The sequence below is a fragment of the Burkholderia guangdongensis genome (genome assembly GCF_013403875.1).
In the GTDB taxonomy this organism is placed as follows: domain Bacteria; phylum Pseudomonadota; class Gammaproteobacteria; order Burkholderiales; family Burkholderiaceae; genus Burkholderia; species Burkholderia guangdongensis.
Genome location: NZ_JACBNX010000020.1, coordinates 57,420 through 150,146, shown reverse-complemented (window position 1 = coordinate 150,146; position 92,727 = coordinate 57,420). Strand labels below are relative to the sequence as shown.

At 65.7% G+C, this 92,727-nt stretch carries 93 protein-coding genes, 1 tRNA gene and 1 pseudogene (1 of these 95 cut by a window edge); 53 read left to right on the top strand and 42 right to left on the bottom strand.

Translation table 11 applies throughout. From position 1 onward, the window contains the following. Nucleotides 1-1,356: outer membrane protein assembly factor BamA (gene bamA / locus HZI36_RS20065; protein WP_179404406.1), on the top strand; the 1,356-nt coding region annotated here is incomplete at its 5' end. A gap of 77 nt (nucleotides 1,357-1,433) precedes the next feature. Here the strand turns inward: bamA and HZI36_RS20060 are convergent. The 10 genes from HZI36_RS20060 to HZI36_RS20015 all read right to left on the bottom strand — a co-directional run bounded on the left by HZI36_RS20060 (nucleotide 1,434) and on the right by HZI36_RS20015 (nucleotide 12,731). After that, nucleotides 1,434-1,985, bottom strand: a complete 552-nt coding sequence (locus HZI36_RS20060; protein WP_179404405.1) for a hypothetical protein — start codon at nucleotides 1,983-1,985, stop codon at nucleotides 1,434-1,436. An 83-nt stretch (nucleotides 1,986-2,068) separates the two neighbouring features. Continuing rightward, nucleotides 2,069-2,920 carry an SPFH domain-containing protein gene (locus HZI36_RS20055; protein WP_179404404.1) on the bottom strand — a complete coding sequence of 284 codons (852 nt, stop codon included), beginning with the start codon at nucleotides 2,918-2,920 and terminating at the stop codon, nucleotides 2,069-2,071. A gap of 253 nt (nucleotides 2,921-3,173) precedes the next feature. Further along, complete coding sequence (locus tag HZI36_RS20050) at nucleotides 3,174-4,340, bottom strand: GGDEF domain-containing protein (RefSeq protein ID WP_179404403.1); 1,167 nt, start codon at nucleotides 4,338-4,340, stop codon at nucleotides 3,174-3,176. Nucleotides 4,341-4,686: 346 nt separating this feature from the next. Further along, the gene (locus HZI36_RS20045; protein ID WP_179404402.1) at nucleotides 4,687-4,824 is read right to left on the bottom strand and encodes an HHHH-motif protein; all 138 of its coding nucleotides are present in this window, start codon (nucleotides 4,822-4,824) and stop codon (nucleotides 4,687-4,689) included. Between the two features lie 45 nt (nucleotides 4,825-4,869). Next, nucleotides 4,870-5,094, bottom strand: a complete 225-nt coding sequence (locus tag HZI36_RS20040) for a hypothetical protein (protein ID WP_179404401.1) — start codon at nucleotides 5,092-5,094, stop codon at nucleotides 4,870-4,872. Between the two features lie 237 nt (nucleotides 5,095-5,331). Next, a complete protein-coding gene (locus tag HZI36_RS20035) occupies nucleotides 5,332-6,654 on the bottom strand; it encodes a DUF1254 domain-containing protein (protein WP_179404400.1) in 1,323 nt (440 codons plus the stop codon). A gap of 21 nt (nucleotides 6,655-6,675) precedes the next feature. Continuing rightward, nucleotides 6,676-8,022, bottom strand: a complete 1,347-nt coding sequence (locus HZI36_RS20030) for a DUF1254 domain-containing protein (protein ID WP_246327143.1) — start codon at nucleotides 8,020-8,022, stop codon at nucleotides 6,676-6,678. Between the two features lies 1 nt (nucleotide 8,023). Continuing rightward, on the bottom strand, nucleotides 8,024-10,159 hold the full coding sequence (locus HZI36_RS20025) for an acetate--CoA ligase family protein (RefSeq protein ID WP_343050317.1): 2,136 nt from the start codon (nucleotides 10,157-10,159) through the stop codon (nucleotides 8,024-8,026). Between the two features lie 83 nt (nucleotides 10,160-10,242). Next, on the bottom strand, nucleotides 10,243-11,604 hold the full coding sequence (locus tag HZI36_RS20020) for an MFS transporter (protein ID WP_179404399.1): 1,362 nt from the start codon (nucleotides 11,602-11,604) through the stop codon (nucleotides 10,243-10,245). A gap of 209 nt (nucleotides 11,605-11,813) precedes the next feature. Beyond that, a complete protein-coding gene (locus HZI36_RS20015; protein WP_179404398.1) occupies nucleotides 11,814-12,731 on the bottom strand; it encodes a LysR family transcriptional regulator in 918 nt (305 codons plus the stop codon). 300 nt (nucleotides 12,732-13,031) lie between these two features. Between HZI36_RS20015 and HZI36_RS20010 the strand changes: the two genes are divergently transcribed. From HZI36_RS20010 to HZI36_RS19990, 5 genes are all read left to right on the top strand, one after another. Continuing rightward, entirely contained in the window at nucleotides 13,032-13,538 is a 507-nt protein-coding gene (locus tag HZI36_RS20010; protein WP_179404397.1) for a DUF1993 domain-containing protein, read from the top strand. 97 nt (nucleotides 13,539-13,635) lie between these two features. Then, nucleotides 13,636-14,772 carry a bifunctional 3,4-dihydroxy-2-butanone-4-phosphate synthase/GTP cyclohydrolase II gene (ribBA, locus tag HZI36_RS20005; protein WP_179404396.1) on the top strand — a complete coding sequence of 379 codons (1,137 nt, stop codon included), beginning with the start codon at nucleotides 13,636-13,638 and terminating at the stop codon, nucleotides 14,770-14,772. A 64-nt stretch (nucleotides 14,773-14,836) separates the two neighbouring features. Then, nucleotides 14,837-15,352: a 6,7-dimethyl-8-ribityllumazine synthase gene (gene ribH, locus HZI36_RS20000; protein WP_179404395.1), complete on the top strand. Its 516-nt coding sequence runs from the start codon at nucleotides 14,837-14,839 to the stop codon at nucleotides 15,350-15,352. Beyond that, nucleotides 15,349-15,786 (top strand): transcription antitermination factor NusB, encoded by a 438-nt coding sequence (nusB, locus tag HZI36_RS19995; RefSeq protein ID WP_179404394.1) that lies wholly within the window; start codon nucleotides 15,349-15,351, stop codon nucleotides 15,784-15,786. Before ribH ends, nusB begins: the two co-directional genes overlap by 4 nt. Before the next feature lie 94 nt (nucleotides 15,787-15,880). After that, the gene (locus tag HZI36_RS19990) at nucleotides 15,881-17,077 is read left to right on the top strand and encodes a pyridoxal phosphate-dependent aminotransferase (RefSeq protein ID WP_179404393.1); all 1,197 of its coding nucleotides are present in this window, start codon (nucleotides 15,881-15,883) and stop codon (nucleotides 17,075-17,077) included. Nucleotides 17,078-17,156: 79 nt separating this feature from the next. On the opposite strand, the gene HZI36_RS19985 is transcribed toward HZI36_RS19990, so the two are convergent. Continuing rightward, complete coding sequence (locus tag HZI36_RS19985) at nucleotides 17,157-18,278, bottom strand: lytic transglycosylase domain-containing protein (protein WP_179404392.1); 1,122 nt, start codon at nucleotides 18,276-18,278, stop codon at nucleotides 17,157-17,159. A 588-nt stretch (nucleotides 18,279-18,866) separates the two neighbouring features. Between HZI36_RS19985 and HZI36_RS19980 the strand changes: the two genes are divergently transcribed. Both HZI36_RS19980 and HZI36_RS19975 read left to right on the top strand, forming a co-directional pair. After that, nucleotides 18,867-20,423, top strand: coding sequence for a UbiD family decarboxylase (locus HZI36_RS19980; protein ID WP_179404391.1), 1,557 nt, complete (start codon nucleotides 18,867-18,869; stop codon nucleotides 20,421-20,423). 22 nt (nucleotides 20,424-20,445) lie between these two features. Continuing rightward, on the top strand, nucleotides 20,446-21,123 hold the full coding sequence (locus HZI36_RS19975; RefSeq protein WP_179404390.1) for a LysE family translocator: 678 nt from the start codon (nucleotides 20,446-20,448) through the stop codon (nucleotides 21,121-21,123). 99 nt (nucleotides 21,124-21,222) lie between these two features. On the opposite strand, the gene HZI36_RS19970 is transcribed toward HZI36_RS19975, so the two are convergent. Beyond that, entirely contained in the window at nucleotides 21,223-22,191 is a 969-nt protein-coding gene (locus tag HZI36_RS19970; protein WP_179404389.1) for a threo-3-hydroxy-L-aspartate ammonia-lyase, read from the bottom strand. A gap of 160 nt (nucleotides 22,192-22,351) precedes the next feature. After that, entirely contained in the window at nucleotides 22,352-22,636 is a 285-nt protein-coding gene (locus tag HZI36_RS19965; RefSeq protein ID WP_179404388.1) for a hypothetical protein, read from the bottom strand. A gap of 470 nt (nucleotides 22,637-23,106) precedes the next feature. Here HZI36_RS19965 and HZI36_RS19960 point away from each other — a divergent pair, with 470 nt between their 5' ends. Together HZI36_RS19960 and HZI36_RS19955 are read left to right on the top strand one after the other, a co-directional pair. Next, nucleotides 23,107-24,036 carry a Rossmann-like and DUF2520 domain-containing protein gene (locus tag HZI36_RS19960; protein ID WP_179404387.1) on the top strand — a complete coding sequence of 310 codons (930 nt, stop codon included), beginning with the start codon at nucleotides 23,107-23,109 and terminating at the stop codon, nucleotides 24,034-24,036. Nucleotides 24,037-24,114: 78 nt separating this feature from the next. Beyond that, nucleotides 24,115-24,678 carry a YggT family protein gene (locus HZI36_RS19955; protein WP_179404386.1) on the top strand — a complete coding sequence of 188 codons (564 nt, stop codon included), beginning with the start codon at nucleotides 24,115-24,117 and terminating at the stop codon, nucleotides 24,676-24,678. A gap of 36 nt (nucleotides 24,679-24,714) precedes the next feature. On the opposite strand, the gene HZI36_RS19950 is transcribed toward HZI36_RS19955, so the two are convergent. Further along, nucleotides 24,715-25,053 carry a DUF190 domain-containing protein gene (locus tag HZI36_RS19950; protein ID WP_179404385.1) on the bottom strand — a complete coding sequence of 113 codons (339 nt, stop codon included), beginning with the start codon at nucleotides 25,051-25,053 and terminating at the stop codon, nucleotides 24,715-24,717. Nucleotides 25,054-25,090: 37 nt separating this feature from the next. Further along, the gene (crcB, locus tag HZI36_RS19945; protein ID WP_179404384.1) at nucleotides 25,091-25,474 is read right to left on the bottom strand and encodes a fluoride efflux transporter CrcB; all 384 of its coding nucleotides are present in this window, start codon (nucleotides 25,472-25,474) and stop codon (nucleotides 25,091-25,093) included. 378 nt (nucleotides 25,475-25,852) lie between these two features. Here crcB and HZI36_RS19940 point away from each other — a divergent pair, with 378 nt between their 5' ends. Together HZI36_RS19940 and HZI36_RS19935 are read left to right on the top strand one after the other, a co-directional pair. Then, nucleotides 25,853-27,073: a S53 family peptidase gene (locus HZI36_RS19940; protein ID WP_179404383.1), complete on the top strand. Its 1,221-nt coding sequence runs from the start codon at nucleotides 25,853-25,855 to the stop codon at nucleotides 27,071-27,073. A 312-nt stretch (nucleotides 27,074-27,385) separates the two neighbouring features. Then, nucleotides 27,386-28,600, top strand: a complete 1,215-nt coding sequence (locus HZI36_RS19935) for a S53 family peptidase (protein WP_179404382.1) — start codon at nucleotides 27,386-27,388, stop codon at nucleotides 28,598-28,600. A gap of 38 nt (nucleotides 28,601-28,638) precedes the next feature. On the opposite strand, the gene HZI36_RS19930 is transcribed toward HZI36_RS19935, so the two are convergent. After that, the gene (locus HZI36_RS19930) at nucleotides 28,639-29,262 is read right to left on the bottom strand and encodes a glutathione S-transferase family protein (protein ID WP_179404381.1); all 624 of its coding nucleotides are present in this window, start codon (nucleotides 29,260-29,262) and stop codon (nucleotides 28,639-28,641) included. Nucleotides 29,263-29,544: 282 nt separating this feature from the next. On the opposite strand from HZI36_RS19930, the gene HZI36_RS19925 reads away from it, so the two are divergent. The 11 genes from HZI36_RS19925 (at nucleotide 29,545) to HZI36_RS19875 (ending at nucleotide 37,874) form a co-directional block, all read left to right on the top strand. After that, nucleotides 29,545-30,708, top strand: coding sequence for a helix-turn-helix transcriptional regulator (locus tag HZI36_RS19925; RefSeq protein WP_179404380.1), 1,164 nt, complete (start codon nucleotides 29,545-29,547; stop codon nucleotides 30,706-30,708). 230 nt (nucleotides 30,709-30,938) lie between these two features. Beyond that, nucleotides 30,939-31,286, top strand: coding sequence for a hypothetical protein (locus tag HZI36_RS19920; RefSeq protein ID WP_179404379.1), 348 nt, complete (start codon nucleotides 30,939-30,941; stop codon nucleotides 31,284-31,286). Nucleotides 31,287-31,562: 276 nt separating this feature from the next. After that, entirely contained in the window at nucleotides 31,563-31,766 is a 204-nt protein-coding gene (locus HZI36_RS19915) for a cold-shock protein (protein WP_085038287.1), read from the top strand. 352 nt (nucleotides 31,767-32,118) lie between these two features. Then, nucleotides 32,119-32,385: a translation initiation factor IF-1 gene (gene infA, locus HZI36_RS19910; RefSeq protein ID WP_179404378.1), complete on the top strand. Its 267-nt coding sequence runs from the start codon at nucleotides 32,119-32,121 to the stop codon at nucleotides 32,383-32,385. A gap of 348 nt (nucleotides 32,386-32,733) precedes the next feature. Beyond that, nucleotides 32,734-33,018, top strand: a complete 285-nt coding sequence (locus tag HZI36_RS19905) for a hypothetical protein (RefSeq protein ID WP_179404377.1) — start codon at nucleotides 32,734-32,736, stop codon at nucleotides 33,016-33,018. Between the two features lie 47 nt (nucleotides 33,019-33,065). Beyond that, a complete protein-coding gene (locus HZI36_RS19900) occupies nucleotides 33,066-33,275 on the top strand; it encodes a hypothetical protein (RefSeq protein WP_179404376.1) in 210 nt (69 codons plus the stop codon). Nucleotides 33,276-33,309: 34 nt separating this feature from the next. Beyond that, nucleotides 33,310-33,522, top strand: a complete 213-nt coding sequence (gene rpsU, locus HZI36_RS19895; protein ID WP_179404375.1) for a 30S ribosomal protein S21 — start codon at nucleotides 33,310-33,312, stop codon at nucleotides 33,520-33,522. An 18-nt stretch (nucleotides 33,523-33,540) separates the two neighbouring features. Beyond that, nucleotides 33,541-33,738, top strand: a complete 198-nt coding sequence (locus tag HZI36_RS19890; protein ID WP_218884106.1) for a hypothetical protein — start codon at nucleotides 33,541-33,543, stop codon at nucleotides 33,736-33,738. 921 nt (nucleotides 33,739-34,659) lie between these two features. Continuing rightward, the gene (locus tag HZI36_RS19885) at nucleotides 34,660-36,309 is read left to right on the top strand and encodes a S8 family peptidase (protein ID WP_179404373.1); all 1,650 of its coding nucleotides are present in this window, start codon (nucleotides 34,660-34,662) and stop codon (nucleotides 36,307-36,309) included. Between the two features lie 187 nt (nucleotides 36,310-36,496). Further along, nucleotides 36,497-37,174, top strand: a complete 678-nt coding sequence (locus HZI36_RS19880) for a DUF4336 domain-containing protein (protein WP_179404372.1) — start codon at nucleotides 36,497-36,499, stop codon at nucleotides 37,172-37,174. 46 nt (nucleotides 37,175-37,220) lie between these two features. Next, nucleotides 37,221-37,874 carry a GDSL-type esterase/lipase family protein gene (locus tag HZI36_RS19875; RefSeq protein ID WP_179404371.1) on the top strand — a complete coding sequence of 218 codons (654 nt, stop codon included), beginning with the start codon at nucleotides 37,221-37,223 and terminating at the stop codon, nucleotides 37,872-37,874. Nucleotides 37,875-38,100: 226 nt separating this feature from the next. Here HZI36_RS19875 and HZI36_RS19870 read toward each other — a convergent pair whose 3' ends face one another. After that, nucleotides 38,101-38,445 carry a cupin domain-containing protein gene (locus HZI36_RS19870; protein ID WP_179404370.1) on the bottom strand — a complete coding sequence of 115 codons (345 nt, stop codon included), beginning with the start codon at nucleotides 38,443-38,445 and terminating at the stop codon, nucleotides 38,101-38,103. 167 nt (nucleotides 38,446-38,612) lie between these two features. On the opposite strand from HZI36_RS19870, the gene HZI36_RS19865 reads away from it, so the two are divergent. Next, nucleotides 38,613-38,687 (top strand) — tRNA-Gly (locus HZI36_RS19865). 161 nt (nucleotides 38,688-38,848) lie between these two features. Beyond that, entirely contained in the window at nucleotides 38,849-39,607 is a 759-nt protein-coding gene (gene trmB / locus HZI36_RS19860; RefSeq protein ID WP_179404369.1) for a tRNA (guanosine(46)-N7)-methyltransferase TrmB, read from the top strand. Nucleotides 39,608-39,727: 120 nt separating this feature from the next. Here the strand turns inward: trmB and HZI36_RS19855 are convergent, their stop codons facing one another. After that, nucleotides 39,728-40,309, bottom strand: a complete 582-nt coding sequence (locus tag HZI36_RS19855) for a DUF1439 domain-containing protein (RefSeq protein ID WP_179404368.1) — start codon at nucleotides 40,307-40,309, stop codon at nucleotides 39,728-39,730. A 92-nt stretch (nucleotides 40,310-40,401) separates the two neighbouring features. Beyond that, the gene (locus HZI36_RS19850) at nucleotides 40,402-40,722 is read right to left on the bottom strand and encodes a YkgJ family cysteine cluster protein (RefSeq protein WP_179404367.1); all 321 of its coding nucleotides are present in this window, start codon (nucleotides 40,720-40,722) and stop codon (nucleotides 40,402-40,404) included. A gap of 173 nt (nucleotides 40,723-40,895) precedes the next feature. Between HZI36_RS19850 and hemN the strand changes: the two genes are divergently transcribed. The 4 genes from hemN to HZI36_RS19830 all read left to right on the top strand — a co-directional run bounded on the left by hemN (nucleotide 40,896) and on the right by HZI36_RS19830 (nucleotide 43,739). Beyond that, on the top strand, nucleotides 40,896-42,293 hold the full coding sequence (hemN, locus tag HZI36_RS19845) for an oxygen-independent coproporphyrinogen III oxidase (RefSeq protein ID WP_179404366.1): 1,398 nt from the start codon (nucleotides 40,896-40,898) through the stop codon (nucleotides 42,291-42,293). Nucleotides 42,294-42,364: 71 nt separating this feature from the next. Beyond that, nucleotides 42,365-42,622 carry a hypothetical protein gene (locus tag HZI36_RS19840; protein WP_179404365.1) on the top strand — a complete coding sequence of 86 codons (258 nt, stop codon included), beginning with the start codon at nucleotides 42,365-42,367 and terminating at the stop codon, nucleotides 42,620-42,622. Nucleotides 42,623-42,753: 131 nt separating this feature from the next. Further along, a complete protein-coding gene (locus HZI36_RS19835; RefSeq protein WP_179404364.1) occupies nucleotides 42,754-43,407 on the top strand; it encodes a protein-L-isoaspartate O-methyltransferase family protein in 654 nt (217 codons plus the stop codon). An 8-nt stretch (nucleotides 43,408-43,415) separates the two neighbouring features. Then, nucleotides 43,416-43,739 carry a rhodanese-like domain-containing protein gene (locus tag HZI36_RS19830; protein WP_179404363.1) on the top strand — a complete coding sequence of 108 codons (324 nt, stop codon included), beginning with the start codon at nucleotides 43,416-43,418 and terminating at the stop codon, nucleotides 43,737-43,739. Nucleotides 43,740-43,845: 106 nt separating this feature from the next. On the opposite strand, the pseudogene HZI36_RS19825 reads toward HZI36_RS19830, so the two are convergent. Beyond that, nucleotides 43,846-43,975: pseudogene (locus HZI36_RS19825) on the bottom strand (aminotransferase class III-fold pyridoxal phosphate-dependent enzyme); the annotation flags it as partial. Between the two features lie 312 nt (nucleotides 43,976-44,287). On the opposite strand from HZI36_RS19825, the gene urtA reads away from it, so the two are divergent. From urtA to urtE, 5 genes are all read left to right on the top strand, one after another. Then, a complete protein-coding gene (gene urtA, locus HZI36_RS19820; protein ID WP_179404362.1) occupies nucleotides 44,288-45,595 on the top strand; it encodes an urea ABC transporter substrate-binding protein in 1,308 nt (435 codons plus the stop codon). A 95-nt stretch (nucleotides 45,596-45,690) separates the two neighbouring features. Further along, nucleotides 45,691-47,310: an urea ABC transporter permease subunit UrtB gene (gene urtB, locus HZI36_RS19815; RefSeq protein ID WP_179404361.1), complete on the top strand. Its 1,620-nt coding sequence runs from the start codon at nucleotides 45,691-45,693 to the stop codon at nucleotides 47,308-47,310. Between the two features lies 1 nt (nucleotide 47,311). Continuing rightward, complete coding sequence (urtC, locus tag HZI36_RS19810) at nucleotides 47,312-48,535, top strand: urea ABC transporter permease subunit UrtC (RefSeq protein WP_179404360.1); 1,224 nt, start codon at nucleotides 47,312-47,314, stop codon at nucleotides 48,533-48,535. Further along, the gene (gene urtD / locus HZI36_RS19805; RefSeq protein WP_179404359.1) at nucleotides 48,532-49,392 is read left to right on the top strand and encodes an urea ABC transporter ATP-binding protein UrtD; all 861 of its coding nucleotides are present in this window, start codon (nucleotides 48,532-48,534) and stop codon (nucleotides 49,390-49,392) included. The genes urtC and urtD overlap by 4 nt, the downstream gene beginning before the upstream one ends. 4 nt (nucleotides 49,393-49,396) lie before the next feature. Continuing rightward, a complete protein-coding gene (gene urtE / locus HZI36_RS19800; RefSeq protein ID WP_179404358.1) occupies nucleotides 49,397-50,089 on the top strand; it encodes an urea ABC transporter ATP-binding subunit UrtE in 693 nt (230 codons plus the stop codon). 39 nt (nucleotides 50,090-50,128) lie between these two features. On the opposite strand, the gene HZI36_RS19795 is transcribed toward urtE, so the two are convergent. The 3 genes from HZI36_RS19795 to HZI36_RS19785 all read right to left on the bottom strand — a co-directional run bounded on the left by HZI36_RS19795 (nucleotide 50,129) and on the right by HZI36_RS19785 (nucleotide 52,317). Continuing rightward, nucleotides 50,129-51,010 (bottom strand): alpha/beta hydrolase, encoded by an 882-nt coding sequence (locus HZI36_RS19795; RefSeq protein ID WP_246327142.1) that lies wholly within the window; start codon nucleotides 51,008-51,010, stop codon nucleotides 50,129-50,131. Nucleotides 51,011-51,152: 142 nt separating this feature from the next. Next, nucleotides 51,153-51,569, bottom strand: a complete 417-nt coding sequence (locus HZI36_RS19790) for a DoxX family protein (protein ID WP_179404356.1) — start codon at nucleotides 51,567-51,569, stop codon at nucleotides 51,153-51,155. A gap of 49 nt (nucleotides 51,570-51,618) precedes the next feature. Beyond that, nucleotides 51,619-52,317 (bottom strand): pirin family protein, encoded by a 699-nt coding sequence (locus tag HZI36_RS19785; protein WP_179404355.1) that lies wholly within the window; start codon nucleotides 52,315-52,317, stop codon nucleotides 51,619-51,621. 272 nt (nucleotides 52,318-52,589) lie between these two features. Between HZI36_RS19785 and HZI36_RS19780 the strand changes: the two genes are divergently transcribed. The 9 genes from HZI36_RS19780 to HZI36_RS19740 all read left to right on the top strand — a co-directional run bounded on the left by HZI36_RS19780 (nucleotide 52,590) and on the right by HZI36_RS19740 (nucleotide 59,710). After that, a complete protein-coding gene (locus HZI36_RS19780; protein WP_179404354.1) occupies nucleotides 52,590-53,465 on the top strand; it encodes an urease accessory protein UreD in 876 nt (291 codons plus the stop codon). Between the two features lie 262 nt (nucleotides 53,466-53,727). Then, nucleotides 53,728-54,030, top strand: a complete 303-nt coding sequence (gene ureA / locus HZI36_RS19775) for an urease subunit gamma (protein ID WP_179404353.1) — start codon at nucleotides 53,728-53,730, stop codon at nucleotides 54,028-54,030. A gap of 9 nt (nucleotides 54,031-54,039) precedes the next feature. Further along, nucleotides 54,040-54,345, top strand: coding sequence for an urease subunit beta (locus tag HZI36_RS19770; RefSeq protein ID WP_179404352.1), 306 nt, complete (start codon nucleotides 54,040-54,042; stop codon nucleotides 54,343-54,345). 34 nt (nucleotides 54,346-54,379) lie between these two features. After that, nucleotides 54,380-56,086, top strand: a complete 1,707-nt coding sequence (gene ureC / locus HZI36_RS19765; RefSeq protein WP_179404351.1) for an urease subunit alpha — start codon at nucleotides 54,380-54,382, stop codon at nucleotides 56,084-56,086. An 11-nt stretch (nucleotides 56,087-56,097) separates the two neighbouring features. Beyond that, nucleotides 56,098-56,649 carry an urease accessory protein UreE gene (ureE, locus tag HZI36_RS19760; RefSeq protein ID WP_179404350.1) on the top strand — a complete coding sequence of 184 codons (552 nt, stop codon included), beginning with the start codon at nucleotides 56,098-56,100 and terminating at the stop codon, nucleotides 56,647-56,649. Continuing rightward, nucleotides 56,636-57,316 (top strand): urease accessory protein UreF, encoded by a 681-nt coding sequence (locus HZI36_RS19755; protein ID WP_179404349.1) that lies wholly within the window; start codon nucleotides 56,636-56,638, stop codon nucleotides 57,314-57,316. Before ureE ends, HZI36_RS19755 begins: the two co-directional genes overlap by 14 nt. A gap of 17 nt (nucleotides 57,317-57,333) precedes the next feature. After that, entirely contained in the window at nucleotides 57,334-57,981 is a 648-nt protein-coding gene (ureG, locus tag HZI36_RS19750) for an urease accessory protein UreG (RefSeq protein ID WP_179404348.1), read from the top strand. A 244-nt stretch (nucleotides 57,982-58,225) separates the two neighbouring features. Next, the gene (locus HZI36_RS19745; protein WP_179404347.1) at nucleotides 58,226-58,495 is read left to right on the top strand and encodes a hypothetical protein; all 270 of its coding nucleotides are present in this window, start codon (nucleotides 58,226-58,228) and stop codon (nucleotides 58,493-58,495) included. 18 nt (nucleotides 58,496-58,513) lie between these two features. Then, nucleotides 58,514-59,710: an MFS transporter gene (locus HZI36_RS19740; RefSeq protein ID WP_179404346.1), complete on the top strand. Its 1,197-nt coding sequence runs from the start codon at nucleotides 58,514-58,516 to the stop codon at nucleotides 59,708-59,710. Nucleotides 59,711-59,741: 31 nt separating this feature from the next. Here HZI36_RS19740 and waaA read toward each other — a convergent pair whose 3' ends face one another. From waaA to HZI36_RS19720, 4 genes are all read right to left on the bottom strand, one after another. After that, nucleotides 59,742-61,097: a lipid IV(A) 3-deoxy-D-manno-octulosonic acid transferase gene (waaA, locus tag HZI36_RS19735; protein ID WP_179404345.1), complete on the bottom strand. Its 1,356-nt coding sequence runs from the start codon at nucleotides 61,095-61,097 to the stop codon at nucleotides 59,742-59,744. Nucleotides 61,098-61,128: 31 nt separating this feature from the next. Next, nucleotides 61,129-62,013 (bottom strand): Kdo hydroxylase KdoO, encoded by an 885-nt coding sequence (gene kdoO, locus HZI36_RS19730; protein ID WP_179404344.1) that lies wholly within the window; start codon nucleotides 62,011-62,013, stop codon nucleotides 61,129-61,131. An 11-nt stretch (nucleotides 62,014-62,024) separates the two neighbouring features. After that, nucleotides 62,025-63,020, bottom strand: coding sequence for a lipopolysaccharide heptosyltransferase I (waaC, locus tag HZI36_RS19725; RefSeq protein WP_179404343.1), 996 nt, complete (start codon nucleotides 63,018-63,020; stop codon nucleotides 62,025-62,027). A 153-nt stretch (nucleotides 63,021-63,173) separates the two neighbouring features. Continuing rightward, entirely contained in the window at nucleotides 63,174-64,568 is a 1,395-nt protein-coding gene (locus HZI36_RS19720; protein ID WP_179404342.1) for a phosphomannomutase/phosphoglucomutase, read from the bottom strand. A gap of 191 nt (nucleotides 64,569-64,759) precedes the next feature. On the opposite strand from HZI36_RS19720, the gene HZI36_RS19715 reads away from it, so the two are divergent. The 6 genes from HZI36_RS19715 (at nucleotide 64,760) to galE (ending at nucleotide 70,042) form a co-directional block, all read left to right on the top strand. Continuing rightward, the gene (locus tag HZI36_RS19715) at nucleotides 64,760-66,016 is read left to right on the top strand and encodes an oligosaccharide flippase family protein (RefSeq protein WP_179404341.1); all 1,257 of its coding nucleotides are present in this window, start codon (nucleotides 64,760-64,762) and stop codon (nucleotides 66,014-66,016) included. After that, the gene (locus tag HZI36_RS19710; RefSeq protein ID WP_179404340.1) at nucleotides 66,013-66,840 is read left to right on the top strand and encodes a glycosyltransferase; all 828 of its coding nucleotides are present in this window, start codon (nucleotides 66,013-66,015) and stop codon (nucleotides 66,838-66,840) included. The genes HZI36_RS19715 and HZI36_RS19710 overlap by 4 nt, the downstream gene beginning before the upstream one ends. A gap of 88 nt (nucleotides 66,841-66,928) precedes the next feature. Then, on the top strand, nucleotides 66,929-67,174 hold the full coding sequence (locus HZI36_RS19705; RefSeq protein ID WP_179404339.1) for a hypothetical protein: 246 nt from the start codon (nucleotides 66,929-66,931) through the stop codon (nucleotides 67,172-67,174). Then, nucleotides 67,171-67,731, top strand: a complete 561-nt coding sequence (locus tag HZI36_RS19700; protein WP_179404338.1) for an ATPase — start codon at nucleotides 67,171-67,173, stop codon at nucleotides 67,729-67,731. The genes HZI36_RS19705 and HZI36_RS19700 overlap by 4 nt, the downstream gene beginning before the upstream one ends. 140 nt (nucleotides 67,732-67,871) lie before the next feature. Further along, nucleotides 67,872-69,005: a glycosyltransferase family 4 protein gene (locus HZI36_RS19695; RefSeq protein WP_179404337.1), complete on the top strand. Its 1,134-nt coding sequence runs from the start codon at nucleotides 67,872-67,874 to the stop codon at nucleotides 69,003-69,005. 14 nt (nucleotides 69,006-69,019) lie between these two features. Continuing rightward, nucleotides 69,020-70,042, top strand: a complete 1,023-nt coding sequence (gene galE, locus HZI36_RS19690) for a UDP-glucose 4-epimerase GalE (RefSeq protein WP_179404336.1) — start codon at nucleotides 69,020-69,022, stop codon at nucleotides 70,040-70,042. 41 nt (nucleotides 70,043-70,083) lie between these two features. Here the strand turns inward: galE and HZI36_RS19685 are convergent, their stop codons facing one another. After that, nucleotides 70,084-71,577: an MFS transporter gene (locus HZI36_RS19685; protein WP_179404335.1), complete on the bottom strand. Its 1,494-nt coding sequence runs from the start codon at nucleotides 71,575-71,577 to the stop codon at nucleotides 70,084-70,086. An 86-nt stretch (nucleotides 71,578-71,663) separates the two neighbouring features. Then, complete coding sequence (locus HZI36_RS19680; RefSeq protein ID WP_179404334.1) at nucleotides 71,664-72,551, bottom strand: 3-hydroxyacyl-CoA dehydrogenase family protein; 888 nt, start codon at nucleotides 72,549-72,551, stop codon at nucleotides 71,664-71,666. 105 nt (nucleotides 72,552-72,656) lie between these two features. On the opposite strand from HZI36_RS19680, the gene HZI36_RS19675 reads away from it, so the two are divergent. Beyond that, entirely contained in the window at nucleotides 72,657-73,565 is a 909-nt protein-coding gene (locus HZI36_RS19675) for a LysR family transcriptional regulator (protein WP_179404333.1), read from the top strand. A gap of 83 nt (nucleotides 73,566-73,648) precedes the next feature. Further along, the gene (locus HZI36_RS19670) at nucleotides 73,649-74,755 is read left to right on the top strand and encodes an MraY family glycosyltransferase (RefSeq protein WP_179404332.1); all 1,107 of its coding nucleotides are present in this window, start codon (nucleotides 73,649-73,651) and stop codon (nucleotides 74,753-74,755) included. A gap of 12 nt (nucleotides 74,756-74,767) precedes the next feature. On the opposite strand, the gene HZI36_RS19665 is transcribed toward HZI36_RS19670, so the two are convergent. From HZI36_RS19665 to HZI36_RS19640, 6 genes are all read right to left on the bottom strand, one after another. After that, nucleotides 74,768-75,133, bottom strand: a complete 366-nt coding sequence (locus HZI36_RS19665) for a type II toxin-antitoxin system VapC family toxin (protein ID WP_179404331.1) — start codon at nucleotides 75,131-75,133, stop codon at nucleotides 74,768-74,770. Next, the gene (locus HZI36_RS19660) at nucleotides 75,127-75,345 is read right to left on the bottom strand and encodes a ribbon-helix-helix protein, CopG family (protein WP_179404330.1); all 219 of its coding nucleotides are present in this window, start codon (nucleotides 75,343-75,345) and stop codon (nucleotides 75,127-75,129) included. Before HZI36_RS19660 ends, HZI36_RS19665 begins: the two co-directional genes overlap by 7 nt. Nucleotides 75,346-75,435: 90 nt before the next feature. Continuing rightward, a complete protein-coding gene (locus HZI36_RS19655; RefSeq protein WP_179404329.1) occupies nucleotides 75,436-77,316 on the bottom strand; it encodes a polysaccharide biosynthesis protein in 1,881 nt (626 codons plus the stop codon). A gap of 13 nt (nucleotides 77,317-77,329) precedes the next feature. Then, complete coding sequence (locus HZI36_RS19650) at nucleotides 77,330-78,346, bottom strand: MraY family glycosyltransferase (RefSeq protein ID WP_179404410.1); 1,017 nt, start codon at nucleotides 78,344-78,346, stop codon at nucleotides 77,330-77,332. A 5-nt stretch (nucleotides 78,347-78,351) separates the two neighbouring features. Further along, the gene (locus HZI36_RS19645; protein WP_179404328.1) at nucleotides 78,352-79,323 is read right to left on the bottom strand and encodes an NAD-dependent epimerase/dehydratase family protein; all 972 of its coding nucleotides are present in this window, start codon (nucleotides 79,321-79,323) and stop codon (nucleotides 78,352-78,354) included. Beyond that, nucleotides 79,320-80,162: a glycosyltransferase family 2 protein gene (locus HZI36_RS19640; RefSeq protein ID WP_179404327.1), complete on the bottom strand. Its 843-nt coding sequence runs from the start codon at nucleotides 80,160-80,162 to the stop codon at nucleotides 79,320-79,322. Before HZI36_RS19640 ends, HZI36_RS19645 begins: the two co-directional genes overlap by 4 nt. A 292-nt stretch (nucleotides 80,163-80,454) precedes the next feature. On the opposite strand from HZI36_RS19640, the gene HZI36_RS19635 reads away from it, so the two are divergent. Next, nucleotides 80,455-81,531 carry a sulfotransferase domain-containing protein gene (locus tag HZI36_RS19635; protein WP_179404326.1) on the top strand — a complete coding sequence of 359 codons (1,077 nt, stop codon included), beginning with the start codon at nucleotides 80,455-80,457 and terminating at the stop codon, nucleotides 81,529-81,531. Between the two features lie 241 nt (nucleotides 81,532-81,772). Here the strand turns inward: HZI36_RS19635 and HZI36_RS19630 are convergent, their stop codons facing one another. Then, nucleotides 81,773-83,989, bottom strand: a complete 2,217-nt coding sequence (locus tag HZI36_RS19630; RefSeq protein WP_179404325.1) for a hypothetical protein — start codon at nucleotides 83,987-83,989, stop codon at nucleotides 81,773-81,775. Nucleotides 83,990-84,691: 702 nt separating this feature from the next. On the opposite strand from HZI36_RS19630, the gene HZI36_RS19625 reads away from it, so the two are divergent. Next, entirely contained in the window at nucleotides 84,692-86,116 is a 1,425-nt protein-coding gene (locus HZI36_RS19625) for a UbiA family prenyltransferase (protein WP_179404324.1), read from the top strand. A gap of 107 nt (nucleotides 86,117-86,223) precedes the next feature. Here the strand turns inward: HZI36_RS19625 and HZI36_RS19620 are convergent, their stop codons facing one another. The 6 genes from HZI36_RS19620 to glf form a co-directional block, all read right to left on the bottom strand. Beyond that, nucleotides 86,224-87,132, bottom strand: coding sequence for an NAD-dependent epimerase/dehydratase family protein (locus tag HZI36_RS19620; RefSeq protein WP_179404323.1), 909 nt, complete (start codon nucleotides 87,130-87,132; stop codon nucleotides 86,224-86,226). 14 nt (nucleotides 87,133-87,146) lie between these two features. After that, on the bottom strand, nucleotides 87,147-87,518 hold the full coding sequence (locus tag HZI36_RS19615) for an SMR family transporter (protein WP_179404322.1): 372 nt from the start codon (nucleotides 87,516-87,518) through the stop codon (nucleotides 87,147-87,149). Between the two features lie 45 nt (nucleotides 87,519-87,563). Continuing rightward, nucleotides 87,564-89,366 (bottom strand): glycosyltransferase family 2 protein, encoded by a 1,803-nt coding sequence (locus HZI36_RS19610; protein ID WP_179404321.1) that lies wholly within the window; start codon nucleotides 89,364-89,366, stop codon nucleotides 87,564-87,566. 130 nt (nucleotides 89,367-89,496) lie between these two features. Then, nucleotides 89,497-91,263 carry a glycosyltransferase gene (locus tag HZI36_RS19605; protein WP_179404320.1) on the bottom strand — a complete coding sequence of 589 codons (1,767 nt, stop codon included), beginning with the start codon at nucleotides 91,261-91,263 and terminating at the stop codon, nucleotides 89,497-89,499. Between the two features lie 119 nt (nucleotides 91,264-91,382). Further along, a complete protein-coding gene (locus tag HZI36_RS19600) occupies nucleotides 91,383-92,237 on the bottom strand; it encodes a glycosyltransferase (protein ID WP_179404319.1) in 855 nt (284 codons plus the stop codon). Further along, nucleotides 92,234-92,727: the end of a UDP-galactopyranose mutase gene (gene glf / locus HZI36_RS19595; protein ID WP_179404318.1), read on the bottom strand. The gene runs 658 nt beyond the window's last position; only the last 494 of its 1,152 coding nucleotides appear in the window; the start codon falls outside the window, past its right edge; the stop codon is at nucleotides 92,234-92,236. The genes HZI36_RS19600 and glf overlap by 4 nt, the downstream gene beginning before the upstream one ends.

The window sequence follows — 92,727 nt, the reverse complement described above, 5'->3', positions numbered from 1 at the left end:
TACGGCTACGCGTTCGCGACGGTCAATGCGCAGCCGGAGATCGATCAGCAGCATCACACGGTCGCGCTGACGCTGGTCGTCGATCCGAGCCGCCGCGTGTACGTGCGCCACGTGAACATCGTCGGCAACACGCGCACGCGCGACGAAGTCGTGCGCCGCGAGATGCGTCAGCTCGAAGGCGCGTGGTTCGATTCGGGCCGCCTCGCGCTGTCGAAGGATCGCGTGAACCGTCTCGGCTACTTCACGAACGTCGACGTGACGACGGTGCCCGTCGAGGGCACGACCGATCAGGTCGACGTGAACGTGAAGGTCGAGGAGAAACCGACCGGCTCGATCACGCTCGGCCTCGGCTACGGATCCGGCGAAGGGCCGATCATCTCGGCGGGCGTGTCGCAGGACAACGTGTTCGGCTCCGGCACGAGCCTCGCGCTGAACGTGAACACCGCGAGCACGTTCCGCACGCTGTCCGTCACACAGACCGATCCGTACTTCACGATCGACGGCATCAAGCGGATCACCGACGCGTACTACCGCACGTCGCTGCCGCTCTATTACTCGAGCACGTCGGACACGAGCTTTCGCGTGATCACGTACGGCGCCGACACGAAGTTCGGCATTCCGTTCTCCGAAGCGGACACCGTCTATTTCGGCGCCGGCATCGAGCAGAACCGACTCGACATCGACTCGTCGACGCCGCAGTCGTACAAGGACTACGTCGCGCAGTTCGGCCACGTATCGAACGACATCCCGCTGACGGTCGGCTGGTCGCGCGACGCACGCGACAGCGCGCTGATTCCGAGCAAGGGCTACTTCACGCAGGCGAACGCCGAATACGGCGTGCCGCTCACGCGCTCGCGCTACGTGAAGACCGACGTGCAAATGCAGTACTACTACTCGTTCGCGCGCGGCTTCATCCTCGGCCTGAACTTCCAGGGCGGCTACGGGCTCGGCCTCGACGGGCAGCCGTATCCGATCTTCAAGAACTACTACGCGGGCGGCATCGGCTCGGTGCGCGGCTACGAATCGAGCTCACTTGGGCCCCGCGACACGTCGACCGGCGATCCGATCGGCGGCTCGAAGCTGCTCGTCGGCAACATCGAGATGACGTTCCCGCTGCCCGGCACCGGCTACGACCGCACGCTGCGCGTGTTCACGTTCGTCGACGGCGGCAACGTGTGGGGCAGCACGTCCGGCAGCACCAGCACCGGCGCGAACGGGCTGCGCTACAGCTATGGCGTCGGTCTCGAATGGATCTCGCCGATCGGCCCGCTGAAGCTCGACATCGGCCTGCCGATCGTCCGGCACGCGGGCGACCAGTACCAGAAATTCCAGTTTCAGATCGGCACGTCGTTCTAGGCACGTCGTTTCAATCGCGACGGCCCGCCCCGCCGCCGCCTCGCGGCTCAGCTCAGCTCAGCTCAGTTCAGCTCAGCTCAGCTTCCGGACAGCGACAGCAGGCGCTTGCGCGCGTCGATCGCGTCGCGCAGCGCGGCCAGCGCGCCCGACACCGCGGACGGCTCCGGGTTCGAGCGCGCATCCTCGCGCACCTGCAGCGCGAGGCCGGCCATCGCCTCGTCGGCATCGGCAAGGCGCGGCAGGAACTCGCGCTCGCTGCGGTGACGGCGCCACGTCGCGTCGTTCTCCGGCACCGGCAGATGCCGGATCAGCGCTTCGACCGCCTCGATGTCGCGGCCGAGCGCGTCGAGCACGGCGATCCGCGCGCGCTCGTCCGCGCCGGGGAACGGATTCTCGCGGCTCGGCGTCGGGATCGCGCGCCGGATGCCCGCCACGTGCGCGGTGAGCTGCGCGCGCGCTTCGCCGAGCAGCGCGCACACGCCGTTGCGGATGATCTGGTCGTCGGCGCGGTCCTTGTTCTCCTGCCGGTATGCGTTGTAGCCCCAGCCGGTATACAGATTCACGAGCAGCGCCTTCAGCGCGCCCGCGTCGTCGATCGGATTCGGATTCGGATTCAGATTCGTGCCCATGGATGTCTCCGCTCGCGCAGGCGGCACGCCGTCCGCCGGCGCGCCGCGTGGGTCGACATGACGACGTTACGACGCTACCCGCGTCACTTCGGCAGCCCCGTGATCGCGCCGGCGTCGAACGTGCCGAGCGTCTGGCCGCCGATCGTGAACGGCATGCCGGCCGCCGCATTCGGCGCGGAGATCAGCCCCTTGTCGGCCATTCTCAGCGCGAGATACATCCGCGCGGCCTCGATCTCGCTCATCCCGAACGCGCGCAGCGAGATCAGCTCGCGCATGCGCGCGTCCTGCGGCATGATCAGCACCTTCACGTCGTTCAGATGCACGCCGTAGATGTCGAGGAACTCGCTCAGGTGCCCCTTCGCGAGCTCGATGATGTCGTGGATCCGCTCGTTGACCTGCTCCATCGGCGTGACCTGCACGATCTGGTTGATCGCCTGCTCGATCACCGGCCCCGCGTACGCGGTCAGCTCGCCGATCGGAATCCGCTCGCCGGCGAACGGCATGTGCGTGATCAGCTTCACCGCGTCGTCCTTCGTGTCGACGTGCACGTAGTAGTCGACCGTGTACTCCATCACGGCCATTTCCTTCGACGTCGCGATCCCCTTGTTCTGCGCGAGCAGCTTGCTGCGCTGCACGTAGATCGCCTCGTACTGCCACGGCGAGTTGCCGCCGAAGAAGCCCTGCACGATGTTGCCGAGGATCGGCTTGTCCGGCGTGATGATCTGGTGCTGGCCGGTTTCGTATACGTCGAGCAGCGCGCCGCGGCTCTTCAGCACGCAGAAATGGTTCGACTCCACCGTCAGCAGCGAGCCGGAGACGATGCTGTTGTCCGGATACTTCCACGCGAGCGTGTCGAGGCCCATCACGTCGCGGCCCTGGTTGTCCAGCGTGCTGATGACCTGCCGCTGCAGGCCGCTGCCTTGTCCGAAAGCCATGGTTGTTCCTTTTCGATCTGAGCGCCCGCACTTGGGCCCGCAGGCGTGGCCGGGTCTTGCATCGTCTCTGATATCGCGCGGCGCCGATCGGTTCAATCGCCACGGCGCCGGATCCTTTCAGTTCGCCTCCAGATGACGCACCGCCGCGCGGCGCATGCGCGTTCGGCGATTTCCGCAGAGTATCGATCCGCGCGCGCGAATCGTCGAGCCGGATCACGCAATCGAGGGTTTATCAGCAGGCGCCGCGCCGGCGCTACGCGGCGAGGTCCGCCCGCTCGACCGACGGCGCGACGACGACGCGGTCGCGGCCGCCCGCCTTCGCCGCGTACAGCGCGGCATCGGCGCGCGCCATCAGGCTCGACAGCGGCTCGTCCGCCCCGCGCTCGGCCACGCCCGCGCTGAACGTGAACGCGACGGCGCCGGCCCGCGCGGCCGCTCCCACGCCGTCCGCGAGCGACGCGCGCAGCCGGTCGATCGCGTGCCGCGCGTCTTCGGCGGACGCGGCCGGGCACAGCACCGCGAACTCCTCGCCGCCGAGCCGGCCGAACAGATCGCCCGCGCGGATGCCGTCCGACATCACCGCCGCGAAGCGGACGAGCGCCTGGTCGCCGCACGCATGGCCGTGGCGGTCGTTGATCGACTTGAAGTGATCGAGATCGACGATGACGAGCGACAGCGGCACGTGCGCCACGCGCCGGCAATGCCGCTGCGCGCGCTCGAGGAACGCGCTGCGCATCAGCGCGCCGGTCAGTCCATCGATGGTCGCGAGCCGCTCGAGCCGTTCGGCGACGCGCTCGTGCGCCTGCATCACGACGCCCATCGACAGGCCGAGCAGCGACAGCGTGCCGACCGCGAGGAACAGCTCGTTCGCCGGCGTCGCGTTCATGAAGCCGCTGTCCGCCATCGCGCCGCGCACGAACGCGACGCCACGCACGAAATGGGCGATCGCGCCCCCGAGCGCGACCGTGCACACGAACGCGCACGCATACGCGGGACGGTTCCTGGGCCGCCGCCGGAACGCGAGCCACGCGATCGACACACGCACATACACCGCCAGCACTGACACGAGCACGGCGCGCAGGTTCGGATCGGGCCTGAACCACGTGCAACGGACGAGCGCGACGATCAGCAGCACGGCGGCCACCTGCTCCGCGCGATGCGCGATCCGCACGTCGAAGAACTGCCGGAAGCCCTGCAGGATCATGCACGTCGCGAACACGTAGGCCACGGTGTCGAGCGTGATCGTCGCGGGCGAGCGCGCGCCGGCCAGCGTGGCGCCGACCGACACCGCGAGCAGCGCCTGCGCGGCGATCCAGCGATGCAGCCCGGGCACGCCGGTGCGCAGCAGCGACGAGAGCGCCGCCGACGTGAGCAGGCAGTTGACCAGCAGGACGAGCAGAAGAACGGCGGGAGTCGACATGTCCGAAGGCGCCCAATCGAGATCGCAACACGCCGACGAAGCCGGACCCTGGCCGCTTGCCCGACGATACGCGGTGGCCTTCGCGCCGCCCGGACGGATCCGGCGGAAAGCGACGGCGGCGGCGGTCGGGCCGACCTCGTGACTGGCCATTGCGCGGACGTCGCACGTCACGTCCGGCGTGTTGTTTTGTCCGCCAACAAAGCGCGGGCGAATGGGGCGCATTCTACCCGGTCCGGGCGACCGGATAGCCGAATATTGCCGTCACATTACCGCGCGTTACACGGAACGCGCGGACGAAAAAAAAGCGCCGGTCGCCCGGCGCTTCGTGACGGTGCGTGGCGCTACGTTAGCGCACCCAGCGGCAGACGCGGTGATGATGGTGGTCGAAGTGGCACACGCGATGCATGTGCGCTTCGGCCAGCGTCGGCGCGAGCACCGCGAGTGCGACGGCGGCCACGGAGATCGTTTTCAGCAAGGTTTTCATGTTGACGTCCTCTTGTTCAAATCAATGTTGTGTTGGGCAAAGCGATTACCACTGCGGATGCTGATCGTCGCGATGACCATCTTCCCGATGCTCGGGATGCTGGGCCTCCCAGTCGCGGCGCTCCCAGTAGCGATGACCATCCCAATACCGGTCGCCATGCCAGCCGATCGTCACCTGCGCAACCGGGACCGGCCCATACGCGACACATCCTGTCAGCATCGTAGCCGACAACATGCCGGCCATCAGTGCGGTTAACATTATTTTATTCATCTCGACTCCTTGTGTGCCGAAGCGAGTCGATCATACGAACGCGCAATATTTCACGTGTAATAACTTGCTACGGTTGATGACACGCATGCGCGTCGCTGTCATACGCACGTAAGAACGTTAACGAACAACGCACGCGGCTTGCGTGCGTTGCGTGCGTTGCGTGCGTTGCGTGCGTTGCGTGCGTTGCGTGCGTTGCGTGCGCGTCATCATTGCGTCACCCGTCATCCGCGTCGCGAGTTACGTGCACTGACGCTCGATCGGCGGATACGCGAAGCGCCGCTCGATGTGCGCGTCGCCCGGCACGTAGAGCCGCAGCGCGAGATAGAAGCGCCCCGGCGGCGCCGGCAGCCAGTTGCGCCGCAGCACCGGATCGGCCGGCTCCCGCGCGGACATCGCGATTCGCAGCCCGCCATCCGCGTCGTGCTGCAGTCCGGGCGTGCGATCGCCGAGCGAATAGCGGCCGATCGCGTTGTCGGCCAGCATGCAGGACTCGCGCTCATACGCGGTCAGCGACCAGAACGCGTCGGTTCGCGGCGCGCCGCCGGGCGGGAAATGCAGCACGTACGACGCATGGCCGTCGAGCAGTGCGCCGTCCGCGTCGCGGTCCGCCATCAGGTACATCGCCTCGCGAATCCCGAGTGCGCCGATATAGCTGAGCGCGGTGCGGGCACGTTGCCGGTAGTCGGTGCCGAACGATTCGAGCAGATCGACGGGCAGCGCCCAACCACCGCCGAGCGTCGACGGCGACGCTTCCGACAGCGTCCGGATCGCGTCGCGGATCGCGCGCGCGAGCGCATCGCGCTGCGCGTCGGTCGGCGGCACGCCGTCGAGCGCCGCGCCGATCCCGCACGCGGCGAAGCGCGCGACCAGGCTCGCCTCGTCGGCCGGCGGCGGATTCCCGGCGAGCGCGCGGTTGACGACGCGCGCGAACACCTCCGGATCGCCGAGCCGCTCGTTCGGCTGCATCCCGGTATCGATACGGCACGGCACCTGCGCATCGCTGCCCGGCGCCGGCTCGATCGTGAGCTGGTCCTGCAGCGCAACGGCCGCCGCGAGATCGGTGTCGTCATCGACGAGCATCCGGCCGATCATCCAGACCGCGTCGGTCGGGCACGCGAGCGCGCGCATCCCGTCGGGCACGTCACCGCGCCAGCCGGGGCCGTGCACGAGGAACGCGCCCGCGTCGCGGCCGGTCGTGCGCGTGCCGACGTAGCCGAACGGATTCGTGTACATGTCCAGCAGCCCGAGCACGTAGTAGCGCTCGCCCATCGCCGGCACGCGCAGCACCAGCGGGCCGCGGCTCAGGTCGAGCCACGCGCTCGAATAGAGCGTGTCGTTGTTCGGCGTAACGACCTTGCGGTCCTGCGGGCCGAGCAGCCGGCGCGTGTGGCTCCACAGATTCGCCCAGCGCAGCGTCGACTCGGGCGAGTCGCCGGCGAACCGGCCCGCGTGATCGGCACGCGGTGCCGTCGCCGAGCGCATGCGCGACATTTCATAAAGCGGCAGCGCGAACTGCACCGCGTCGGCCGCCGCTGCATCGAGCGTGTCGAGAATGGACATGGATCGCATCGCTCCGTTCGGTCACGCGTCGCCGCGCACGACGCGCACCGGCGGAATCGCGTAGCGCCCTTCGAGGAACGACGCCTGCGGGTGATAGAAGCGCATGATCAGATAGAAGCCGCCGCTGGCCGGCGCGGGCAGCCAGTTCGACGCCGCGTCGGGCACGTCGGGCACGTCGGGGGCGTCGTGGCTGATCCGGATCCGCAGCCCGCCGTCCGCGTCGTATTGCAGGCCCGGCGTGCGGTCGCCGAGCGCGTAGCGGCGGATCGGGTTGTCGATGAAGTAGCGGTCCGCGCCGTACAGCGACACCGACCACATCGCGTCGACCGGCGGCAACTGGCCCGGCGGGAAATGGATCTCATAGTGCTTGCGGCCGTCCAGATGCTCGCCCATATCGTCGAAGTCGGCGGCCGCGTACACCGCTTCCTCGGCCGCGAGCGCGCCGAGCCCCTTCATCGCGGTGCACGCGCGCTGCAGATACGCATGGCCGTAACGGCCGAGCGCGAGGCTGTAGCTCCACGCGCGCCGCGCGCGGCTCTCGGTGAATGCGGTGATCAGGCGCTGCGCGTGCGCGTAGCCGAGCCGCAGCCCCTGCCGGACCGCCTCCGGCAGCGCGGCGACGTCGACCTCGCCGCGCCACTTCACGCCCGCGCGCTGCAACATCTCGAGCAACGGCGCCTCGTCGTCGCCGGGCGGGAAATCGGCGAGCGTGTTGAACACGTTCTGGAAGAAGTCGAGCGCGTGATCGCCGGTGTCGTGCCAGCGGCGCACGCTCGACGGCCCCGCGCACCGCTCGCCACTCAGGCGGAACGCGCCCGCGACGCTGCGCGCGGCATCGAGATCGTCGTCGCCGCGCACCAGCACGCGCCCGAGGAACCACACGAGATGCGTCGGGCACTCGACCGGCACGCCCGCCTCCGCCGGCACCGTCTGGCCCGGCGAATGCAGCACGAAGCGCCCGCCTTTCACGCCGATCGTGCGCGCGCTCAGGTTCACGAAGTTGTTCGTGAACGCGTCGAGCAGCTCGATCACGAAGTAGCGGTCGTCGCCGATCGCCGGGATGTCGAGCAGCACCGGCCCGTTCGACAGATCGATCCAGCCGTTCAGATACAGAAAGTCGTTCGCCGGCGTGACGACGTCGCGATCCTCGTGCGTCCACGGGCGCGCGCTCGCGTGGAACTGGTTGAACGCGATGCGCAGCGGGCTCGTCGAGTGCGGCAGCGTGTGCAGCGCGCACGTGCGCACGACCTCGATCACCGGGTAGCGGGCCAGCGCCAGCATCCCGGCCGCCATCTCGACCAGCAGCACGCGCGGATCGTCGTTCGTTTCGGGCAGCGTCTCGAGTACGCTCATCGCTTGGGTGTACATATCAAATCGTCCTGAAGGAGAAAGTGGCCGTGATCACCGCGTCGGCTGCGACGAGGCCGTCGGCCGTGACGATGAACGGATTGATCTCGAGCGTGTCGAGCGCGTCGCCGATCGCCACGCCGAGCCGCGACACCGCGACGAGCGTGTCGGCCGCCGCGTCGAGCGACAGCACCGGTTTGCCGCGATGGCCGTTCAGGAGCCCCGCCGCGCCGCTCGTCTCGAGCATCGTGCGCGCACGTTCGCGCGACAGCGGCGCGAGGCCGAACGCCATCTTCCGGCCGAGCTCGACGCCGGTGCCGCCGAGGCCTGTCATCACGACCGGCCCGAACACCGGATCGCGCCGGCAGCCGACGATGATCTCGCCCCAGCCGTCGAGCATCCGCGCGACGACGACGCCTTCGAAACCGTCCGGCAATTCGGCGCGCGCGGCGGCGGCCTCGATCGCGGCGAACGCGTCGCGCACCGCGTGCGCGTCGTGCAGATTCAGCCGCACGCCGCCGATGTCGCTCTTGTGCAGCACGTGGCGCGAGCGCAGCTTCAGCGCGACCGGGTAGCCGAGCCGCTCGGCGGCCGCGGCCGCGTCGGCGGCGGTCTTCGCCACCGCGTGCGCGGGCACCGCGACGCCGGCGTCGGCAAGCATCGCCAGCGCCTCGGCCTCGTCGAGCGACGTGGCGCCGGCCGGCACGCTCGCCGTGCATGCAGCCAACACCGCCGGCGGCACCGAAGTCTCGTCGTCCGGCGCCGCGCCGCGTGTCGCGTTCTCGTTCGCGCGCAACAGCGCATCGACCGACTCCATCGCATGCACCGGCTCGCGGAACACGAGCACGCCGCGCGCTTCGAGCCACTTGCGTCTCGCGTCGTCGACGAGCCCGGACAGCACGAGCGGCACGTCGGCGCCGGACGCCGTGATCCGCTCGATCGCGGTCTCGATCGCGGCCCACGCGGCGGGCACGTTGCCGCCGCCGGCGATGAACGCGACGACGCTGCCGTACGCGCCGCATTCGACCGCGCCGACGAGCGTGTCGGTCAGCACCTTCGGCTGCGCGACGACCTGCCCGGTCACGTCGATCGGATTCGCGGTCGACGCGAACGCGATCTGCGCGCGGATTCCGTCGCCGTACGCGTCGGGCAGCGGCGGCAGCGTCAGCGACAGCGCCTCCGCGCGGTCGGCCATCATGATCCCGACGCCGCCCGACACGGTGACGATCGCGGTCGAGCGCGACGTCGGCCGCCGGCCCTTCGACAGCACGTAGCCGAGCCGGAAGAATTCCTCGAGCGTCTGCGCGCGATGCACGCCGTACTCGTCGAACACCGCCTGATAGACCGCGTCCTCACCGGCGAGGCTCGCGGTGTGCGACTGCGCGGCGCGCGCGCCGGTCGCGGTCGTGCCGACCTTCGTGACGACGACCGGCTTACCCGCCGCGCGCGCGGCCGCGAGCGCGCCGCGCATGTTCGCGCCGTCCGTGCAGCCTTCCAGATACGCGAGGATCACCGACGTCTGCGGATCGTCGGCGAGCCAGCGAATCGCGTCGGCCACCTGCACGCCCGCCTCGTTGCCGGTCGTGATCCAGTGGCTGACGCCGAGGCCCGATTCGCGCGCGAGCGCGAACGCATACGCGCCGAACGCGCCGCTCTGGCTCACGAGCGCGACGTTGCCGACGGGCGGCACGCCCGCGAGCGCGACCGGCGAGAACGTCGCGTACACGTTGTCGCGCAGGTTCATCAGCCCGAGGCAGTTCGGGCCGAGCAGCGTGATGCCGGCCTCTTCCACGCGGCGCGCGACGTCGCGCTGCAGCACGCGGCCCGCGTCGCCGGTCTCCGCGAAGCCGGCGGTGAACAGCACCGCCGCGCGCGTGCGGTTGCGAGCGAGCTGCGTGATCACATCGGGCGTCGCGTGCGCGGGCACCGCGACGATCGCGAGATCGACGGGCTCCGCCACCGCGTCGAGCGACGGCACCGCCCGCAGCCCCTGCACGTCGTTCGCCCGCGCGTTGATCGCGTGCACGCGCCCCGCGTAGCCGCGCTCGCGCAGCAGGCGCAGCGGCATCCCGCCGACCTTCGCGGGATCGGCGGACGCGCCGATCACCGCGATCGACGCAGGCCGCAGCAGCGGCGCCAGATCGATTCTCCTCGTCACCCTTCGTACTCCTTCGTGCTTTGAGAAATACCTGTGTCACACCGCGCACGACGTGCAAGCCGTGCACGCCGCGCGGGACGCACTCATTGCTCGCCGGCCGCGAGCGGTGCGGTGACACGGCCCTGCCCGCGCGCGGCCGCATACGCGATGAAGCGGCGCCGGTCGGCGACCGGCTCGACGAGCAGCGCGCCGACGATGCCCGCGACGATCGCGAACCCGCCCGCGAGCATCATCCCGAACTGGTAGCCGGCGATCGGCGTCGCCGCGTGGTCGATGATGTGGCCCATCACGGCCGGCGTGATGAAGCCGGCGAGCGTCGCAATGCAGACGTTGATGCCCAGCACGCCGCCGCGCTGCGCGGGCGGCACGACCTCGCCGGCGAGCAGCACGCCGGTTGCGAACGTGAACGACGCGATCGAGAACGCGATCGTCACGGCCGCGACCAGCGCGGGGCCGGCCGGCAGCGTCGGCATCAGCGCGAGCGCGGCGCCCGACACCGCGACGACCGCCGCGCCGAGCGTGCCGCGCGCATGGCGGCTCGACACGCCGCGCGCCATCAGCCGCTGCGACCACCAGCCGAGCAACGGCGACGCGACCATCAGCCCGAACGCGGGCAGCACCGCGATCCAGCCGACCTGCATCAGCGAATAGCCGGCGACGCGCACCAGATAGCTCGGCAGCCAGATCGTCTGCATCGTCAGCAGCGCATACGCGGCGAACCCGCTCAGGTTGCCGGCGATGCACGTGCGCGACAGCAGCAGCATCGCGAGCGGCAGCTTCTCGGGCAGCGCATCCGCGTGGCCGGACTGCGCGGCGCCACCGTGCGCACCGTGCGTGCCGTGTGCTCCGTGCGTGCCGTGCGTGCCGAGCGGGCCCTCCTTGCCGATCCGCAGCCAGACCGCGCTCCACACGAGCCCGACGATCGCGAGCACCAGGAATGCGGCATGCCAGCCGAACGCGACGATGATCGCGGTGATCGCCGGCGCGACGAAGCCCGCGCCGAACGCGGAGCCGACGGTCAGCACCGCCGACGGCACCGCGCGCTCGTGATCGGGAAACCATTTGTACAGCGCGTGCACGGCGACCGGATACGCGGGCCCCTCGCTCGCGCCGAGCAGCATCCGCGATGCGACGAGCGTCGCGGGCGCCGCGAACAGCAGCAGCGGCACCTGCGCGACCGACCAGATCACGGCCATCGCGAGCAGCAGCCAGCGGGTCTGGATGCGATCGGCGAGCAACCCGACGAGCACCGACGACAGCGAGAAGAACGTGAAGAAGCTGGCCGCGATGCGGCCGAATTCGGTGTGCGTGAGATGGAGTTCGCGCATGATCGGCTCGGCGGCGAGGCCGATCAGCGCCTTGTCGGCGAAGTTGATCGCCAGAAAGAAAAACAGGCCGGCGGCGATCAGCCACCGGCGACCGGTACCGCGTGTCGCAAGCGTCATTGTGTCTCCTGTCCCATGCAGCGCTATCGCGGCTATGCGTGGTCGCCAGGGGCCTACTGGTCGCCTGGAGGGGCCGCGTCAGGACATTGAATGACGCTGTAATAAATAACGCAATTGCATTATTTGCAATAATTCAATGCATCAAGATCATGAATCGATCGACACGCGGCGCGACGGATCGGGACGCGAGCGCCCGCCGCCACGTGTCGCTACTGCTCACTCGCCGGCGACACCGCCGCCGCGCGCTGCACCGCGCGGATCGCGTGCTCGGCGGCCGGCGACAGCGTGCGGCCCGCCAGATACACGATGCTGAGCTGCAGCCACAGCGGCGAGCGCATCGGCAGCGACAGCGGCACGAGCCCCGCCATGCTCGCCGGATTCCACAGCGCGTGAGTCGTCAGCAGCAGCAGCGCGTCGGTCTTGCGCGTGTACTCCTGCAGCACGTTCACGTCGTTGCAGACGACGTGGAAATCCATCTCGTGATTCGGCGGAAAACGCAGCCATTTGCGCAGCGCCTCGCGCATCGCATCCGGCATCGGCGCGGACACGATCGGATAGTCGTGCAGATCGGTCGCGTCGAGCTCGACCATCCGCGCGAGCGGATGCCCTTCGCGGACGTACCATGCGGCATGGTGCCGCGGCAGCGCGATCACGTTGATCTCGCTCGTCGGCTGAATCCCGCGGATGTCGACGACGAGAAAATCGAGCGTCTCGCGATGCAGCTCCTCGAGCATGCTGGGCCAGCCGACGACGTCCGCGCGAACCCGCATCTTCGGCGCGCTGCGCGCGAGCTCGTCGAGGATCGCGGGCAGCAGCATCGCGGCCGGGTACGGCCCCGCGCCGAAGCTGACCGAGCCGAGATCGTGATGCTTCATCAGGTCGACGTCGCGCACGAGGCAGCGCGCCTCGAACAGCATCTTCTTCGCGCGGCGCACGACCATCTCGCCGGCGGACGTGATCTGCACGTCCCGCGTCGTGCGGTCGAACAGCGCGATGCCGAGCTCGTCCTCGATCGTCTGGATGCTGCGGCTCAGCGCGGGCTGGCTCAGGTGGACGCGCTGCGCGGCGCGCGCGAAACTGCCCTCTTCCGCGAGAGCGATCACGTGTTCGAGTTGGCGTAGGTTCATGTCGGCCTCCGCCGGGCCGCCCCAAGGCGGCTGACCGCCCCCTCGGGGGGCAGCGAACAAAGTGAGCGTGGGGGTCGTTTCATGTCAGTCTCTACCGGGCCGCCCGGCGATCACGCGATGATGCCACGGCGGGCGCCGCGCGCGACGCGCCGGCAAGCGGGACCAAGCGGGACCGAGCGGGGCCCAAGCGAGCTCAAGCGGGCATCACGCGAGCCGCGTATGATGCCGACGAAGCGGCCGCTCTCGCCGCGCCCCCCCGCGCGCCCGACGGCGCGCCCACGACCGAAGAAGGAATCGCCCATGTCCATTTCGATGTACCAGGCCTCCGTGCCCGTGCTGATCCGCGGCCTGACGAACCTGCAGCACATTCTCGGCAAGGCGCAGGCGCACGCGGCCGAAAAGCAGATCGATCCGTCGGTGTTCATCGGCGCGCGCCTCTACCCGGACATGCTGCCGCTCGCGCGCCAGGTCTTCATCGCGACCGACACCGCGAAGGGCTGCGCCGCGCGGCTCGCGGGCGTCGAGGCGCCGAGCTATCCGGACGTCGAGAACACGTTCGACGAACTGCACGCGCGGATCCAGAAGACGATCGACTACCTGAACGGCTTCACCGCCGAGCAGATCGACGGCACCGAATCGCGCCAGATCGTGCTGAAGATGCGCGTCGGCCCGCTCGAATTCACCGGGCTCACGTACCTGCTCGGCTTCGTGCTGCCGAACTTCTTCTTCCACGTGACGACCGCGTACGACATCCTGCGCCACCACGGCGTCGAGCTCGGCAAGCTCGACTATCTGGGCGGGCGCTGACGCGCATCCGGCGGGCGCGGCGGCCTGCGTCGCCCCCGCCGGCCGAACCCGGCCCGGCTGGCGTAAAATACGCCTTTTCCTTTTTCTGGCTCCCCTTATGACGCTCGCCTCCACGCCCGACATCATCGCCGAGCTCAAAGCCGGCCGGATGGTCATCCTGGTCGACGAAGAAGACCGCGAAAACGAAGGCGATCTCGTGATCGCCGCAGAATTCATCACGCCGGAAGCGATCAACTTCATGGCCCGCTACGGCCGCGGCCTGATTTGTCTGACGTTGACGCAGGAACGCTGCAAGCAGCTCCATCTGCCGCTGATGACGTATCGCAACGGCACGCAGTACGGCACCGCGTTCACGGTCAGCATCGAGGCGGCCGAGGGCGTGACGACCGGCATCTCGGCGGCCGACCGCGCGCGCACGATCCAGACGGCGGTCGCGCACGACGTGCGCCCCGAGCACATCGTGCAGCCGGGCCACGTGTTCCCGATCATGGCGCAGCCGGGCGGCGTGCTCGTGCGCGCGGGCCACACCGAGGCCGGCTGCGACTTCACCGCGCTCGCGGGGCTCACGCCCGCCGCGGTGATCTGCGAAATCATCAAGGACGACGGGACGATGGCCCGCCTGCCCGACCTGATCGAATTCGCGAAGGAGCACAACCTGAAGGTCGGCACGATCGCCGACCTGATCCACTACCGCAGCCGCACCGAATCGATCATCGAGCGGGTGGCCGAGCGCACGATGCAGACCGCGCACGGCGCGTTCCGCGCGGTGCTGTACCGCGACCAGCCGACCGGCTCGCCGCACATCGCGCTCGTGCGCGGCAAACCGACGCCGGAGCGCGACGTGCCGGTGCGCGTGCACGAGCCGCTGTCGGTGCTCGACCTGCTCGAGACCGGCACGTCGACGCACTCGTGGACGCTCGACGCCGCGATGCGCGAGATCGCGCGGCGCGACGAAGGCGTGATCGTGCTGCTGAACTGCGGCGACACGAAGGAACATCTGGTCGACGTCTTCAAGGCGTTCGACGAGGAAGAGAAGGCCGCGGTGCTGAAGCGCCGGCCGGTCGATTTCAAGACGTTCGGCATCGGCGCGCAGATCCTGCGCGACGTCGGCGTCGGCAAGATTCAGGTGCTGTCGAACCCGCGCAAGCTGGGCAGCATGTCCGGCTACGGCCTCGAAGTCACGGGCTTCGTGCCGATGCCGGGCAGCGCGGTCGCGCACGGCGACGCGGCCTGACGGCGGCCCACACACCCGACGATCCAGCCACCCCACGCACATTCCACCACACGGACCCAAAATCATGGAAATCGGACAATACCAACCGAACCTCGAAGGTGACGGCCTGCGCATCGGCATCGTGCAGTCGCGCTTCAACGAACCGGTCAGCAACGGCCTCGCGGACGCCTGCGTCGAAGAGCTCGAACGCCTCGGCGTCGCGGGCGAAGACGTGCTGCTCGTGTCGGTGCCGGGCGCGCTCGAAATCCCGCTCGCGCTGCAGAAACTCGCGGAAAGCGGCCAGTTCGACGCGCTGATCGCGCTCGGCGCGGTGATCCGCGGCGAGACGTACCACTTCGAGCTCGTGTCGAACGAGAGCGGCGCGGGCATCACGCGCATCGGGCTCGACTTCAACCTGCCGATCGCGAACGCGGTGCTCACGACCGAGAACGACGAGCAGGCGGTCGCGCGGATGGCCGAGAAGGGTCGTGACGCGGCGCGCGTCGCGGTCGAGATGGCGAACCTGACGATGGCGCTCGACCAGCTCGCCGACGAGGAAGACGAGGACGAGGACGAAGACGACGAAGAGGAGCGCGCATGAAGAAGAGCGCCCGCCGACAATCGCGCGAGCTGGCGACGCAGGGCCTGTATCAGTGGCTGCTGTCGAACGCGGCGCCAGGCGAGATCGACGCGCAGCTGCGCGGCGCGCTCGGCTACGACAAGGCCGACAAGGCCCTGCTCGACGCGATCCTGCACGGCGTGATCCGCGATCACGCGGCGCTCGCCGAAGCGCTCGTGCCGTGCCTCGACCGTCCGATCGACCAGCTGTCGCCGGTCGAGCGCGCGGTGCTGCTGATCGCGACGTTCGAGCTCAGGCAGTACGTCGAGACGCCGTACCGCGTGATCATCAACGAAGCGGTCGAGCTGACGAAGACGTTCGGCGGCTCCGACGGCTACAAGTACGTGAACGGCGTGCTGGACAAGCTCGCCGCGCAGTTGCGCCCCGACGAAATCCACGCGCGCCGCAACGGCTGACTTTCCCCCGCGGGCGCGCAGGCGCCCTGCGGCATGCCCCCCCGCTTCACGTATCCCGCTTCACATACCCTGCCTCACCCGCCCCGACCGACCGATGAATGCCACCGCCGACTCTCTGCTGACGCTCGCCGCCCGCGTCGATTCCATCCAGCCGTTCTACGTGATGGAGCTGATGAAGGAGGCTCACGCGCTCGAGCAGGCGGGCCGCGACGTGATCCACATGAGCATCGGCGAGCCGGACTTCACCGCGCCGGAGCCGGTCGTCGAGGCCGCGGCGGCCGCGCTGCGCCGCGGCGTCACGCAGTACACCGGCGCGCTCGGCATCTCGCGGCTGCGCGAAGCGATCGCCGGCCACTACGCACGCGCGTACGGGCTCACGGTCAGCCCGGAGCGGATCGTCGTGACCGCGGGCGCGTCGGCGGCGCTGCTGCTCGCGTGTCTCGCGCTCGTCGGCCGTGACGACGAGGTGCTGATGCCCGATCCGTCGTACCCGTGCAATCGCCACTTCGTCGCGGCGGCCGAAGGCCGCGCGGTGCTCGTGCCGAGCGGCCCGGAAGCGCGCTTTCAGCTCACCGCCGACGACGTGCGCCGCCTGTGGGGCGACCGCACGCGCGGCGTGCTGCTCGCGTCGCCGTCGAATCCGACCGGCACGTCGCTCGAGCCCGCCGAGCTGAAGCGGATCGTCGAGGCCGTGCGCGAACGCGGCGGCTTCACGATCGTCGACGAGATCTATCAGGGGCTCAGCTACGACGCGCCGCCGGTGTCGGCGCTGTCGTTCGGCGACGACGTCGTCACCGTGAACAGCTTCTCGAAGTATTTCAACATGACCGGCTGGCGGCTCGGCTGGCTCGTCGTGCCGCCAGCGCTCGTCGGGATCTTGGAGAAGCTCGCGCAGAATCTGTTCATCTGCGCGTCCGCGCTCGCGCAGCACGCGGCGCTCGCCTGCTTCGAGCCGGGCACGCTCGCGATCTACGATGCGCGCCGGCTCGAGTTCAAGCGGCGCCGCGACTATCTGGTCCCGGCGCTCGAATCGCTCGGCTTCAGGGTGCCGGTGATGCCGGACGGCGCGTTCTACGTGTACGCGCACTGCGGCCACGTTGCGCACCCGGCGGCCGGCGACAGCGCGACGCTGACGAACGCGATGCTGCACGACGCCAGCGTCGTGATGGTGCCGGGGATGGATTTCGGCGTGCATGCGCCGCACGACTACATCCGCGTGTCGTACGCAACCGCGTATGCGCGGCTCGAGGAAGCGGTCGAGCGGCTCGGCCGGCTGTTCGGGCGCGGCTGAGCTCACAACAGCCGCGCACAGCAAAAAAAAAAGCACCCGTGGGTGCTTTTTTTTTTCGTCCGGCGACGGGCCGCGCGCGTTACGAGGCCAGTTCCGAATGATCGTCGTGCTGCGCCTTCACGGCATCGCCGGTGCTCGCGTCGTCCTGCTGCGGCGCCTTCGACGCGGCGGACGCCTTGGCCGAGATCGGCTGCGCGGCGGCGAGCGTCGCATGCACGCGCTTCGCGCTCGTCGATACGGCGACGACCGCGGGCTTGGCCGACTGCGGCGCATCGTTGAGCGGCACGCGACGGCCGCGCGCGACGTCGCGCAGGCGCTCGCGCACGGCGAGCACCTTCGAGCCGTAGCCGCCGTCGTCGGTCGTCGCGCCGTTGTAGTAGCGCAGGCCGCTCGCGAGCGAGCCGCCACGCGCGATGCAGTCCTTCAGCACGAGCGCGCCGACCTGGATGTTCACGAGCGGCTGCAGCGCGGTGTCGGTTCCGCCGAAATACTGGAACTTGTCGGAATGCACCTTCGACATCACCTGCATCAGGCCCTGCGCGCCGACGCCGCTTTCCGCGTACGGATTGAAGCCCGATTCGATCGCCATCACCGCGAGCAGCAGCAGCGGATCGAGATCGACGTCGTGGCCGGTCTGGAACGCGGCCCTCACGAGCTGGCCGACCGGCTCCTGCGCGACGCGGTAGCGGCGCGACAGATAGGTGGCGACGAGCGCCTGTTCGCGGGCCGACGTCAGCGAGCGGTCCTCGCGCGCATCGGCGGCGACGAGGTGCGTCGGAATCATCTTCGCGAGCGAAATCGGCGACGGACCATTGTGCGCGTCGGCGGTGTCGGACGACGAAGACGTCGCCGAATCGGCCGCAGCGGCATCCGACGCGGGCGTGTCGTACGCGACCGGCAGATCGGCGCTCTCGCCGTCGCCCTGCTGCGCGCCCGGCGCCGGCGGCGTGAGGGCCGGCAGCGGATGGCCGGTCAGCAGGCGGGCGGGGCCGGCCTGCACGGCGGCGGACACGATGGGCACCAGTCTGGCGGCGAGCGTGCCGCGCACGGTCGGCAGCAGCCAGAGGGCGAGCGCAACCGCGACAGCGATACAGCCTACTACGCTGAGCAAGTGGTGACTGACACGCGTCCCGCGACGCAGCATCGTGCGCAATCGCTGCGCATGCTGCTCGTTGGGACGCCACGACAACCAAGCGTTCATTCAGATCTCCCATGAACATGATTCGCGCGGCTCGCTCGGCTCGAAGGCGAGACTCTGAACGTTCCGCGCAGAATCACGACACCGCGCGTCCTGGTCGGGACGTGCAGGTATCGGAGAAACGGTATAAGTACCGTTCGGGGCCACGACGGGTAAAAATGGCCGGCGCCATTGCAGGCGGGCAGTACGCGGTGGCACCCACGCAAAAACCAGCGCCCGGTGGCACTGGCTGTGACTACGACTAAGACCGTCGGATAGGCCGTGCAGGTATCGGCGGACGGTGACGCGCTGCGTCAAAGGATCGGTGATTGGCGGCTCGAAGCCTTATACCCTGCAACCAATGTCGACGGATTTTAACAGGGTTTTATATTTCGTCAACACTATAACAATTCGAATCAATAACAAAAAGTAATAATGAAACCCTGTTTCGCCCGCGAGCCCCGTCTCGCCAAGGGTTCGCGGCGGGCCGACTTTTTGCTCGTCCGGGCATCCGCGCGGCCGCCCGGGTAAAATCGGCGCTCGATTCGCGGGTGCGGCCGGCCGCCGCCACCGCCCATCGCCGCCCGTGCGCGGGCGGCTCGGACCTTACCCATGAAATACAAAGACTTGCGAGATTTCATCCAGCGCCTCGAGGCGCTCGGCGAACTGCGGCGCGTCGCGCAACCGGTGTCGCCGGTGCTCGAAATGACCGAGCTGTGCGACCGCGTGCTGCGCGCCGGCGGCCCGGCGCTGCTGTTCGGCGCGCCGCCCGGCTACGCGTTCCCGGTGCTCGGCAACCTGTTCGGCACGCCGCGGCGCGTCGCGCTCGGGATGGGTGTCGACGCCGGCGACGACGCCGCGCTCGGTTCGCTGCGCGACCTCGGGCGCCTGCTGTCCGCGCTGAAGGAGCCCGATCCGCCGAAGAGCCTGAAGGACGCCGGCAAGCTGCTGTCGCTCGCGAAGGCCGTGTGGGACATGGCGCCGAAATCGGTGTCCGCGCCGCCATGCCAGGAGATCGTCTGGGAAGGCGACGACGTCGATCTGCACAAGCTGCCGATCCAGACCTGCTGGCCCGGCGACGCCGGCCCGCTCGTCACCTGGGGCCTGACCGTCACGCGCGGGCCGAACAAGCCGCGCCAGAATCTCGGCATCTACCGCCAGCAGCTGATCGGCCGCAACAAGCTGATCATGCGCTGGCTCGCGCATCGCGGCGGCGCGCTCGACTTCCGCGAGTTCGCGCTCGCGAATCCGGGCAAGCCGTATCCGGTCGCGGTCGTGCTCGGCGCCGATCCGGCGACGACGCTCGGCGCAGTCACGCCGGTGCCCGATTCGCTGTCCGAATATCAGTTCGCGGGCCTCTTGCGCGGCAGCCGCACCGAACTCGCGAAGTGCCTGACGCCGGGCGTCGACGGGCTGCAGGTGCCCGCGCGCGCGGAGATCGTGCTCGAAGGCTTCATCCACCCGCAGGAAGGCGCGCCGGCGCCCGCGCCCGCCGGCGCGCCGCCGCGCCCCGCGAACACCGCGGCCGCGAAGTACGAGCACGCGCTCGAAGGCCCGTACGGCGACCACACCGGCTACTACAACGAGCAGGAGTGGTTCCCGGTCTTCACGGTCGAGCGGATCACGATGCGCCGCGACGCGATCTATCACTCGACGTACACCGGCAAGCCGCCCGACGAGCCCGCGATTCTCGGCGTCGCGCTGAACGAGGTGTTCGTGCCGCTGCTGCAGAAGCAGTTCGCGGAGATCACCGACTTCTATCTGCCGCCCGAAGGCTGCAGCTACCGGATGGCGATCGTCCAGATGAAGAAGAGCTACGCGGGCCACGCGAAGCGCGTGATGTTCGGCGTGTGGAGCTTCCTGCGGCAGTTCATGTATACGAAGTTCATCGTCGTCGTCGACGAGGACGTGAACATCCGCGACTGGAAGGAAGTGATCTGGGCGATCACGACGCGTGTCGACCCGGTGCGCGACACCGTGCTGGTCGACAGCACGCCGATCGACTATCTCGATTTCGCGTCGCCGGTCGCGGGCCTCGGCTCGAAGATGGGACTCGACGCGACCAACAAGTGGCCCGGCGAGACCACGCGCGAATGGGGCCGGCCGATCGTGATGGATCAGGCGGTCAAGGCGCGCGTCGATCAGCTGTGGCGCGAGATCGGGCTGTAACCCCGCATCCATTCGAACAACGATGAGCTTTCCCCCTGCTTCGATGCTGTCCGACGGGTTCTTCCTGTCGCTTTCGCTGTGTCTCGACATCGGCCTCGTCAACATCGCGATGCTGTCGCTCACGCTGTCGCACGGCTTCCGGCCGGGCTTCTGGCTCGGCGTCGGCTCGTGCGTCGGCGATCTCGTCTACGCGGCGCTCGCGCTCGCCGGGATGGCCGTGCTGCTGCGGTTCGACGCGGTGCGCTGGGTCGTCTGGATCGGCGGCGGCGCGGTGCTCGTGTTCCTGACGTGGAAGATGGCGCGCGAGGCGCTCGCGCCCGCGTCCGCGCCGGCCGGCGGCGATGACGGCGACGGCGTCAACGCTGCGCCGCACGCGAGCGCGCCGCGCAGCTTCGTGCGCGGGATGCTGCTCGCGATGTCGTCGCCGAGCGCGATCCTGTGGTTCGCGGCGGTCGGCGGCGCGCTGATCGCGAAAGCCGGCGCGACGACGCCCGCGACCGCGTCGGTGTTCCTGTCCGGCTTCTTCCTCGGCGGGCTCGCGTGGACGCTGTTCCTCTGCACGCTCGCGAGCCACGGGCGCAAGCGCGCGGGCGCGGGGCTGATGCGCGCGTGCCACGTCGTATCCGCGCTGCTGTTCGCGTATTTCTCGTACGGCGTGATCGTCGGCGGGTATCGGGATCTGATCGCACACGCGGTGTGAGTGCGAAGGTCGCGAACGCCACGCGGGGGCTGGACGGGCCGGATGAGCTGGACGGGCCGCACGGGCCGCACGGGCCGCGCGCGTGCCGTCGCGGCGGCCTCAGCCGCGCAGAAACGCCGCGTAGCGCACGAGATCGACGTTACCGCCGCTGATGATCACGCCGACGCGCTTGCCCTCGACGGGCAACACGCGCTCGAGCACCGCGGCCGCCGCGAGACAGCCGGTCGGCTCGACGACCATCTTCATCCGCTCCGCGAAAAAGCGCATCGTGTCGACGAGCTGCGCGTCACTGACCGTGACGATCCGCTCGACGAGCGCCCGAATGATCGGGAAGTTGTATGCGCCGAGATGCGTCGACGCGGCGCCGTCGGCAATCGTGCGCGGCGCCGGGATGTGCACGACCTCGCCGCGCGCGAGCGACTGCTGGCCGTCGTTGCCGGCTTCCGGCTCGACGCCGACGATCCGGATGCCGGGCGCGAGCGCGGCGGCCGACAGCGCGCTGCCCGCGAGCAGCCCGCCGCCGCCGAGGCAGACAACGAGCACGTCGAGCGGCCCGACCTCGTCGATCAGCTCCTTGACGGCCGTCCCCTGCCCCGCGATCACGTGCGGATGGTCGTACGGCGGAATCAGCGTCATCCCGCGCTCCCGCGCGAGCCGCGCGCCGATCTCCTCGCGGTTCTCCGTATAACGGTCGTACGTGACGACCTCGCCGCCGTAACCCTCCGTCGCCGCGCGCTTCGCGGCGGGCGCGTCAAGCGGCATCACGATCGTCGCGCGGATGCCGGCGAGCTTCGCCGCGAGCGCGATCGCCTGCGCGTGATTGCCGGACGAATACGTGATCACGCCGGCGTTGCGCTGCTCGGCGTCGAAATGCGAGATTGCGTTGTACGCGCCGCGGAACTTGAACGCCCCCATCCGCTGGAAGTTCTCGCACTTGAAGAACAGCGTCGCGCCGGCGCGTGCGTCGGCGGTGCGGGACGTAAGGACGGGCGTGCGATGCGCGGCGCCGTCGAGGCGGGCGGCGGCGTCGAGCACGTCATCGAAGGTGGGCGCGGACAGGACGGACATCGTGCGGTCGGAAAGTGGTCGAGACAGCCCACCTTACACCATCCGGCACGCACCGTGCGCCGGCGCGCCGCCAAAGAAAAACGGCGCAGCTCCCGTCGGGGAATCTGCGCCGCGCATCGCGCGCGAATGCCGCGCGCTGAAAAAGGATCAGCGCCGGGGATCAGCGGCGGTAGTAGCCGCCGCGATGGCCCCAGTAGCCGTGGTGACGCCAGTACGGATGGCCCCAGTAGCCGCCGACCACGACGCCCGGCGCATAGTACGCGGGCGGCGGTGCGTAATAGACGGGCGGCGGCGGCGCGTAATAGACGGGCGGCGGTGCATAAACCGGATAGGCGGGCGCGACCGGAATCCCGATGCCGACCCCGATCGACACATGAGCCTGCGCGGCGCCCGCGGCCCCAAGGCCCAGCGCGGCGGCGGCAATCAACGGAATGAGCTTTTTCACTTCGATTCTCCTGCTGGAGCAATCCCCTTGACCGCTCCTGTCGGCAACGCGTCGATGCGCATCGCATGCAAGCAATGTAGCGAAAACCTGGAAATCGCGTCGCACCCATTTGTTGCAAATTGCAATCGCGCGGCCGCGCGGATAGCCCGCCGGACACCGATCGCGCGCATCGGACACCCGCGCGAAACGCATGACGCCGTCGGACCCGACCCGCAAGACCGGGCCAGTCGGTCAGCGTTACCGATTCGGCCACGCGGCGTACGGGCGAACCCGTAATTTAACATTACAAATTCGAGACAAACCGCCGGGGCCCGGCGGGCCGGCCGACGCGGATACGCGACACATCGCGCTCGGGGCCGGATCACCGGATCGCCGGCTGGCCGTTCGGCCAACGTCCGGCGCGGTCCGCGCGAGCGCGCCGGCATCCTGCGATACTGGCGGCTGTCCCGGTTTCACGCGTGCTTCCCGCCATGCCTCTTCCCGATACCCCTCGCCTCGGCTTCATCGGCGCCGGCCGCCTCGCGCGCTGCATCGCGCGGCGCTTCGCGCGCGCCGGCTTCCCGGTCGTCGCGATCGCGAGCCGCACGCCGTCCTCCGCGGACGCGCTCGCCGCGCAGCTCGACGGCTGCCGCGCGGTCGCGACGCCGCAGCAGGTCGTCGACGCGGCCGACCTGATCTTCCTGACCGTGCCCGACGACGATCTCGCGCCGGTCGCCGCCGCGCTGCGCTTCGACGCGTCGCGCGCCGGCACGCAGGCGCTCGTGCACTGCAGCGGCGCGTCGGGCGTCGACCTGCTCGATCCCGCGAAACGCCAGGGCGCGGCGACGGGCGGCTTCCATCCGCTGTACCTGTTCGGCGGCGACGACGCGGACCTCGCGCGCCTCGACGGATGCTCGGTGACGATCGAGGCGGAAGGCACGCTGCACGCGGCGCTCGCGCGCCTGGCCGGCGCGCTCGGCTGCCATCCGCTGTCGATTCCGGCCGGCGGCCGGATGCTCTACCACGCGGCCGCGCACTATGCGGCGAGCTTCGCGATCTGCGGGCTCGCGGAAGCGGTCGACCTGTGGCGCTCGCTCGGCTTCGACGAGGATGCCGCGCTGCGCGCGCTGCTGCCGATGCTCGCCGGCACGGTCGGCGCCGCGCGCGACAAGGGGCTCGCGAGCGCGCTGTCCGGCCCGGTGTCGCGCGGCGACGCGGGAATCGTCGCGCGGCAGCTCGCCCTGCTGGAATCGCGCGGCGGCGACCACGCGGCGCTTTATGCGCTGCTCACGCGCCGCGCGGTCGCGCTCGCGGGCCGGCGCGCGGCGCCGCCGGCCGCGCTCCCGGCGATCGCCGAGCTCGTCGAGACGGCGCTCGCGCATGCGGCGCTCGGCGCCGCCCCGCCGCGCGACGAGGCGTGATATGGTGTCGGCCGATGCGCGGCCGCCCGGCGAAGGCGACCGCATGCTGTTCGACTGAATAACAAGAGGATGCCAACGATGCTCGGCGAGATCGCCCATTTTCTGCTCAACACCGTCTTCACGCTGTTCGGCGCCGCGCTGATCCTGCGCGTCTGGATGCAGGCCGTGCGCGTGCCGCCGTACAACCCGGTCACGCAGGCCGTGCTGCAGGCGACCAACTGGCTCGTGCTGCCGCTGCGCCGCGTGATTCCGGGCGTGCGCGGCATCGACTGGGCGAGCGTCGTCGCGGCGCTCGTCACAGCGCTCGTCTACGTGGGGCTGGTGGTCGTGCTGATCGGCATCGACCCGGCCGCGTTCGCGCCGGCGATCGTCATCGCCGCGCTGCTGACCGTCGTGCAGTGGGCGCTGAATCTCGTTCTCTGGATGACGATCCTGATGGCGCTGCTGTCGTGGCTGAACCCGCGCTCGCCCGCGATGCCGATCCTCTATCAGCTCACCGCGCCGGTTCTGAACCCGCTGCGCCGCGTGATTCCGCACCTGGGCGGCATCGATCTGTCGCCGCTGCTGCTGTTCGTGATCGTGCAGGTGCTGCTGATGGTGGTCACGCGCGCCAAGTTCTTGCTGACGCACCTCGGAATCTGACGGCCTGGCGGCCGGCCGCTGCCCGCTGCCCGTCGTCTACCCCGTCGCCCGCACGCCGATCGTGTCGACCACGCCGAAGCGCGCCGGAATCATCGCGTAGCAGAGCCGCACCTTTTCCTCGCCGATGCGCGCGATCAGCCGCTCGGCCTCCTCCTCGGTGACGATGAACTCGACCTCGATCGTCGTCGATCCCTGCAGCTCGAAGAAGCGCTCCTCGTGCAGCACCCGGTGCTGGCCGAAGCCCGCCATCGCGCGAAACGCGGAGCCGCCCGCGACGCCCATCCGGTTCGCCTCCTCGAGCAGCCATTCCCACAGCGGCTTCCAGTGCAGGCGATGCTGCTCGTGCACGTAGAAGCGCAAGAAGATCCTGTCCATCGCAGGCCTCCCGTTCCAGGCAAGCCGCCGGCCGCGCTCAGGCGGCCAGCCACGCGCGGGCCGTCCACATGCCGAGCGCCGTCAGCGTGAACGATCCTATCAAGTGTAGGGCAGCCACCGCCAATGCCCAGCCGAGTTCTCCCTGCATCGCGTGCGAGATCACCTCCGCCGAATACGTCGAGAACGTCGTCAGCCCGCCGAGAAAGCCGGTGATCGCGAACAGCCGCCATTCGGGCGGCAGCCCCGCCTTCGCACCGAACGCCGCGACCGCGAACCCGATCAGGTAGCCGCCGATCAGGTTCGACGCGAGCGTGCCGAGCGGCACCTCGGGCAGGATCGCGTTGAGGCCGAGGCTCAGGAACCAGCGCAGCAGCGCGCCGAGCCCGGCGCCGATGAAAATCGCGACGATCGAATAGAACACGTGCGCTCCGCGTCGAGAGTGGGCGATCGAACGGCCGCTTGCGGCCGGCCGCGTACGCAGCACTTTATGCGGATTCCGGGATGCGCGGCAATCGGCACGGATTGCACGATGTTTCGAAGTCAATCGCCGAATGACAGGGACGATGGATTGATTCGAGTCTGATTTGCGATCCACTTCAATTAGTCGTGAGTAAAATATTCCGCAAAAAACCTGCCATGAAATTCCCGTTCATTTTCTCAAAAACTAGCGTAAACCATGATCGGCAAGGCCATTAGCGGATTATCAAATAATCTAAATTCTCCAGAATTTATTCAAATTCATTCCGCCATCCAATAGACTCGCTCCTGGCCGTACCCTCTCACAAAAGGAGAATCCAATATGTCTCGAAAACACCTCCCATCCGTATTAATGGCAGCGCTCTGCGTTCCGCTATTCGCATCCGCCGTGGCGTTTGCAGCCGACAACGGCCACAAGCCTTACGTCGAAGGCGAGCGCGCGCCGCAAGGCTACGCGCGGCCGCCGTTCCATACGAAACTGACGCCGAACGCAACCGGATCGACGATCTCGGGCATCTCGCCGACGGTCGCGCGGCATGCGTACGGCTTCGACGCGCTCCCGAACCAGGGCGACGGGATGACGATCGCGATCGTCGACGCGTATGACGACCCGAACATCGAGGCGGATCTCGGCACGTTCAGCACGGCGTTCGGACTGCCGTCCTGCACGAGCGCGAACGGCTGCTTCACGAAGGTCTACGCAAACGGCAGCCAGCCGCCCGCCGATGCCGGCTGGTCGGTCGAAATGGCGCTCGACGTCGAATGGGTGCATGCGATCGCCCCGAACGCGCGGATCATCCTCGTCGAAGCGGCGTCGAACAGTTTCACCAATCTGATGGCCGCGGTCGATGTCGCGGTGAACCGCGGCGCGTCGGTCGTGTCGATGAGCTTCGGCGGCAATGAATGGAGCAACGAGACGAGTTCCGACAAGAGCCATTTCAGCGCGCCGAACGTCACGTTCGTCGCGTCGTCCGGCGATAACGGCACGGGCCTCGAATACCCCGCCGCGTCGCCCAAGGTCGTGTCGGTCGGCGGCACCACGCTATCGACCGACAGCTACGGCAACTATCTCGGCGAAACCGCGTGGAGCGGCAGCGGCGGCGGCGTCAGCGTGTACGAAGCCGAACCCGCCGGGCAGACCACCTGGCCGATCCCGGTCGCGGGCAAGCGCGGCGTGCCCGACGTCAGCTACGACGGGAATCCGTCCACGGGCTTCGCGGTCTACGACTCCATCGCGTACAACAATCGCGTCGGCTGGCGCGTGATCGGCGGCACGAGCGCCGGCGCGCCGCAATGGTCGGCGCTGTTCGCGATCGCGAATTCGATGCGCGCCGCCGCCGGCAAGCAACCGCTCGGCGGCACGTACGACATGCTGTATTCGATCGGCAAAGCCGCATACGGCAGCGACTATCGCGACGTGACGACCGGCACGAACGGCAGTTGCGGCTCGATCTGCACCGCGTCCGGCGGCTATGACTATGTGACCGGGCTCGGGTCGCCGCAAGCGTCTAGTCTCGTACAGGCGCTCGTCGCGCAGCCGTAAGCGCGGGCTTTGCGCAACGCGCAAACGCCGAACGCGGCCGCCCCGGACGGGCGGCCGCGAGCCGAACCGACAGCCCACCGCGAACGCAAGCCCGGCACCCACGCGCCGAGCAACGCGTGAATCACACATCCCCCATGTCGACCGCGCCGCCATGCGCGATCGGGCGACCGGCGCGGCATCCGCCGAACCTCGCGTAAACCCCGATCCGATAGCCGGCTTTCCCACTCAGGAACGCCCGGCTCCCGCCGATATTCATTCAGCGCGTGTCCCCTCTGCCCACCCCTGCGCGTCCATCGATATGGAGAATCGACCATGCCCAACCACCGCCTCCCGTCCTTGTTGATGACGGCGCTGTGCCTCCCGCTGTTCGCGTCGACCGTCGCGCTCGCCGCCGGCGGCGATCAGCCGTCCTACGTCGAAGGCACCCGCGCGCCGAAAGGCTTCGCGCGGCCGCCGTTCCACACGCATACGCACGCGAGCACGGCATCGGTCGTCGGCTTCACGCCGGCTGCCGTCCGGCACGCGTACGGCTTCGACACGATCACGAATCAGGGCAACGGGATGACGGTCGCGATCGTCGACGCGTACGACGACCCGAACATCGAGTCCGATCTCGGCACGTTCAGCACGGCGTTCGGACTGCCGTCCTGCACGAGCGCGAACGGCTGCTTCACGAAGGTCTACGCGCGCGGCACCAAGCCGCCGTCGAACGCGGGCTGGGCGCTCGAAATGTCGCTCGACGTCGAGTGGGTGCACGCGATCGCGCCGAACGCGCGGATCGTCCTCGTCGAGGCGGCGTCGAGCAGCTACGCCGATCTGACGCATGCCATCGACGTCGCGGTCGCCCACGGCGCGTCGGTCGTGTCGATGAGCTTCGGCGGCAGCGAATTCAGCGGCGAGACCGGCTACGACAGCCACTTCAGCACACCGAAGAACGTCACGTTCGTCGCGTCGTCCGGCGACAGCGGCACCGGGACCGAATATCCGGCGGCGTCGCCGTACGTCGTGTCGGTCGGCGGCACCGCGCTGTCGATGGACCGCTACGGCAACTACGTCGGCGAAACCGCGTGGAGCGGCAGCGGCGGCGGCGTCAGCCCATACGAGGCCGAGCCCGCCGGACAGGACGTGTGGCCCGTTCCGGTCGCGGGCAGCCGCGGCGTGCCCGACGTCAGCTACGACGCGAATCCGTCGACGGGTTTCGCGGTCTACGATTCCGTCGCGTATCAGCGTCAGGCCGGCTGGTTCGAGGTCGGCGGCACGAGCGCCGGCGCGCCGCAGTGGTCGGCGCTGTTCGCGATCGCGAATTCGATGCGCGCCGCCGCCGGCAAGAGCCGGCTCGGCGGCACGTACAACGCGCTGTATGCGGTCGGCAAGACCGCGTACGGCAGCGACTATCACGACGTGACGACCGGCACGAACGGCATCTGCGGGACGATCTGCACCGCGTCCGGCGGTTACGACTACGTGACCGGGCTCGGCTCGCCGCAGGCGCTGCACGTCGTGCAGGCGCTCGTCGCACAACCCTGAGCGGGCGCGCGACAGCGCGTCGGCGGCGATGGCGACGCTTACGGCGTGGCGCTTGCGCAGTAGCGCGCGAAGGCCGGCCGCTCCGCGAGACGGGCGAAATAGTCGGACACCGCCGGCAACGCCGGCCGCTCGAACGGCGTGCAGAACCAGCGATGCACCGACAGCGCGACCGGGATGTCGGCAAGCGAGAACTGCTTGCCGGCGACAAACGCGCCGGTGGCTTCGATCTGCCCGTTCAGGGTCGTCATGCGCGCAGTCCAGCTCTTGATCGACCGCTCGATCTCGGCCGGATCGCCATGCGCGGGCGATTGCCGGACGAGCCCGAGGAACGCGTAGACCCACGACGGGTTCAGCTCCGCCGATTGCCAGTCGATCCATTGATCGACCCGCGCGCGCGACTGCGGATCGGCCGGATAGAGCGACTCGCCGCCGTGGCGGTTCGCGAGATAGCGGATGATCGTGTTCGACTCCCACAGCACGAAGTCCCCGTCCTGAATCACCGGGATCAGCGCGTTCGGATTCAGCGCGAGGAATTCGGGCGTCGCGGTCGATCTGAAGCCCGCGCCCCAGTCTTCGCGCTCGAACGGAAGCTGCAATTCGTCGCAGGTCCAGAGGACCTTGCGGACGTTGACCGACGTGATTCTTCCAAGCACTTTCAACATGCGGGCTCCTTGTGCGTGCGGGTTCTGGAAATCCTGGAAGGTGAAGTATGCGCTTCCTTGTCCGGTTCGCGTCGTCGGTGCGGTGTTCGTTTCGTGCCACCCCTTCCGGGTTCGATGGTAAGCAGTTGGAAATCTGCGCGGTGTAGATTGTCCTCCATACAACGACTATCCGGTCGAACCGCCCATCGCGACAACGCGACACCGCTATTCAGACTTGACGGCTGGTGCGAACCGGTAGCGACACAACAAAGAAAACGAACGACCGAAAAGAGGGGATTCCAGATGGATCTGTCGACAGAGCGTTACGAAGAAATCATTCATCTGCTTTACGAAGCAGTCGCTGAGCCGTCTGGATGGCCCGACTTCTTTACCTCCCTCGGCCAGGCCATCGAAGCAAATGTCATCCACATGCTGGCCATCGACAAAAAGCATGGCTCGCTTTCCTACAGCGATGGTTTCAATCTGCCCGTCGAAGGCGAGCTTGCCTATATCCAGCGATACGGCAGCATCGATCCGCGGATGGCGCTCATGCGGCAACAAAATCCGGGAGAGTGGATACATTGTCACGAGGTGTTCGACGACGATTTCGTCGCCCACGACCCGTTCTATCAGGACTTTCTGATTCCAATCGGGCGACGCTACGTCTCGGGCTGCAAGCTGGTGGACAATGCGAACGTTTGTGTTATTTTTTCGGCGCTTCGGGCCGTTGGCGAAAACCCGCTCGGGCCCGCGGAGATTCGCTTTCTCGACAAGCTCGTTCCGCATCTGACGCGGGCTGTCCGGATGCAGATCCAGAACTATACGTTCTCGACCAAAGCGCTGGTGGGACATGCGCTCGTCAACAAGCTCAGGCAGCCCGTGATGCTTTTGACGACCGACAGCAACGTGGTCCTTGCCAACGAAGCCGCGACACGCCTGCTCTCTTCAACCTCGCTCGTCGGCGTCACCGACGGAAAACTCCATCTGCCGATCGAATATCAAGCGCAGTTCCGCAATGAGTGTGCGCGACTGGAAGGACTGGCACGCGGTGAAATCGAGATCCCCGAAGAAGTCTCGACCTATCGCTCGATGGCCATCACCACCCGCAAAGGCATGGGGCAGGCGGATGAAACGCTCTACGCGTTCTTCACGCTGCTGGTTCCGCCCAAGGTGAGCGGCGCGTTCGGCCTGCGCCCGCTCGTTCTTTTGCTCTTCTATCACCCCGAGTCGGCGCCCCCTGTCGACGCCGAGCTGCTCAGCGCGGCATTCAACCTGACGCCCGCCGAGATCCGCGTTTGCCGCTCGCTCGGCGAGGGATTGTCGCCCAAGGAGGTCGCCGTCAGGCTCGGCATCCAGTATGAAACCGTGCGGAAACAGCTTCAGTCGATTTATCGCAAGACCGATACGGATCGCCAATCCGAGCTCATGCGCTTGATGCTTCACCTGCCGCTGAACGCGTTCGCCTGATGCCGCGGCTCGGCCGGAAACATCAAATGGCTCGGCACAGCGGCTCCAGAACTGCCGCGTTACCCCCCAAATGAGGAATGGATTGTCTTGACCGCCGAGATTAGATTGGCACGAAAGTAGAACGGCGGACAACCGAGGGACGACCTGCACTGTCAGTAAGACTGCCGTTTGCCAACGCGCATTGATCCTGAGCTTTTCCAACACATCATCGACAAAATTAGGATAACGACATGAAAACCCACCTCTCCTTCCTGATTCCGTTTGCCGTTGCGGCATCCCTGACTGGACAGGCAGCCATGGCCGACGAGAGCATTTCGCCCGAAATCGCGAACCTTGACCTGAGCGGCGGCTGCAAAGTCGCGCAACAGAAGGCCGCACAGTATGCCAATCAATTCGCCCAGCAGGCGGCGGCCACGCCATCCGTGTGCGGATCGGCAAAGGCAAACAGAAAAATAGGCGAACTCACTGTGCGCGTTGCCGAAAGCTGTCAGGAACTGCCGACCTGGACTCAAGAAAAGCAAACAGGCGAGCAGATGATCGAGCAATCCGATCAAACGATTTCTGGTTCGTGCCAATAGGATCGCGCGCGGACGGGCTCGGGGGCAGAGCATGGGGAGTCGCAATGTCTCCCTCAGTGACGACCGAACGCGCGCAACTTGTTCCGCCCCTCGGTCGAAAGCGCTTGACGTATTCCTTGACGAGGCGTAATGTGGCCCGCTGAAGTATTCAAGAAGCGCGATTGCTGCTCATCATTGACCGCACCAGTGCGGTACTCGTTGTCCTCTCCCTCCTTGATTCTTTTCCCGCGTCCGTCTATCGGCACGCATATGTTCGTCCATTCTCAGGAGATCTACATGGATACCGGTACCGTCAAGTGGTTCAACGATAGCAAGGGTTTTGGTTTCATCACGCCGGACAAGGGCGGCGACGATCTGTTCGCGCACTTCTCGGAGATTCGCGGCGACGGCTTCAAGACCCTCGCCGAAGGCCAAAAGGTCAGCTACGAGACGAAGAGCGGCCCCAAGGGCCTGCAAGCGTCGAACATCACCCCGCTGTAACCCACATCTGTCGCCGGCCCCGTTCGCGCGGCCGGCACATCCCCGCCTTCCGGCAAGCACCCGCCACTCCGTCGCGGATGCCAGCGTCCCGATGCAGTTCGATCGGGACCGCCTCTTTCGCATCGGATGTCGAGCAAGCAAGGTGCAGATGCACGCCGCATCGAAGGCGCGGCGCTCCCGTCCGCTCCCTCTCGCGGCACATCGCTGGACGCCCCGCTCATCGCATCGCGCAAGCGACGCCGCAAGCGCGCCTCATGACCGCCAGTCCGCATCGTGCGGAAGCCATCGCAGCCCTGCAGCCACGACGGCGTCGCCGGCGAATGCGGTCAATCACGTTGATTGGAGAATTGGTTTGGCAAAAGAAGAGTTGCTGGAACTAGACGGCGTCGTCGATGAAGTACTTCCCGACAGCCGGTTTCGCGTGACGCTGGAGAACGGCGCGGTCGTCGCCGCCTACGCGTCGGGGCGCATGCGCCGCCACCATATCAGGATCCTCGCCGGCGATCGGGTCAGGCTGGAGCTGTCGGTCTATGACCTGACCAAGGGCCGCATCAACTACCGCCACAAGGACGAACGGGCATCGGCCCCGTCGACCGGAAGGCGATTCGTTCGACGCTAGCCGGATCGCGCCCGGCGCGATGAACGCACGGACGAATCGATCGCGCGCCCCTCCGTCCGACGCACCCCAACCCCACCCGCCCTCGCGCGCCCGCCCGCCGCGTCCCACGCGCCCTTGCGCGCAGCCCGGAATAAGATGGACGCTCGGCGCACGATGCGCGTATGATGAACCCAACCGAGCACTCATTTTTCCTCTGGCTGCTCGCCCTCCATCTGCCCTCTACTGCGTCGCGTCCTTCCCCGCACGTATTGTTGCCCCTTTCACCCCCCGTCGCGCCACGCAGAGGCGATACCGACGGGATGCGTTCGTCCGCGCGCGATTCGTTGCGACCGAACCCAGGAGTTCGTCATGAGCATGCATCTCTACCGTGGATTCGAGATTTATCCACTGATTTACCCTCACGTACCGGCGCAGAATGGTTCCCCGCATAACTACGACGCCGGCTTCGACGCCGCAGTGAAGATTTGCCTTCGCGGCACCACCGACACCCTGACGCAAAGCCAGACATTCAGACTGCTCGAGTGCCCGCCGTTTGGCACCGCCGGTGATGCGCGTCGTGCTTCGCTGCTCTATGCCGAGAACATCATCGACGACAATCGCGGCAAACAGGGCTTCTTTTCCGACATGCCCTGACGCGTCTCGCCACGGCAATTCGATCTACCAACAATGTGGAGAACGAAATGATCGTCGACGAACTTATCGACCTGATCAGGCGACGCGCAGTCACCTGGACCGGCACCGCCCTGCCCACTGGAATCGCCGATTCGGCGCAGTCCCATCAACAAGAGTTGCAGATGTTCGCTGCGGTACGCGCGCTATCGATCGGAGCCGGATATTCGGAATTCGAGTCCGACGGGATCGCGAGTGCCGTCATGACACAACTCGGCTAGCTTTTCCTCTCAAACGCTGCAAAACAGGATCTACATGACCACCATCACACTCAAGGCCAACGAACCGATCGACGTCGCGCTGCGGCGATTCCGAAGAGACATCGAGAAAACAGGCCTGATCCGGGAGTTGCGCAGTCGCACCAGCTATGAAAAACCCACGGCGGAGCGCAAGCGGAAAAAAGCCAGCGCCGTGGCCAGGCAGCGCCTGCGTGCGAAGCGCATGTTGCCGCCCCGCAAAATGTACTAGGAGGCCGTCGTGCCCAACATGCAGACGGAAGCTCCGCCGTTCTTCCCGTTGACGAAATGCGAAGTCGATTTCGATCAACAGAAAGGCATGGTGACGCTTCTGCCGAGCTTTTATGCTTTCGGTTGCGAATACACCAACCGCGGTTTTCTGATCGGTCGGGACGACGCATTCAAACTGATTGCCGCGCTCGAAAAAGCGCTCAGTATCCAGGGATGAGCGAGCGGCCGGCGCACGCCCGGGCATCGACAACGCCTTCCTCGCCCTATCCCGTCCTTCCTCCTGCCCCGCGATCTTCAAGAACGCCTACGCTTCCAGCGCGGCGCTCATCACGCCAGGTGTCGGCGCGTGTAAGCGTCTGACCGCCAATGCGTTCTGTGTCAGGCGAACCATGCGCATCGAGTTGTCCGCCTCGAGGTGCAGTCGATCATCCATTTTGTTCGACGGCACCCGTTCGATGTAATGAAGAAACCCGCCTTTTCGGCGGGTTTCTGTTTTTCGGCGAGCGCGGAATCATTCAAAAATGTCGAAGAATGTAAAAAAAGCCGACGACCATAATGTTGTACGGCCGTCCTTATTTCACCCCATTCAGCCAACCATTGAAATGTCGCGATTTTAAAAAACCGCAACGCATCGAGTATTGAAATCTCCCCATCAATCATTGAGCCGGGCCAATAAATATAAAAAACCTCTTTATTTTCATGTGCTTGCCTAAATTCACCCGCACCTGACAAGTTGAGATATACGTTGCACCCGATTTCAATGCGTCGCGGAAATAATAGTATCGGCCATGTGCGCGAACAGGCTCCAATCGATAGTAATGCTCAAGAAAGAATTTGTTTAGGTAAATTTAATATCTTGTATATTTGAAATAAAGGCCAGTAATTATTGGCAATTGATTTATCTTTCGGCCATATGCTCGCCGATCCCTGCCGTGCCGATGAAATGCGTTTTATGAAAATGGCACCGGCTGTCGGGTTGCGTTGGTGAGTGGCCGTCGCACGAATCTCCAACACGGTAATTCGATCGCAATGGCTCCGTCACCGCACCGGTCGACGACGCCAATAAGCCTGGCGCCGCGCGGACTGCCAAGACGCACGCGAGCATATGAATTGCCTGCCACCTGACTGGAGATCGACCATGTATACCAAGAATATTGAGGGCCGCCGCCATTCCCGCGGAGCGGCGCTCCGCCAGCCGCTCAAGCTGGCGAGCGCGTTTTCCATTGCGATTTTTCTGCTTGCCGGCTGTGGCGGAGGCGGCGGTGACGGAGGTGGAGGCGGCGGCAGCGCTGGAACCACCGCCTCCGGGCCCGATTCCGCCTCGGACATCGGCACGACCGCCGACCAGATCGTCGAAGGGCCGGCCGAGGGCAATCCTTGCCAGACGGCGAGCGCGGCGCCAGTGGAGCCGCCGAGCGATCACATGGTCGTCATGCTGCAGCCACGCTCGACCACGACGCCCGGGCAGGCGATGGCCCAGGTCAGCGACCAGGCGCGCGTTCAGGCAGTCATTCAGCGCGTGATGAGCGCGTCCGGCAATGCGAGCGGACCGGCCGCGCATGCGTTCGCCGCCGTTTCGGCGCCGGCCGTGAAGCTCGAGCGCATGATGTCCGGCGGCGCGGCCGTGGTGGCGCTCGGGCAGCGTCTGTCGGCCGCGGACGCGAAAGCGCTCGCCAACGCATTCGCCGCCGACCCGGACGTCAAATATGCGGAGCCCGATAGTCGCATGTCGATCCGCGAGGTCGCGACCGATCCCGGCTTTTCCCACCAGTGGTATTTGACCGACCCGAACGCCGGCGCCGAGGTGCCTCAAGCCTGGGACCTGACCACGGGTTCGTCGAGCGAAGTGGTCGCCGTGCTCGACACCGGCTACCGCCCGCATCACGACCTGACCGCCAATCTGGTGCCGGGCTACAACTTCATCTCCAACGCCGCCACCAGCAACAACGGCGGCGCGCGCGGGCCGGACGCGACCGATCCGGGCGACTGGGTCACGCAGCAGGAACTGAACGACCCGACCAGCCCGTACTATCAATGCGCATCCGGGCCGAGCAACAGCAGCTGGCACGGCACGCTCGTCGCCGGCCTGATCGGCGCGAGCGCGAACAACGGACATGGCATCGCGGGGGTGTCGTGGCTCGGCAAGGTCCAGCCGATACGCGTGCTCGGCAAGTGCGGCGGTTCGATGACCGACATCGCCGACGCGATGCGCTGGGCGGCCGGCATGCCGATCGACGGCGTGCCGCCGAATCCGACGCCGGCGAAGATCATCAACCTCAGTCTCGGCAGCAGCGGACCTTGCAGCGTGACGATGCAGCAAGCGATCGACGACGTGACCGCGCGGGGCGTGAGCGTCATCGCCGCCGCCGGCAACAGCGGGGACACGACGTCGCTGGATCAGCCGGCGAATTGCCGCGGCGTGGTCGCCGTCGCGGCGACCGCCAAGGACGGCTCGCGGGCGTCGTTCAGCAACTTCGGCACGGACGTCACGCTGAGCGCGCCCGGCGTGGGCATCATGTCGACGTGGAATGACGGCCAGCAGGGGCCGGGCCAGGACGGCTACGCGAGCGCCGACGGCACGAGCTTCGCGACGCCGCTGGTCGCCGGGGTGGCGGCGCTGATGCTGGCGCGCAATCCCGCGCTGACGCCGCCGCAGGTTCTCGAGAAGCTGCGGGACAGCGCGCACGCGTCGACCGTGACGGACCCGACCGAACAGTGCACGCAGGCCAAGCCGCCCGGCACCGGCATCCTGAATGCGTATGGCGCGGTGGTCGCCGCGACGCAGTAAGGCTGCATCACGGCCTGCGCGAGACAAAGGCCGATGACGGCGCGACGGGTTTCCGTCGCGCCGTCTGTCGTTTCTGGCCAGACATCCGGCGACGCCGCCACCTCGTTTCAGGGGGTTTCCACTTATTTGACGGTGTCAAATGGCGCGACCGACAATGTTTACAACTCGAACATTGTCGGATTTGGCGATGTCTGCCCTTCATTCATTTGCGACGGATATCTGGACCGCATCGGCCCCGCATTCTTTCATCGGTCTGCAGGTCGGCACACGCATGACGGTCATCCGACTGTCGTCGGGCAGGCTGCTGCTTCATTCGCCGGTGCCGCTGGAAAGCACGCTGCGGTCCGAAATCGATGCGCTCGGGGAAGTCGCGCACATCGTCTGCCCGAACCTGTTTCACCACATGTATGCGGCCGAGGCCGCCGCCGCGTATCCGCAAGCCTTGCTGCACGGCCCGGCCGCCCTGCAACGCAAGCGCAGGGATTTGCGCTTCGGCGCGATGCTGACGGAAACGCCGCATCCGGAGTGGCAAGACGATCTCGAGTTGCTGACGATCGAAGGCTGCCTGTTGGGAGAGACGGTGTTCTACCACCCGGCCACGCGCACGCTGATTGCCTGCGACCTGGTCGAGAACTTCCACCATTCGCCGCACTGGCTGACGCGGAACTACCTGCGCATGGGCGGCGTCCTCGGGCACGTCGGCTGGCATCCGCTGCTTCGCGTGGTCTATCGGGACAGACAGGTTGCCCGCGCATGCATCGACAAACTGCTGGCGTGGCCTTTCGAGCGTGTGGCGCTTGCCCATGGCGATCCGCTGACCGAGAACGCGCACGACTCGGTCCGGCAAGGCATGGCATGGCTTTGAGTGCGATGGCGATTACAGCCCGAGCGGGCGACGGGGTGAGGGATCGATGAGACAACATGTCATTGGGTTCGCGATCGCGATGCTTTGCCTGTCTGCACCTGAAGCCTGGGGGCAGGACGTGGCATCCCAGACCGTAGCAGGCGGTCAACCCTGCGCGGCAGCAGCGGGGCACCTTGTGCGCATCGTGGCATTCGGGGGAAGCAATACCTACGGCAAGAATCTGCCGCGCAGCGATGCTTATCCGGCGCAGCTCGAAAAATTGCTCATTGCCGATGGTTATACGGCGACCGTCAAGAACGAAGGGGTGAGTGGCATCACCACGCCTGAAGAACTGGATCGGCTGAATGGCGCGGTTCCGGATGGCACTGATATCGTGATTTTCCAGCCGGGCGGGAACGATGCCTATTCGACTCACCGTCACGGCGCGTTGAGCATTGAGGATGTGGAGAAGAACATCGGCGAGATCGTTCAGCGGCTACAGGCACGCAAGATCAGCGTCGTGCTTAGCGCCGGAAAGGTGAAGCAGGAGGCACTGGCGCAACTCAATGTGCCGATGATCAACGAATTGAACCAGTTGGTTCCACGCGAGGAACGCCAACCCGATGGTCAGCATCTGACGCCTGCCGGATATGGTCTGGTTGCACAGGCGGTCCGCCCGGTGGTCGAACAGGTGATCTGCAAGCGTCTTTCCCCGGATTGATAACTGACGTCGACGCTCGCGGACGATCACGATTGCAGTGCGCTGGCGCGTTGCAACAATCCGGCAGATGCCTTACTAAGATTTCCGAAAGAAATGTCACATAGTGGCGTTCTTGTTTTTAATGTGTATGGGCCCCTGCAACATGCAAGGGCCGCGATGATAGAGGCCGCGAACCGGGAAGGTATCCGGACGACGACGATATGCGTGGTCGAATCTACAGGCCCGCTCAGGCGAAGACGAAGTACTTGCGCACCGTCTCCACCACTTCCCAGGTCCCTTTCATGCCGGGTTCAATCACGAACACATCGCCGGCTTTCAGGTGCACCGGCTCCTCGCCTTCCGGCGTGATGATGCAGTAGCCGTCGAGGAAGTGGCAGAACTCCCATTTCTCGTAGTTCACCTCGAACTTGCCCGGGGTGCAGATCCAGGTGCCCATGATCTTGCCGCCGTCCTTGGAGACGTAAGCGTTGAGGTTCACGGTGTGCGGATCGCCGCCGATGCGCTTCCACTTGGTCGCGTCAAGGACCGGGGTCGGGCAGGTTTCGCGCAAAACGGTGATGAAATCGGACATGTCAGCTCCAAACGATCGGATAAGTGGTCCGTCACGTTAGTTCGGAAGCGTTACCGGGGCTTGTATGCGTCCGACACCGATTCGTCTATTTTCGACACCGACTCGCCTGCAAGCGCGCTGCCAGCGCTTGCCATCCCCACGTCAAACCCTGTAGAATTATCAGTTCTGCGGGCGTCGTATAATGGCCATTACCTCAGCTTCCCAAGCTGATGACGTGGGTTCGATTCCCATCGCCCGCTCCAGATTTCGACGGCGAACCGTCCACTGCCCGCTCCGCTTGCCGGCTGCATCGCAGCCGCGCGCGCCAGCCGCCTCGTCGCAGGCGGCTTTTTTGTATCGGGCGCCGCCGGCCTCGCGTCCTTTCCGCGCGCCCCGCCCGCAAACGAGCCTTTCTCTGTCACCGATGATGCACGACGATCAGAACGAAGCCGGCCTGCCCGAGCACGACGCCGCCACCCCCGACGACATCGCCGGCGAACCCAACCCGCTCCACCGTCGCCGCATCCGCAGCTTCGTGACCCGCGCCGGCCGCGTGTCGACCGGCCAGCGCCGCGCGCTCGACGAGTTCGGCCCGCGCTTCGTCGTCCCGTATTCGCCCGACACGCCCGACTGGCGCGCCGTGTTCGGCCGCGCCGCGCCTCGCATCCTCGAGATCGGCTTCGGGATGGGCGCGACGACCGCCGAGATCGCCGCATTCCGTCCCACGGACGACTTTCTCGGCGTCGAGGTGCACGAACCCGGCGTCGGCGCACTGCTGAAGCTGATCGGCGAGCAGGATCTCCCGAACATCCGGATCATCCAGCACGACGCGGTCGAAGTCATCGAACGGATGCTCGCACCCGAGAGCCTCGACGGCGTGCATATCTTCTTCCCCGATCCGTGGCACAAGGCGCGCCATCACAAGCGCCGGCTGATCCAGCCGCCGTTCGTCGCACTGCTCGCGTCGCGCCTGAAGCCGGGCGCGTACCTGCACTGCGCGACCGACTGGCAGAACTACGCGGAACAGATGCTCGACGTGCTCGGCGCCGATCCGGCGCTCGAAAACACCGCCGACGGCTACGCGCCCCGCCCCGACTATCGACCGGTCACGAAGTTCGAGCGGCGCGGGCTGCGGCTCGGCCATGGCGTCTGGGATCTCGTGTTCCGCAAGCGCGCGGCCTGAGCCCGCTCACGCCCGGTCGATCCATCCGCCGTACCCGGCGAGCAGCACGAGCATTCCGAATCCGATCCGGTACCAAGCGGGCCTGGGTGCGCGCGGCCCGTCCGGCCGCGCGGCGGCGCGTCACTTCTCGACGATCGCCACGCGTACGCCGTTTGCAAGGACCGTGATCGTACCGGGTTCGTAGCTCACGCCGGCGAATTGAAGCTGCTCGGGCTTGAACGTGTACACCGGGTAGTCGGTCAGCAGCTGGGTCGCGAGCACGCCGGCGGCCGCGCCGATCTGCTGCGTGTACGCCTGCGCGTCGCCGTCGAGGGTCAGGCTGTCGACGGCGGGCGACTTCAGCAGCACCGAGCGGCTCGCGGCGTCATACGCGAGCTGGCCCGACACGGTGAACCGGCCGTTGACCGGCTGGATGAGAAGCGGGCTCGCGAAATGCGCATCGAGCTGCACCGCGATGCGGTTCCGGTCCGGCTGCAGTCCGACGACGGGGTTCACGAGCGACACGTCGACGACCTGCGCGACGGTCTTCTCGTACGGAAACTTGCGCCCGACGGCCTTCTGCACGTCGCCGCGCGAGAACGTGTAGTGATTGGGGATGAACGGGAACGTCCACGCGCACGCGGCGAGCGACACCGTGAGGCCGGCGACGCCGGCGCATGCGACGAGGAAGCGGCGCCGGCCCGGCGCGCGACTTGCGGTCATGCTGATTCTCCTGTCGACCGGCGTCGGCGCGTTAGCGCTTACTCCGATCTCATGCAAAAGCGGTCGACTGGATGTCGACCCGAGTTAATGCTTCAACGTGCATCACGCGACGGCGCGGTCGCGGTTTCGAGGCGGGTGAGCCACGCGAGCGCATCGTCGCGCGACGCGCCGCACATCGGCTGCTGCGGCTGCAGCCCGGCGCAGCACGCGGGCCGCTCGGGCCGGCCGAAGATCCGGCAGCGCAGATCGTCGCCGAGCTGCGCGCAGCGCACGCCGGCCGGTTTGCCGTCGGGCATGCCCGGAATCGGGCTCGAAATCGACGGCGCGATGCAGCACGCGCCGCACCCTTCCCGGCACGCGTGCGGCTCGGCCGCGTCGCCCGGCGCCGCACGGGCAAATTTGACGTCAGACACTCGACTCTCTCGAACGAAATGCGGCGCCGCACCCTGCGCGCGGCCGCCGCACTCCGCATTGTGCCATCGCCGGCTGCGACGTTATTACACAATGCTGACGACACGGGCGTCTCTATACTCGACTGCATCCCTCGACCGCATTCTTCAATCGCATTCGACCACGCAAGCCCGCGATGAATTCCGCCACCCGTTCCGCCAACGCCCTGTTCCGCCCCGATCTGCTCGCGAAGTACGGCGCGAACGGCCCGCGCTACACGTCTTACCCGCCCGCACCGCAGTTCCGCGACGATTTCGCCCCCGCCGACTACGTGCGCGCCGCGCGCGATCCGGGCGCGTCGGCGAGCGCGCTGTCGCTGTACGTCCACATCCCGTTCTGCGATACCGCATGCTTCTACTGCGGCTGCAACCGGATCGCGACCGGCAACCACCGGCGCGCCCGCCCGTATCTGGATCAGCTCAAGCGCGAGATGCGGCTACAGGCCGCGCTGTTCGACCCGGCGCGCCCGGTCACGCAGTTGCACTGGGGCGGCGGCACGCCGACCTTCCTGTCCGACGACGAGACGGCCGAGCTGATGGCCGCGACCCGCGAGCACTTCACGCTCGCGGCGGACGCCGACGCCGAATTCTCGATCGAGATCGATCCGCGCACGGTCACGCCGGCCACGCTCGTGCATCTGCGCACCATCGGCTTCAACCGGCTGAGCCTCGGCGTGCAGGATTTCGATCCGGCGGTGCAGCGTGCGATCAACCGCTTGCAGCCGCTCGACATGACCGCGTCGCTGCTGGCCGCCGCACGCGCGACCGGCTTCCATTCGGTCAGCGTCGACCTGATCTACGGGCTGCCGCACCAGACGGTCGCGAGCTTCGGCCGCACGCTCGACACGATCGTCGAGCTCGCGCCGGACCGGCTGTCCGTGTTCGGCTACGCGCATCTGCCGCAACTGTTCAAGATGCAGCGTCGGATCGACGCCGCCGCGCTGCCGCCGCCCGACGCCCGCGTCGCGCTGCTCGGCCTCGCGATCGACGTGCTGACCGCGGCCGGCTATGTGTATATCGGGATGGACCACTTCGCGCGGCCGTCCGACGCGCTCGTGCACGCGCAGCGCAACGGCACGCTGCAACGCAATTTCCAGGGCTACAGCACGCGTGCGGATGCGGACCTGATCGGCATCGGCGCGTCGTCGATCGGCAAGGTCGGCGACGTGTACGCGCAGAACGAAAAGGCACTGCCCGCGTACGGCGCGGCGCTCGACGCGGGCCGGCTGCCGATCGCGCGCGGCGTGCGGCTGTCCGTCGACGACCGGCTGCGCCGCGACGTGATCATGCAGATCATGTGCAACGCGGTGCTGCCGTACGCGCCGCTCGAGGCCGCGTACGGGATCCGTTTCGCGGAACGCTTCGCGCGCGAGCTCGACGCGCTGCGGCCGTTCGAGCGCGACGGCCTGCTGACGATCGGCGCCGATCGTCTGACGATTCATCCGGCGGGCCGGCTCGTCGTGCGCAACGTCGCGATGGCGTTCGACGCGACCCTCGCCGGCGCGCCGGCCGCGCGTTACTCGCAAACCGTCTGACACGCGCCGGCAGGCAAGCGCGCCCGGTTGTTGCTAAAGTGTCGGCCTCCACGTCCCCGCCCATTCCGACCATGCGCACCACCAAAGCGATCCACGCGGTCGAACGCCTGAAAACCCGCTCCGGCAACCCCCACTTCGCGGCGGTCGCCGTGCCGGGCGATCTGTTCTATCTGGTCGACCGCTCGGGCGGCACGCCGGACAAGCGCTGCGAGCCGCTGCCGCTCGCCGAGTTCGTCGCGTTCGTCGACGAACTCGGCCCGAAAAAGCCCCGCAAGGCGAGCAAGCTCGACCTCGCGTTCGAAGCGCAGATCAAGAGCAGCAAGCGCTGAGCGAACCGCCTGCAGGCTTCCTGAAGGCTTGCCGGACGCCGAGCCGGCCGCACCTAGCCGGCCGCCCCGTTTGGTACAATTCGAAAGTTTATTTATCCCATCGCTGATGGCCGACCAGGCTGCATGACACCATGAATATCGAACAAGCCCGTTTCAACATGATCGAACAGCAGATCCGCCCGTGGGACGTACTGGATCAGGAAGTGCTGGGCCTGCTGTCGATCGTCAAGCGTGAGCATTACGTGCCGGCCGCGTACCGCGACCTCGCGTTCGCGGACATCGAGCTGCCGCTGCCGGGCGGCCACAAGATGCTGTTCCCGCGCGTCGAGGCCCGGGTGCTGCAGGACCTGGCGGTGAAGAAACACGAGAGCGTGCTGCTGATCGGCGCGGGCTCCGGCTACCTGGCCGCGCTGTTCGCCCATCGCGGCCATCACGTGACGGCGGTCGACATCGATCCGGCGATCGCGCAGCTCGCCACGGATAACCTGCGCAACGACGGCGTGACGAACGTCGAGGTCGTCGTCGGCGACGGCTCGCGCGGCTGGTCCGCAAAGGCGCCGTACGACGTGATCTGCGTGTCCGGCGGCCTGCCGGCGGTTCCGCAGGAGCTGCTCGAGCAGTTGAAGGTCGGCGGTCGCCTGTCGGCGTTCGTCGGTGGCCGTCCGGTGATGAAGGCACAGGTGATCACGCGCCTCGACGAGAAGCAGTACCGCGTCGCGGACGTGTTCGAAACCTACGTCGATCACCTCGTCAACGCGATCGAGCCGTCGCGCTTCAAGTTCTGAGCGCCGCGATGCAGATCCTGACCGCTCCCCAGCTCGCCGCGTGGCTCGCCGACGCGTCCCGCGCGAAGCCCGTCGTCCTCGACGTGCGCGAGCCCTGGGAAATCTCGACCGCGCAGATTGCCGGCAGCGTGACGATCCCGATGCAGCAGATTCCCGCGCGCAGCGAAGAGCTCGACGACGAAGCGGAGATCGTCTGCGTGTGCCATCACGGCATGCGCAGCGCGCAGGTCGCGATGTTCCTCGAATCGCGCGGCTTCACGAAGCTCTACAACCTGCAGGGCGGTATCGACGCGTGGTCGCGCGACGTCGATCCGTCCGTGCCGCGCTACTAAGCCCACTACTGGGCCCGCTACTCAGCCCGCTACTCAGCCCGACGGCGGGCGCGCATCATCGCGCGCCCGCGTCCACTCCCCTTCCCCGCTAGTCGGTTTCCTTCAGCGCAGCCGCGCCCATCGGCACCGCCGCGTTGTTCGCCCCCTTCGTCATCGTCAGCGGATCCGGCGTCACGTTGAAGTACGTCGCCGCGAACGGCGCACCGAGCCGCCCCCCAGCCGGCGATCACCTCGTCGCGGCAGTGGCCCGCGTTCACGCATCGGAGCCCCACGGTGCCGTCGAGGATGCGCCGGCCGATAACCCAAAGTTCGACTGCAGGCACCGAAACGGGGATGCACAACCGTGCAGCATCCGCGCAGGCGTTCGCGCACCGCGGCGACTCATCGATGCCGCTTTATGCGGCACGCGCACCGCGCCGTCGCATCCGGACACGCCGCGCGAACGCCGGTGCGACGGCGGCGCGGCCGTTGGCACGCGCCTTGCGTGAGCAAGGCCCGTTCGACGCCGTCGTGGCGCGCGCACATCCAACAACGTCAAGGGGAACTCGATGAAACGTCGCAGTCTGCTGAAGTTCGGATCGATGGCCGGCGCACTCGCGCTCGCGGGCAAAAGCCCGTTCGCGCAGGCCGCGGATGCGGGCACGGGCCCGATCAAGGTCGGCATTCTCCATTCGCTGTCGGGCACGATGGCGATCTCCGAGACATCGCTGAAAGACACCGCGCTGATGACGATCGCCGACATCAACAAGAACGGCGGCGTGATGGGGCGCAAGATCGAGCCGGTCGTCGTCGATCCGGCGTCGAACTGGCCGCTCTTTGCCGAGAAGGCGCGCCAGTTGCTCACGCAGGACAAGGTCGCGTGCGTGTTCGGCTGCTGGACGTCGGTGTCGCGCAAGTCGGTGCTGCCGGTGTTCGAGGAGCTGAACGGACTGCTCTACTACCCGGTGCAGTATGAAGGCGAGGAGATGTCGCGCAACGTGTTCTATACCGGCGCCGCGCCGAACCAGCAGGCGATTCCGGCCGTCGAGTACCTGATGAGCGTCGAGGGCGGCGGCGCGAAGCGCTTCTTCCTGCTCGGCACCGACTATGTGTATCCGCGCACGACGAACAAGATCCTGCGTGCGTTCCTCGCGTCGAAGGGCGTGAAGGACGCCGATATTCAGGAGGTCTACACGCCGTTCGGCCATAGCGACTATCAAACGATCGTCGCGAACATCAAGAACTTCGCGCAGGGCGGCAAGACGACCGTCGTGTCGACGATCAACGGCGACTCGAATGTGCCGTTCTACAAGGAGCTCGGCAACCAGGGGATCAAGGCGACCGACGTGCCCGTCGTCGCGTTCTCGGTCGGCGAGGAGGAACTGCGCGGGATCGACACGAAGCCGCTCGTCGGGCATCTGGCCGCGTGGAATTACTTCATGTCGGTGAAGGGCCCGTCGAACACGAAGTTCAAGGATCAGTTCGCCGCGTGGGTCAAGGCGAACAACCTGCCCGGCGGCGCGAAGCGCGTGACCAACGACCCGATGGAGGCGACCTACGTCGGCATCCATATGTGGAAGCAGGCGGTCGAGAAGGCGAAAAGCACCGACGTCGACAAGGTGCGCGTCGCGATGATCGGCCAGACCGTCGCCGCGCCGTCGGGCTTCGTGCTGACGATGGACGGCAACCATCATCTGCACAAGCCGGTGATGATCGGCGAGATCCGCGCGGACGGGCAGTTCAACGTCGTATGGAAGACGAAGACCGCGATCCGCGCGCAGCCGTGGAGCCCGTTCATTACGGGCAACCAGAGCAAGCCGGACGTCGTCAGCTCGATCCCGGCGTTCCTGCGCCGGCAGCGCGCGGCGCTCGCGTGACGCGTGCCGGGGCGTCGCGCGACCAGTGTGACCCGTGCGGCGCGCCGGTGACGGCACGTGCATCGCCCTCCCTCCACGTCCGCCAGGATTCTCCGATGCCCAAGCTCTTTCGCCGAGCCGCCGTCGAACTCGTTGCGTGCGCCATGTTTTTCGGCGTCGCGCCCCATGCCGCCTGCGCGCTGACGGCCACCGACACCGCCGCGCTCGCCGGCGACGATTTCGACGCGAAAACCGCCGCGATCGGCCGGCTCGCCGCCGAAGGCGATGCGCCGGCCGTCGCGCTCCTCAACGCGCTGTCGACCGGCAACGCGCTCGCGACCGACGACGGCCGCGTGCTGATCCAGACCGGCGACACCCCGCACGACGCGCTGACGAACGCGCCCGCGCAGGCCGGCAACGCGCAGCCGGTGATGCTGAACAACCTGCTGCGCACGAAGATCGCGAACGCGCTGTCGGGCCTCGCGCTCGCGTCGCCCGACCTCGCGACGCGGCGCACCGCGGTCGACGCGCTGCTGCAGAACCCGGACCCGGCGCTGAAGCCGATGATCGACCGTGCGCGCGCGACGGAAACCGACCCGGCACTGAAGCGCCGCCTCGACGCGCTGTGGGCGATCGCCGCGCTGCACGACGCGGATCCGGGCAAGCGCCTCGACGCGGTGAAGATCGTCGCCGCGCGGCACGATCTCGACATGATCGAACAGTTGCGCCCGCTCGTCGCGAAGAACGCGGACGGCAGCGACGCGGAGCCCGACGCGCGCGTGCGCGACGCCGCGCAGCAGGGCCTCGACGCGCTGCATGCGCTGCAGCGCCGCGGCGAGATCGCGGGCACGCTGTTCGCGGGGCTGTCGCTCGGCAGCGTGCTGCTGCTCGCCGCGCTCGGCCTCGCGATCACGTATGGACTGATCGGCGTGATCAACATGGCGCACGGCGAGTTCCTGATGATCGGTGCGTACGCAACCTATGTCGTGCAGACGCTGATCCAGCACTATGCGCCTTCCGCGTTCGACTGGTATCCGCTCGTCGCGGTGCCGGCGTCGTTCGTCGCGGCCGCGGCGGTCGGGCTCGTGCTCGAGCGGCTCGTGCTGCGGCACCTGTACGGCCGCCCGCTCGAGACGCTGCTCGCGACGTTCGGCGTGAGCCTGATCCTGATCCAGGCGACGCGGATGATCTTCGGCGCGCAGAACGTGCAGGTCGAGAATCCGTCGTGGATGAGCGGCGGCGTGACCGTGATGCAGAACCTGATCCTGCCGTACAACCGGATCGCGATCCTCGCGTTCGCGCTGATCGTCGTCGGCATCGCGTGGGCGGTGCTGACGAAGACGCGCCTGGGCCTGTTCGTGCGCGCAGTCACGCAGAACCGGCGGATGGCCGCATGCGTCGGCGTGAAGACCGCACGCATCGACGCGTATGCGTTCGCGTTCGGCGCCGGCATCGCGGGGCTCGGCGGCTGCGCGCTGTCGCAGATCGGCAACGTCGGCCCGGATCTCGGCCAGAGCTACATCATCGATTCGTTCATGGCGGTCGTGCTCGGCGGCGTCGGCCAGATCGCGGGCACCGTGCTCGGCGGCTTCGGGCTCGGGCTCGTCAGCAAAGCGATCGAGCCGTTCTGGGGCGCGGTGCTCGCGAAGATCGCCGTGCTCGTGATGATCGTTCTCTTCATCCAGAAGCGGCCGCAGGGGATGTTCGCCCTGAAGGGCCGCAGCGCGGAGGCCTGAGATGACTTCGTTCACCGATTCGCTGTCGCCGAATGCCACACCGGCCACATCGGCCGCACCGGCCGCCGCGCCGTCGCCCGCCGCCGCTCGCGCGGCCGGCGGCTTCGCGCTCGGCCTGCCGCCGCGCCCCGCGCTGCTGTCGCGCCGCGCATGGCTCGCGCTGATCGCGCTCTGCCTCGCGATCGGCATCGGCGTGCCGCTCGCCGCGCTCGTCGCGCCGGAATCGAGCGCGCTCCATCTGTCCGCGTATGCGATGACGCTCACCGGCAAGCTGATGTGCTACGCGATCGCCGCGCTCGCGCTCGATCTCGTGTGGGGCTATTGCGGCATCCTGAGTCTCGGGCATGGCCTCTTCTTCGCGCTCGGCGGCTACGCGATCGGCATGTACCTGATGCGCGAGATCGGCCGCGACGGCAAGTACGGCACCGACCTCCCCGACTTCATGGTGTTCCTCGACTGGCACCGGCTGCCGTGGTACTGGAGCGGCACCGAGCATCTCGCGTATGCGCTCGCGCTCGTCGTGCTCGCGCCGGCCGTGCTCGCGTGGGTGTTCGGCTTCTTCACGTTCCGCTCGCGCGTGAAGGGCGTCTATCTGTCGATCATCACGCAGGCGATGACGTTCGCGGCGATGCTGCTGTTCTATCGCAACGAGACCGGCTTCGGCGGCAACAACGGCTTCACCGACTTCAAGCGGATCGCGGGTTTTCCGGTCACGTCGCCGGGCACGCGCACCGTGCTGTTCCTGCTGACGTTCGCGACGCTCGTGCTCGCGTTCGTCGCCGCGCGCGCGATCGTCACGAGCAAGCTCGGGCGCGTCGTCACCGCGGTGCGCGACGGCGAGACGCGGCTGATGTTCCTCGGCTACAGCCCGCTCGCGTACAAGCTGTTCGTGTGGACCGTGTCCGCGGTGCTGTGCGGCATCGCGGGCGCGCTGTACGTGCCGCAGGTCGGCATCATCAATCCGGGCGAGATGTCGCCGGGCAACTCGATCGAGATGGCGATCTGGGTCGCGGTCGGCGGGCGCGGCACGCTGATCGGGCCGATCGTCGGCGCGTTCGCGGTGAACGGCGCGAAGAGCTTCTTCACCGCGAATTTCGCCGAATACTGGCTGTTCTTCCTCGGGCTGATCTTCGTGCTCGTGCCGTTGCTGATGCCGCGCGGCATCATGGGGCTCGTCGACGACGTCGTCGCGCGAGTTCGGGGAGTTCGGGGAGTGCGCCGATGAACGGATTCTTCATGATGGCCGACGTCGCGCGCCGCGACGACACGGAGCTGACGGTCAGCGGCACCGCGGAGATGTCGCGGGTCGTCACGCCCGGCGCGATCGACACGTCGCACGGGACGATCCTGTATCTCGAGGACATCGAAGTCAGCTTCGACGGTTTTCGTGCGCTGAACAAGCTGTCGCTCGCGATCGACGCGGGCGAGCTGCGCTGCGTGATCGGTCCGAACGGCGCCGGCAAGACGACGATGATGGACGTGATCACCGGCAAGACGCGCCCCGATGCGGGCAAGGTATTTCTCGGCCAGACGCTCGACCTGTCGCGGATGAGCGAACCCGAGATCGCGCGCGCGGGAATCGGCCGCAAGTTCCAGAAGCCGACGGTGTTCGAGCAGCATCCGGTGTGGGAGAACCTCGAGCTCGCGATGCAGACCGACAAGGGCTGGCTCGCGTCGCTGCGCACGCGGCTCGACCGCGACGCGCAGGCGAAGATCGAGGAGACGCTCGAGCTGATCCGCCTCGACGCGCACGCGTATCGCGCGGCCGGCGAGCTGTCGCACGGGCAGAAGCAGCGGCTCGAGATCGGCATGCTGCTGATGCAGCGCCCCGCCCTGCTGCTGCTCGACGAGCCGGCGGCCGGGATGACCGACCACGAGACGATGGAACTCGCGGAGCTGCTGAACACGCTGCGCGGCACGTGCTCGATGATGGTCGTCGAGCACGACATGGAGTTCGTCGCGGCGCTCGCGGGCGACACGGGCCGCGTGACGGTGATGGCCGAAGGCGCGGTGCTCGCGCAAGGCACGCTCGATCAGGTGAAGCGCGACGACGCGGTGATCGAGTCTTATCTGGGACGATGATGCGATGCTGAAGATCGAAGCGCTGAACCAGTACTACGGCGGCAGCCACATCCTGCGCGACGTGAACCTGACCGCCGACGAAGGCAGGCTGACGGTGCTGCTCGGCCGCAACGGCGTCGGCAAGTCGACGCTGCTGCGCTGCCTGATGGGCGTCGTCGCCGCGAAGAGCGGCGCGGTGAGCTGGCGCGGCGATCCGCTGGCGGCGCTGCCGCCGTACGCGCGCGTGGCGGCCGGGCTCGCGTACGTGCCGCAGGGGCGCGACATCTTTCCTCGGCTGACCGTCGAGGAAAACCTGCTCGTCGGCGCCGCGAGCCGCCGCGCGCCGTCGAAAGTGCCGGACCGGATCTATGCGCTGTTCCCGGTGCTGAAGGACATGCGCGCGCGGCGCGGCGGCGACCTGTCGGGTGGCCAGCAGCAGCAGCTCGCGATCGGCCGCGCGCTGATGAGCGAGCCGCAGCTGCTGATCCTGGACGAGCCGACCGAAGGAATCCAGCCGTCGATCATCCAGGACATCGGCCGCACGCTGCGGCAGCTCGTCGACGAATCGAAGATGACGATCCTGCTCGTCGAGCAATACTACGACTTCGCGCGGTCGATCGCGGACCAGTACTGGGTGATGAGCCGTGGCGAAGTGGTCGCGGGCGGAGAGGCAAAGGATATGGAGCGCAACGGGGTGCGCGAGTTGATCGCGGTCTGACCGACGGCGGCCGCGCCGTCGGCCACGTCCGCTGCGAGCTCACTTCGCGGCTGACGACACGAACGGCGAGCCGGCGCCCTCGTTCAGCTTCTGGACAAGGAACGCGCCGATCGCGTCCAGCGCCTGTGTCGCGGCCTTCAACCCACCGACGCTGCCGGCGAACCCGTGCGACATCCCCATCCACACATCGAGCCGGGCATCGACGCCCGCGGCGACTGCGCGCTCGACGAACCGCCGCGAATCGTCCAGCAGCACTTCGTCGTCTCCGACGTGGATGCGAACGGGCGGCAGGCCGACAAGCCGCGCATGGAGCGGCGAAGCAAGCGGATGCGCTGGGTCGGCGCTCCCGAGATAGGCGCGCACCACCTCCGACGCCTGCTCGCGCGTGAAGAGCGGATCGGCATCGACGCGCGTGTCGTACGTCTCGCCCGAGAGCGTCAGATCGGTCACTGGCGACAATGCGGCAACGCCGACAATCGTCGGCCCGGAAGCGACCGCTTCACCGGCAAGACGCGACGCGAGCACCAGCGCGAGATCGCCTCCGGCGGAATCCCCGGTGACGGCGATCCGGCGAATGCCGATGTCGGCCAGTCCGTGATAACAGGCGAGCACATCGTCGACGGCCGCCGGGAACGGATGCTCGGGCGCGAGCCGATAATCCGGGATGAATGCCTTCGCGCCGGCCCGCGCGGCGATGTGTCCGACGAAATGGCGGAATGCGCCGGCGGATCCGAAGTTGAACCATCCGGCATGCAGATGAAGAATCGCTTCGTCGGCTCGCCAATGCGCGGGATAGACCCAGAACCCCGGAATGCCGCCGACCGTGCCGGATTCGTACGTGACGTCATCGAGCGGCGGGATGCTCTCCATCATCGCATCGAATGCCCCGCGCGCTTCGACGCCCAGACGCATGCCTTTCATGGAACGCATCCCCGCTCGCATCGCGGCGACGATGGCCGCATCGTCCAGGTCGAGAGGATGCGTTGCGATGAAATTCGTTGATGCGGTATCGGTCGGCAAGTTTTTCATCGTCGGCTCCGTCGGATCAGACATGGTCGATCGCTCAAGCCGCCGACGCCACGCGCACGGCGGCCCGTCCGGCGCGCGCGTCGAGGCTGAACGCGCCGGCGCCGAAGTAAGCGATCTGCAGCAGGCCGCCCGCCATCATCACGTTCTTCAGGAAGTGGATCATCTGGTTCTGGTCCGCGAAGTTGTGGTGGAAGAAGATCGCGGTGACCACGCAGAACAGCGCCATCGCCGGCGCCACGAGGCGGGCGCGATACCCGGCCATCAGCAGCACGCCACCGCCCGCCTCGACCAGTACCGCGACGAGGAACGCGAGCGACGGCGCCGGCAGGCCGACCGCCGCGATATAGCCGACGGTGGCGTCGTGCGCGGCGAGCTTGCTCAGCCCGCTCATGACGAACGGCGCGCCGATCAGAATGCGGCCCAGCAGCGGAAGGAACTTATAACGATCCATGATGACCTCCAGATATGATTTGATTTAGTGGACTGAGAAATGAAGGTACTCAGCCGGCGTCCACCATCACCAGCTCAGAATCTTCGACGGCGGAGATGTCGGCCTGCGCCACGTTCGTGATCGCGACGCCGTCCAGCGGCCCCATGTGCTCGCCGTTCACTTCGATGCGGCCCGAAGCAACGACGAGATACGCGCGACGCGACGGCCCCAGCGCCTGCCGGGCCTGCTCGCCCGCCTTCAGCGTCGCGCCGAGCACGCGCGCATCGGCGCGAATGGGCAGCGCATCCTCGTCGCCGGCGAAACCGCTCGCCAGCACGACGAAGCGCCCGGACCGATCGCCTTTGGGAAACGGCTTCGTATCCCACGCGGGTCGTCCGCCGCCCGCGCGCGGCACCAGCCAGATCTGATAGACCTTGAGCGGCACGTCGCCCTTGTTCACCTCGGAATGGCGGATGCCGGTGCCGGCGCTCATCACCTGCACGTCGCCCGCGTGAATCGTTCCTTCGGATCCCAAAGTGTCCCGATGTCCGAGCACGCCCTGGCGCACGTAGGTGACGATCTCGATGTCACGGTGCCCGTGCATCGGGAAACCGCTTCCGGCGGCAATCTCGTCATCGTTCCAGACGATCAGCGGGCCCAGCGGCGCGTGCGCGAGATTGCCGTCCGGACTGACCGCGAAGTGGTATTTCGCGCGAAGCCAGCCGTGATCCGCCGTGTCCAGTGATCTCCAGCGCCGATGGGTAAGCATGTCCGTGTCCTTTTCCTGCCGCCAAAATGCGGCCTGCTGCCGCGGTGTCACTCTCCAGCATCAGCGGAGCACCGGGCCTTGGACAGAATGCTATTTCCGCAATGATTTACCGCATAGCTCCCAACCATCAAAGCATCATTGCTCTCAATAGAACGATAAGCGCCGGTGGAAACAGGCCGATGAACTCAATCGCCGGCATGAGCCGATCGCGCGCGCCACCGCGCCGCGCATTCCTGTAGCATGAGCGCGCCCGTCTTCCCGCCGATTCCACGATGTCCGCCCACGTTTCGCACGCGTCGCTGTCCCGCCCCGCTCTCGCCAAATCCTGGCACGCCCGCCTCGAGCTCGGCTTCGAACGACACGGCACGCGCACGACGCTGCAACATCGCCTGCACGACGGCCCGCTGCGCGTGCAGCGGCCGCTCTATCCGGAAGGCGACGCGCGCTGCCACGCGGTGATCGTCCATCCGCCGGGCGGCGTCGCGGGCGGCGACACGCTCGACATCGACATCGCGCTCGGCGAGCGCACGCACGCGGTGCTGACCACGCCGGGCGCGACCAAGTGGTACAAGTCGAACGGCCTCGACGCCGCGCAGCGAATCCGCATCGTGCTCGGCGAAGGCGCGAAGCTCGACTGGCTGCCGCAGAACAACCTGATCTTCGATGCCGCGCATGCGTCGATGGATTTCACGCTGACGCTCGGCGCGGGCGCGAGCGCGCTTGGCTGGGACGCAACGCAGCTCGGCCGGCAGGCGGCCGGCGAGGCATGGTCCGCGGGCCGGCTCGTGTCGACGTCGGCGCTCGTCGATGCGAACGGCGCGCCGCTCTGGACCGAGCGCGCGCGGCTCGTTGCGAACGACCCGCTGCGCCACGCATTGCAGGGCCTCGGCGGCTTCCCCGTCTACGGCACGCTGTGGGCGGCCGGCGCCGCATGCGACGCCGCGCTCGCCGAATCGCTCGCCGAGCGGATGCCGTTCGACGACACCTTGCGCGCCGGCATCACGTGCGTGACGCCGGGCGTGGTGCTCGTGCGCGCGCTCGCGACGTCGATGGAGGCGCTGCAGCGGCATTTCGTGCAGTGCTGGATGCTGTTGCGTCCGATCGTGCATGGCGTCGAGCCGCATCCGCTTCGGCTCTGGCAGACCTGAAACACCCCTGAAGCACCCCCCGCATGCGCACCGCCGTGGCACACGGCCCGGCCGCATGCATCGGCGTGCACCCGCATGCATCGCGCGCGCACCATCGTGGAGCACACATGCGCGCCGCACATGGCACGTGCCTTGCTGCACTGATGCGCAAACGCCGCCGCGCGAGCACGCAAGCCGCACGGCGCGGTGCTACGATAGCCGCGCATCCGCGCCAGCCAACGCCACGCGGAAAAATATTACGTTTTCCATAACGTTTCCATTCATGAAGCTGACTCCCCGAGAAAAAGACAAGCTGCTGATTTTCACCGCGGCGCTGCTCGCCGAACGGCGCCGCGCGCGCGGCCTGAAGCTCAACTACCCGGAAGCGGTCGCGTACATCACGGCCGCACTGATGGAAGCGGCACGCGACGGCAAGACGGTCGCCGAAGTGATGCACTACGGCACGACGCTGCTCACGCGCGACGACGTGATGGACGGCGTGCCGGAGATGATCCCGGACATCCAGGTCGAAGCGACCTTCCCGGACGGCACGAAGCTCGTCACGGTCCACCATCCGATTCCGTAAGAGGCGCGCATGATCCCCGGCGAAATCCTCACCGACGACGGCGAGCACGAACTGAACGCGGGCCGCGCGACGATCACGCTGACCGTCGCGAACACCGGCGACCGACCGGTGCAGGTCGGCTCGCACTACCACTTCCACGAAGCGAACGACGCGCTGTCGTTCGACCGCGCGGCCGCGCGCGGCTTCCGGCTGAACATCGCGGCCGGCACCGCGGTGCGCTTCGAGCCCGGCCAGACGCGCACGGTCGAGCTCGTCGCGCTCGCGGGCGCGCGCGAGGTCTACGGTTTTCAGGGCAAGGTGATGGGGCCGCTCTGACGCGCCCTCTTCCGGCATTCAGGAATACAAAGATATGACATTACGCTTGAGCCGCCGCGCGTACGCGGAGATGTTCGGGCCGACGACGGGCGACCGCGTCCGTCTCGCCGATACCGAACTGCTGATCGAAATCGAACGCGACTACACGATCTACGGCGAGGAAGTGAAGTTCGGCGGCGGCAAGGTGATCCGCGACGGGATGGGCCAGTCGCAGCGCGTCGCGGCCGACGTCGCGGACACCGTCGTCACGAACGCCGTGATCCTCGATCACTGGGGTATCGTGAAGGCCGACATCGCGATCAAGAATGGCCGCATCGCGGCGATCGGCAAGGCCGGCAATCCGGACATCCAGCCCGGTGTGACGATCGCGATCGGCGCGGCGACCGAAGTGATCGCCGGCGAAGGGCTGATCGTCACCGCGGGCGGCATCGACACGCATATCCACTTCATCAGCCCGCAGCAGATCGACGAGGCGCTCGCATCGGGCGTCACGACGATGCTCGGCGGCGGCACCGGGCCCGCGACCGGCACGAACGCGACGACCTGCACGCCCGGCCCATGGCACATGGAGCGGATGCTGCAGGCGGCCGACGGCTGGCCGATCAACCTCGGTTTTCTCGGCAAGGGCAACGCGAGCCTGCCGCAGCCGCTCACCGAGCAGATCGCCGCCGGCGCGATCGGGCTGAAGCTGCACGAGGACTGGGGCACGACGCCCGCCGCGATCGACAACTGCCTGTCGGTCGCCGACGACACCGACACGCAGGTCGCGATCCACACCGACACGCTCAATGAAGCCGGCTTCGTCGAATCGACCGTCGCCGCGTTCAAGGGCCGCACGATCCACACGTATCACACCGAAGGCGCGGGCGGCGGCCATGCGCCGGACATCCTGAAGGTGTGCGGCGAGGCGAACGTGCTGCCGTCGTCGACGAATCCGACGCGCCCGTACACGATCAACACGCTCGACGAGCACCTCGACATGCTGATGGTCTGCCATCACCTCGATCCGTCGATCGCCGAGGATCTCGCGTTCGCCGAATCGCGGATCCGCCGCGAGACGATCGCGGCCGAGGACATCCTGCACGATCTCGGCGCGCTGTCGATGCTGTCGTCGGACTCGCAGGCGATGGGGCGCGTCGGCGAAGTGATCATCCGCACGTGGCAGACCGCGCACAAGATGAAGGTGCAGCGCGGCGCGCTGCCGGAAGATGGCGCGCGCAACGACAACTTCCGCGCGAAGCGCTATGTCGCGAAGTACACGATCAACCCGGCGATCACGCACGGGATCGCGCACGAGGTCGGCTCGGTCGAGCCGGGCAAGTGGGCGGATCTCGTGTTCTGGGAGCCGGCGTTCTTCGGGATCAAGCCGTCGCTGATCCTGAAGGGCGGCATGATCGCGGTCGCGCAGATGGGCGATCCGAACGCGTCGATCCCGACGCCGCAGCCCGTGCATTACCGCGAGATGTTCGCGACGCGCGGCGGCGCGCTCGCGCGCACGTCGCTGACGTTCGTGTCGCAGATGGCGGCCGATGCGGGCATCGCGGAGCGCTACGGGCTCGCGAAGCGGATCGTGCCGGTGCGCAACTGCCGCAACGTGACGAAGGCCGACATGATCCACAACGCGTGGCGGCCGGCGATCAGCGTCGACCCCGAGACGTACGACGTGATCGCCGACGGCCAGTTGCTCACCTGCGAGCCGGCAACCGTGCTGCCGATGGCGCAGCGTTACTTCCTGTTCTGAGTGCTTGCATCATGCGTACGATCGACAAACGCATCGCCCCGAACGTGCAACTCGCCGCGTCGCTGATCAAGCGCGCGCCGGTGCTCACGCTGCCTTACGACGCCCGCTGCAAGAGCCGCCTCGCGGCGACGCTCGACACCGGCGAGGACATCGCGCTCGTGCTGCCGCGCGGCACCGTGCTCGCGGACGGCGACGTGCTCGTCGCCGACGACGGCGCGCTCGTGCGCGTCGCGGCAGCGCCCGAAACCGTGCTGCTCGTGCGCGCGCCCGATCCGCTGACGTTCACGCGCGCCGCGTATCACCTCGGCAACCGCCACACGCCGGTCGAGATCGGCGACGGCTATCTGAAGCTCGAAGCCGATCCGGTGCTCGCCGACATGCTGAAGCGGCTCGGCGCGCAGGTCGATACGGTCGACGCGCCGTTTCAGCCCGAAGCGGGCGCGTATGGCGGCGGGCATCGCCACGGCCACGACGCGACGTTCGCGGAGGACTACGCGCTCGCGCAGCGCGTGTACGACGAGCATCACGGGCACTCGCACGATCACGGCCATGAACACCGCTGAGCTCGTTGCGCTGTTGCACCTCGCATCACCGGCGCTGCCGATCGGCGCGTTCAGTTACTCGCAGGGGCTCGAAGCGGCGCTCGACGCGAACCTGATCCGCGACGCCGACACCGCGCGCGACTGGATCGCGAGCGGCTTGGCCGACGTGCTCGCACACGGCGAGCTGCCGTTTCTCGCCCACCAGCTCGCGCGCTGGCGCGCGCACGACGCCGATGCGCTCGCGCGCGAGAACGCGTGGTTCGTCGCGAGCCGCGAATCGGCCGAGCTGCGCCGCGAGACCGAGCAGATGGGCTGGTCGCTCGCGCAGCTGTGCGCGTCGCTCGAATGGGGCGATGCCGCGCGCCGCGCGACGCTCGCCGCGTTGCGGCCGATCGCACTGCCGACCGCGTTCGCATATGCCGCCGCCGCGCACGACGCGCGCGACGATGCGACGCTCGCCGCGTACGCGTTCGGCTGGGCCGAGAACCAGACCGCGGCCGCGCTGAAGGCGGTGCCGCTCGGCCAGCTCGCGGGCCAGCGCATCCTCGTCGCGCTGCGCGGCGCGATCGACGCGGCAGTGCGCCGCGCGCTCGCGACGCCACCCGAACACATCAGCACGTTCGCGCCGCAGCTCGGCATCCTGTCCGCGCGGCACGAGACGCAATACTCCCGGCTGTTCCGCTCCTGAACCTCAAGCAAACCATGATGAACGCATCTCACCCCACGTCCGCCCGCCGCACGAAAAAGCTGCCGCCGCTGCGCGTCGGTATCGGCGGCCCGGTTGGCTCCGGCAAGACCACGCTGCTCGAAATGCTCTGCAAGGCGATGCGCGACCGGTACGACCTCGTCGCGATCACGAACGACATCTACACGAAGGAAGACCAGCGCCTGCTGACCGTCGCCGGCGCGCTGCCGGAAGAGCGGATCATGGGCGTCGAGACGGGCGGCTGCCCGCACACCGCGATCCGCGAGGACGCGTCGATCAACCTCGAGGCGGTCGACCGGATGCTCGCGCGCTTTCCCGACGCGGACATCGTGTTCATCGAATCGGGCGGCGACAATCTCGCGGCGACGTTCAGCCCGGAGCTGTCGGACCTGACGATCTACGTGATCGACGTCGCCGGCGGCGAGAAGATTCCGCGCAAGGGCGGCCCCGGCATCACGAAGTCGGATCTGCTCGTGATCAACAAGACGGATCTCGCGCCGCTCGTCGGCGCGAACCTCGACGTGATGGCGTCCGACACGAAGAAGATGCGCGGCGAGCGTCCGTACGTGATGACGAACCTGAAGGCACTCGATGGTGTCGCGGACGTCGTCTCGTTCATCGAAAGGAAGGGATTGCTCAGCCTCTGAACGACGGACTTCCCGGCCGTTGATCCTCAGGCGTGCTCCGAAGCAGTGGTGAAGCGGCGCCGATAAAGACAACGGCTGCAAAATTCAGACACTCTACATTACATTTTCTTTACACGCCCGAGTGCGTTGCCTAAGATAGCGCTGTCTGTTCGACAGCCTTCTCGCATCGATCGCCCCTCGAATGTGACTCGACCGCCGCACAGACACTTAAGAATCCTTATTTTTCATCGTCAAGGAGTGTCAAATGGGTCGTAAGGTCAAAAATTTCCATGTCTTTTGCGATTACGCAACCACCGACAAATACTCGGCAGTTGAGCTTCACATGGAACTGCCGATCCCACATGCCGACCTGAAAAAAGTTCAGGGATGGCTCGATTCGGGCGAATGGGATTCCGCCGAAGCCTATCTCGTCGGGAAATATCCACAGTATTTCAACCTCCTCAAAGAATGGCTTGCCGCGAGCAAGGCACGCAGCGAAGGGTCTGCTACCCGAGCCGATCTCGTTGCCGCATAAATTTCCCAGCGGATCGTCTTGACCACAATCAAGCAAGAGGATGTCGACCACAGGCCGCGCGGCCTGATATGGGCGGCCGTCGCGCGTTTAGCTACTGTCGCCCTCTTCTTCGACGGCATCGGGCCGCTGCTCCCAGGAATGGCGGCAGCCTATCAATTACCCGACGACATCTTCCAGCTACTTCTTGGGGCCTGCGAAATCGTCTTCGCATGCTTCCTGCTCGTTTCCGTTCCCATCATCCGGATGATCGGACTCTATCGATCCTCCGCACTTTCCTGTCTTTATCTGGGAATTTCCGCGGTGCTCATCTGCATTACCCGGAATGCCAACTTGTTTGTAGTCCTCTTCATTTCGATGTTTGCGATCAACAGCATCGGCTCGAACGCGACTCGCGTCGCGTTGCGGAAGGTCACATCCAACGAAGAATATAAACGCCTGTTTGCGTGGGCGATGGGATGTGTCGAGATCAAGCAAATCGCGATGCCGGTCGTGACAGGCATGATTGCCGTTGCGTTCGGATGGCGCTGGGCGTTTATCGCGATCGTTTCTCCCGTCGTCATTGTAGGGATGTGGATTGAATGGGCACACAGGAAGCAACCGCTTCAACACAGGCCGACGGAATCGCACAGTCCTGGCATATCGCACTGGCGCGCCGTCGCCGCCATGCCGTCTTTTCTCACACCGACATTGATCGCAGCCGCATTTCAGGTCGCACTCAGTCCGCTTGGCACGCGGCTGCCTTTCATTCTTGCCAATGAAGCACACCTTACCCCGACGATGGTCGGCTTATTTTTATCGATCGATAGCGCGGTGATCGCCATCAGTCTTTTCCTGAGCGGCTATCTGGCATCGCACTGGCCAAGCCATCTGCTGATCAAATCAGGCATATTCGTCATGCTGACCGGCCTTTTGATCATGGCGATCAGCCATTTTTCAGGTATCTACTGGCTGATTTCCGGAATCATCGTCGTGACGGCGGCTTATGGCTTCATCGTTGTGCCATGTTCGGCGGATGCCATGAACGTGCCGGAAGAATACAGGACCGAAGCATCGGCCCTTTTTGGATTCGTCCAGCCCGTCATTGGCGGCCTTTCCGTCGCATGCGCGACGGCATTGGGCGCATCACAGATTGGCGGCTCGATCGCTCTGACAATCCTGTCGTTCGGATTGGTCGCGGCGACATCAATCACGATGCTCGACCGGCGCAGGCCATAGCAACTTCGTCAGGCTTGAACTTGCGCAACCTCTACCGGATATCGTCCGAACCTGCGGCCGGCGGCAGCAGCGCCGACAGCACGTCGACCGTGCGCGCGGTCGCGCCGCGATGACGCGCGGCGAACGCGGCACCCGCCGCGCCCATCGCGATGCGCCGCGCGTTGTCCGCGAACAGCGCATCCAGCGTGCGCGCGAGATCCGCGGGATCCGCGACCTGCTGCGCGGCGCCCGCCGCGACCGCATCGGCGGTCGCCTGCGTGAAATTGAACACGTGCGGGCCGATCAGCACCGGTGTGCCGACCGCGCATGCCTCGATCAGATTCTGCCCGCCGAGCGGCAGCAGGCTGCCGCCGATGAACGCAACGTCGGACGCCGCGTAATACGCGCCGAGTTCACCCATCGAATCGCCGAGCAACACCGTCACGCTGTGCGGCAGCACCGGCGCCGCCGGCTGCCCGGCGGCCGGCGCGGCCCCATCGGCCGATGGGGCCGAAGCGGCCGATGCGGCCACCCATTCGGTGCGCCGCACGCACGTGAAGCCGCTTTTCGCGACGAGCGCCTCGACCTCGTCGAACCGCTGCGGATGGCGCGGCACGAGAATCAGCAACGCGCCCGGCTTCGACATCGCGGCGAACGCCTGCAGCACGAGCGCTTCCTCGTTCTCGCGCGTGCTCGCCGCGACCCAGACCGGCCGCGTGCCGATCGCCTCGCGCCACGCGCGGCCGCGCGCGACGAGCTCGGGCGGCGTCGCCATGTCGAACTTCAGATTGCCGAGCACCGCGACCTGGCGCGCGCCGAGCGCGGTCAGCCGCTCCGCGTCGGACGGGCTCTGCGCGAGCACCCGCGAGAATCCGCCGAACACGTCGCGCGCCGCCGCGCCGAACTTCGCTGCGCGCCGATACGAGCGCGCCGACATCCGCGCATTCGTCAGCACGAGCGGCACCTGCGCGCGGCGGCATTCGTCGATCAGCGTCGGCCACACCTCGGTCTCCATCACGAGCCCGAGCGTCGGCCGCCATGCGCGCAGAAAGCGCCGCACCGCGCCCGGCATGTCGTACGGCAGATAGCAGCGCGACACGCGCGCGCCGAAGAGCTGCTCGCCGGTCGCGCGGCCGCTCGGCGTCATGTGCGTGAGCAGGATCCGCGCGTCGGGACGCGCGTTCATCAGCGCATCGATCAGCGGCTGCGCGGCGCGCGTCTCGCCGACCGACACCGCATGCACCCAGATCAGCGGCGCCGCGTCGTCGCGCAGGCGGCCCGGCCCGTGGCCGAAGCGCTCGCCGATATGCTCGCGATAGCCGCGCTCCTTGCGCGAGCGCACGAGAAGCCGCACGACCGCGACCGGCGCGACGAGCCACCACAGCGCGCGATAGATCGCTCTCAGCATCGTTGCGCTCCCGCTTTCGTCACGCGCGCGTTCAAACGAGCGCCCTGCCCGTCAGCCGCTCGAGAATGCCGAGCGGGGCGCGAGACCGGTCCGCCATCGCGTCGACCGGCAGGAAGAACGTCTGCTCGAGCATGAACTGGCCGGACATCACCGCGTGCGACGTCTGATCGGAGAAGCAGATCCACACGCTGCCCGGCGGGAACGGCATCGTCTGCTGCGGGCAATTTTTCTGGTAGTCGAGATCGGCCTTCATCCCGTCGTGCAGGTTCAGCATCAGATGGTCGTACGCGCTGCGCGGCGACTTCGTCACGTGCAGCAGATTCAGCAGCCACGCGGCGCCCGGCAGCTGCGGCGCGATCTTCGGCAGGAAGCGCTTCGCGACGTCCTCGAACGGCTCGCCGACGCGCCATACGCGCGGCGCGCCATGCGGATTCACGTTCGTGAACACGCGCAGGATCCGCTCGCCGTAGTTCGGCCGCGACGGGAACGCGTCGACGTGCAGCCGGCTGTCGTCCTTGCGCCACGACGTCTGGCGCGTCTCGACCTGCATCAGGCGCAGGCTCGTCGGCGCGACGCGCAGATGCCCGCGGTATTCGGGAAAGAGGCCGTCGACGAGCGCGCCCGCGTGCTGCTGGAAGCGCGCGACGAGCGCACGCGCCGCCGACTGCGTGACCGCGTCGCCGAGCACGCCGGCGAGCGCGCCGCCGTTCGGCGCGAGGCTGATGTTCTTGCGTTTCGGGTCGGCGAGCGCGGGGTCGAGCAGCGCTTCCTCGCCGCCTTCGATCGCGAAGCGCAGATGCGGGAAGTAGAGCACCTTGCCCTGTTCGACCGCCGCGAGCAGTTGCTCGCGCGGCACCGACAGGTTGCGGCCGCTCCAGTCGGCGGACGTGACTTCGATGATCTGGGATTCGCTCATGGTCACCGTGGTTACAGCAGGCCGAAGCCCGACAGCGCCGACTTCACCTGCGAGATCGACGGCGGCTGCCCGGCCGTGCCGAGGTTGACGACGTTCGGCGACCAGTAGCCGCCGGTACGCCAGGACGTCGAGAAATTGTACAGTTCGACGGTCGGCTTCTTCAGCGCTGCGGCGATGTGAACCAGGCCGGTATCGACGCCGACCGTTGCCGCCGCGCCGTCGACGAGCCCGACGACGGCCGGCAGCGACAGCCGCGGCGGCACGATCGCGGCCGCGCCGAATTCCTTCGCGAGCCGCTCGCTGGTTTCGCGCTCCGCGTCGCTGCCCCACGGCAGCACGAGCGACGCGCCGCGCCGCACGAGCGACTGGCCGAGCTCGATCCACGCGGCGTCGGGCCACTGCTTGTCCGTGCGCGACGTCGCGTGCACGAACACGACGTACGGCACCGGCAGGTTCAGGTCGAACGCGGACAGCGCGCGCGCGGCTTCGCGGGTGTCGAGGCCGAAGTCGAGGTCGTCGCCGGGCGTCGGCGCCGGATCGCCGAGCGCGGCCGCGACGAGTTGCCGCGAGCGCTCGACGACGTGCGTGCGCGGCGCAATCGGCACGCGCTTGCCGTAGAAGAAGCGCACCGGCCATTCATAGCCGGCGCCGTCGGTGCGATTGCCGAGGCCGACGAGCGGCCCGCGCGCCCAGCTCGCGACCCACGCGGTCTTGATGAGCCCCTGGCAGTCGATCACGAGGTCGTAACGCTCGGCCGCGAGCTGGCGCCGGAACGCGCGGATCTCGCGCCAGGTCGATGCGGCGAGCGGCGCCTTGCGCCAGCGGCGCAGCGAGAACGGCAGCACGTTGCGCACGCCGTCGACGAGCTTCACGAGGCCGACGAAGCCTTCCTCGACGAGCCAGTCGATCTGCGCGTCGGGGTGGTGCCGGCGAATGTCGGCGATCACCGGCATGTTGTGCACGACGTCGCCTAGCGACGATACACGCACGATCAGGATCTTTTGCACGCTGAAAAAACGCCGGCGGGGGCCGGCGACTGGCATAAAGACGCGATTTTATCGCGGGCGGCGGGTCAGACAGGCGAAAACCGCAAACACGACCGCGTTTCCAAAGAAAAGCCCCACGATCGTGGGGCCTTCTTCATCACACCGCCGCCTCGCTCAAAACGGCAGCTTCGCATCCGGCTTCGCCGCCGTCAGCACCCGCCGGAAATCCGCCTGGATCCGCTCGAGCCCGGCCTGCGTCTCCGACTCGAAGCGCAGCACGACCACCGGCGTCGTGTTCGACGACCGCGCGAGCCCGAACCCGTCCGGATACTCGACACGCAGCCCGTCGATCGTCACGACCTCGTCCGCGCCGTCGAACTTCGCTTCCTTCTGCAACTTGTCGATCAGCGCGAAGTTCTCGCCCTCGTCGAGCTTCAGCTGCAGCTCCGGCGTCGACATCGCATTCGGCAGCGCGTTCAGCACGTCGCTCGGGTTCGCGCTCTTCGCGAGGATCTCGAGCAGCCGCGCGCCGGTGTAAAGGCCGTCGTCGAACCCATACCAGCGATCCTTGAAGAACACGTGCCCGCTCATCTCGCCCGCGAGCGGCGCGCCGGTCTCGCGCAGCTTCGCCTTCACGAGCGAGTGGCCCGTCTTCCACATCAGCGGCTCGCCGCCGTTGTCCTTCACCCACTTCGCGAGATGGCGCGTGCACTTCACGTCGTAGATGATCCGCGCACCCGGATGCCGCGACAGCACTTCCTGCGCGAACAGCATCAACTGGCGATCCGGATAGATGATCGCGCCGTCCTTCGTGACGACGCCGAGCCGGTCGCCATCGCCGTCGAACGCGAAACCGATCTCCGCGTCGGTCTCCTTCAGCGCGCGGATCACGTCCTGCAGGTTCTCCGGATGCGCGGGGTCCGGATGGTGGTTCGGGAAATGGCCGTCGATCTCGGTGAACAACTCGACGAGCTCGCAACCGAGCGCCTTGAACAGGCGTGGCCCGAGTTCGCCCGCGACGCCGTTGCCCGCATCGACGACGATCTTCAGCGGCCGCGCGAGCTTCACGTCGCCGACGATCCGCTCGATGTACTGGTCGGCGACGTCGTATCGCTCGTACGACCCGGCGCCGGACTCGAAGCGCGCATCGACGATCCGCCGATACAGCGCCTGGATCTGCTCGCCGTAGATCGCGGCGCCGCGCAGCACCATCTTGAAGCCGTTGTAGTCGGGCGGATTGTGGCTGCCGGTCACGACGATGCACGAATCGACACGGCGCTCGCCGCCCGCGAGCGCGAGCGGCACGCTCGCCGCGAAATAGCCGACCGGCGTCGGCACCATGCCGACGTCGACCACGTCGACGCCCGCCGCGCGCAGGCCGTCGGCGAGCGCGCCGACGAGCTCGGGGCCCGACAGCCGGCCGTCGCGCGCGACAACGACCGCGTCGCCGCCCTGCGCGCGCACCTCGCTGCCGAACGCGCGCCCGATCGCGCGCGCGGTGTCGGCGTCGAGCGTCTTGCCGACGACGCCACGGATGTCGTATGCCTTGAAGATGGATTGGGAAATCATCGAATCACTCTCTGTTGCCTGTATTGGAAAATCCTGGCCGCCCGCGACGGGCCACGGCGGAAGCGGCATCGAACCCACTTATAATGGCTGGCTTTGATCCACGCGGAGCCGTCCATTTTAATGCCCCACCGTGCCGCCGCCGCGCCGACGCGCCCGGTCGCGATCCCGCCCCTTTCGCGCGGGCGCGCCCGATGCTGAAGCGCCTCGCGAACCCGGACGTCGCGCAGGCGTTCTCGAACCTCGTCTGGCTGGGCCTCGAGCGGCTCACGCAGATCGGCGTCGCGATCGCGATCAGCGGCCTGCTCGCCCGCTACTTCGGGCCGGACGCATTCGGCAAGTGGCAGTACGCGAACACGCTGCTGCTCGTGCTGTCGCCGCTCACGTGGGTCTGCGGCGCCGAAATCCTCGTGCCGACGATCGTCCAGGCCCCGCCGGAGCGGCTCGGCGCGGTGCTCGGCAGCGCGTTCGTGCTGCGCATCGCGGTCGCCGTCGTCACGGTCGTCGCAACCTGGGCGTGGATCGCCGCCGGCATGCTCGATCCGCTCGTCGGCGCGATGCTCACCGGCCTCGCGGTGACGCTCGTGCTGCGCGAGCCGTTCATCGCGACCGTCAGCTCGTGGCTGCAGAGCATGACCTACAGCAAGCCGCTGCTGCTGTCGAGCATCGTGACCGCGGTCGCGAAGGCCGTGCTCGTCTGGCTGCTCGTGCGCGCGGCGATGCATCCCGCGACGTTCAGCTGGCTGTGGGTGCTCGAGTCGGTCGCGATCTCCGTCTCGCTGATGCTCTACTACCGGCGCCGCCACGGCGGCTCGCTCGGCTGGCGCGTCGACTGGTCGCTGCTGCGTCATTTCACGACGGCCGGCACGGTGTTCTGGCTCGGTCTGATCTGCATGTATCTGTTCCTCAAGCTCGATCGCCTGATGCTCGAGCGGCACGTGTCGTTCGCCGATCTCGGCCTCTACTCGGCCGCGCAGCAGCTGAACGAGAACTGGATCACGCTCGCGCTGATGCTCGCGCAGACGATCGCGCCCGCGTTCGTGTACCGCGTGCAGGACATCGCGCGGCTGCGCCGCAACGTCGTGCGGCTGATCGCGATGACGGCCGCGCTGATGATCGCCGGCGCGCTCGTGCTCGACGCGCTCGCGCCGCTCATCGTCGGCAAGGTGTTCGGGCCGGGCTACGAGGCGTCGGTCGGCATCTTCCGCTGGGCCGTGTGGCTGTCGGTGCCGGCGGGCATCGAGGCGATAGGCAATCTTATCGTTCTCAAATATCAAGCAAAATTCGTTTTATTGACGAAATGGGTGCTCGCGCTCGCGATCGCCGCGCTCGTCAACCAGCTCGCGATCCCGCCGCTCGGCCTGTACGGCGCGCTCGTCGGGCTCGCGGCCGGCTATCTGGCGGCCGCGGCCGTCAATTTTTATTACATTCGCCTGAAGCTCGGCTCATGACGCCCCCTTCCACCCCGCCGCGCGCCGCCGCGCCGCTCGACGACGTCGCGGTGCTGATGCCCGCGTACAACGCGCACGACGACGTCGTCCGCACGCTCGCGTCGTTGCGCGAGGACGCGCCGGTGCACGTGCTGATCGTCGACGACGGCAGCACGCCGCCGATCGCCGTGCCCGCGCTGCCGGGCCTTGCGGTCGACGTGCTGCGGATGCCGGAAAACGGCGGGATCGAGCGTGCGCTGCAGGCCGGCATCGACGCGCTCGCCGCGCGCGGCTTCCGCTACGCGGCGCGCATCGACGCGGGCGATCTCGCCGCGCCCGGGCGGCTCGCGAAGCAGCGCGCGTATCTCGGCGCGCATCCGGGCGTCGCGTGCGTCGGGATGTGGACGCAGGTCGTGTCGCGCGACGGCCGGCCGCTTTTCATGCTGACGCCGCCCGCCGAGCCGCGCGCGCTGCGCCGCACGCGCTTTCTGCGCTCGCCGCTCGTGCATCCGTCGGTGATGCTGCGGATCGACGCGGTCCGCGAGGTCGGCAACTACCGCGCGAAATACCGCGCGGCCGAGGATCTCGATCTTTTTTTGCGGTTAATGCGACGCTACGATTGCGCGAACTTGCCGGAGCTCGGACTCTATTACGAACTGAACGAAGGCGGGATCAGCGCGACGAAGCGCCGGCGCCAGCTCGTGTCGACGCTCGCGCTGCTGCTGCGCCATTTCGATGCGCTGAATCCGTACGACTGGGCCGGCCTCGCAAAGAACCTGCTGCATTTCGTGACGCCGTACCGGACGCTGCAGCGGGTCAAGCGCGCGTTGTTTGCGGCCGGGTAGCGTCATGGCCGCGAGGCGATTCGCGCCGTGCGCGGCTACGGTATGATGCGGTTCAAAGCGGCACCCTAGTGTCGACTGGAGATCTGAAATGCTGGATGTGCGGAGTCTGGAAACCGCCGGGCCTGCCGAGGAAGGTCGCTTTTTTGAAGCGTTCGAACGTGAAGTAGAAGGCACCGGCGACGAAGCGGCTCGTCATCACCTGAATGCGGGCCGCCCGATCTATGTCGGCGAAGATGCCTTTCCCGGCCGGGTGGTCCGGTTGTATCCGGATGGGCGTCGCGAGCTGATGCGACTCGATGAACACAATGTCCTGGTTGTGGAGCGGGCGCTTTGAGGCCACAGGTCTGGGTGGTCGCGGGGCCGAACGGATCGGGCAAAACGACGTTCGCGCGCAAGTTTCTTTTCGGCAGACTCCCCGTTGTCAACCCGGATGATATTGCCGAAGCCGACCGGGTCAGTCCCGTTGGTGCCGGCAGACTGGCGATACGTCGTCAGCAAGCGCTTCTTGAGGCCAAGGAGAGCTTCGCATTCGAAACGACCTTATCCGGCCGTCATGAACTGGATTTGATGAAGCAGGCCGCCCTGTACGGGTACAAGGTCAACCTTGTTTTCATCGCGCTCGGAACCCCCGACCTCTCGATTGGCCGAATCGTTCAACGGGTGCTGGACGGCGGTCACGATATCCCGGCAGTCGATGTGAAGCGCCGCTACGAGCGGAGCATGAAGAATCTTCCCGACGCGTTGCGTCTGGCTGACCGGGCATTCCTGATTGATAACGCTCGGGCGCGTCCGCGTGTGCTGATCTCGATCGATGCCGGCAAGCTCAAGCGTGTGGGGCGTGATTTGCCCCCGTGGGCGGCTGAGGCACTGTCGAAGTCCGATGCCGCATAGCCGAAGTTGGCCCGACGTTGGCCCGAAGTTGCCCCGAAGTTGCCCATAACGCGCCGTTCCGTCGCATTTGCTCTGGCACCTTGCGTCGATGACGCCCGCCACACAACCGATTTATCGACGATTTATTTTTCTTTTTTTTCATGGCCTCCTCTGCTCTGCGCATCGCACTCGTCTGCAACACGGCCTGGGCGATCTACACGTACCGGCACGGACTGATCCGGATGCTCGTCGCGAGCGGCGCCGAGGTCGTCGTGATCGCGCCGCGCGACCGCACCGTGCCGCTGCTCGAAGAGATGGGCTGCCGCTACGTGCCGCTCGCGGTCGCGTCGAAAGGCACGAGCCCGCGCGAGGATCTGCGCACGCTCGCCGCGCTGCGCCGCCACTACCGCGCGCTGAAGCCGGACCTCGTGTTTCATTACACGATCAAGCCGAACATCTACGGATCGATCGCCGCGTGGCTCGCGCGCGTGCCGTCGATCGCGGTCACGACCGGGCTCGGCTACGTGTTCATCCAGCAAAGCCGCGCGGCGAGCGTCGCGAAGCGCCTGTACCGCTTCGCGTTCCGCTTCCCGCGCGAGGTCTGGTTCCTGAACCGCGACGACCTCGACACGTTCTCCGCCGAGCGGCTGCTCGCCTATCCGGACCGCGCGCGGCTGCTGCACGGCGAAGGCGTCGATCTGCAACAGTTCGCGCCGGTGCCGCTGCCCGTGCGCGACGCGCCGGTGTTCATCCTGATCGGCCGGCTGCTGTGGGACAAGGGCGTGCGCGAGTACATCGACGCGGCCCGCGCGGTGCGCGCGCGCCATCCGAACGCGCGCTTCCAGCTGCTCGGGCCGCTCGGCGTCGACAATCCGAGCGCGATCGGCCGCGCGGACGTCGACGCGTGGGTGAACGAAGGGATCGTCGAATATCTCGGCGAGGCGCACGACGTGCGCCCGCACATCGCGGCGGCCGACTGCGTCGTGCTGCCGTCGTATCGCGAAGGCGTGCCGCGCACGCTGATGGAGGCGTCCGCGATGGGCCGGCCGATCGTCGCGACCGACGTGCCGGGCTGCCGCGACGTCGTCGCCGACGGCGACACCGGCCTGCTGTGCGCGGTGCGCGACAGCGCGAGCCTCGCCGACGGCCTGAACCGGATGATCGACCTCGGGCCCGACGGGCGCGCGGCGATGGGCGCGCGCGGCAGACGCAAGGTCGCCGACGAGTTCGACGAGCAGAAGGTCGTCGCGCGCTACCGGAATACGATTCACACGCTGACGGGCGTCAGCCTCTGAAGGAGCAAAAAGCAATGACAGCGAAAGGCACCATTCTCGTCACCGGCGGCGCGGGCTACATCGGCTCGCATACGGCCGTCGAACTGCTCGGCCACGGCTACGACGTCGTGATCGCCGACAACCTCGTGAACAGCAAGCGCGAAGCGATCAGGCGGATCGAGCGGATCACGGGCAAAACGCCCGCGTTCCACGAGATCGACGTCTGCGACGAAGCCGCGCTGCGCCGCGTGTTCGACGCGCATCCGATCACCGCGACGATCCACTTCGCGGCGCTGAAGGCGGTTGGCGAATCCGTCGCGAAGCCGCTCGAGTACTACCGGAACAACCTCGACGGGCTGCTCGCGGTGCTCAACGTGATGCGCGAGCGCAACGTGAAGCACTTCGTGTTCAGCTCGTCGGCGACGGTGTACGGCGTGCCGGAGCGCTCGCCGATCGACGAGTCGTTCCCGCTCGCCGCGACGAACCCGTACGGGCAGACGAAGCTGATCGCCGAGCAGATCCTGCGCGACGTCGAACTGGCGGACCCGTCGTGGCGCATCGCGACGCTGCGCTACTTCAACCCGGTCGGCGCGCACGCGAGCGGGCTGATCGGCGAGGATCCGGCCGGGATCCCGAACAATCTGATGCCGTACGTCGCGCAGGTCGCGGTCGGCAAGCTCGAGAAGCTGCGCGTGTTCGGCTCCGACTATCCGACGCCGGACGGCACCGGCGTGCGCGACTACATCCACGTCGTCGATCTCGCGCAGGGGCACCTCGCGGCACTCGACGCGCTCGTCGCGCGCGATGCGAGCTTCGTCGTGAACCTCGGCACCGGCCACGGATACAGCGTGCTCGACGTCGTGCGCGCGTTCGAGAAGGCGTCGGGGCGGCCCGTGCCGTACGAGCTCGTCGCACGGCGGCCGGGAGATGTGGCGGAATGCTATGCGAATCCGCAGGCGGCAGCCGATGTGATCGGCTGGCGCGCGAAGTTCGGGATCGACGAGATGTGCGCCGATACGTGGCGGTGGCAGGAGGGGAATCCGAGGGGGTTTGAGTAAGAGTCAGCGGCGGGCCGATCAGCGATCGATCGGCGCCGCCGTCATCCCTCTGCCGTCATCCTTCGATAATCCTCCGCGTCGACGTCATACCCCGACGGCTCCCAGCGGATCGCGAGCAGCGTGACGAGCGACGTCAGCGGCGCCGCCGCGATCACCCAGAACACCTTCGTGCCGAGCGCGCCCGCCAGCACCGGGAACAGGAACAGCGAGACCGTCGACGCGGAGCGCATCAGCGTCTGATTGAAGCCGACGCCGATCCCGCGCAGCGACGTCGGATAGCTGAGCGACGCGAACGTCATCGAATGCGCGCCCGGGCCGAAACCCTGCCCGAACAGATAGCCGCCGAGCAGCAGGATCGCCGCGACGACGAGCACCGTGCCGCTCGGCCGACCGATCAGCGCGAGACCGATCAGCGACACGAACTGTAGCGACACGCCGAACACGGTCAGCTTCCACGCGCCAACCGTCGGCGCGGCACGCACGCCGATCAGCCCGCCGACGAACGCAAACGCGAGATTCAGCGCGAGCGACGCGACGATCGTCGTCAACGGCCCCTGCGCGAGGAAGCTCGCGATGATCACCGGCAGCCCGAACGCGACCGCGTTGTAGCCGAACGCACCCGCGCAACCGACCACCGTCGCGAGGATCGTGCGGCGCCGGTACGCGCCGTTCAGCAGCACGCCGTAATTGCGCCACGATGCGCGGCGCGGCACCGGCACGGCCGTCGCGGCCGACGCGGACACGTCGCGCTCGACGATTGCGTCGATGCCGTACGAGCGCCTCAGGATCCGCGCGGCGCCGTCGAGATCGCCCTGGTTCGCGGCCCAGACCGGCGACTCGCTCATGTAGCGGCCGCGCACGACGATGATGACGATCGCGGGCACCGCGCCGAACGCGAGCGTCACGCGCCACAGCCAGCCGATCTCGTGCGCGGGCAGGATCGCGTACAGACCGAGGATCAGCAGATAGCAGGTGCTCGTCGCCGCATACCAGGCCGGACACCACGCGGCGATGCTGGCCGCCTTGTTGCCGCGGCCCGCGACGCGCGAGAACTCGGCGAGAAACGCCATCGCGACCGGCAGGTCGAGGCCGATCCCGAAGCCCATCATGAAGCGCGCGCCGCCGAGCACCCACGCGTTCGGCGCGAGGCCCGCCGCGATCGCCGCGACGACGAAGAACAGCATGTCGGCCATGAATACGCGATAGCGGCCGATCCGGTCCGTCAGATAGCCGCCGAGCAGCGCGCCGAGGATCGCGCCGAACGCGATCGCCGACGACACCGCGCCGACTTGCACCGGCGTCAGCGCGAACTGCTTTGCGATGTCCTTGATGCCGTATGCGAGCGACGTCAGGTCGTACGCATCGAGAAACACGCCGCCGAGCGCGATCGCGAGCACGATCCGCGCGTGACTGCCCTGCGCCGCGCCGGCGTTGACGAGACGAGACACATCCTGCGCGGTGCGGATGATCGCGGGCGCGGGCGGCGCGTGGGCGGCGCTCGCCGCCGAAGAGGACGAAAAGGAGACGACAGACATGGTGACGACGCGATCGGAAAATTCGAGCCCGCTATACTAACAACACGGCGGCACGCGTCCAAGCCGCGCGCCCGCGTCGCAAGCGCTCACGATTTCGCTTCTTCGCCGCGCGGCGCATAATCGTCGTAGAAACCGCTCCCGCTCTTCGCGCCGAGTCGCCCTTCGGCGATCATGCGCTTCAACAGATCGCGCGGCCCCTCCGGCAGTCCCGGACGCACCTGCGCGTAATGCTCCTCGATGCTCAGCACGATGTCGAGGCCGACCGCGTCCATCCGGCGGAACGGCCCGGACTTGCCGCCGTTGGTCTGCGTGTAGATCGCGTCGACGACTTCCGGCGTCGCGACCCCCTCGGCGACCACCGCCAGCGCCTCGCGCTTGATCGCCGCCCAGATCCGGTTGTAGATGAAGCCGACGCTCTCGCGCTGCACGACGTACGGCGTCAGTCCGTAGTGCGGCAACGTGTCCGCGAGCAGCGCAATCACGCGCTCGTCGGTGCGGCCGCACGACATCAGCTCCACCGCGCGCGCGGCGGGCGGCATCATGTAATGCGTATTGAGCACGCGCTCCGGACGCGCGACCTTGCCGATGACCTGGCTCGTCGGATACGACGACGAATTGCTCGCGAGGATCGCGTCGGCCGGCGCGAGCGCGTCGAGCTGCGCGAACGTGTCGATCTTCAGGTCGAGACGCTCGGGAACCGATTCGACGACGAGCCACGCGTCGGCGACGCCCTCGGCGAGGTCGGCGTGCGCCACCACGCGCCCCGGCTTGCCGGCCGGCAGCGTCGCGAGTACCCTCGCAAGCTGCTCCGCGACGTACGCGGCGCCCGCCGCGCGCGCGTCCGCGCTGGGATCGACGAGCCGGACTTCCGCGCCCTGCGTCGCGAGCATCAGCGCGATCCGGCGGCCAAGCGTGCCCGCGCCGACGACCGCGATCGGACGAGTGGCGATGTTCTCGGGAAGCGTGAATGCCATGGCGTGTCTCCTGCGAAATGTGGAATGGGCTCATTATTCGCCCCGGATGCACCGCTGTCGCCGGATCTTCGGACAATGCAGGTTTGCATAAATGCAAGGCAGGTCATGTGGAACGAATACTACGTCTTCGTGATCGTCGCCGAGACGCTCAGTTTCGGCCGCGCCGCCAAGCGGCTCGGCCAGCAGGCGTCGAGCGTGAGCCGCGCGGTGTCGCGCCTCGAGGAGCATCTCGCGCTGCGGCTGTTCGACCGCGCGCCGAAGGTCCAGCTCACCGAGGCCGGCGAGCGGCTCTACGTGCAGGTCGCGCGGCATTTCGACAGCATCCGCGAGGCCGAGCGCGCGCTGATGGCCGACAACGGCCGCGCGAGCGGCACGGTGCGCGCCGCGGCGCCGCTCGAGGTCGTGCGCCACATGTTCAATCCGGCGATCGCGCGGATGATCGACGAAGGATTCGACGTGCAATTCGAGATCGAGGCGACCGCGCGCGTGCCGAATCTCGTCGAAGGCCACGTCGATCTGTTCGTCAGCCATCACCGCGACGAGGTCTCCAGCCACTCGCTCGTCACGCGCCGCCTGTGCACGATCCGCCAGGCGCTGTATGCGTCGCCCGCGCTGTTCCGCACGGGCCACGCGCCCCGCACGCCGGACGACCTGCTCGACTGGCCGTGCCTCACGCGGCTCGGCGAGAACAGCTGGACGCTGTTCGACGAACACGGCGCGCCGAGCAGGATGACGCTGAACGGGCCGCTCGCGTCGACGCCCGCCGAGACGCGGCTCGACATGGCCGTGCGCGGCTACGGGATCACGGTCGCGAGCATGCGGATGGGCGACGCGGGCGTCGCGCGCGGCAAGCTCGTGCGCGTGCTGCCAGGCCATCGGCTGCACGACGGCGCGCTGTACGCGTACCTGCTCGCGCGCAGGCTGGTGCCGCGCGCGGTCGAAGTGTTCCTGCGCTACGTGACCGACGAAGCGCTCCGGCAGCACCCGGACGATCCCGCGCCGGCCGACCGCTGAATCGGCCTGTACGCGCGGCTTCCCGCCGCCGGGGCGGGCGCCGGGTTTTTGTATAATTCGCTGTCAATTTTTTGGGCAAGCCCATGCTCAGCTTCGCGTCCGGCTTCATCGTCTCCCTGCTCATCACGCTGTTCATCGTCCGCTACGCGCATCTCCATGAGAAATTCTCGATCGACAGCGATCTGGCCGGCGTGCAGAAGTTTCACGTGCGGCCCGTGCCGCGCGTCGGCGGGATCGGAATTCTCGCGGGGATCATCGTGTCGGCGCTGCTGCTGTCGCGACGCTATCCGACGATCGCCGGCAGCGTGCTCGGGCTCGTCGGCTGCGGTGCGCCGGCGTTCCTGTCGGGGCTCGTCGAGGATCTGACGAAGCGCGTGTCGCCGCGCGCGCGGCTGCTGTGCACGATGGGCGCCGCGGCGCTCGCGTTCTGGGTGTTGGACATCGCGGTCACGCGCATCAGCGTGCCGCCGCTCGACTTCCTGCTCACCTACAAGGCGATCTCCGCATTCGTGACCGTGCTCGCGGTCGCCGCGCTCGCGAACGCGGTCAACATCGTCGACGGCTTCAACGGCCTCGCGTCGATGGTCAGCTTCATGATGTTCGCGTCGCTCGCGTACGTCGCGTTCCAGGTCGGCGAGCCGGTCGTGCTGTCGGGCTCGCTGATCATGATGGGCGCGGTGCTCGGCTTCTTCGTGTGGAACTTCCCGGCGGGGCTGATCTTTCTCGGCGACGGCGGCGCGTACTTTATCGGCTTCATGCTCGCCGAGCTGTCGATCCTGCTCGTGATGCGGCATCGCGAGGTGTCCGCGTGGTATCCGGTGCTGCTGTTCATGTACCCGATCTTCGAGACCTGCTTCTCGATCTACCGGAAGAAGTTCATTCGCGGGATGTCGCCCGGGATTCCCGATGGCGTGCATCTGCACATGCTCGTGTACAAGCGGCTGATGCGCTGGGCGGTCGGCACGAAGGTCGCGCACGATCTGACGCGGCGGAACTCGCTGACGTCACCTTATCTGTGGTTGCTGTGCCTTGTGGCGGTGATCCCGGCGACGCTGTTCTGGCGGCATACCGTGCATCTGTTCGCGTTCGTCGTGCTGTTTGCGCTCACGTATGTGTGGCTTTATATCAGCATCGTGCGATTCAAGGTGCCGAGGTGGCTGGTGGTGAGGAAGGATCGGCGGGGGCGCTGAGGCGTCGCTTGTTTAGAGCGTGTACGGCACGCGTACACCGGGCTCATCGGCAGGAAAATCCTTCGTGTTGCGCGACACGAGCAACAGGCCGTTGACTTGCGCACTCGCCCATACGATTGCGTCGGGTAGGCGGATGCGTTTCGTCTTGCGAATCTCCACCGCCCGCTCGGCGATCGCCGCATCGAGGTCGATCACACTGAACGACTTCAGCCACGCACGGATTGCGGCGTCGTCAGCGGGCGCTGTGCCGACCAGGACCTCCATCCATGTAATCGCACTGATCGCGCGTGTGGTGTAGCGATCAAGCTCAGCTTTCGCGGCTTCGATGCCGTTCAGGTAATCGATCAGGACATTCGTATCAAACAACGCGTTCACCATTCCCCGCGCAACTCCTCTTGATACGCAAGGCCGTCGACCCGCCGGCCTTTCCACAGGCCGAACACGTCAGTGCCAAGCGCACGCGTGCGTTGCGCGATGTACGCGTCAATCGCGTCGCGGATCACCGCCGCGCGTGGGCGGCGCTCAGCCTCGACCAAGACCGCCAAGGCTTGAACCTGCGCGTCCGGTAGGTCAACCAGAATTCGGCTCATGACATCTCTCGATATATGATATCGGCATCGTATATCAATCAGAATACCAAGGCAAGCGACGTGAACCGATGTGCCGCGCGGCCGAACCGGTCACCCGTTCGACACCACCCGCATCGGCATGCTCTGCAGCTTCGGCGCGGCCGGCGACTGGTATTCCGGCACCCAGCGCCGCAGATCGCGCCGCACTTCGTCGTCGGTCAGCACGCGATGCTGCATCAGCCACGGCAGCAGATCGTCGAGCAGATGGTCCGGCACCTCGCGCGCCTTCGCGATCCGCAGCTTCGGGTGCGGCGTGCGCGTCGTCGTCTCGTCGTCGGCGAGCAGTTCTTCGTAGAGCTTCTCGCCCGGACGCAGCCCGGTGAACTCGATCCGGATCTGCTCTTCGGTGAAGCCGTACAGGCGAATCAGGTCGCACGCGAGATCGACGATCTTCACCGGCTGCCCCATGTCGAGAATGAAGATCTCGCCACCGTGCCCCATGCTCGACGCCTGCAGCACGAGTTGCGATGCCTCCGGAATCGTCATGAAGAAGCGCGTGATCTCCGGATGCGTGACCGTCACCGGCCCGCCCTTCGCGATCTGCTGCTGGAACTTCGGAATCACGCTGCCCGCGCTGCCGAGCACGTTGCCAAAGCGCACGGTTTCGAACTGCGTGCGCTCGCTCGTCTGCTGCAGCGCCTGGCACGCCATCTCCGCGAGCCGCTTGCTCGCGCCCATCACGTTCGTCGGATTCACCGCCTTGTCGGTCGAGATCAGCACGAAGTGACGCACGTCGTGGCGGATCGCCGCGCGCGCGACGCGGTACGTGCCGAGCACGTTGTTGCGCAGCGCCTGCCACGCGTTGTGCTCCTCCATCAGCGGCACGTGCTTGTACGCGGCCGCGTGGAACACGATGTGCGGCGCATGGCGCGACATCACCTGATCGAGCAGCAGCGAATCCTTCGCATCGCCGATGATCGGCACGACCGGCTGATCGGAAAAGCGCTCGCGCAGCTCTTCGGTCAGCCGGTAGATCGCATATTCGGAAATGTCGAACGCAATCAGCTGCGCCGGAGCGAAACGCAGGATCTGCCGGCACAGCTCGGAGCCGATCGAACCACCCGCGCCCGTCACCATCACCACGCGGCCGCGCAACAGCGCTTCGACGTGCGGTGTGTCGATCGTCACCGCATCGCGGCCGAGCAGATCCTCGAGGTCGATCTGGCGCACCTGCGACAGGAAGCCCTGCCCCGGCATCAGCGCGGTCAGCGACGGCAGCACCATCGCCTTCACGCCGGCGCGCACGCACAGCGTCGCGACGCGGCGCTGCACCTCGACCGAAGCGGACGGAATCGCGATGATCACGCATTCGACCTTCAGCATGTCGGTCCAGTGCGCGATGTCGCCGATCGAACCGAGCACCTTGTAGCCGTAGATCTCGCGGCCGTGCTTGGCAACGTCGTCGTCGAGCAGGCCGACGAGACGCCATTCGCCGGAGCGCGACAGTTCACGCGCGAGGCTCGCGCCGGCCGAGCCCGCGCCGAGCACGAGCACCGGCCGGCCCTGGCCGACGAGGCCGCCGTACAGATAGAACTCCTTCGTCGAGCGATACAGCGCACGCGCGCCGCCCATGATCAGGAACAGCAGCATCGGCGACAGCAGCAGCACCGAGCGCGGAACGATCGGATGCGGCTGGAACATCACCGCGCCGATCATCACGATCACCGCACCGCCGGCGACCGATTTCGAGATCCGCATCAGATCGGGCAGGCTCGCGAACACCCAGAGGCCGCGGTAAAGGCCGAACGCGTGGAACATCAGCGCGTACACGGGCAGCGCCCACGTGAGCGCGGTCAGCGCGCCGCGCAGGAAGTCGTGCGGAATGCTGCCGTTGAAGCGGATCAGATAGGCGAGCAGCCAAGCGGCAACGACTGCCAGCAGGTCGAATAGAAATGCGCCCAGCGACAGCCATGATGCTTTGGATCGCAACATCGACGGGAAACCCTCAAGATATATTTTTAGTGGCCGCTTGAATTCGGCGCCAGCGCACGTCGATCGCGCCCCCGATACACGCGAGGGCGCCATACCATGCGAAAAACAGAATCCACTGCTGAGAAGCGGGACGGCCCAGTGCCCACAAGGCAAGCATTATGCCGAGAAGCATGAGCCCATACCACCACAGTGCGGTCCGTGCATGCCCGATACCGGACCGCACCATGCGCTGATAATAATGCTCCCGGTGTGCCTGCCAGAACTTTTCGCCGCGTAACAAACGTCTCAAGAGTGTTACAGATGCGTCCGCGATAAAGGGCGCAAACACCATCGCGGGAAACCACAGCGGCCACACGTCACCGTGCCATCCCCAGTAGCCAAGGGCGCCGGCCAGAAAACCGAGCGGAATCGAGCCGGCATCGCCCAGAAATAGCCGCGCCGGATGGAAATTCAGCAGAAGAAAACCGAGCGCGGCACCTGAAACCGCCGCGCCCGCGAACGCCAAATCATCCGATGAATGCGTGCCGATCAGCGCCGCCGCCGCATACGCGCCGAAGCCGAACAAGGCCATGCCGCCGGCGAGGCCGTCGGCGCCGTCCATGAAGTTGTACAGGTTGATCAACCAGAGCATCAGGAAGCCGACGCCGACAAGCAGCCACCACGGCGCCGCGGCCGGATACGCGACCAATAGCGCAACGACCGCGACGAGATGAGCGGCGAAGCGGACGCGGGCCGGCAAGCCGCGACGGTCGTCGATCTGCGACATCAGCGCAAGTCCCGCCGCCGCCGCCGCGATCAGCCATAAATGCGGCGACAGCCCCAGTATCGACGCGACGACCACCGGAACGATGCCCCAGCCGCCCACGCGCGGCGTCGGCAGGGAATGCAGCGAACGATCGTTGGGGATATCGGTTGCGAGCCGCCACGCGAGGCCGGTGGCCAGCAACGCGCGCAGAATCGCGGTCGACGCGATGGCAGCCACGAGCCCCACCGCCGCCACCGCGAGCCATGTCGAATGTGCAATGTTCATGGCGGTCATTGTCGCGTATCGCGCGACCGATACCAGTTTGCCGTCGCCGCAAGGCCCTGCCGGGTCGTGAACGGCGGCTTCCAGTCGAGGCTGCGCTTCAGGCGCCCCGTATCCACTTGCAGGCTGCCGGTCAGGCGGTCGATTTGCGGGCCGCGTCCGGTCAGTTTGCCGAGCAGGCGCAACACACCGCCCGGCACCGGTAAAAGCCGCGCAGGACGGCCCAGGGCATCGCCGATCATTCGCAGCAGCTCGGTGACGGACGGCGGATCGTCATCCGCGACATGGAAACAGCCGCCAGCGGCACGGGGATCGGTTGCGCAATGCAACAGCGCGTCCGCGAGGTTGCCGACGTAGAGGAGACTGCGGCGCGACGATATCGCGCCGAACGGCAGCGGCATGCCGCGTGCGACCGCGTTCATCATGCGCAGGAAGTTCGCGCGCACGTCGGGACCATAGACGAGCGGCGGACGGACGATCACGATATCCAGGCCGGTTTCGTCGCCGAATTGCTTCAACGCTTGCTCGGCGTCTCGCTTCGAACGGCCGTACGCGTCCTCGGGGCGCGCCGGCGTGTCCTCGTCGAGCGGCCGGCCGCCGTCACTTTCCGCCACGGCCTTGATGCTGCTCACGTAGACGAAGCGGCGCGCGCCGTTTCGATGCGCGGCGCGTGCAACGCGCAGCGTCGCGTCGATATTGGTGGCGTCGAACGCGCGCTGCGCGGCTTCGCTTGCCGCCTCGTTCATCACATGCACGCGCGCGGCGAGATGCACGACGCACTCGACGTCGCCCGGCGCGGCCCGCCAGCAGGCATCCACCCCGGCGAAATCGGGCTTCGCGTCGACCCATTCGGCGACGCCCGTCGGACACGCGCCGGATCGGCGGACCAGCCCGGCAACCTGATGGCCGTTATTCAGCAGCACGCGGCACAGCGCGCGCCCGACGAAGCCATTCGCTCCTGTCACGACGACTTGTGTCACAGCCACTTCCAGCCAAAGCGATTGAAGAAACGGAATGCCGACGCGACGAACATCTTGATGTGTGCGTGGCCCTTGCGGGATGCTCCGCCGCCGAAGTGCAGGACGCGCGCGGCCGGCAGATAGACGACGCGCGCCGCCGCGTGTGTGCGCATGCTTAGATCGTAATCCTCGAAATACAGGAAATAGCGCGGATCGAAGCCGCCGAGCGCTTTGAGCACGTTAGTGCGGAACAGCATGAAGCAGCCGCTGACGATCTGTGGATCCCAGACGACGTCGCGCTCGTTGATCTGGTCGCGCATCTCGTAACGTGCGAGACGGCGCGCGAACAGGCTGCTCCAGCGAGTCGGCAGGAAGCCTCGCACGAACAGGTCGAACACCGATGGGTAGCGACGGCATAGGTACTGGATCTGGTCGTTTTCGTCGCCGATGCGCGGCGTGATGAGGCCGACGTCCGGATGCACGCCTAGGAAATCGAGCAGGCGCACGAGTGAGTCGGGGGCGAGATCGACGTCGGGGTTCAGGATCAGATGGCACCACTCGGTCGTCCGCTCGATCGCGAGATTGTGGCCGCGCCCGTAGCCCACGTTGCCGTGGCCGCTCACGACGTGGCAGTCGATGCGTTGCGCTTCGAGCGCCGCGCGCGTCGCGGAGATGTCGGGCAAGCCGCCGTTGTCGATCAGGTACAGCTCGGCCGGGAAATCCGGCCGGCACGCCCTGGTTGCCGCGATCGCTTCGCTCAGGCTCGACAGCGTGCGATGCAACTGCGCGACATCCGGCCGGTAGACGACGACGGAGACCGACAGACCTCGGCCCCATGAATGCTGTACTGCTGTTTCCATCGCTCCGTGAGACGCTTCCCTGCGGCACGCCACTCGCGGAACCTGACGAAGAGGGAAATTGCGCCGAAATTTTCGATTTTCGGTTAGGCCGGCCAATCGTGGCTCGGCAGAGCCGGGGGACGAAGAAACCGCCGCTCCGGGCCGCTAGGATACCGGAATTTGATGTGGCCCCGTGTTGCCGCGGCGACGATTTTGCAGGCGAGTAAACGAGTGCGGTATTTTATCGTCCCATGCGCGATGACGAACGATATCGAACCAGTCACGCGCGCTGCCCGACGATTCGCTCGTGCCAATGCGAATCGTTCTGGCACCGTTCAACCAGCCATTTGATTCATCTATGAATTTGTCTCGATCTGTTTTCAGTTTCGGCTCTCCCTGCAATGGCCAGTACGGTCATCTCGTGCTTCGGGACGGGGGGGAAATCTATGGTTATTCGCATCCGAACGAACACAGCTGGTCTTACGACAACGAAACGCTGCACCTGCACGGGATCGATGGCAGCGTGACGAGTCGCTTCAAGCACTGCAACATCTCAGGTGGCTGGTTCGGCCACGTAGAGGACCGGAAGTGGCCACTGTATCTCGTCCCGATTTTGCAGCTTGAAGCCCCGGTGGGCGACATCAACGCATCGCGTCCGTCATTTTTTGTCAATTCGATCCCGAAATCCGGCACGTATTACGTCGAAGCCGCGCTACAAGCAATCGGTATCGCGTCGCAACGACTCCATTTAAGTGGTCGGGACACGGTGGACGACTATCGCGAACTCCCGGAGTCACTCATACACGTCGCGCCAGAAAAAGTCCGGCTCAGTTGCGAGGCTGAATTGATCACCGCAATGCTGCAAGGCGAGCAAACGGTCGGTCATATCGAGCACCAATGGGTGATCGACAAAATCAGAGCCCAGCGAGTGTGCGTCCTCTCAGTTGTTCGAAATCTGCGCAACGTAATTGCTAGCCTGTTCAGATTCAAGCAATCGAAAGTGGCTCCGACCAGCGCAATCGATCAGTACTGGCGCGAACTCACCGGATCGGAGCAGATCATCGGTTTTCTTTTCCATCATGCCGAACGCGACCTCGCACACATCCGTGCAATCGCAGACATGATGCAACGTGATTCAGACGCGATCCTGCTTCGCTATGAGGATATGTGCGTCGGTAGCATTTCGCCCGCGGCAACCGAACGATTGAATGCAGTCGAGCCCGGCATCGCGGAGCGTCTGTGCTCCAGTCTCGCCCAACAATATGGTCACGCCAATCCAACTTATTCGGGCAGCACATCAGACTGGACGAACATCTGGAATCCGGATCTGGAGCGGTACTTTGTGACGTCCGGGCTGTCGGACCTCAACCACTCGCTGGGATATGAGTGATGTGCGGGCTTCAAACAGCAATACGGTCGGCCAAATCCGACCTACTCCGGCTCCCGTTCCGACTGGCAGAGCATCTGACGCCGGATATCGACCGGTCTTTCATCGCATCCGGGTGAGCGGATCTCAATCGCGCACTTGGATACGCCTGAAAAACACCTGAGATCAAGAAGAGGGCACGCCGACGGAGGCGGGCGGCGCGTCCTCATTGACAACTCATAGCGAATCCAGCACCCCGCCCTACTCACTTGTGTCGGAGACGTCCAAGCAGGAATGCAGTTCCTACAGTCAACAGAACACCCAGCAAGATACCCCAACGGGTGTAATGCCACGACACCGGCTGGTAATACAGATGAAGGCGGCCCTCGCTCTTCTGAGGAAGATCCACGCTCACCAGCACGTCGTCCCAATTCCCGACCGACAGCGGCACCCCGTTGAGGTCGGCGTGATAGCCGGGCCACGTAATTCTGCTGAAAATTAGCCGGCGCGGCTGATCCGAACCGTGAACATCGAACCACTCGCTTCGTGGCCCATCGTCCCTCACGTGCACCACAGTTCCCGGAACCGACTGATACGTCAAAGTTCCTTCAACTTGCGATGATGCTTGCGGCTCGATCATAAGCTTGGAATCCGGTAGCACCGTGCGCTTCGTCAATCCGACAGCATCAAAGCGACGCTCAATTTCCGGCGTCACATCGTCAGACCGAACATAGATCCTCCGAATATCGAACAATTTGTATATCGGCGTGTGCCGATCATCATCCATCACATTCGTGATATTGATAAGCGTAGGCTGCGGCTCGAAGTTTCCATGCGCACTCCGAGACGGAAATATCCTCTCAAATCCGAGATGCCCGACCGGAGTGTAACCACTAATGCTTTTTTGCCCAATCGCAAGCATTTGAGCGGTGCCGAGGTCGGAAACATTTTGAGGAGGAAATCGCAGCGCGAGCGGCAATACATACCCGGACGTCACGCCGTTGCCATCTGTAAGCAATCCGCTCTTTACTCCTGCGAAGGAAAAATAGGCTCCGCCAAGCGTCGGAGTTTGTACAAGCATTCCGCCGAACGCCAGAACCGATACGAGCCACAGCACATCGAGAGGCACGTGGCCGGACGACGTATGCTTGCGGCGTAGGATTGCAACGGCCATCCGCGCAAACAAGACGGCAAACAGTCCTAGAAAGACCAAGCGACGCCCCTCAAAAACACGGCCGTCTGCCGAGAACAGCTGTATAGCTGTGGCCATGACTCCCACAATGGCCAGCAGTTTAAACCACCGTCTCACATCGTCGCGCCATACGCCGTGCTCCAGCTGGTAATAGGCTATCGAGCAGAAGCACAGCACGAGCATCGGCAAGAAACGGAAGCTCCATCGGATCGGCCCCAGTTGCTGCGGGGAGAACGACATCAGAAGCGCCAACAACATTCCCGTCAGCAGGATCCGATATTCGACCGGAGTTCCGCCAACACCGTTATCCAACCGCTTGCAGACAAAGGGAAGCAAAGACACCATTCCGGCATAGGCTAGCGACAATGGCAGATATCGATAACCGCCGAACCAGGAAATATACGTCCCAAAGAAAGGATTGAAAAAATTAACAATATATCCCCAACTTGGAGACAGGAAATTATTGTAATTATTGAATTCGTTCGGCCGCGAAAAATACTGCCTGTTCAGCAGATACTCGGCCATGAGCGGAATGGCAGAAATCAGCAGCACGCACGCACCAGCGGAGAAAAATATTGCGACTCGGCGAATACTGCGACATTCAAGCCAATCTACGATAATCGTTACCGCAAACATAAGGCCATAGAACAACTGCGATTGAGTACCGGCACTGGTGAACAGGCAACAACCAAACGCAACGGCGAGCACGAAACTCAAAGGTTTCGCATCCTTTCTCAACCACAAAAGCGCAGTAACGGCGGGCAACAGCCAGGCAAACGCCTGCGCCATGTTCCACCACGACGTCAAATAAACGTAGAGAAACACCGGCGTCGTCGCCACCGTGGCGCCGAGCAGCAATGCGAGACCTGAACGCAGCTGCAACAGGCGGCCAAGCCAGTACCCTCCTCCGACAACGAGCAATAGGCTAAGGAAAGCGACGACATCCGCCACCACGCGTACTGAGGATGTCATCTGCGACAGAATCGATCCCGCGATAGCTTGCGGAGCAAAAGGGGAAAGCACCATATCGACCAATATGTTCCCGCCCCACATCGTATTGGTCGTCAGGAGCGGAAGGTGGCCGCTCAGCCACAGCCGTCCCATCTCACGATAGAATCCGATATTTTCGTTCTGCGCATCATCGATAAAGAAAAAATCGTGATATCGCAGCGCGCACAGTGCGGTAATACCCAATGCAACCAATACGATCGATATCACCACTTGCCAGGTCGCCCAACTTTTTGGCGCGTCCAATGGCTCGCGCTGCATAGGTACATTCTTGTTGATCATGAGTCTGTTTGTTGATGAGTCGGCCCCGAATTATCGGAGACCCTACGTCATGAGGCCCGCCGTGCTTTCTTACAAAGTGCGTATGTGAGCAGAGCCACGCCCACCGGAACGCGCCGATCGAAAACGCGACGACCATGATGCCGTCCGGCCCGTCCAGCCTTGCAATTGTCCGGGGAAAGGCCGTCCGTGAAATCGCCACAACGTTTCCCAAGTCTCGCTGAATTCGATCCGCTTGAATCGAGCCAAGCGGCATTTTGTCAGATCTATCGGTGAATTTCGCTCCTCGCTGTACAGGCCTTGCCTATCCCCTCGGCCACGAGCACCGCAGAACGCTGCCCTCGGTTGTTGCTAGCGTATTGAAAGGGCAGCGTAGCGTACCACTGTTACCCACCACGGCCAACGGCCCGGCGCGGTACGTGCCCCAACGGAACTCGCTAAAACACTCCCGGTGACCGTACAGGATTGCCGCTTCGCCACACCGCGCGCCGCCTGAGCGTGCCCTTCCGAACCCGCACGCACCGAACGTCGGCCTTGTGGCGCGATGGTTGTGGCTGCAATGTCGAGATAGTAAAGTAGCGTACGCCTGAGGGCACTCCGCAATAAAAACGAAAGGAACGGCAACAATGCCGCGCCTAGTCCGATCGAACTGCTACGACGGGCAATTTCCGTGCGGACGCACAAGCCGCAAGACCCAATTTCTCTATGAACAGTAGACCTCTCGTTGTAGATCTAGATGGCACGTTGCTGCGTTCGGACATGCTGATCGAGTCAAGCTTTGCATACCTCAAGGCTGCCCCTCACCGATTCGCATCGCCACTGATTTGGCTTGCCAAAGGTGGCAAGTCGACACTGAAAACGGAATTGGCGGCGGCAACCGACATAGATGTGACGGTACTACCGTATGACCCGCAAGTGGTTGCCTGGCTGAAGGAGGAACGCGCAGCCGGACGCTCGCTTGTCCTCGCAACCGCCAGTCACAAGCGATATGCGGAAGCAATCGCGAATCACTTGGGTCTGTTCGACAAAATTTTTGCGACTGATGCCGGCACGAATCTGTCCGCCCATCGCAAGCGCGACACGCTGATTGCGGAATTCGGAGAAAGTAATTTCGACTATGTCGGAAATTCCCACGATGACATTCCGGTTTGGCAAGCAGCCGCGAACGCCTATGTTGTCAATCCATCGAGTAGCGTCGAGCGCGCAGCACGCAAACTCGGCAACGTCGCAAATGTCATCAAATCGAGTCCGTCCATCATTTCGACGTGGCCCAAATCGCTGCGCATCCATCAGTGGCTCAAAAACCTCCTGATCTTCCTGCCGATGCTGGCTGCGCACCAACTTCTGGATACACCGAAGCTGATCGAGTCGCTGCTCGCCTTTCTGACTTTCGGCTTATGCGCATCGAGCGTCTATTTACTCAACGATCTGCTGGATCTTGAAGACGACCGGCATCATCCGACAAAGTGCCGCCGTCCTCTTGCATCCGGTTCGATGCCGCTAATGGTGGGCATAAGTCTATTCCCATTTTGCTTAATCAGCGCCTTCGCGATGGCCATGCTGTTTTTGCCCATTCGCTATATTGCGGTTCTGATCGGCTATTACGTGCTGACGCTAGCATACTCGATGTATTTGAAGCGTTTCGTCATGGTCGATGTGGTCGTGCTGGCGATGCTGTATACGACGCGTATCATCGCAGGTGCCACTGCTGTACAAGTCATGCCATCGTTTTGGCTGCTCGCATTTTCGATGTTCATCTTTCTAAGCCTCGCATTCGTCAAGCGATACGCAGAGCTGCATTCGATGAAAAATCGCGGAGTCAAGCAATCGCGACGACGCGGTTATATACCGGACGATCTACCTCTCGTTTCATCGCTCGGAAGCGCGTCAGGTTATCTGTCGATACTAGTGCTCGCCCTCTATATTCAGGATTCGAATACGGCACGCCTCTACCATCACCCGCAATGGATATGGTTAGTTTGTCCGTTGTTGCTTTATTGGATTAGTCGAATCTGGATTATCACCCATCGCGGTGTAATGCATGACGATCCGATTGTTTTTGCAGCGCGAGACAAAACGAGCATCATCGTGGTGCTCATTTGCGCAATAATTTTCTGGCTCGCAATCTAGAACAAATGCCGGCTCGCACGGCTGCGCCGCATTTCATGACTTCGCCCCGTACGACCACGGAGCCAATCCATCAATGCGGCGCAGTGCAGACCATCACGCGTCGCCCCTTACCCGACGATATACTTCGCGATATCCCGGGCGATACGCGCGTTCGAAAACTTCGGCTTCCAGCCGATCGCCAACGATCCGTCGATCGACAGCACATGCTGCAAACGCAGCATCATCAATTGCTCTCTAGCCAACAGCCGATATCCGAGCGCCTGCGAAAGCAGGTGAATCGGGAGCAACGGAAGCGACACCTTCCGGACCTTCCGGATCGCTAGCTCATCGGCAATTTCGTCGATCCACTCTCTGATCGAAAGCGGGTCAGGTGCTGCGGCATTATAGAAGCCACTTGCGCGGGTTTCGATGATCCGCACGATGAGACTCGCAACATCTACAACATGCACCATGTGCACTTTATGGCTGCCGGTGCCCGGGAAAATCACCATGCCATAACGCTTCATCATGCTGACAAAGCCGCGAAACAGACCTTCACGCCCTTCGCCGCCGATGATGCATGGAATAACAGTTGCAGCACCCGGAATTTTATCGATATAAATCTGCGCCTGTGTTTTTGACCAGCTATATACGCCTTCTCCGCCCATTTGATCGCCGATCGAATAGATCGGCTGACCAGTCTGACGGTACATCATGCTGGTGCCCACGTGAACGAAGTGAGCCCCATTCGCATGATAGCGCTCGTAAAGGTTACTGGCGGCCTGAACATTATTCCGGTAGAAGAATGGTTTCCGCATGAACAGCGGCACACCCTTCGTCACATATTGCACAGCCGCGCAATTCACAACGGCGTCCACATCCGGCAGCGACGAGACAAACTTCGAATCGCTCAGGTCCCCGAGCACATCGACCGAACCGACCTTATCGGTCGTGACGACATCGTAACCCGCGCCCTTTAATTGCTTGACGCATTCCTTGCCTAAAAATCCGGCCGCGCCCGTCACCAAGACCTTCATATCCATTCTCCGAATCACGATTTCGCAATCAAATAAACGCCGATGATGATCACGACAATCCCGGCCATTTTTTGAATCGAAATCGGTTCACCGAAAAAATACCATGCCATGAACAAGTTGACGACATACCCGATCGAGAGCATCGGATACGCAACGCTGACCTGAACCCGCGACAACGCGACGATCCAGATGATCACGCTGAATGCGTAACATCCAAGTCCTCCAAGAATATGAGGCTCGAACACAACCTTGAACGCCGACGCAACGATTTTCGCCTTGTCGATGCCCATCGCATTGATTGCATTGGTACCGGCTTTGAGAAAAAGCTGCGCGAATGCATTCAACATCACGCCGGCCAGAATCAGCAAAAAATTAAAAAAGCTCACACTCCCCCCAATTAAAAATAAATCATGCCCCCAACAATACGGGCTTCAACCGTGTTCCCGCCAGAATCGTTCACTTGTCATTCTGTCAACGTTCGCGCGGTATGCGTGCTGAACCGATCTTGTCTTCAACAACACCCGAATGCTGATCGCCGCGTACCGCCCCAAACCGGCAATAATGGCACGCTTGTCGTGCGGCGCGACCTTGATCACACCAAGGCGATCGTCCTCGTACTGGATAGCGCGATACCGGAACACCTGTCGGAACGATGCCCGATAAGCCTTCTTCTGTACTACCGTCCGATCCTTCATCAACGCATTTGGCAACAGCAGCCCATTCAACGTCAGCCAGCGCAGCAGCGTCTGTGACGGACGCTCGGTTACGGCGGCAGGATAATCGACAGCCTCCGATAGTTCGGCAACCGAGCGCGCACGTTCCGCGCTGTCGATCCGCGCGAGTTGCGCTCTTACAGTCGACGTGTCGACATTGTCGATAAAAAATTGCGGGCCACTCAGTACGTCACGCATCGCACAGCACACTGCTTGCGACGACGCATAGTTGTACGAAAACAGTGCCGTGAGACACCATCGCGTAAATTGACGAAAGATCGTCCAGGTGATGCACCGCTCGGATAATGTCAGTAAAGCGACGACCGATGTGCCTCGGAAACCGAAGTAACGGGTAAACGTTCCGTCCTTCAACTCGAAATCCTCCCCCCAGCACCCGATGCCGTTCAGCGTCACCAACTCGAACTCGTTCTGAAGGGAAAATAAGGCGTCGTCGCCACGTACAAAGAACGGAAACGGATAATGCCGCACCGCGCGTATCGGAAATGCGAAAAACCACCACGCACCGAAATTGGGAGACTTCGTTCCATACTCGGCTTCGAGCAGGTCCCGCACATTGCGCATGTCGAGGCCTTTACCGACGGGTATCCAATTTCCTGCCTCGTAGCTTCCCCCTTTCTCGTGCAACACCGACGGCGCACGCTCACGCATCAGGCTGCCAGCAATCGCGACGCGAGCCTCTGGCGGACAGAACGACAGCAGATGATACGCACGCCGGATCGACTCGATCTCACACGATGCGTCGTCATCCATGAACAGGCAGTGCGTAAAAGTCCCTTCATCCGCAAAGTGCAGCAATCCCCTCGCGAAACCACCGGAACCACCAACGTTTCGATTCGGAATAACTGTCACGCCCGCCGCTTCTGACGGCTCGATACTACTCGAATTGTCGATGACGGCAAGATCGATTTTCCCGCGATAAAGCGGATCGGACAGCAGTTCGCTCCGAATACGCGCGATCGCCGGGATCACGTATTCCTTGCGATTGAAATGCGTGATCACAATGCCAAGCTTGGTGTGCGGTCGAGGTTCGGTCGATGTCGCGAAATGACCGCCTTCGATACGCCCGTGCGTCAGGCTCTCAAGCGCAAAAAATAAAATTCCGTCTGACAGATCAGGCCACACCGGAATCTGCAATTGGATACCGCCGTCCACATCGATCGCCTGCTCGTCCATCCAGAGCGGCTCTCGGCCCAGCCTGTGGACCCCGAATCTGATCAGATATCGACCGTGGCCGAACAGCACCAGATGAAGGTCGTCCAGGCGGCCATACTTCTTCCATGGAGCGACGGTCAGTGCATTGAAATACGTGTCGAACGTAGCAATCCCGCCGGCCTCGAACGTGATGCCGTGTTCGTCTCGCAACGGATGTACCAGTTCATTGCCCGCACGAACATATAGATCAACGTCGATGCCCGATAGCTGCCGGGACAACGTGATGGTCTGTACGACATGCAACAATGGATTTCCACACGAATGCGCAGAACCGCTTCCCTTATCCATGCATCCTCTGGTACGTCAGCAACGAGCCTTCCGGCCAGCGCATTGCAAAAATCCGGGCGGCTTCGCGTCACCCGGATCGCCGTCGATGCGCCGTTGATCGACATCATCTTGTCGATGCGCAAACGCTAGATCAATCGGTTGTCCCGTAGACATCTCGCCAGAATTTTTCGCTGGTCAGCTTCGGGAGCGCTGCCTGATATTCCGCTCGCAACCGCCCGTACGACCGCGCGAATTTGGTCATTACTTTGATGAACTCTGCGAGCGACCGAACGAATTCGGTCTTGTCGTGATGCGCAATGTAGCCTACGCCGGTGGGTTGGTACTGGTAAAAAACAGATTTGTAGCGAAACACCTGGCGCAGCGTTCCTCGAAACCCTTTCTGCTGAAAGACCGTTGCGTCTTTAAGCAAAAAGCGCGGCAGCAGGAATCCATTCAAGCTGAGCAGGCGAACAAAAGTTCGAAATCGGCCTTCGATCACGAGATCGGACTCGTCCAACGCGTAGGTCGCACGATCCAGCGCAGACATCTTTTCCGACGGGGTCAATGCCCCAACCTCTCGGCGAATGTCCACCGTATCCATGTTTTCCAGCCAGAATTTTTCACCCTTGCAGAAATCACCGATCGCCTTGCATACCGCCTTTGCAGTCGCGTAGTTGTATGAAAACACCGCAAAGAAGAAGAAGGCCACGAGCATCTTGACCGTCGACGTCAGGCTGCAACCGCCATGCGTGATTCTCTGCATCAGGAGGCTGCGTACATCGAGATAGATCGGCAACGGACCGCTCTTCAATCCAAAGTCCTCCCCCCAGCAACAAATCCCATTCATCGTCATGATGTTGAATTTGTTCAGCAGCGAGAACATGATGTCATCGCCGCGTACGAAGAACGGAAACGGCAAATATTGGACATCCTCAAGCGCGTATGCGAAGAACCACCAGGCTCCGTAGTTGGGATCCCGCTCTTTCCGGTGCTCCGCATACACCAGTTGTTCCGGTGAACGCATGTCCAGTCCACTCTTCAATGGATGGCACACTCCGTCGAATCGCGCGCCTTTCTCGAATAAGCGGAAGGTCTCGATTTCTCGCAGCAGCGCACCCGCAACTGCAAATTTGGGCGTCTTCGCGTACGACAGAAGCACGTAGGCGCGCTTGATCGACTCGACCTCGCACGACGCATCGTCGTCCATGAACAGACAATGGGTGAAGGAGCCATCATCCTTCAAATGCAGCAAACCGCGCGTGAAGCCACCGGATCCGCCTAGATTCTTGTTCGGCAGGAGCGTCACGCCTTGTGCTTCGGACGGCTCGATGTTCTGCGAATTGTCCACCACGACCAATTCGATCTTTCCGCGAAACGCCGCATCATTCAGCAACTGCTCACGGATTCGCTTGATCGCCGGCAACACATATCGCTTCCGATCGAAATGCGTGATGACTATCCCCAGCTTTACATCGGTCCTAGGTTCCGTCTGCGTCCCGAAATAGCCACCGGAGATCTCACCTTCATCCAGGGCCTCAATGCAGAAATACAGGATGCCGCCATCGAGCCCCGACCAAAACGGCATATCGATCTCGGCCGGCGACCCGGCGCTGAGGGTTACCTGCTGCTCGTAGAGGACCCGATTCGCAAATCCCGCGCGATGCAGTGCGAAGCGAATGACGAATTGGCCGATGCCGGTCAGTGACAAGAACAAATCGCGGATTTCGCAATGCTCTCGATAACGATCAACGGTAACACCGTTGAAGTACGTATCAAAGCGGGCGATGCCCCCTTTTTCGAACCGGATGCTTCCGTCGTTATACCGGATGCAGGCCCGGTTCTCCGCCCGGACATACATTTCCGGCGGAACGCCGAAAGCAAGATTCGGCATGACCAGATTCTGAATTACAGTCGCCATCGATTTCCTTATTTTCGCTGCTCGGCAGCTCGCTCATCGCGCGCCCCGGCCCGAGATTTGCCCGTCTTCGATCGTGCGTGATCTCAGTAGACATCGGGGTCGGTCTAGCGCTGCTCAAATCAAAGCACGTTCATGTGGCTATCCCGCACGGCCCGCCACCAGAGCCTGACCGACTCGACCCGATGATCCCGCACCGCGAGCGCCCCGAACTTCGCAATCGGGATCCACAGCCGCCACGACGGCGCATGGCCGTATCGCCGAAATACCGCAAGCTGATTGCGCAGGTTGTAGTAGTGCTTGGGGCCAAACGGTCCACGCCGCATCCGGCCTTCCACCGTCCGGCAATGGTCGATGGCGCTGATCGGCGCCAGCCAGATCGACCAGCCCGCGGCGCCAAGGCGCAGCGAATACTCGGTGTCGTCGTATGCGAGAAAGAAATGGCGGTTAGGCAAACCGACTGCTTTCGCCGCTTCCGCGTTCAGCAGGAAACCGACGAATGAACCCGTATCGATTTTCACGAGCTGATTGTCGTACTCGCTCGGCGGAATGATCGGCTCACGCAGCGTGGAAGGATCGAAATAACGCCGATGCATTAACGCAAGCGCGCCGAACTCATGAACCGCCGAACAAACCGCACCGACTTTCGCACCCGCGCGTGGCAGTACGTCGACGAGGCGCTCTAGCGCATCGACCCGGGGTACCGCGTCGTCGTCAAGCAACCAGATCCAGTCGGCATTCGATCCAAGCGAGAGGTTCACCCCTGTCGCAAACCCCCCCGCCCCGCCAGTGTTCTCCTCGAGCCGATGAACTACGACGTCCGCTCGTCGTGCGAGCACCCGACGCGTTTCGTCCCCGCTCGCGTTGTCGACGACGATGACAGATGTCAGGGGGGACGACTGTGCCGCCAACGCATCGAGCGTCTGTTCGAGCAGACGTGGCCGATCTCGCGTGACGACGACAGCCGTTATGTTCATTGCAACGGGTCCACGACAAACGCGGGCATCGCTTCGCCCTTGTCGCGTGCCGCGAGGAAACGGTCGGCCGTCTCCAGCGCTTCCTGAATCGTCACGTGCATGTCGAGATAGCGATACGTGCCGAGGCGACCGATGAACGTGATCTTTTCTTCCTTCTTCGCGATGTCGATATAGCGTGCGAGCAGCGTCTTCTCGTCGGCGAGGCGGATCGGGTAGTACGGTACGTCGTTTTCGCCGCACAGACGGCTGTGCTCCTTGAAGATCAGCGTGCGCTCGTGCGATTCCCACGGAGAGAAGTGCTTGTGCTCAGAGATGCGGGTCCACGGCACTTCGGCGTCGCAGTAGTTGATCACCGCGTTGCCCTGATAGTCACCGTCGTGGCGCTCCGTGACGAAGTCGAGCGTGCGATAGCCAAGACGGCCTTCGGTGAACCCGAACCAGCCGTCGATCGGGCCACTGTAGAACACGTGGTCGTAATCAGCCGCCATCT

Coding starts and splice junctions, on each gene's coding strand:
- HZI36_RS20060 (WP_179404405.1), bottom strand. CDS start 1,985: ATGGGCACGAATCTGAATCCGAATCCGAATCCGATCGACGACGCGGGC.
- HZI36_RS20055 (WP_179404404.1), bottom strand. CDS start 2,920: ATGGCTTTCGGACAAGGCAGCGGCCTGCAGCGGCAGGTCATCAGCACG.
- HZI36_RS20050 (WP_179404403.1), bottom strand. CDS start 4,340: ATGTCGACTCCCGCCGTTCTTCTGCTCGTCCTGCTGGTCAACTGCCTG.
- HZI36_RS20045 (WP_179404402.1), bottom strand. CDS start 4,824: ATGAAAACCTTGCTGAAAACGATCTCCGTGGCCGCCGTCGCACTCGCG.
- HZI36_RS20040 (WP_179404401.1), bottom strand. CDS start 5,094: ATGAATAAAATAATGTTAACCGCACTGATGGCCGGCATGTTGTCGGCT.
- HZI36_RS20035 (WP_179404400.1), bottom strand. CDS start 6,654: ATGTCCATTCTCGACACGCTCGATGCAGCGGCGGCCGACGCGGTGCAG.
- HZI36_RS20030 (WP_246327143.1), bottom strand. CDS start 8,022: ATGTACACCCAAGCGATGAGCGTACTCGAGACGCTGCCCGAAACGAAC.
- HZI36_RS20020 (WP_179404399.1), bottom strand. CDS start 11,604: ATGACGCTTGCGACACGCGGTACCGGTCGCCGGTGGCTGATCGCCGCC.
- HZI36_RS20015 (WP_179404398.1), bottom strand. CDS start 12,731: ATGAACCTACGCCAACTCGAACACGTGATCGCTCTCGCGGAAGAGGGC.
- HZI36_RS20010 (WP_179404397.1), top strand. CDS start 13,032: ATGTCCATTTCGATGTACCAGGCCTCCGTGCCCGTGCTGATCCGCGGC.
- ribBA (WP_179404396.1), top strand. CDS start 13,636: ATGACGCTCGCCTCCACGCCCGACATCATCGCCGAGCTCAAAGCCGGC.
- ribH (WP_179404395.1), top strand. CDS start 14,837: ATGGAAATCGGACAATACCAACCGAACCTCGAAGGTGACGGCCTGCGC.
- nusB (WP_179404394.1), top strand. CDS start 15,349: ATGAAGAAGAGCGCCCGCCGACAATCGCGCGAGCTGGCGACGCAGGGC.
- HZI36_RS19990 (WP_179404393.1), top strand. CDS start 15,881: ATGAATGCCACCGCCGACTCTCTGCTGACGCTCGCCGCCCGCGTCGAT.
- HZI36_RS19985 (WP_179404392.1), bottom strand. CDS start 18,278: ATGAACGCTTGGTTGTCGTGGCGTCCCAACGAGCAGCATGCGCAGCGA.
- HZI36_RS19980 (WP_179404391.1), top strand. CDS start 18,867: ATGAAATACAAAGACTTGCGAGATTTCATCCAGCGCCTCGAGGCGCTC.
- HZI36_RS19975 (WP_179404390.1), top strand. CDS start 20,446: ATGAGCTTTCCCCCTGCTTCGATGCTGTCCGACGGGTTCTTCCTGTCG.
- HZI36_RS19970 (WP_179404389.1), bottom strand. CDS start 22,191: ATGTCCGTCCTGTCCGCGCCCACCTTCGATGACGTGCTCGACGCCGCC.
- HZI36_RS19960 (WP_179404387.1), top strand. CDS start 23,107: ATGCCTCTTCCCGATACCCCTCGCCTCGGCTTCATCGGCGCCGGCCGC.
- HZI36_RS19955 (WP_179404386.1), top strand. CDS start 24,115: ATGCTCGGCGAGATCGCCCATTTTCTGCTCAACACCGTCTTCACGCTG.
- HZI36_RS19950 (WP_179404385.1), bottom strand. CDS start 25,053: ATGGACAGGATCTTCTTGCGCTTCTACGTGCACGAGCAGCATCGCCTG.
- HZI36_RS19940 (WP_179404383.1), top strand. CDS start 25,853: ATGTCTCGAAAACACCTCCCATCCGTATTAATGGCAGCGCTCTGCGTT.
- HZI36_RS19935 (WP_179404382.1), top strand. CDS start 27,386: ATGCCCAACCACCGCCTCCCGTCCTTGTTGATGACGGCGCTGTGCCTC.
- HZI36_RS19930 (WP_179404381.1), bottom strand. CDS start 29,262: ATGTTGAAAGTGCTTGGAAGAATCACGTCGGTCAACGTCCGCAAGGTC.
- HZI36_RS19925 (WP_179404380.1), top strand. CDS start 29,545: ATGGATCTGTCGACAGAGCGTTACGAAGAAATCATTCATCTGCTTTAC.
- HZI36_RS19920 (WP_179404379.1), top strand. CDS start 30,939: ATGAAAACCCACCTCTCCTTCCTGATTCCGTTTGCCGTTGCGGCATCC.
- HZI36_RS19915 (WP_085038287.1), top strand. CDS start 31,563: ATGGATACCGGTACCGTCAAGTGGTTCAACGATAGCAAGGGTTTTGGT.
- HZI36_RS19905 (WP_179404377.1), top strand. CDS start 32,734: ATGAGCATGCATCTCTACCGTGGATTCGAGATTTATCCACTGATTTAC.
- HZI36_RS19900 (WP_179404376.1), top strand. CDS start 33,066: ATGATCGTCGACGAACTTATCGACCTGATCAGGCGACGCGCAGTCACC.
- rpsU (WP_179404375.1), top strand. CDS start 33,310: ATGACCACCATCACACTCAAGGCCAACGAACCGATCGACGTCGCGCTG.
- HZI36_RS19890 (WP_218884106.1), top strand. CDS start 33,541: ATGCAGACGGAAGCTCCGCCGTTCTTCCCGTTGACGAAATGCGAAGTC.
- HZI36_RS19885 (WP_179404373.1), top strand. CDS start 34,660: ATGTATACCAAGAATATTGAGGGCCGCCGCCATTCCCGCGGAGCGGCG.
- HZI36_RS19880 (WP_179404372.1), top strand. CDS start 36,497: ATGTCTGCCCTTCATTCATTTGCGACGGATATCTGGACCGCATCGGCC.
- HZI36_RS19875 (WP_179404371.1), top strand. CDS start 37,221: ATGAGACAACATGTCATTGGGTTCGCGATCGCGATGCTTTGCCTGTCT.
- HZI36_RS19870 (WP_179404370.1), bottom strand. CDS start 38,445: ATGTCCGATTTCATCACCGTTTTGCGCGAAACCTGCCCGACCCCGGTC.
- trmB (WP_179404369.1), top strand. CDS start 38,849: ATGATGCACGACGATCAGAACGAAGCCGGCCTGCCCGAGCACGACGCC.
- HZI36_RS19855 (WP_179404368.1), bottom strand. CDS start 40,309: ATGACCGCAAGTCGCGCGCCGGGCCGGCGCCGCTTCCTCGTCGCATGC.
- hemN (WP_179404366.1), top strand. CDS start 40,896: ATGAATTCCGCCACCCGTTCCGCCAACGCCCTGTTCCGCCCCGATCTG.
- HZI36_RS19840 (WP_179404365.1), top strand. CDS start 42,365: ATGCGCACCACCAAAGCGATCCACGCGGTCGAACGCCTGAAAACCCGC.
- HZI36_RS19835 (WP_179404364.1), top strand. CDS start 42,754: ATGAATATCGAACAAGCCCGTTTCAACATGATCGAACAGCAGATCCGC.
- HZI36_RS19830 (WP_179404363.1), top strand. CDS start 43,416: ATGCAGATCCTGACCGCTCCCCAGCTCGCCGCGTGGCTCGCCGACGCG.
- urtA (WP_179404362.1), top strand. CDS start 44,288: ATGAAACGTCGCAGTCTGCTGAAGTTCGGATCGATGGCCGGCGCACTC.
- urtB (WP_179404361.1), top strand. CDS start 45,691: ATGCCCAAGCTCTTTCGCCGAGCCGCCGTCGAACTCGTTGCGTGCGCC.
- urtC (WP_179404360.1), top strand. CDS start 47,312: ATGACTTCGTTCACCGATTCGCTGTCGCCGAATGCCACACCGGCCACA.
- urtD (WP_179404359.1), top strand. CDS start 48,532: ATGAACGGATTCTTCATGATGGCCGACGTCGCGCGCCGCGACGACACG.
- urtE (WP_179404358.1), top strand. CDS start 49,397: ATGCTGAAGATCGAAGCGCTGAACCAGTACTACGGCGGCAGCCACATC.
- HZI36_RS19795 (WP_246327142.1), bottom strand. CDS start 51,010: ATGAAAGGCATGCGTCTGGGCGTCGAAGCGCGCGGGGCATTCGATGCG.
- HZI36_RS19790 (WP_179404356.1), bottom strand. CDS start 51,569: ATGGATCGTTATAAGTTCCTTCCGCTGCTGGGCCGCATTCTGATCGGC.
- HZI36_RS19785 (WP_179404355.1), bottom strand. CDS start 52,317: ATGCTTACCCATCGGCGCTGGAGATCACTGGACACGGCGGATCACGGC.
- HZI36_RS19780 (WP_179404354.1), top strand. CDS start 52,590: ATGTCCGCCCACGTTTCGCACGCGTCGCTGTCCCGCCCCGCTCTCGCC.
- ureA (WP_179404353.1), top strand. CDS start 53,728: ATGAAGCTGACTCCCCGAGAAAAAGACAAGCTGCTGATTTTCACCGCG.
- HZI36_RS19770 (WP_179404352.1), top strand. CDS start 54,040: ATGATCCCCGGCGAAATCCTCACCGACGACGGCGAGCACGAACTGAAC.
- ureC (WP_179404351.1), top strand. CDS start 54,380: ATGACATTACGCTTGAGCCGCCGCGCGTACGCGGAGATGTTCGGGCCG.
- ureE (WP_179404350.1), top strand. CDS start 56,098: ATGCGTACGATCGACAAACGCATCGCCCCGAACGTGCAACTCGCCGCG.
- HZI36_RS19755 (WP_179404349.1), top strand. CDS start 56,636: ATGAACACCGCTGAGCTCGTTGCGCTGTTGCACCTCGCATCACCGGCG.
- ureG (WP_179404348.1), top strand. CDS start 57,334: ATGAACGCATCTCACCCCACGTCCGCCCGCCGCACGAAAAAGCTGCCG.
- HZI36_RS19745 (WP_179404347.1), top strand. CDS start 58,226: ATGGGTCGTAAGGTCAAAAATTTCCATGTCTTTTGCGATTACGCAACC.
- waaA (WP_179404345.1), bottom strand. CDS start 61,097: ATGCTGAGAGCGATCTATCGCGCGCTGTGGTGGCTCGTCGCGCCGGTC.
- kdoO (WP_179404344.1), bottom strand. CDS start 62,013: ATGAGCGAATCCCAGATCATCGAAGTCACGTCCGCCGACTGGAGCGGC.
- HZI36_RS19720 (WP_179404342.1), bottom strand. CDS start 64,568: ATGATTTCCCAATCCATCTTCAAGGCATACGACATCCGTGGCGTCGTC.
- HZI36_RS19715 (WP_179404341.1), top strand. CDS start 64,760: ATGCTGAAGCGCCTCGCGAACCCGGACGTCGCGCAGGCGTTCTCGAAC.
- HZI36_RS19710 (WP_179404340.1), top strand. CDS start 66,013: ATGACGCCCCCTTCCACCCCGCCGCGCGCCGCCGCGCCGCTCGACGAC.
- HZI36_RS19705 (WP_179404339.1), top strand. CDS start 66,929: ATGCTGGATGTGCGGAGTCTGGAAACCGCCGGGCCTGCCGAGGAAGGT.
- HZI36_RS19695 (WP_179404337.1), top strand. CDS start 67,872: ATGGCCTCCTCTGCTCTGCGCATCGCACTCGTCTGCAACACGGCCTGG.
- galE (WP_179404336.1), top strand. CDS start 69,020: ATGACAGCGAAAGGCACCATTCTCGTCACCGGCGGCGCGGGCTACATC.
- HZI36_RS19685 (WP_179404335.1), bottom strand. CDS start 71,577: ATGTCTGTCGTCTCCTTTTCGTCCTCTTCGGCGGCGAGCGCCGCCCAC.
- HZI36_RS19680 (WP_179404334.1), bottom strand. CDS start 72,551: ATGGCATTCACGCTTCCCGAGAACATCGCCACTCGTCCGATCGCGGTC.
- HZI36_RS19675 (WP_179404333.1), top strand. CDS start 72,657: ATGTGGAACGAATACTACGTCTTCGTGATCGTCGCCGAGACGCTCAGT.
- HZI36_RS19670 (WP_179404332.1), top strand. CDS start 73,649: ATGCTCAGCTTCGCGTCCGGCTTCATCGTCTCCCTGCTCATCACGCTG.
- HZI36_RS19665 (WP_179404331.1), bottom strand. CDS start 75,133: ATGGTGAACGCGTTGTTTGATACGAATGTCCTGATCGATTACCTGAAC.
- HZI36_RS19660 (WP_179404330.1), bottom strand. CDS start 75,345: ATGAGCCGAATTCTGGTTGACCTACCGGACGCGCAGGTTCAAGCCTTG.
- HZI36_RS19655 (WP_179404329.1), bottom strand. CDS start 77,316: ATGTTGCGATCCAAAGCATCATGGCTGTCGCTGGGCGCATTTCTATTC.
- HZI36_RS19650 (WP_179404410.1), bottom strand. CDS start 78,346: ATGAACATTGCACATTCGACATGGCTCGCGGTGGCGGCGGTGGGGCTC.
- HZI36_RS19640 (WP_179404327.1), bottom strand. CDS start 80,162: ATGGAAACAGCAGTACAGCATTCATGGGGCCGAGGTCTGTCGGTCTCC.
- HZI36_RS19635 (WP_179404326.1), top strand. CDS start 80,455: ATGCGAATCGTTCTGGCACCGTTCAACCAGCCATTTGATTCATCTATG.
- HZI36_RS19630 (WP_179404325.1), bottom strand. CDS start 83,989: ATGATCAACAAGAATGTACCTATGCAGCGCGAGCCATTGGACGCGCCA.
- HZI36_RS19625 (WP_179404324.1), top strand. CDS start 84,692: ATGAACAGTAGACCTCTCGTTGTAGATCTAGATGGCACGTTGCTGCGT.
- HZI36_RS19620 (WP_179404323.1), bottom strand. CDS start 87,132: ATGAAGGTCTTGGTGACGGGCGCGGCCGGATTTTTAGGCAAGGAATGC.
- HZI36_RS19610 (WP_179404321.1), bottom strand. CDS start 89,366: ATGGATAAGGGAAGCGGTTCTGCGCATTCGTGTGGAAATCCATTGTTG.
- HZI36_RS19605 (WP_179404320.1), bottom strand. CDS start 91,263: ATGGCGACTGTAATTCAGAATCTGGTCATGCCGAATCTTGCTTTCGGC.
- HZI36_RS19600 (WP_179404319.1), bottom strand. CDS start 92,237: ATGAACATAACGGCTGTCGTCGTCACGCGAGATCGGCCACGTCTGCTC.